This is a genomic window from Pseudomonas sp. B6001, from assembly GCF_013386015.1.
In the GTDB taxonomy this organism is placed as follows: domain Bacteria; phylum Pseudomonadota; class Gammaproteobacteria; order Pseudomonadales; family Pseudomonadaceae; genus Aquipseudomonas.
On sequence record NZ_JACAOX010000021.1, the window covers coordinates 1 to 113668 of the forward strand.

Below are 113668 nucleotides of genomic sequence, written 5' to 3' on the forward strand. Positions count from 1 at the left end.
GATGCGGCGACCCGACAAGCCAGCTCCCACATTTGAACCGTGCCCGCTTTAGCTTTTGATTTTGATCTTAGGCACACCGAGCCTAGGCGAGGTGCCGAGTGGTGGGGCAAGAGCGTTTTGCTTACTTTTGCGCTCTTCAAAAGTGAGCCGCTGTAAGAGCGGAACCAATAGCGGCCATAACCGAAGAAACGGATATGTACCCCCATCCCCCTAAACCCCCCATCACTCTCAAACAAACATTTTGGTTATTAATAAATAGCTTCTTATTCCTTAACGAATATATACCCCGTGCCTATACTGACCCACAACGTTAAACGCTGCAGGAGGGCACACCCATGCACAGCGAGTCGATTCGTTATCTGATCGTGCCGGGCTGGCAAGGATCGCCAGAAGATCATTGGCAAAGTCATTGGCAGAACAGCCTGCCCAACAGCGCGCGCGTGGAGCAGGCCGACTGGCTCACCCCACGCCGCGAAGACTGGGTGGCCGCCCTGGCCGAAGCCATCGCCGCCGACAGCACCCCGGTGATTCTGATCGCCCACAGCCTGGGCTGCATCACCGTCGCCCATTGGGCGGCCACCGCACCGGTGCAATTCCTGCGTCAGGTACGCGGCGCCCTGCTGGTGGCCCCGGCCGATGTCGAACGCCCTGCCTGCGCACCCGCCCTGCGTAACTTTGCGCCAATCCCCAGCCACCTGTTGCCCTTCCCAAGCCAGGTCGTCAGCTCCGACAACGACAGCGCCGTCAGCGCCACCCGCGCCCTGGAACTGGCACGTAACTGGGGCGCCGAAGCGGGAATTCTCGCGGGCGCCGGGCACATCAACGTGAAGTCCGGCCATCAACGCTGGGAACAGGGTTTCGCCTACCTCTATCGCCTGCAAAATCGCCTGGAACATCACTCCCGGCGCCGTGCATAAAATTTTTTAAACGCCCCTTCCCCTTCGTGGATGGGGCGGGAGCCTGCCATGAGCCTGCATGAAACCTTCGGTCAGCCCCTGCTGACCTTCCCCGACGCCGAAAAAAGCCCCCTGAGCATTCGTGCCAAGGCGCTGGTGTTTGTCGACCCGCGTTCGCGGCAACTGCGTGAAGACCTCGAAAACCTCGCCCCCCGTGCCTTGCCCGTGTTGATCCGCGGCGAAACCGGCAGCGGCAAGGAGTTGCTCGCCCGGCATATCCACCGTGGCAGCGACCGCACCGGCCTGTTTGTCTCGGTGAATTGCGGCGCCATCAGCCCGACATACGCCGACGCCGAACTGTTCGGCTACGCCGCAGGCAGCCACAGCGGCGCAGCCAGCAGCCGCGCCGGCTGGTTTGGCTCGGCCAACGGCGGCACGTTGTACCTGGATGAAATCGGCGACTTGCCGCTGCCAATCCAGGTCAAGCTGCTGGCGGCGCTGGAAAACCACGAAGTCACTCGCGTCGGCGCCCATCAGCCAAGCCCGGTGGATGTGCGGCTGGTGGCGGCCACCAGCATCGACCTCGCCCAGGCCGTGGCGGCCGGCAAGTTTCATGAGCGCCTGTTCCATTACCTCAGCGAAGGCCAACTGGAGCTGCCCGCACTGCGCGAGCGGGTGGGCGACATCCTGTCACTGGCCGAATATTTCCTCGGCATCTACAGCCAGCGCCTCGACCTGCCGGTGCCGCTGATCAGCGACGAAGCCCAGCGCGTGCTGGAGCATCACAGCTGGCCGGGCAACACCCGGGAGTTGGAGAACGTGATTCACTTTGCCTTGCTGGTCAGCAGTGGCGACGAGATTTTGCCTGAGCATTTGAACCTGCCCGTGGCGGGCTCACCTGTGGAGCAGGTGCGGCGAATTCTTGGCCACGCCAGCGCCGCCGAGGTTGAAGCCCTGAAAAGCTATCTGAAAGAACACGCTGTTTTGTAGGAGCCCGGCTTGCCGGCGATGGCGTCCTCAGGAGCATCGCAAGGCTCAAGACCGCCATCGCCGGCAAGACGGGCTCCTGCATGAACAAAATGGAATATCAAAGTGAATAAAAAGTATTGTTCTGGAATAAAAAACCTCGGTATTGTCCGCTGCACGCCGCGATAGCACTTCGCTGGCATCCACTAAAAAAGCGGCCGTCCCAGACGACCCGGATTTTCGATAAGGACACTGCATGAAAAAGGTTCTGTTGTTTACCGCACTGGCGGCTGCCCTGACTGCAAGCTTCGCCCAGGCCAACGAGAAACTGGTGGTAGCCGCTACCCCGATCCCGCACGCCGAGATCCTTGAGCTGGTCAAGCCGACCCTGGCCAAAGAAGGCGTGGACCTGGAAATCAAAGTCTTCACCGACTACGTACAACCGAACGTACAGGTGGCCGAGAAGCGTCTGGACGCCAACTACTTCCAGACCCTGCCGTACCTGGAAAACTTCAACAAGGGTAAAGGCACCAACTTGGTCACCGTAGTGGGTGTGCACGTTGAACCCTTCGGCGGCTACTCGAAAAAAATCAAAAACATCTCTGAGCTCAAAGATGGCGCCACCGTGGCCATCCCGAACGAAGGCAGCAACTCCGGCCGTGCCCTGCTACTGCTGCAAAAGGCTGGCGTGATCACCCTGAAAGACCCGACCAACGCCCTGGCCACGCCGAAAGACATCGCCAGCAACCCGAAAAACCTGAAATTCAAAGAGCTGGAATCGGCGCTGCTGCCACGCGTCCTGGACCAGGTTGACCTGGACCTGATCAACACCAACTACGCCCTGGAAGCCGGCCTGAACCCGGCCAAGGACGCGTTGATCATCGAAGACGCCAAGTCGCCGTACGTGAACTTCCTGGTTGCCCGCCCGGACAACAAGGACAGCGACGCGATCCAGAAGCTGGCCAAAGCCCTGACCAGCCCTGAAGTGAAAGCTTTCATCGAGAAGAAATACAACGGCGCGGTCGTGCCGGCGTTCTGATCGAACCCAAAAACCTCCTTCAAGGTTTAAACGCCGACGGCTTCTACAGCGTCGGCGTTTTTTATGGCTGGAACACAATCGAAATGTGGGAGCGGGCTTGCTCGCGAATGCGGTGGGTCAGCCAACACATCTGCTGACTGATACACCGCATTCGCGAGCAAGCCCGCTCCCACATTTGGGACTGTGTCAGCTCAGATATTTCGACTGTTAATGGCCCTGCGTAGCGCCACCAGCCACTTCACCAGTTCCTGCGGATCAATCGGTTTTGCCTCGTTCATCGCTCATTCCCTCGCCTGTTGGTTGGCCGTCAGTCTGGCCACGCGCTGCCTATCCCTGAAGTGCAGCTCCGATAAAAAGACCCTTCCTACTTCCCCGGGAACAGTAGCTGTCATCCATCTGCACCGCGAATCCGCAGGTTATCTATTTGGGTGATATCAATATGCTATTTCGGTATTTAAATTTTGCTTTTTATACCTTTAAAGTCGGCGCTACCCGGCGTTACCCACGCTGGACCGGACCGCACCAACGCCGCTTTACTCCTGCGGCGTCAGGGATTTCAGATGACCTTCGATTACGCATTTATCCTCAGCACGCTGCCGGCGTTTCTCAAGGCCGTGGGCGTTACCCTGCAAGTCGGCCTGATCGCCATTGGCACCTCCATGCTGGTGGCCTTGATCAACGCCGCGCTGCTGGTGTTTCGCACGCCCTACGTGTGGCGCCTGGTGGCGCTGTACGTGGAGTTGGCGCGCAACACACCGCTGCTGATCCAACTGTTTTTCGTCTACTTCGCGTTGCCGGCCCTGGGGCTGAATATCTCCGGGTTCTGGGCGGCAATCATCACCATGACCTTTCTCGGCGGCGCCTACCTCACGGAAGTGCTGCGCGCCGGTGTCGAGGCGGTGCCGCTGGCACAGATCGAATCGGGCAAGTCCATCGGGCTGTCCCACTGGCAACTGCTGCGCCATGTGATCCTGCCCCAGGCCGGGATCCTCAGCCTGCCGGCGCTGTTTGCGAACTTTATTTTCCTGCTCAAGGAAACCACGATCGTGTCGGCGGTGGCGGTGCCGGAGATTCTCTACACCACCAAAAGCTATATCGCCCTCTACTACAAAACCTACGAAATGCTCGCGGTGCTCACCTTGATCTGCGTGCTGTTATTCCTGCCGCTGTCGCTGCTGCTCAGCCGCCTTGAAAGGAGGCTCCAGCATGGCCAGTTCGGGTCTTGAATTACTCTGGGTGTCCTTGCCGCAACTGGGCAAGGGCGCGGCGCAAACCCTGTCGATCTCGTTCTTGAGCATCGCCTTCAGCACCGTCGGCGGCGTGGTGTATGGCGTACTGCGCACGTTGAATTCGAAAGCGATCAACCTGGTGCTGCGGATTTACCTGGAGCTGTTCCGCGCCATTCCGGTGTTGGTGTGGTTGTACTTGCTGTTCTTCGGCCTGCCGATTTTCTTTGGCCTGAGCATTCCGAGCTTCTGGTGCGCCGTGCTGGTGTTGTCGCTGTGGGGTGCCAGTGAAGTCGGCGAAGTGGTGCGCGGTGCGTTGCATTCGTTGCCCCGTGGCCAGCGTGAAGCCGGCCTGTCGATTGGCCTGTCGGACCCGCAACTGTACGGCTACGTGCTGTTGCCCCAGGCCCTGAAACGCATGACCCCGCCGACCATCAACGTCTACACCCGCATCATCAAGACCAGCTCCCTGGCGGTGCTGATCGGTGTGGTGGACGTGATCAAGGTCGGCCAGCAAATCATCGAGCGCACCTACGAGTCGGTATTGATCTACGGCGCGCTGTTCCTGTTTTTCTTCTTTATCTGCTACCCGTTGTCGGCCGCCTCCAAGGTGCTGGAACGGCGCTGGGCCCAAGCATGAGCGCATTGATCGAGTTCCAGGGTTTCAACAAGTTTTTCGGCGACCAGCAGGTGCTCGACGGCATCGACCTGAGTGTGCAAAGCGGCGAAGTGGTGGTGATCCTCGGCCCCAGCGGTTGCGGCAAAAGCACCTTGCTGCGGTGCCTCAATGGCCTGGAAGTGGCCCACAGCGGCAGCCTGCGTTTTGCCGGCAAGGAGCTGCTGGACAAGGCCACCGACTGGCGCCAGGTGCGCCAGGACGTGGGCATGGTGTTCCAGAGTTATCACCTGTTCCCGCACATGAGCGTGCTCGACAACCTCCTGCTCGGCCCGCTGAAAGTGCAAAAGCGCGAGCCCCGCGAAGCCCGGGCCCAGGCAGAAAAACTGCTGGAACGGGTGGGCCTCTCGGACAAGCGTGACGCCTACCCGCGCCAGCTCTCGGGCGGCCAGCAGCAACGCATCGCCATCGTCCGCTCGTTGTGCATGAACCCGCAGGTCATGCTGTTTGACGAAGTCACCGCCGCCCTCGACCCGGAGATGGTCAAGGAAGTACTGGAAGTGATCCAGGGCCTGGCCCGGGACGGCATGACGCTGCTGATCGTCACCCATGAAATGGCCTTCGCCCGCGCCGTCGCCGACCGCGTGGTGTTCATGGAGGCCGGCCGCATCCTCGAACAAAACACCCCCGAGGCATTCTTTACGAACCCGCAAACCGCACGCGCGCAGCAGTTCCTGGAGAAGTTCTCCTTCGTTTCAACACTGCCCAAAAGAACCAAGGAACTGGAGCTGTCATGAAAACTGCCAAGTTGTTATTCCCCCTGTTCGGCCTCGCTTTGCTGGCCGGCTGCAATAAGTCCGAAGAGCCCGCCAAGACGGCTGCCGCTGCCACCCCGGCACCCGCTGCCGTGAGCTACATCGACAAGATCAAGGCGCGGGACAAGCTGATCGTCGGCGTATTCACCGACAAGCCGCCGTTTGGTTTCGTGGATGAGTCCGGCCGCTATGTCGGCTTCGATACCGACATCGGCCGCCGTTTCGCCAAGGACCTGCTGGGCGACGAGAACAAGGTTGAATTCGTCGCCGTAGAACCGGCGAGCCGCATTCCGTTCCTGCAAAGTGACAAGGTCGACCTGATCCTCGCCAACATGACGGTGACGCCGGAGCGCAAGGAAGCGGTGGACTTCACCAACCCGAACCTGAAAGTCGCGGTGCAGGCCCTGGTGCCGCAGGACAGCTCGGTGAAGAGCCTGGACGACCTGGCGACCCGCACCACCATCGTCACCACCGGCACCACCGCGGATATCTGGCTGACCAAGAACCACCCGGACTGGAAACTGCTGAAGTTCGAGAAAAACTCCGAGTCGCTGCAAGCGTTGTCGGCGGGCCGTGGTGATGCCTATGCCCAGGACAACCTGGTGTTGTTCAGCTGGGCCAAGCAGAACCCGGGCTATCGCGTGCTGGAGCAGAAACTGGGGGATGAAGCGCCGATTGCGCCGGCGGTGAAGAAGGGCAACATCGAATTGCGGGATTGGGTGAATGCCGAGCTGGCGAAGTTGGGCGAAGAGAAGTATTTGCTCAAGCTGTATGACCAGTATGTTCGCAAGGAACTGAGCGATGACACCAAGCCGGAAAGCGTGATTGTTGAAGGCGGGAAGTGGCAGGGTTGACCCGTCAATGATCGTTCCCACGCTCCGCGTGGGAATGCCGCCTTGGACGCTCCGCGTCTGCTGCTGGGACGCGGAGCGTCCCGTGATGCGTTCCCACGCAGAGCGTGGGAACGATCATCAGCTGGGCCAATGCCACGCCGGCTCATCCAGCACCCGCTGCCCCACCACCTGCGTCTGCCCCATCACCTTCTCCAGCACGATCGAATTACACCCTTCATCCTGCTGCAACGCCGCAATCAAGCGGCTGGCATGGGACACCACCCACACCTGACACTGCTGCGACACCTGGATGATCAGCCGCGCCAATGCTGGCAACAGGTCCGGGTGCAAGCTGGTTTCCGGTTCGTTCAATACCATCATCGTCGGTGGCCTCGGCGTCAGCAGCGCCGCCACCAGCAGCAAGTAGCGCAAGGTCCCGTCCGACAGCTCCGCCGCCGATAACGGCCGCAGCAACCCTTCCTGATAAAACTCGATGGCAAAACGGCCGCCCTGCAATGGCTCGATATTCAACCGCGCGCCGGGAAACGCATCGCTGATCGCCCGCTGCAAGGCGTCCGGGTCGCCAATCTCGCGAATGGTCTGCAACGCCGCTGCCAAATCCCGACCGTCGTGATGCAGCACCGGCGTGCGCGTGCCCAGTTGCGGCTGGCGCACCGGGGCGTCGACGTCGCTGCGAAAATGATCATAAAAGCGCCAGCCGCGAATGCTTTCGCGCAGCAGCAATACCTCCGGCGAACCCCGCAGGCTGCCGACCTGATCGAACAGGCTGTGGTAGTTCGGCGTGTGCTGGGCCAGTACATCCCAGGCGCGGCCATCGCGGGCACGTACCATCGGGCCGGAGCGCTGCACCAGCAGGCTCGCCGGGCGAAATACATGCCCGGCCCAGATGCATTCTTTCTTGATCTCCGGGTCCAGGGAAAAATAGGACAAGGTTTTCTCGGGCAACCCCAGGGAAATCGCATAGCTGAAATCCTCTGCGGCAAACCCCAGGCGCAGCCGCTTGGCGCCCTGGCGGACGATGGGCTCCACCGCCACTTCACCACTGAGCATGCGCCGGCTGATGCTTTCCGGCCCGGCCCAGAAGGTCGAATCCAGCCCACCCTCGCGGGCCAGTGCGTTGATCACGCCGCCCTGAGCCGTCTCCGCCAGCAGCCGCAGGGCGCGGTACAGGTTGGACTTGCCGCTGCCATTGGGGCCGGTAATCAGGTTCAACCGATCCAGCGGCACCACCAATTTGTTGATCGAGCGGTAATTGGCCACCGCGAGGGTCTTGAGCATGAGAAAAATTATCGGTTTGGGAACCCCTGGATTATGGGATTCTCCATGCAGATAAGGAACCCTGTTCTAAGCTCACAGTCGCATAGACACTGGCACGTCGGCATCACGCAAAAGGAGCCTGCATGGGCGGTCCCAAACTCACATTTATCCTCGGCCTTGGCCTGCTGGCGCTGCTGAGCGGTTGCGGCCAGGAAAAAGCCGAACCCAAGGAACATTCCCGGGTGTTTGTGCAGACGGTGAAGTCCACCGACTTTGCCGCCGCCGTGACCTTGACCGGCGATATCCAGGCCCGGGTGCAGACCGATCTGTCGTTCCGCGTCGGCGGCAAGATCATCCAGCGCATGGTGGATGTCGGCGACCGCGTCAGCGCCAAGCAGGTGCTGGCCAAGCTCGATCCGAAAGATTTGCAGACCAACGTCGACTCCGCCCAGGCCCAGGTGGTCGCCGAGCAGGCGCGGGTCAAACAGACCGCCGCCGCGTTTGTGCGCCAGGAAAAACTCTTGCCCAAGGGCTACACCAGCCGCAGCGAATACGACTCTGCCCAGGCCGCGTTGCGCAGCAGCCAGAGCGCGCTGACCGCGGCCCAGGCGCAGTTGGCCAATGCCCGCGAGCAGTTGGGCTACACCTCGCTGGTCGCCGACGCGCCGGGCATCATCACCGCCCGCCAGGCCGAGGTGGGCCAGGTGGTGCAGGCCACCGTGCCGATTTTCAGCCTGGCCCGGGATGGCGAGCGCGACGCGGTGTTCAACGTCTATGAATCGCTGCTGGTGGAGCCGCCGCCGGACAAACCGATTACCGTCAGCCTGCTGGAAAATCCGCAGATCACCGCCGTGGGCAAGGTGCGCGAAGTCACCCCGGCCGTTGCCGCCAATACCGGCACGGTGCAAGTCAAAATCGCCCTCGACGCACTGCCCAAGGGCATGCAACTGGGTTCGGTGGTCAGCGCCACCGCCAACGGGCCGGCCAAGGCCAGCATCGAATTGCCGTGGGCTGCCTTGACCAAAGACATCAGTGCGCCGGCTGTCTGGCTGGTGGACGACGACGGCAAGGCGCAACTGCACAAGGTCACGGTCGCGCGTTACCTGACCGGCAAGGTGATCATCAGCGACGGCCTCAAGGGCGGCGAAAAAGTCGTGGTGGCCGGCGGGCAATTGCTGCATCCCGGCATGATCGTGGAAATCGCCCAGCCGCCGGATCAGGCCCAGGCCCAGGGAGTGCAGCCATGAAGCAGTTGACGTGTGTGCTCGCCGCCAGCCTGCTGTTGATGGCGTGTTCCAAGGAAGAACCGGCACCGGAACCGGTGCGCCCGGTGCTGTCGATTGAAGTGAAAGCCGAGGACCAGGAAAACCTCGGCCGCTTCGCCGGCACGATCCAGGCCCGCTACGAAAGCAATCTCGGTTTCCGTGTGCCAGGCCGTATCGCCCGGCGCGCGGTCGACGTGGGCGCTGAAGTGCAGCAGGGCGCGTTGCTCGCCGTGCTCGACCCCACCGATCAACAGAACCAGTTGCGCGCCGCCCAGGGCGACCTGGCCCGGGTCCAGGCACAGTGGATCAACGCCCAGGCCAATGCGCGTCGCCAGCAGGAATTGTTCAACCGTGGCGTCGGCGCCCAGGCCCAACTGGACATCGCCCAGACCGACTTGAAAACCACCCAGGCTTCCCTGGATCAGGCCAGGGCCTCGGTCAACCAGGCCAAGGACCAGCTCAACTACGCCGAACTGCGCACCGACCATGCAGGCATCGTCACCGCCTGGAATGCCGAGGCCGGCCAGGTGGTCAGCGCCGGGCAGCAAGTGGTGACCCTGGCACGACCGGACATCAAGGAAGCCGTCATCGACTTGCCCGCCGGCCTCGCCGAACGCCTGCCGCCGGATGTGGTGTTCCTGGTCGCCGGGCAGATGGACCCCACGGTCAGCACCACCGCCACCGTGCGCGAGATCGAACCCCAGGCCCAAAGCGCCACGCGCACCCGTCGCGCCCGCCTGACCCTGGCGGAAACACCGCCCGCGTTCCGCCTTGGCACCGCCATCAGCGTGACCCTGAGTTCAGCCATCGCGCCGCGTATCGAACTGCCCCTCAGCGCCTTGCAGGAAGCCGACGGCAAGACCCGCATCTGGGTCATCGACACCCAAAGCCAGACAGTACAGCCCCGTGACGTCAGCATCGTCAGCCGTGACGCCGACAGCGCCTTGCTCAACGCCGGCGTCAAACCCGGCGAGCGGGTGGTGAGTGCCGGCGTGAACAGCCTGAAGCCCGGGCAAAAAGTTAAAATCGACGAGGACAGCCCGCGATGAAAGGGAGCTTCAACTTATCCGACTGGGCCCTCAAGCATCAGTCCTTCGTCTGGTACCTGATGTTCGTCGCGCTGCTGATGGGCGTGTTCTCGTACATGAACCTCGGTCGCGAGGAAGACCCGTCGTTCACCATCAAGACCATGGTGATCCAGACCCGCTGGCCGGGTGCGACCCAGGAAGAAACCCTCAAGCAGGTCACCGACCGCATCGAGAAAAAACTCGAAGAGCTGGACTCCCTCGACTACGTGAAGAGCTACACCCGGCCCGGCGAGTCCACGGTGTTCGTGTTCCTGCGGGACACCACCAGCGCCAAGGACATCCCGCAGATCTGGTACCAGGTCCGCAAGAAGATCGACGATATTCGCGGCAGCTTCCCCCAAGGCTTGCAGGGGCCGGCGTTCAACGACGAGTTCGGGGATGTGTTCGGCTCGGTGTACGCGTTTACCGCCGACGGCCTGTCGATGCGCCAGCTGCGCGATTACGTGGAGCAGGTGCGCGCCGAAATTCGTTCGGTACCGGGGCTGGGCAAGGTCGAGATGATCGGCCAGCAGGACGAAGTGATTTACCTGAATTTCTCCACCCGCAAACTCGCAGCGCTGGGGATCGATCAGCGCCAGGTGGTGCAGAGCCTGCAATCGCAGAACGCCGTGACCCCGGCTGGGGTGATCGAGGCCGGGCCGGAGCGGATTTCGGTGCGCACCTCCGGGCAGTTCGCCTCGGAGAAGGACCTGGCCAACGTCAACCTGCGGCTCAATGACCGTTTCTATCGGCTGGCCGACGTGGCGGAAATCACCCGTGGCTATGTCGACCCGTCGACGCCGATGTTCCGCTTCAACGGCAAACCCGCCATCGGCTTGGCCATCGCCATGCAGAAGGGCGGCAACATCCAGGATTTCGGCAAGGCCCTGCACAAACGCATGGACGACCTGACCGCCGACCTGCCGGTGGGTGTGGGCGTGCACAAGGTTTCCGACCAGGCCGAAGTGGTGGAGGAGGCCGTCGGCGGCTTTACCAGCGCGTTGTTCGAGGCGGTGATCATCGTGCTGGTGGTGAGCTTTATCAGCCTCGGCGTGCGTGCCGGGTTGGTGGTGGCGTGCTCGATCCCGCTGGTGCTGGCGCTGGTGTTCGTGTTCATGGAGTACAGCGGCATCACCATGCAGCGGGTGTCGCTGGGCGCGTTGATCATCGCCCTCGGCCTGTTGGTGGACGACGCGATGATCACCGTGGAGATGATGATCACGCGCCTGGAAAAAGGCGAGACCAAGGAGCAGGCGGCGACGTTCGCCTACACCTCCACCGCGTTCCCGATGTTGACCGGCACGCTGGTGACCGTCGCCGGGTTTGTGCCGATTGGCCTCAACGCCAGTTCGGCGGGGGAGTACACCTTCACGCTGTTCGCGGTGATTGCCGTGGCGATGCTGGTGTCGTGGGTGGTCGCGGTATTGTTCGCGCCGGTGCTCGGGGTGCATATCCTCAGCAGCAAGGTAAAACCCCACAATGCCGAGCCGGGCCGTGTGGGCCGGGCGTTCAATGGCGGCATGCTGTGGGCGATGCGTAACCGCTGGTGGGCCATTGGCATTACCGTGCTGCTGTTTGTAGCGTCGGTGTTTTCCATGCAGTTTGTGCAGAACCAGTTTTTCCCGTCCTCGGACCGTCCGGAAATTCTCGTCGACCTCAACCTGCCGCAAAACGCCTCGATCAACGAGACCCGCAAGGCCGTCGACCGTCTTGAGGCGATCATCAAGGACGACCCGGACATCGCCCGCTGGAGCACCTATATCGGCCAGGGCGCGATCCGTTTCTACCTGCCCCTGGACCAGCAACTGGAGAACCCGTACTACGCGCAACTGGTGATCGTCAGCAAGGGCCTGGAAGAGCGCGGCGCCTTGATTGCGCGCCTGCAAAAACGCCTGCGGGAAGATTTTGTCGGCGTGGGCAGCTTCGTGCAGCCACTGGAAATGGGCCCGCCGGTGGGGCGTCCGATCCAGTACCGGGTGTCTGGCAAGGACATCGACCAGGTGCGCAAACACGCGATCGAACTGGCGACCATGCTCGATAAAAATACCCACATGGGCGAGATCATCTACGACTGGAACGAGCCGGGCAAAGTCCTGCGGGTGGACATCGCCCAGGACAAGGCGCGGCAACTGGGGCTGTCGTCGGAAGACGTGGCGCAGTTGATGAACAGCGTGGTCAGCGGTGCGTCGGTGACCCAGGTGCATGACGATATCTACCTGATCAACGTGGTCGGCCGCGCCGAAGATGCCGAACGCGGTACGCCGGAAACCTTGCAGAACCTGCAGATCGTCACACCCAACGGCACCTCTATTCCGCTGCTGGCGTTCGCCACCGTGCGTTATGAGCTGGAACAGCCGTTGGTATGGCGTCGCGACCGCAAGCCGACCATCACCATCAAGGCGGCGGTGCGCGACGACATGCAGCCGACCGACCTGGTGAAACAGCTCAAGCCGGACATCGACAAGTTCAGTGCTGGGTTGCCGGTGGGCTACAAGGTCGCCACCGGCGGCACCGTGGAAGAAAGCGGCAAGGCCCAGGGCCCGATTGCCAGGGTCGTGCCGTTGATGCTGTTCCTGATGGCGACCTTCCTGATGATCCAGCTGCACAGCGTGCAGAAGATGTTCCTGGTGGCCAGCGTGGCGCCGCTGGGGCTGATTGGCGTGGTGTTGGCGCTGATTCCCACGGGCACGCCCATGGGCTTTGTGGCGATTCTCGGGATCCTTGCGCTGATCGGCATCATCATCCGTAACTCGGTGATCCTGGTGACGCAGATCGACGCCTACGAGCGCGACGGCTACACGCCGTGGGACGCGGTGGTGGAAGCCACCGAACACCGGCGCCGGCCGATCCTGCTGACCGCAGCAGCGGCCAGCCTGGGCATGATCCCTATCGCCCGTGAAGTGTTCTGGGGCCCGATGGCCTACGCGATGATCGGCGGGATCATCATCGCCACCTTGCTGACGCTGCTGTTCCTGCCGGCGCTGTACGTGGCCTGGTACAAGATTCGCGAGCCGAAGAAAGAACAAGCCTGACAGCCACAGCGGTGACATTCCTACACGGACGTGGGAATGTTCCCTGAAACATTTTTTTGCCCTTCGCACCCGATCAATTGTTTTACCCTCCGGGCCTGATCCTTTTGCCAAGGCCTGCCCCATGCGTTGTTTCCTGCTGGTTTGTAGCTTGTTACTGTCGCCCGTGGCCCTTGCCGGCACGGTGCTGGAGAACGCCCTGTGGCGGGTTGAGATCGACCCGGCGACCCTTGCGATCCACGTTATCCCCAGCGACAAGACCGCCGTGCAGGCTTCAAGCGGAGGCCCTGCGCACAGGGTCAACCAGCTCTCCCAAAGCACCCGTCAGGCCAGTTGGCAATGGGACGATGGCGCCTATCGCCTGAGCGCCACCCTCGAGCAACGGGATCTTGCCCTGACGATTACCGCCCGTGATGCCGGTGAGTTGGCGATCCTGCGCCAACCCGCCAGCGCCATGGGCAAGGGCCTGATCTGGCCCCTGGCCGAAGGGCATTACGTGCCGGCGGGCAATGGTGTGTGGCAGGACTTCCTGCTGGAGCAGGGCGACGTCAACACCACTCAGGACCTCAGCTTGCCGCTGTGGGGCGTGGATCACGGCGCGTTTACCCTCAACTGGCTGATGACCAATCCTTACAACAACCGTCTGCACTGGCAGGCCGACGGCAAAGGACTGGCGTTGTCCGCGTTCCATGAATTCACCACGCTGGACCCCGCGGCACCGATGACCGTTCTGTTGCACCTGGGCGAAAGCGACCCGCTGGCCGGCGCCAAGCGTTATCACCAGTGGCTGGTGGAGCAGGGGCTGTTTGAACCGTTGGCGGACAAGTTGCGGCAAACCCCGGAAGCGGAAAAGCTGCTGGGCGCCAGCCATATCTACCTGTGGGGCAATGATCTGCTGGCTCCGGGGGATGTGCGCGACTGGCCGCAACTGCTCAAGCTGCTACGCAGCGGTAAAGGCTTGGCGGCTGAATTGAATGGCTTGCTGGACAAAGAGGCTGCGCAGGTTCGGCAGGTCAAGCAACCCTATGAGCAGGCTGTCCTGCTGCGCGGCCTGAACGCGGCGATCAACACAAAGGCCCGGCAAAGCTGGCAGCCCTCCACCGAGCCGAATATGACCCAACTCGCTGATGGCTATGGTGCGCTGCGTCGTGAGTTGGCCGTGGCCTTTGCCGGTGCCTTGAGCGCCACGCCTGAGACTTGGGGCAACACCTTGTCCGTCACCAACACGCTGAAAGGCGCCGGCCTCAAACGCCTGCTGGTGACCCAGGGCGAAGGCTGGGAAGGCGGGCTCTGGCATCCTGAGGCGGTGAAGACCGGGGTCGACGCCGGTTACTTGATGGCGCCCTACGACTCTTATGAAACGGCACTGTCTGCCACCGAAAATCCCGACTGGACCACCGCGCACCTGGGCAGCAAGGCCTATGGCGAGTGCGCGATCGTGTTGAAGGGCGGCCAGCTCAAGACAGGCTTCCAGAAGTCCGGCCACTACACCGACCCGCGCTGCGTGCGGCCGTTGCTGGAGGCGCGGATCAAGGCGGTGCAGGCCAAGTCCGGGCTCAACGCCTGGTTCCTCGACGCCTATGCCACCAGCATGTTGTTCGACAGCTATCGCACGGGTGCGAGCATGACCCAGGCACAAAACGCCGAAGGCAATATCGATGCGGCCCGCTGGATCAATACGGCGCTGAAGTTGCCGGCAGGTTCCGAGGACGGCAACGCGATCACCGCCCGAGGCATCCTGTTTGCCCACGGCATGCAAACGCCGGTGCTGGGCTGGGGTGATCGTGAGATGACCAAGGACAGGCAGTCGCCGTATTACGTCGGGGCTTGGTACCCGCCGGAACAGCCGGCGGTGTTCTTCAAGTCGGTGCCGTTGAAAGAGCCGTTTCGCACGGTCTACTTTGACCCGACGATGCGCCTGCCGCTGTATCAGGCGGTGTTCCATGGCTCGGTGATCACCACCCACCATTGGCTGTTCGACAGCCTGAAACTGAGCAACGTGCGGGCCGAAAACGAGCTGACGCAGCTGCTCTACAACGTGCCGCCGCTGTATCACCTGAGTGCGGCGACGGTGAAGCAGCGCTTGTCGGTGATTCAGCGCCAGGACGCGTTCTTCCGGCCGCTGCATGAGCGGTTGGCGACTCAGGCGATGACCGATTTTCGCTGGCTGACCGAAGATAAACAGGTGCAGCAGACCACGTTTGCCGATGGAACGCGGTTGGTGGCGAATTTTGCTGAGGGGCGTATTACGGCTTTTGTGCCTGGCGCCCAGGCTGTGGTGTATCAGGTGGATGAGTGGCGGCTGTGAGTCCTTCGCGAGCAAGCCCGCTCCCACAGGGGAATGCATTCCAAAATGTGGGAGCGGGCTTGCTCGCGAAGGCGTAAGCCCAAACAACAAAGACCTACAGCTTGCGCCACACACTTGCCAGCCACGGCTGTTGTTCCCGAGGCAATCCCGCTGGCCGGTAGTAATGCTCCAGCTCCACAAACCCCGCAGCCGTCAGCAATTCCTGCCACGCCTGCAAGTCGTGATACGAGCCATACCGTGGCCCATTCCAGCCCTCCTGGTTTTCACCCCGAGGGTTTGAGCTGAACAACACTCCACCGACCTTCAACGCCCCATGCAACTGCCCAAGAATGCGCGGCAGTTCCTGCTTGGGAATATGAAACAGCACCGCATTGGCGAAGATCCCGTCGAAACGGCCGGCCGGCAAATCCAGCTTCAGGAAGTCCTGTTGCAGCACTTCACAGCCGCTGTCTTCCCGGGCCATCTGTGCAAAGCGCTCCGAACCATCGAGCCCCACCGCGATGTGGCCCATGCGGGTAAACGTCTGCAAATCCCGCCCCGGCCCGCAGCCGAAGTCCAGCACGGTAAACGGTGCGTCGCCCTGGATATGCCGCAGCAACGCATCAATGTTCTGGCTCACATCGTGATCGCGGGTGCCTTCACGAAAATCCTCGGCCACTTTGTTGTAGTGGCCAAGGGTGGTGGAGGTGATCTGGTCGAGGTCGTCGGGGGCGAGTTTCATGGCAGGTTATACCGGGCGCTGAGATGGCCCGACTATACCTCACCTCTTGTTCAGAACCCTGGCCAACCGATCGCCGCCCAACTGAATCACGGCTACCAGGATCACCAGCAGCACAATCACGGTGAGCATGATCTGCGTGTCAAAACGCTGATAGCCATAGCGATAGGCAATATCCCCCAGCCCACCGGCGCCAATTGCCCCGGCCATGGCCGAGGAGTTGATCATCGTCACCAGGGTAATCGTGAACCCGCCGACAATCCCCGGCAGCGCCTCCGGCAGCAGCACATGCCAGACAATATGCCAGCGCCGGCAACCCATGGCCTGCGCCGCCTCGATCAAGCCGTGGTCGACTTCGCGCAAGCTGACTTCGGCGATCCGCGCAAAGAACGGCGTGGCCGCGATGGTCAACGGCACCACCGCCGCCCACACGCCATAGGTGGTGCCGACGATCAACCGGGTGAACGGAATCAGCGCCACCATCAAAATCAAAAACGGGATCGAGCGGAACAGGTTAACGAACGCCCCCAGCACCCGATTCAAGGCAGGCGCCTGATAGATGCCGCCCTTGTCGCTGGTCACCAGGAACACCGCCAGCGGAATCCCCACCAGCAATGCAATCAACGACGACACTCCGACCATCAACAGTGTGTCGATGGCGCCCTGCAATAAACGATCAAACCACATAGCCCAGCACCTCCACCTGTTGTGCCCAGCGCCCGGCGCGGCTGCGCAGTTCTTCGGCGGTCAGGGACGAGCCGCTCACCGCCAGCAGCAATTGCCCCAAGGCGTGGCCCTGGATGCGTTCCACACCGCCTTGCAGCAAGCGCACGCGCCCGCCGAGGGCGCTGAACAACGCAGCAAGATCGGGTTCGTCTTCGGCGCTGCCAGTCAGTTGCAAGCGCAGCACCACGGCGGCGTCCTTTGAGGTCGGATTGGCCTGCAGGCGGCTTTGCAACTCTTCAGGCAGGCCATGTTGCAGCGGCGCCAGCAGGGTTTTACTGACCTCATGCTGCGGGTTGCCGAACACTTCCCACACCGGACCTTGCTCGACCACATGGCCGTGTTCCAGCACCACCACGCGGTCGCAGATTTCGCGAATCACGGCCATTTCGTGGGTGATCAGCACGATGGTCAAGCCCAGGCGTTTGTTGATCTCCCGCAGCAGGCCGAGGATGGATTGCGTGGTCTCAGGGTCGAGCGCTGAAGTGGCTTCGTCGCACAACAGAATCTGTGGGTCATGCACCAGTGAGCGGGCGATGCCCACCCGCTGTTTCTGCCCGCCGGACAGCTGCGCCGGGTAAGCCTTGTGCTTATCCTGCAAGCCGACCAATTCCAGCAGTTCACGCACCTTCTTCTCGCGCTGCTCCTTGGGCACGCCTGCGACTTTCAACGGCAGTTCGACGTTCTGCCATACGGTCTTGGCCGACATCAGGTTGAAGTGCTGGAAGATCATGCCGATGCGTCGGCGCAGGGCGACCAGGCGGTCTTCGTCGAAGTCGCCGATGTCCACCTGGTCAATCAATACCCGGCCGCTGCTCGGTTGTTCCAGGCGGTTGATGGTGCGGATCAGCGACGACTTGCCGGCGCCGCTGCGGCCGATGATGCCGAAGACTTCGCCGCGCTGGATCGCCAGGTCGATGCCTTGCAGGGCGGGCACGGATTGGCCGTCATAGGTCTTGCCCAGGTTGATAAAGCGCACGTGCGCGCGGTTCAGGTCCGGGTGCAGTTCTGTCTGCTCGGCGTCCCTGGGCGGCAAGCCCAGGTCGCGCAGTTGAGAGTGGGCGGCGGTCATTTTTTATCTTCCCAGCCGACTTGGTAGAGCTTGCCAAGGGATTTATCCAACGCGGCGCGCACCACCGGCGAGTGCTGGTAGATGTCGACGAACTTGATCACCCGCGGGTCGGTTTTGCTCTTGGGCTGGACCACGAACTGGATCACGTATTCCGGATGGTCGAGGCCGTCGAACAGCAGCGCCGACTCGGCATCGAAGGTCTTGGACAGGCGGATATACGCCGGGTAGCCCTGCACCAGGTCGGCGTCGTCATAAGCGCGCACCAGTTGCACGGCTTCGACTTGCAGGATCTTGATCTTCTTCGGGTTGGTGACGATGTCTTCTTCAGTGGCCTTGTAGCCCACGCCCGGCTTGAGCGTGATCAAGCCGGCCTTGGCCAGCAGTTGCAAGCCGCGACCGCTGTTGATCGGGTCGTTGGCAATCGCCACGCTGGCGCCCTGGGGCAGGTCGTTGATGCTCTTGTACTTCTTCGAATACAGCCCGACGTTGTTGATGATGCCCGGCGCGTACGGCACCAGGTCAAAGCCTGCAGCGGCCTTGGCGTTTTCCAAAAACGGGATGTGCTGGAAGTAGTTCACGTCGATATCGCCGGCTGCCAGGCTGACGTTGGGTGCGATCCAGTCGGTGAATTCCACCAGTTCGACTTTCAAACCCTGTTTGCCGGCCTCTTCGACGGCGGCTTCCAGGGGAATGGCGAAGGCGGCGGTGGTGCCGACTTTCAAGGGAGCGTCAGCGGCGAATACCGCCGAGCTGAACAATCCGAGGGCGAGAGCCAGTGCTTTGACTGGGTGGCTGAGCAATGTTTTTTTCATAGTGGATTTCCAGTCATAAGGTGTGAGTGCAAACAACTCGGTCAACTGTGGGAGCGGGCTTGCTCGCGAAAGCGGTGTGTCAGTGAATGCATCCGGCGACTGATACAGCGCTTTCGCGAGCAAGCCCGCTCCCACATTTTGGTTCAGTGGCGGTAGGTGGAGCCGGTGTGTTGTTCAGGCAGGTGCGCCGAGTGGTGGAAGACTTTCTCCCGCAACGTCCCGGTCTCATACGCGGTTTTGTACGAGCCCCGGCGCTGCAGCTCCGGCACCACCAGTTCGATAAAGTCGACGTAGCTTTCCGGGGTGACGATGCGCGTCAGGTTGAAGCCATCCAGGCCGGTTTCGCTGATCCATGATTCAAGTTCATCCGCCACCTGTGCCGGCGAACCCACCAGGGTGATGTAGCGCCCGCCAAGAGCGTGTTGCTCAAGCAACTTGCGCCGGGTCCAGTCATTGTTCTGCAGGTTCTTGGTCGCGGACTGGATGGCGTTGCTCTTCACGTACTGGATCGGTTCGTCGATTTCGTACTGTGAAAAATCAATCGCCGTGGATGCCGAAAAATGCGCCACGCCGGCTTCCGCACTGGCGTAGCTCAGGTACTCGGCGTGCTTGGCCCACGCAGCTTCTTCGGTGGCGCCGACGATCACGTTCAGGCCCATGAACACCTTGATATCGTCCGGGTTGCGCCCGGCTTCCACGGCGCTGGCGCGCACCTTGTCCACCTGGATCTTGGTCGAGGCCTTGTTCTGCCCGCTGATGAACACGCACTCGGCGTGACGCCCGGCAAACAGCAGTCCACGGTCGGAGCTGCCCGCCTGGAACAGCACCGGCGTGCGTTGCGGCGACGGCTCGCACAGGTGATAACCCTCCACCTGATAGAACTCGCCCTTGTGCTCGACCTTGTGCACCTTCTCCGGCTGGGCATACACCCGCGCCTGCGGATCGTTGATCACCGCGTCGTTTTCCCAGCTGCCTTCCCAGAGTTTGTAGAGCACCTCCAGGTATTCGTCGGCCTGGTCGTAGCGCCGGTCGTGCTCGACCTGCTCGGTGAGGCCCATGGCCTTGGCGGCGCTGTCGAGGTAGCCGGTGACGATGTTCCAGCCCACCCGGCCACGGCTCAGGTGGTCGAGGGTCGACATGCGCCGGGCGAACAGATACGGCGGTTCGTAGGTGAGGTTGGCGGTCAGGCCGAAGCCAAGGTTTTTGGTCACCGCCGCCATGGCCGAGACCAGCAGCAACGGGTCGTTGACCGGCAGCTGGATCGCTTCCTTGAGCGGCACGTCCACCGAGTTCTGGTAGACGTCATACACGCCGACGATGTCGGCGATGAACAGCCCGTCGAACAGTCCGCGTTCCAGCAACTGCGCCAGTTCGGTCCAGTACTCGATGGTTTTGTACTGGGTCGAGTTGTCCCGTGGATGGGTCCACAGGCCGTGGTTGATGTGCCCGACGCAGTTCATGTTGAAGGCATTGAGCAGGATCTTTTTCTTCGCCATCAGATAGTCCCCCGCAGTGGCGGGTTTTCATCGTTGAGGTAGTAATTGCCCACAGCAAAGTACTTCCAGCGCACCGGATCGTGCAGGGTGTGTACCCGGGCGTTGCGCCAGTGGCGGTCCAGGCCGTGTTCGGCGAGGGTCGCCTGGCTGCCGGCGAGTTCGAACAGGGTGCTGCCGGCCGCCAGGGAAATCTCGGTGCTGAGGGCGCGCACTTCGGCGACCGCGATGGATGCGGCCGCGACGGTGCCGGCATTGCTGTCGGCCTGGGCGCGGTCGAGGAATTCGCCTGAGCGTTCCAGCAGGGCTTCGGTTGCGTGCAGGCGGATGCTCAAGTGGCCGAAGCTTTTCAGGGTCAGCGGATCTTCGGTGGCCTTGTCGCTGGTGGCGTCGATCCACGGCCGGGTCTTGGTGCGCACGAAGTGCAGCGCATCCTCATAGGCTGCGCGGGCAATGCCGGTGTCGATGGCGGCGTGAAGGATCTGCGCCAGCGGGCCGACAGTGGTCGGGCGCTCAAAGGCACTCTGGAACGGGATCACGTCCTGGGCCGCGACCCACACGTTATCGAACACCACCGAACCGCTGCCGGTGGTGCGCTGGCCGAAGCCGCTCCAGTCGTCGATCACGCTCAGGCCCTCGCTGTCACGGGTGACAAAGGCCAGTTGCTGCACACCGTTTTCGTCCACCACGGACGTGGGAATACGTTGGGCGTAGATCGCGCCGGTCGAGTAGAACTTGCGGCCGGTGATACGGAAACCGTCACCGTCGCGGGTGATCTTGGTGATGCGGTCGTGGGCGGTCTTGGTGCCCAGTTCTGCCAGCGCATTGCCGAAGCGCTGGCCGGCGAGCACTTCGGCGTACAGGCGTTTTTGCTGCGCCGGGCTGCCGTTCACCCGCAGCACTTCGAGGGCATAAAAATGGTTTTGCGGGATCTGCCCCAGGGACGCATCCGCCTGGGCAATCAGTGCCGTGACCTTGGCCAGGGTGACGTTGGAAACGCCGGCACCGCCGAACTCCTTGGGTACGCTGATGCCCCACAGGCCGGAGCGGGAAAACACGTCCAGCTCAGGCAAGGGCAGGCGGCGTTCACGGTCACGCAAGGCGCTGTCGCGGCGGAAGTCTTCGGCCAGGTCGCTGGCGACAATGAGGGCTTGTTCATCGCTGGTAATAACCGCGACGTGATGAGAAAGGGTCATGCGTATTCTCCAGAGGTCTGGTCGGTTAAATCCAGGAATGTCGGGCAGGTAAAGTGCCGTTGAGGTGGTAAGCGCCCACCGCGTGGTACTTCCAGCGGACGGGGTCGTGCAGGGTGTGCACCCGGGCGTTGCGCCAGTGGCGGTCGAGGTTGAATTCGGCGAGGGTCGCGCGGCTGCCGGCCAGCTCGAACAGCTTTTCGCTGGCGAGCAGGGAAATCTCGGTGGTCAGCACCTTGGCTTCGGCTACGGCAATCGAGGCGCGTGCGGCGGACTGCGCGGTGATCGGCGCGGCGCTGACTTGGTCCAGTACCTGGCCGGCCTTGCGCAGCAGGGCTTCAGCGGCGTGCAGTTCGATCTTCAGCTTGCCGATATCGGCGATCACATACAGGTCATCGCTGGCCCGTTCGACCTTGGCGTCGATCCATGGCCGCGAGCGTTCGCGTACAAAGCTGATGGTGTCGTCGATCGCGCCACGGGCGATGCCGGCGTCGATGGCCGCCTGGATCAATTGCGAGACTGCTCCCTGGATGCCCGGTGTTTCGCCGAGTCGCCAGGTTTCCACCACCAGTTCGGCGTCCACCGCTACTTGATCCAGCAGCACTGTGCCGCTGGCGGTGGTGCGTTGGCCAAAGCCTGACCAGTCATCGACGATACGCAGGCCTTCGGTGCCACGGCGCACGAACGCCATGACGACTTTGCCGTCATCGTTCAAGGCCTTGACCGCCACCCAATGGGCGAACAGCGCGCCAGTGGAGTAGAACTTCTGGCCACTGACGACGTAGCCGTCACCTTCGGCGGTGATGCGTGACTTGAGGTCCAGGGTGTTTTTGGTACCGCGTTCCGGGCCGCCGTTGCCGATGCGCCAGCCGTCCAGCACGCTCTGGAACAGCTGCTTTTTCTGGCGCTCGCTGGCCGCACCTTGCAGCACGTGCAGGATGCCGAAATGGTTCTGCGGGATTTGCCCCAGCGCCGGGTCGGCCGCGCTGATGATCGCGAACACCTCGGCCAGGGTCACGAAGGACACCTGCGGGCCGCCGTACTCACGGGGAATGGAAATACTGCCCAGGCCGCTGCGGGTGAAGTGTTCGATTTCAGCCCAGGGCAGTTTGCGTTGCTGATCGCGCCTGGCCGCTTGCAGGCGCGCGGCCTGTGCCAGCTCGTGGGCGGCGCTCAGGGCCTCGGCGTCGTTGCGCAGCACTTTGGCGGGCAACAACAGCGGGGCAACGTCCAGATCACTCTGGGGGGGTGTTTGTGCCAAGTTAGACATCAGCGCCGCTCCTTGGCTGCACGCAATGCCCTGGCGTTACGCACCGGGGTAATTTTGACCATACCTACCTCACATCCGTTGAAAAGATAAAAAAATCAGGAATGTCCGGTGGTCCGGTGCATATACCCTAAGCGTGTTAAATTTTTTAATAAACTAACTTTTAGGAATATGCATAGAAGGTCTGTCACCCCGGTTCACAGGGCGAGCCGGGGCGACGGGGTTGGTAGGCCAGCGGGGCCCTGGCGGGGCTGGTCGGGGCCTGGGGAGCGAGCGCGGCGATGCGCAGGATGCGGGCTGGCGCCCAGCTTGAATTGTTGCCGACCCGGTCGAGAATGCAGTAGGTCACTTCGAGACGATGGTCATCCCCGGCTTCGACAATGATGGCCGACGGCACCCACACCTGCACCGCCTTGCCCACATCGCCAGCCTGGATGCTCGGCAGGTCCAGGCGCACGTCACCCCAGCGCAGGGTGATCTCGTCATCGGTCGCCATGTTCAGGTACGGCTCGATGGTCAGGGGCACGCCACGGCGGATCTGGCTGCTGTTGACGCCATGGCGACGGATGGTCTCGGGCAGGCTGACGGCGGCCAGGTTCTGGTTTTCATCAAGGCTCAGTGCCGAGGGCATGCCGCCGGGGTAGTCGGTCTTGACCTGCACCCGGGTGATGGCCGAGCGCGCCGGGCCGTGGCCGACCTGCATGACCCGGTAATGAATCCGTGCCGGGCCATTTTGCACAAAGCTCTCCGGCACTCGCAGGCTGGTGGGCATGCCGATCTTGCCGGCGGTGATGCGCCGGGAGGCGGCAAAGCAGTTGTTCCAGAACAACTCGATCAGGTCGCCCTCGTCCATGCCGCAGTAAGGCGCGATATCGACCTGCAGGTTTGTCGCAGCGAGGGCATTGATGCCTTCTCGATGGGCCTGGGGCAAGGTCGGGGCAGTGAGCAGCGCCTGGGTGGAAATACGCTTCATAAATAATCTCCTTGGTGCAGCCAGCAGCAATCGTTCCGGACATCAGGCGCGGGCAGGCGACGTAGTCCGAAAGAAACGATTTAATAAAAAACCAGAATGGATCCAATCCTCTGGGCGTTAGATAAGAGGCTTGGTTAGTTGGCGTCAAGAGGCTGGGCGGGACAAACAGGGGGTTATGGAATATTCAGAAGGGTCTTACTGGGAGGGCGCTGCAAGTGCGTGCTTCAGGGTGACTTTTACCCAATGAATAAAGGGTGTTTCCCCAAAAACACTAAAGAGGCGAGTTGCCTTTCGGCAACTCTATAAAGCGAAGCTTCTTACAATGAATCGGCGCAAGTTAGTTGTTGATGAACTTGCTGAGAAACTGCCGGGTACGTTCTTCTTTCGGGTTGGCAAACAGCGCCTTGGCTTCGCCTTGTTCAACAATGACGCCCTTGTCGAAGAAGATCACCCGGTTGGCCACATCCCGGGCGAAACTCATTTCGTGGGTCACGATGACCATGGTGCGGTTTTCTTCCGCGAGGCTGCGAATGGTCGCCAGCACTTCGCCTACCAGCTCCGGGTCCAGGGCCGAAGTCGGCTCATCGAACAGGATCACCTCCGGCTCCATCGCCAGGGCCCGGGCAATGGCCACCCGTTGCTGCTGCCCACCGGAGAGGCGGCGTGGGTAGGCGTCTTCCTTGCCTGCCAGGCCGACCCGGGCCAATAGCTTGCGGCCCAGGGCATCTGCGGCGGTCCGGGGCATCTTCTTGACCACGATCGGGCCTTCGATGACGTTCTCCAGGGCCGTGCGGTGCGGGAACAGGTTGAAGTTCTGGAACACAAAACCCACGTGCTGGCGCAGGCGCCGCACCAGGCTTTGCTGTTGGTTGAGCGGGCGGCTGCTGTCGATCTCGATGTCACCGACCTTGATTCGGCCACTGGTGGGTTCTTCGAGGAAATTCAGGCAGCGCAGCAAGGTTGTCTTGCCGGAACCGCTGGGGCCGATGATGGCGACGACTTCGCCTTCCTTGACCTCAAGGTCGATCCCGTTAAGCACCACCTGACCCTTGAATTGTTTGGTCAGTTTTTCAACCACGATCATGCTTCAAGACTCCAGGTCATGCCGGTTGACTCGTGCTTCCAGGCGGTTTTGCACGTGCGCCAGGACGCTGGCAAGAATCCAGTAGATCAAGGCGGCGGACAGATACATGGTGAAAATTTCGAAGGTACGGGCCGAGACCAATTGCGCCTGGCGGAACAGCTCCGGCACCTGGATGGTGGCGGCCAGGGCAGTGTCCTTGACCAGGGAAATAAAGCTGTTGCCCAGCGGCGGCAAGGCCGTGCGCATGGCCTGCGGCAGGATGGCCCGGCGCAGGGTCTGCGCACGGGTCATGCCGATACTGGCCGCAGCTTCCCACTGGCCGCGCTCGATGGAACCGATGGCGGCACGCAGGATTTCACAGGCATAAGCAGCCATGTTCAGCGAGAAGCCGATCATGGCCGCCGGGATCGGATCCAGCTCGATGCCCACTTGCGGCAAGCCGTAGTAGATCAGGAACAGCTGTACCAGCAAGGGCGTGCCGCGAAAGAACGACACGTAGACGCGGGCGGTCCAGCTCAACAGCTTGAAGCGCGACAGGCGCATCAAGGCCAGGCCGAAGCCCAGCAGCAAGCCGAAAAACATCCCGCCGAGGCTAAGGATGACCGTGAAGTACGCGCCCTTGAGCAGAAAGGGCGCGGAGTCCAGCGCGAGTTGGAAACCTGCTTCCATTATTGAGTAACGTCAGCGTTGAAGTACTTCTCGGACAGCTTCTTCAAGGTACCGTCGGCGCGCAGTTCGTCCAGAGCCTTGTTCACCGCGGCCAGCAGTTCAGGCTCGCCTTTGCGCAGGGCAATACCGGCTTCCTGACGGGAGAACGCAGCACCGGCAGCGGCGGTGTCCTTGGCTTTCTTGGCGTATTCCAGCGCGGCGAGGCGGTCGATCAGGATGGCGTCGACACGGCCGATGCGCAGGTCCTGGAACTTGGTTGGGTCATCGTTGTAGGTTTTGACGATGGCTTTCGGTTGGTTTTCCTTGAGCCATTGTTCGTAGTTGGTGCCCAGGCCCACACCGATTTTCTTGCCGGCCAGGTCGTCGGCGGTCTTGATGGTGTCGACGTTCTTCGCCAGGGTCAGCGCCTGGATCCCGGAGACGGTGTAAGGCTTGGAGAAGTCATACTTTTCCTTGCGCGCATCGGAGATGGTCACCTGGTTGACGACCGCGTCCAGGCGCTTGGATTCCAGGGCGGCGAGGATGCCATCCCACGGCGTGGCTTGCAGCTTGACCTTGACGCCCAGCTTCTTGGCCAGCGCTTCAGACAACTCGACCTCGAAACCGCTGAGCTTGCCGCTTTCGTCGACGAAGCTGAACGGCGGGTAGGTGCCTTCCAGGCCAATCTTGATTTCGCCGGCTTTCTTGATGTTGTCCAACTGCTCGCCGGCAACTGCCTGACCGAGCCACCCGGCGCCAAGCGCCAGCCCCAATGTGCCAACCAGTAACGTGCGACGGAATACGGAAATAGTCATGAAGAGCCCCTGTGTTTTTTATGTTGAGCGATGCAGGTGACGCGGTAGTCGTATCCTGCCTTAAAAGCGCGGTGTGTGGGAGCCGGGCTTGCCCGCGATTGCATCAACTCGGTGTTTTGGATCTGCCCAGTCATGCGTATCGCCATCAAGCTCGCCTACGGCGCGACTATAAAGCCGGTTTTTAAGACTTGAAAATAATATAAAATCAGATTGATATTTCTTTATGGAATATCAAAAGCTCGAATCATAAGCAAACAACGCCGGTGCGCCACCCGTGTGCAGGAAGATGATCGGCCCCTCTTCAAAGCGCTGGCGTCCAATGCCATCCAGCAACCCGGCCATGGCCTTGCCCGTGTAGACCGGGTCCAGCAGCAGGCCTTCCTGGCTCGCTACCAGCTTGATCGCCGCCAGCGTGCCGGCACTCGGCTCGCCATAACGGGGGGCGAAGTACTCGTCCCACAGGATCACCTTGAACGCGTCCGGCAGCGGCACGCCGAGCAGTTCGGCGGTACGTTCGGCCAGGCCCTGCACCTTGGGGCGCTGGGCTTCGTCGGTACGGGACACCGTGATGCCAATCACTTGCAGGTCGGGCAGCACTTCGGCCAGCGCCAGGGCCAGGCCGCTGTGGGTGCCGGCGCTGCCGGAGGCCAGGACCACGGTGGAGAACGGGATGCCGCTGTCTTCAATCTGCCCGGCCAGCTCCAGCCCGGCGCGCACGTAACCCAGGGCGCCGAGGGCGTTGGAGCCGCCGATGGGCACCAGGTACGGCTTCTTGCCGTTGCTGCGCAGGCGGTCGGCGAGGGCGTTGAGCTGGTCGTCGACGTTGTCCAGGTTCTCCACCAACTCGACCTTGGCGTCGAACAGCTCCAGCAACAGGCGGTTGCCGTTGGCCAGGTAGTTGGGGTCTTCGGTGCCCGTCGGGTTTTCCAGCAGGGCAACGCAGCCCAGGCCCAGCTTGGCGGCCAGCGCAGCGGTCTGGCGTACATGGTTGGACTGGATCGCGCCGGCGGTCACCAGGGTGTCGGCACCCTGGGCCAGCGCATCGGCGGCGAGGTATTCGAGTTTGCGCAGCTTGTTGCCGCCCATCGCCAGCGGCGTGGTGTCGTCGCGTTTGACGTAGACGTCACGCCCCAGCCAGGCCGACAGCCGCTCGAGTTTTTCCAGGGCGGTGGCGCCGCCCAGCAGTTCCAGACGGTTAAAGCGGTCGAGCTGTTGTTTGATCATGGCTACGCACGGGTGGTCAGAGATGCTGGGACTATAGGCAGGCACTTTTGCGTCGGCAACCGCCAATCGCTTATGTCGACGGGTTATTAGCATTGCACTATTGGTTCTTAAGGACGCTCAGGTTCCTTGCCGTAAAGTGATGGGCATTTCGTCAGGAGTGAAGACCGTGAGTGAGCGTTCCAGTCATTGGCAATTACAGACCATCGTCAGCCAGCTGCGCAGCGCCCGGGACCAGTGGCGCACCCGCAACGGCCGGGTCAGCGGCGAGCAGGGCGGGCGCGAGCTGCCTTCACGGGAAGCCGTGGCGCAGATTCTCGAGGCGTTGTGTGGTGCTCTGTTCCCCATGCGTCTGGGGCCGGTGGACCTGCGTGAAGAAAGTGAAGACTTCTACGTCGGCCACACCCTGGATGTGGCGCTGAATGCATTGCTCGCCCAGGCGCGCCTGGAGCTGCGGTATGCCGCGCGGCAAGGTGGCCAGGATGACAGTGAAGTCGACGCCCATGCCATCCACCTGATCCAGGATTTCGCCCTGGCGTTGCCAGGCTTGCGCAGCCTGTTGGACACCGACGTGCTCGCCGCCTACCACGGCGACCCGGCGGCGCGCAGCGTGGATGAAGTGCTGTTGTGCTACCCGGGGATTTTGGCGGTGATTCACCATCGCCTGGCGCACCACTTGTATCGGGCAGGCTTGCCGTTGCTGGCGCGCATCAGCGCGGAAATCGCGCATTCGGCGACCGGGATTGATATTCACCCGGGCGCGCAGATCGGCCCGAGCTTCTTTATCGACCACGGGACGGGTGTGGTGATTGGCGAGACGGCGATCATCGGCGAGCGGGTACGGATCTACCAGGCCGTGACATTGGGCGCCAAGCGTTTCCCGGCGGATGAGGATGGGCAATTGCAGAAAGGCCATCCGCGGCATCCGATTGTCGAGGATGATGTGGTGATCTACGCCGGGGCGACGATCCTGGGGCGGATTACCATCGGCAAGGGCTCGACCATTGGCGGCAATGTGTGGCTGACGCGCAGTGTGCCGGCGGGGGCGAACCTGACCCAGGCGAATCTGCAGCATGATGATGGGACGCAGAAATAGAGCAGCGCCCTCTCTAACGATCACACAGATCCAATGTGGGAGCGGGCTTGCTCGCGAATGCGGTGTATCAGTCGCCAGAAGTGTTGGCTGACACGCCGCATTCGCGAGCAAGCCCGCTCCCACATTTTGTCTGCATTCCAAATTTGAACCGCACTACTCAAAATTCGAGCCGTATTTCACTCAGCAATCGCTGAACGTTTCGTCATCCTCATACGTCATACCTTTCCTTGAGCTAGTGTAGGAAACACCTACCACTCGGCCCTGCGATTAGTCCTCAAACCCCTATCCATGTTTAACTTGACTGTTCGTTCAAGTTAAATCGGTGGTTCGCTGCCCGCTCACAACAGGAGGCTTACCTTTGCTGAGTCCGTTTTTTACAGCCACATCCCACATCCTTGAGGTGCGCCCTACATGAGTGCATCGTCCACACCTTCCAGCGGTCTGGTCCGCATGAACCCGCCGGTGTTTTACTTCGCCGCGAGCTTCATCCTGCTGTTCGGCCTGACCGTCATCGCGATTCCCGAACAAGCCGGCGCCTGGCTGCTGGCCGCACAAAACTGGGCGGCCAACACGGTCGGCTGGTACTACATGCTGGCGATGACCCTGTATCTGGTCTTCGTGGTGGTCACCGCGTTATCGGGCTACGGCAAGATCAAACTCGGTGCCGACCACGACGAGCCCGAATTCAGTTACCTGTCCTGGGCCGGCATGCTGTTCGCCGCCGGGATCAGCATCACGCTGTTTTTCTTCTGCGTGTCCGAACCCCTGACTCACCTGGTGCAACCGCCCCAGGGCGAGGCCCTGAACGGTGACGCGGCGCGCCAGGCCATGCAGATCCTGTTTCTGCACTGGGGCCTGCATGGCTGGGGCGTGTTCGCCTTCGTCGGCATGGCCCTGGCGTACTTCGCCTACCGGCATAACCTGCCGCTGGCGTTGCGCTCGGCGCTGTACCCGCTGATCGGCAAGCGCATCAACGGCCCCATCGGTTATGCGGTGGACGGCTTCGGCATCATCGCCACGGTGTTCGGCCTCGGCGCCGACATGGGCTTTGGCGTGTTGCACCTCAACTCCGGGCTCGATTACCTGTTCGGCGTGGCCCACACCCAGTGGATCCAGGTCGGCCTCATCACCTTGATGATGGGCGCGGCGATCCTGGTGGCGGTCTCCGGTGTCGATAAAGGCGTGCGGGTGATGTCCGACATCAACATGCTGCTGGCCTGCGCGCTGCTGCTGTTCGTGTTGTTCGCCGGCCCTACCCAGCACTTGCTCAACACCCTGATCCAGAACATCGGCGACTACCTCGGCGCCTTGCCGACCAAGAGTTTCGACCTCTACGCCTACGACAAACCGAGCGACTGGCTGGGCGGCTGGACCGTGTTTTATTGGGCCTGGTGGATCGCATGGTCGCCGTTCGTAGGCCTGTTTATCGCGCGCATTTCCCGCGGTCGTACCATCCGTGAATTCGTGTTCGGCGTGCTGTTGATCCCGCTGGGCTTCACCCTGGCGTGGATGTCGATCTTCGGCAACAGCGCCATCGACCAGGTGCTCAACCACGGCCTTACGGCGCTGGGACAGTCGGCCATTGATGACCCGTCGATGAGCCTCTACCTGCTGCTGGAAACCTACCCGTGGAGCAAGACGGTGATCGCGGTCACGGTGTTTATCAGCTTCGTGTTCTTCGTCACCTCGGCCGACTCCGGCACGGTGGTGCTCTCGACCTTGTCGGCCAAAGGCGGCAACGCCGATGAAGACGGGCCGAAGTGGCTGCGGGTGTTCTGGGGCGCGATGACCGCATTGGTGACCAGCGCGCTGCTGTTTGCCGGCAGCATCGACTCGCTCAAGTCGGCCGTGGTCCTGACCTCGCTGCCGTTCTCGATGATCCTGCTGCTGATGATGTGGGGGCTGCACAAGGCGTTCTACCTTGAGTCGCAGAAGCAGATTGCGCAGATGCATTCCCTCGCGCCGGTATCGGGCTCACGCAAGGGCACGGGCGGTTGGCGCCAGCGCCTGAGCCAGGCGGTGCATTTCCCGTCACGGGATGAGGTGTACCGTTTCCTCGAGACCACGGTGCGCCCGGCCATCGAAGAAGTGACGGCGGTGTTTGTCGAAAAAGGCCTCAACGTGGTCACCCAGCCTGACCCGGCCAACGACAGCGTCAGCCTGGAGATCGGCCACGGCGAGCAGCACCCGTTTGTGTATCAGGTGCAGATGCGCGGCTATTTCACCCCGTCATTCGCACGGGGCGGCATGGGTTCCAAGCAGCTCAACAACCGCCGCTACTACCGGGCGGAAGTGCACTTGAGCGAGGGCAGTCAGGACTACGACCTGGTGGGCTACACCAAGGAGCAGATCATCAACGACATCCTCGACCAGTACGAACGGCACATGCAGTTCCTGCACCTGGTTCGTTAAGGCTCAGGCCCTGATAAACAGGGCCAGTGCCACCAACGGCGCACCGAATACCCCGCTGCCGATCACCAGCTCCGAGACCAGGGGCTGGCCGGCAGTGACCACACCTACCGCGCCGTTCACCACCGACACCACCAGCCAGATCCCGACAAAGCTGTAGGCCAGAATGTGCCGGCTGACGCCCAGCTTTTGGCCGATGAACAGCATCAGCGCGAGGAGGATCAGGCCGGCGGTGATGACGAGGGCGGTGTGCATATCTTAAGTCTCCTGATACCCGCTGATTTTCCGTGAACAGCAAACCTGTGGCGAGGGAGCTTGCTCCCGCTGGGCTGCACAGCGGCCCCAAAAAAGATGGGAGCGCTGCGCACTCCAGCGGGAGCAAGCTCCCTCGCCACAATATCAGTGCGTCGTAGAGTGAGTGCTGCGTGGCCTTCAGACCAAACCACCATTGGCCCGCAGGATTTGCCCGTTCACCCAACCACCGGCCGGGCTCACCAGGAACGCCACCACGCGGGCGATATCTTCCGGTTGGCCCAGGCGTTCCAGGGGTGCCATCTTGGCCAGGCCCTGGATCTGCTCTTCGCTTTTGCCATGCAGGAACAGTTCGGTCGCCACCGGGCCCGGGGCAACGGCGTTGACGGTGATGCGCCGGCCGCGCATTTCCTTGGCGAACACCTGGGTCAGGGATTCCACTGCCGCCTTGCTGGCGATGTACACCGCATAACCGGGGAAGTTGAGGCCGACGGTGCTGCTGGAGAAATTGACGATGCGCCCGCCGTCGTTCAGGCGGGTGGCGGCTTCACGCAGGGCGTTGAAGGTGCCGCGGGTATGGATGTCGAAGTTCTGGTTGTAGAGCTCATCGCTGTGTTGGGCCAGCGGCAGCACCTTGAGGATCCCGGCGTTGTTGACCAGCACATCAACCTTGCCCAGCTGAGCTTCGGTCTCGTCGAACAGGCGCTTGACGTCGGCGGCGCTGGCCACGTCGCCCTGGATCGCTATGGCTTGGTGGCCGGCCTGGCGCAACTCCACTACCAGCCTTGACGCTTCGGTGGCGCTGTTGGCGTAGTTGATGGCGACGGCATAACCGTCGGCGGCCAGTTGTCTGGCAACCACGGCGCCGATGCCGCGAGAGGCCCCGGTAACGATAGCAACTTGGGTAGTCATGATCTGGTTTCCTTGGGGGAGTGGTTGGGTGTGGAAGCAGATTCACATGTTTACCCAGGCCGATAAATGCGCCAGAGTTGCCTTGACTGTTCAAGAATCGCCAACAATGGAGACGCGCCGTGGACCAGGTCAAAGCGATGAAAGTGTTCGTGAGGATTTACGAACGCAGCAGCTTCACGCTGGCGGCCGATGACCTGAACCTGCCGCGCGCCACCCTGACCCACACCCTCAACCAGTTCGAGGCCTGGCTCGGCACGCGCCTGCTGGAACGCAGCACCCGCCGCGTCCGCCCGACCCTCGATGGCGAGGCCTATTACCTGCGCTGTGTCCAACTGCTGGCGGAGCTGGAAGAGGCGGAACTGGCCTTCCGCTCGGTGGCCCCCAAGGGCCGCCTGCGGGTGGATTTGCACGGCACCCTGGCCAAGTACTTCGTGATCCCGGCGCTGCCGCAATTCATGGCGCGCTACCCGGAAATCGAGCTGTCCATCAGCGAGGCGGACCGCTTCGTCGACCTGATCGCCGAAGGCGTGGATTGTGTGCTGCGGGCGGGCACCCTGGGGGATTCGGCGTTGATCGGTCGTCGGGTTGCGACGCTGGGCCAGGTGACCTGCGCGAGCCCGGCCTACCTGCGCAAATACGGCGAGCCGAAGCGCCTCGCCGACCTGGGCGAGCACCGTGCGGTGAACTATGTTTCACGCACCACTGCGAAGCTGTTCCCCTTCGAGTTCATGGTCGACGGTCAGGTGCAGGAAGTGACGATCGAGGGGGCGCTGTCGGTGTTCGGCGCAGAGATTTATGCCGCCAGCGCAGTCGCCGGACTGGGCATTATCCAGTGCCCGCACTACCGCATCGCCGAGCTGATTGACCAGGGCGTGATGCAGGAAATCCTCATTGATACACCACCGCCGCCCATGCCGGTTTCGGTGCTCTACCCGCAAAACCGACACATGTCGCCGAGGGTGCGAGTGTTCGTCGATTGGCTCGCCGAAATCTTCGCCACTGCCCGCTAACCCGCGTCTTTACTGGGTTTCTTAAATTTAATTTCATCCGGGTAAAGGGTGTTTTGACTCCGAACTGTCACATGGCCATCGCCTAATTGTGTGAAGCGTTTGACGCTTTCATTTCAGAACAGTGACGGAGACCGGTACCAATGAAGACGTTATTAAGCCCCATGGTGGGTGCCGCCATGGCGAGCTTTATGCTGTCCGCCCACGCCGATTTTATCGATGACAGCCACGCCGACGTGACCCTGCTCAACCGCTACCTCAACCAGCAGGGGCGGGATGTGGTGAACAGCAATAACAAGGCCCACAGCATCCGTGATTGGGGCCAGGGTTTTGAGTTCAACTTCAAGTCCGGCTACACCGATGGGCCGGTGGGCTTTGGCCTGGACCTGCAGGCGTTCTACGGTTTGAAACTGGACTCCGGCGGCGACCTCAATGACAAGGATCACCAGGGCCGCTACCCCGGCAGCATGTTCCCGCTGGATAACGGCAAGTCGGCCGACCAGTTCGGCGTGCTCAGCCCGACCTTCAAGATGCGCTTCGCCCAGGATGAATTGCGCGTGGGTACGCTGTACGGCAACAACCCGGTGCTGGCCAACACCGACGGCCGCCTGTACCAGCAGACCAACACCGGCGTGCAGTTGGTTTCCAAGGACTTGACCGACTTCACCTTTACCGCCGGTGACATCCTCAAGACCAAGATCCGCAACGAAACCGGCGACCAGGGCATGATCACCGCCGGCGGCACCAAAGAGAGCGATCGCTTCCTCTACGGCGGCGCGGACTACAAAGGTTTGCCGGACACCACCGTCAGCCTGTGGTACTCCAACCTTGAGGATTACTACCAGCAGTTCTTCCTCGGTGCCAAGCGTCATGACGCCTTGCCTGTCGGCGCGATCGACACCGACGTGCGCCTGTACCGCAGCCTGGGTGTGGGTGAAAACGCCGCGGGCGACAAAGACTATTCCGCTGCGGGTCTCTACGGCGATGGCACCTCCAAGGGCCGCATCAACCAGTCCACCGTCAGCCTGTTGGAAAGCTACAGCCTGGACGGCCATACCGTCGGCCTGGGCATCCAGAAAAACAGCGGCGACAGCGACTTCCCGTACCTGGATTCCGGCCTGAACAGCGGTGCCAGCAACCAGGGCCCGGGCTCGGGCGCCGACACCCCGGCACTCACCAACATGCAACTGAACAAATTCCAGCATGCCGGCGAGCGCACCTGGCTGGCGCAGTACAAATATGACTTCGGCAAACTCGGCCTTAACGGCCTGACCTTCGCCACGTCCTACGCACACGGTGATGACATCCGCACCACCCAAGGCACTACCAGTGAATGGGAACGTAACGTCACCGTGGCTTACCAGGTGCCCACCGGCACCCTCAAAGGCCTCGGCGTAACCTGGCGAAATGCCCACGCCAGCCCGGATATCACCGGTGCCACGGTGCAAGATGAAAACCGCTTCTATGTAAGCTACGTCGTTCCACTCTGGTAGGACTTTGCTGTAAAAGGGATAGGCAGACTTAAGCGATTCAGCTGCTTAAAAGGCCCGGGAATATGCTTATTCCCGGGCCTTATTTGCCCCAAGTCCAAGAGAGGATTCGATGACTTACATTGCTGCCGAAAACCGCTATGAATCTATTCCTTACCGCCGCGTAGGTCGCAGCGGACTGGTGCTGCCGGCACTGTCCCTGGGGCTGTGGCACAACTTTGGCGACAGCACCCCGATCGATACCCAGCGCGCCTTGCTGCGCACCGCGTTCGACCTGGGTATCAACCACTTCGACCTGGCCAACAACTACGGCCCTCCATACGGCAGCGCCGAGATCAACTTCGGTCGTTTGCTGCGGGAAGACTTCAAGCATTACCGCGATGAACTGATCATCTCCAGCAAGGCGGGCTGGGACATGTGGCCGGGCCCTTATGGCCAGGGCGGCGGTTCGCGCAAGTACGTGCTGGCGAGCCTCGACCAGAGCCTGCAACGCCTGGGCGTCGATTACGTGGACATCTTCTATTCCCACCGTTTTGATGCCGACACCCCGCTGGAAGAAACCGCCAGCGCACTGGCCACCGCCGTGCAACAGGGCAAGGCGTTGTACATCGGGATCTCGTCCTACTCCGGCGTGAAAACCCGGGAAATTGCGGCGCTGCTCCAGGAGTGGAAAGTCCCGCTGCTGATCCACCAGCCGGCCTACAACCTGCTCAACCGCTGGGTGGAAAAAGACCTGCTGGACGTCACCGAAGAACTCGGTGCCGGGGTGATCGCGTTCACGCCATTGGCCCAGGGCCTGCTGACCGACAAATACCTCAACGGCGTACCGGCGGATGCGCGGGTCAATCGTCCGGGGGGTGGTTCGTTGCAGGCCAAGCACTTGTCCGAGGCCAACATCGCCCACGCCCGCGCGCTGAATGAAATTGCCAAGCGCCGTGGCCAGAGCCTGGCGCAGATGGCGTTGGCGTGGACGTTGCGTGATCCACGGGTCACCAGCGCCCTGATCGGCGCAAGCCGGCCGGAGCAGATCATTGAAAACGTCGGTGCGTTGCAGAACCTGAGCTTCAGCGCGCAGGAACTGGCGGAGATTGATCGGTTTGCCCAGGAAGGCGGGATTAATTTGTGGGAGAAGCCGTCTACGGCTGAATAAGCAGTAGAGCCCGATTCCTGCATCAACCTCTACCCAATGTGGGAGCGGGCTTGCTCGCGAAAGCGGAGTGTCAGTCACTGGATATGTCGACTGATTCACCGCTTTCGCGAGCAAGCCCGCTCCCACATTTGATTTGTGGTGTGCCTGCTAGAACGGCACATCTCCAAGAATCGTCGCCCGATGCATCACCCGCCGCTGCGGCCGGTAATCATCCACCGCGTAATGCTGGGTCACGCGGTTATCCCAGAACGCCACGTCATTTTCCTGCCAACGCCAGCGAATGGTGAATTCCGGCCGTGTTGCATGGGCAAACAGCAGCTTCAACACCACGTCGCTTTCCGCCGGCTCCAGTTCGTTGATCTTGCTGGTGAACCCCTCGCTGACGAACAGCGACTTACGCCCGCTCACCGGGTGCGTACGAATCACCGGATGAGACAGCGGCGGGTTCTTGCGCCGGGCTTCTTCCCAGCGCGCCAAATCTTCCGGCGTGGTGCCATAACGCTCCAGCGGGAAGGAGCGGGTGAAGTCATGGGTTGCCGTCAAACCGTCCAACAGCTTCTTGAACGGCTCGGACAACGCCTCATACGCGGCAATCCCGCTGGCCCACAACGTATCGCCACCAAACTCCGGCAGCAGCTTGGCGCTCAGTACCGCACCGAGGGCCGGGGTGGGCAGGAAGGTCACGTCGGTGTGCCAGATGGCGTTGTCGCGCACGTCGGTCACGGCGGTGTCGAGGATCAGCACTTCTGGCTGCTCCGGCACGTTGGGGTAGATCGGGTGAATGTGCAGGTCGCCGAAATTCGCCGCGAACCGCGCCTGTTGCTGCGGGTTGATCGGCTGGTTGCGGAAGAACAGTACCGAATGCTTGAGCAGCGCCTGTTCGATGGCGTCGCGGTCTTCAATCTTCAACGGTTGGGTGATGTCGACGCCACTGATCTGGGCGCCAAGGGCGGTGCTGAGAGGTGTTACGGTCAGGCTGCTCATGGGATTCTCGTCGAAAATTTTTCAGTGTGCCTGGCCATGCCACGGCACCAATTTGCGCTGCAGGGCACGCAAGCCCATTTCCATGGCGAAGGCGATCAGCGCGATCATCAGAATCCCCAGCACCACCACGTCGGTGACCAGGAATTGCGCGGCGGACTGCACCATGAAGCCCAGGCCGCTGGTGGCCGCGATCAATTCTGCGGCTACCAGGGTCGACCAACCCACGCCCAGGCCAATTCGCACGCCGGTGAGGATGTCGGGCAGGGCGCTCGGCAGGATCACATGGCGAATCAGTTGTGCCCGGGTAGCGCCCAACGACTGCGCAGCGCGCAGTTTGGCCGGGTCGACGGTACGTACGCCGGTGGCGGTCGCGATGGCAATCGGCGCAAAAATCGCCAGGTAGATCAGCAGTACTTTGGACAGCTCGCCGATGCCGCACCAGATCACGATCAGCGGCAGGTAGGCCAGTGGTGGAATCGGCCGGTAGAACTCGATCAGCGGGTCGAGAATGCCCCGGGCGATGCGGTTGGAACCGATGGCAATCCCCACCGGCACGGCGGTCAGCACGGCAAAGCCGAGGCCCAGGCCGATGCGCTTGAGGCTCGCGCCCAGATGCTGCCACAGGGTGGAGTCCATGTAGCCGGTGGTCGCCAGCAGCCAGCCTTTTTGCAGCACGGCCGAAGGCGGTGGCAGGAACAGCGGCTCGATCAGCCCGCTGGCGGTCACGGCCCACCAGATGGCAACCAGGGTCACCAGGGTCAACACGCTGATCCAGCGGGTGCTCAGGCTGCGGCGTACGGGCACGACGGGTTTGCTCGCCGGCTTGGTGGCCGTGGCCGGTAATTCGTAACTGCTCATGCGGACACCTGCCGTTGGGAGAACACCTTGCCCAGCACGTGTTCGCGGGTTTCGATAAAGCGCGGGTCGGACTTGATCGCGCGTGCCGACTCGCCGGCGGCGTAGCGCTGGCCGAAGTCCAGGCTCAGGCGCTCGACGATCTGGCCGGGGTTGGGCGCCAGCAGAATCAAATCCGTGGCGAGGAACACCGCTTCTTCGATGTCGTGGGTAATCAGGAATACCGGTTTGGCCGTGCGCCGCCAGACTTGCAGCAACAGCTCCTGCATCTGTTCGCGGGTGAAGGCATCAAGGGCGCCGAAGGGTTCGTCCATCAGCAGTACGCGGGGGTCGGCAGCCAATGCACGGGCCAGGCCGACACGTTGCTTCTGGCCACCGGAGAGTTGCCAGATACGACGGCTGTCGAAACCGGCGAGGTCCACCAGGGCGAGCATTTCCCGGGCGCGGATTTCCCGCTGGTCCTTGGGCACGCCTGCCAACTCCAGGCCGAAACCGACGTTGGCCAGCACGTCCTGCCAGGGCAGCAGGGCGTCGTCCTGGAACACCACGCCGCGTTCGGCGCTCGGCCCCTTTACCGGCACACCGTCAAGGGTGATGCGCCCGGCGCTGGGTTCTACAAAGCCGGCAATCAGGTTCAACAGCGAAGTCTTGCCACTGCCGGAAGGGCCGAGGGCCACCAGCAATTGCTGGGGCCCAAGGCTCAGGGAAATATCTGCCAGTACTGGCTCCGGGCTGCCTGGGTACTGTGCGCTGATGCGCTCCAGTTGTAGCAAGGCCATCGCGGTTAACTCCTGGTATCAGTTAGTGATGAACTTCGGGCTGACGTACGGGGCGTAGTCCGGCAGTACGGCGTCGACCTTGCCTTGTTCCTTGAGGAACGCGGCGGTATCGGTGACAGCCTTGGTGGTCGGTGCGCCGAGCAGGGTGACCTGGTCAGCCGCCAGCGGGTAGACGTTGCCTTGCAGCAGCAGCGGAATGTCGCTGGCCTTGGCCCCGGAGAGCTTCACCAGTTTGTCGACGTTGCCTTTGTCAGCCAGCCAGGCTTGTGGGTCTTTGCGGTAAGCGGCATAGGCATCCAGGGTGACCTTGGCAAAAGCCGTGACGATTTCCGGGTGCTTCTCGGCGAAATCCTTGCGCACGATCCAGGCATCGAAGGTCGGTGCGCCAAATTTGGCCAGTTCGCCGGAGGTGATCAGCACCTTGCCGTTTTCCTTGGCCACGCCAAGCGCTGGGTCCCACACGTAGGTGGCGTCGATATCACCACGTTTCCAGGCGGCGATGATGGCCGGCGGGGCGAGGTTGAGGATGGTCACTTTGGACGGGTCGATGTTCCAGTGCTTCAACGCGGCCAGCAGGCTGTAGTGGCCGGTGGAAACGAATGGCACGGCGACTTTCTTGCCGATCAGGTCCTGCGGGCTGTTGATCCCGGAACCGTTGCGGGCCACCAGGGCCTCGGCCCCGCCGATCTGGGTGGCGATCAGGAAAGTTTCTACCGGGACCTTGCGGGTCACGGCAGCGGTCAGCGGGCTGGAGCCCAGGTAGCCGATCTGCACGTCACCGGAAGCGATGGCGGCGATGATGTCGGCACCGTTGTCGAATTTGCGCCAGTCGATCTTGGCGTTGGTGGCTTTTTCGTAAGCGCCGTCGGCCTGGGCGACTTTCGCCGGGTCAACGGTGGTCTGGTAAGCGATGGTCACGTCGGCGGCCTGGGCAAACAGGCTGGCACCGGCCAGGGACAACGCCGCCAAGAGGCGAAGGGGGAAGTGCAGTTTCAAGGGGGAAGTCCTCATCAGGCGGCCGGAGGTCGGCGTGTGAGAAGACTAAATGATCTAAGAATCCGAAAATAAATAACATTTTCGAATTAGCTTATGAGGAGAAACTCGCGCCCCAGGCTAGAAGGCGCATAGGTCAAATGTGGGAGCGGGCTTGCTCGCGAAAGCGGTGAATCAGTCACCGAATACATCGACTGATACAACGCTTTCGCGAGCAAGCCCGCTCCCACAGGGGGCTGTGTCAGGCTTTTAGTTGCTGATGGCGAGGATGCTCGCCTGGTACGACCCGACAAACACGTCAAAATCACCCACTTCGTTCTGCTCAAGCTCCGCCTGCTGCGCCAGCGAACTGCGCGCCAGCTCTTCAAAGCGTGCCTGTTCCTCTGCCTTCAACGGCTCGCTGCGGAAGTACTCCGCATGCACCTGGCTCTGATGCAGCGAGAACTGCGCAAAGCTCTCTTTACGCTCGCTCATCGCCGCCAGCACCTGGGCCGACGGGGTCAGGGACGAATCCTTGACCTTCGCCAGCTGCGCGTCCAGCGCCTGGCTGTGTTCATTGATGCCCTGGCTCTGGTCCAGCATCGCCGCCAGCGGAGCAATCTGCTCCAGCAGCTCTGCCGCCCATTCCTTCATGTCCACCGATTCGCCACGGCGCTGCAATTGCAGGCCCGGACGGCGGCCTTCCTTGACCACGCTGAGGAAGTTGGAGGTGGCGTTGCCGCACTCATTGTCGGCGAACAGCGGGCTGTCATTCAGCGCGCAATACAGCAGGAACGCATCGAGGAAGCGCGACTCTTGCAAGTCGATGCCCATCGGCAGGAACGGGTTGATGTCCAGGCAACGCACTTCGATGTACTGGATGCCACGGGCCATCAGCGCCTGGATCGGCCGTTCGCCAGTGTAGGTCACGCGCTTGGGCCGGATGTTGGAGTAGTACTCGTTTTCGATCTGCAGGATGTTGGTGTTGAGCTGAACCCACTCACCGTCCTTATGGGTGCCGACTTCGACGTACGGTGCGTAGGGTGTCGCCACAGCTTCGCGCAGGCTGTCGGTGTAGCTCGCCAGGTCGTTGTAGCACGGCGTCAGGCCGGCCTGGGCGTTGCTCTGGTAACCCAGGTCGCTCATGCGCAGGCTGGTGGCGTACGGCAGGTACAGGGTGTCGGCGTCCAGCACTTCGAGCTGGTGCGAACGACCGCGCAGGAAACCCGCGTCCAGGGCCGGCGAGGCGCCGAACAGGTACATCAGCAGCCAGCTGTAGCGGCGGAAGTTACGGATCAGCGCGATATAGGCCGTGGACTGGTAATCCCGGTCGGTGCCCACAAAGCCTTCGGCTTCCTTGAGCAACGGCCAGAGGTCTTCCGGCAGGGAAAAGTTGTAGTGGATCCCGGCGATGCACTGCATGGTCTTGCCGTACCGCAGGGCCAGGCCCTTGCGATACACGTACTTGAGCTGTCCGATGTTGGAGGTGCCGTAGTAGGCAATCGGAATATCTTCCTCGGCCGGCAACGGGCACGGCATCGATGGACTCCACAGGTACTCGCTGCCGAGCTTGCTGTAGGCAAAACGGTGGATCTTGTCGAGGCTGCTCAGGGTATCGGCCGGGTTGGGCAACGCCGGCGTGATGAATTCAAGCAGCGACTCGGAATAGTCGGTGGTGATCTGTTCGTGGGTCAGTGCAGCGCCCAGGGCCTCGGGATGCGGCGTTTGTGCCAGTCGGCCTTCACCGGTGACGCGCAGGCATTCGCGCTCGATGCCGTGCAGGCATTGCTCGAGCAAAGAGAGGTGTTCGTGCTTGCCGAGCAGGGCCAGGCGGCGGTTGAGAAGTTCGCTCAAGTTGGATTCCTTCACGCGTCAGTCGCCCCAATATGGGGGTGGTCAGGACGGTCTACAAGGGTGAAGTGGAAACTGGCGTTATCGCCTGGTTTTTGAGCCGGATTGACCCACTCTGAAAGAGCCGCCCTCGTCCCTGAATCTGGCCATCGCGCACGAGGAAAAGTTCGGCGCAACTTTCGAAGCGCCGAAATTAACTCAAATCGATGACAGGGAGCTATAGGACAGCGAAGGTGCCTTGTGCTTTTGCGACCAGTTTTTCGTCCTGGTACACGTCCGCCTCGACCACCAGCGTGCGCCGACCCGGGTGAATCACCCGGGCGGTGCACAGCACATCGCCGTCGGAAACGGCGCGGATGTAGTTGATCTTGCATTCGATGGTCGCGCTCTGCTGGTCGAAACCATGGGAGCTGGAACACGCCAGCCCCATGGCAATGTCCACCAGGCTGAAGATCGCCCCGCCATGGAGCTTGCCAGCGCGGTTGCGCAACTGCGGTTCCAGGGTCATGGCCACCTCGGCAACACCGGTTTCCAGGCGCTGCAGGCGGCAGCCAATGAGTTCGCTGAAAGCGCTGTGGGTCAAGCCGGCTGGCAGTTCCATTAACGTTTCTTCAGTTGTTTGGCGTTGGCGAACAGCGAAGCCATGGCGTTGTTGGCCGGGGCTGGCGCAGCGGTTTCCTTGCGGGGGGCGGCGCCTTGGGACTGGCGTGGCGCCGAGCCCGGGCGTGCGCCGCGGGCACCGTCGATTTTCTCGCCCGGGGTGTCGCTCATGCGCATCGACAGGCCGACGCGTTTGCGCGGGATGTCGACTTCCATGACCTTGACCTTAACCACATCACCGGCTTTCACCGCTTCACGCGGGTCCTTGATGAACTTCTCCGAAAGCGCAGAGATGTGCACCAAACCGTCCTGATGCACGCCGATATCCACAAACGCGCCGAAGTTGGTCACGTTGGTCACCACGCCTTCGAGGATCATCCCCAGTTGCAGGTCCTTGAGGTCTTCGACGCCTTCCTGGAACTCGGCGGTCTTGAACTCGGGACGCGGGTCGCGGCCAGGTTTTTCCAGCTCTTGCAGGATGTCGGTGATGGTCGGCACGCCGAAGGTTTCGTCGGTGTACTTCTTCGGGTCGAGGCGCTTGAGGAACGCGGCGTCGCCGATCAGCGAGCGGATGTCGCGGTCGGTTTCAGCGGCGATGCGTTGTACCAGCGGGTAGGCTTCCGGGTGGACAGCCGAGGAATCCAGCGGGTTGTCACCGTTCATGACGCGCAGGAAGCCGGCGGCTTGCTCGAAGGTTTTTTCGCCAAGGCGTGCGACTTTTTTCAGCGCTGCACGGGTCTTGAACGCACCGTTTTCGTCGCGGTGGGTCACGATGTTCTGCGCCAGGGTGGCGTTGAGGCCGGAGATGCGGGCCAGCAGCGCAACCGAAGCGGTGTTTACGTCCACGCCCACGGCGTTCACGCAGTCTTCAACCACGGCGTCCAGGCCGCGAGCCAGTTTCAGCTGCGACACGTCGTGCTGGTACTGGCCGACGCCGATGGATTTCGGGTCGATCTTCACCAGCTCGGCCAGTGGGTCCTGCAGGCGGCGAGCAATGGACACGGCGCCACGGATCGACACGTCGAGGTCCGGGAATTCCTTGGAAGCCAGTTCAGACGCGGAGTACACCGAAGCGCCGGCCTCGGAGACCATCACCTTGGTCATCTGCATGCCTGGGTATTTTTTGATCAGCTCGGCGGCCAGCTTGTCGGTTTCACGGCTGGCGGTGCCGTTGCCGATGGCAATCAGGTCCACCGAGTGCTTGGCGCACAGGGCGGCCAGGATGGCGATGGTCTGGTCCCACTTGTTGTGCGGCACGTGGGGGTAAACCGTGGCGTGATCCAGCAGCTTGCCGGTGGCGTCGACCACGGCAACCTTGCAGCCGGTGCGCAGGCCCGGGTCGAGGCCCAGGGTCGCGCGTGGGCCGGCGGGTGCGGCCAGCAGCAGGTCGTGCAGGTTGTGGGCGAATACGCTGATGGCTTCGGTTTCGGCGCCGTCGCGCAACTCGCCCAGCAGGTCGGTTTCGAGGTGGGTGTAGAGCTTGACCTTCCAGGTCCAGCGCACGACTTCACTGAGCCACTTGTCCGCAGGACGATTCTGATTCTGGATGCCGAATTGTTGACCGATCATGCCTTCGCACGGGTGCATGGTGCCTGGCAGCTCGTCGCCGACTTTCAGCGCGGAGCTCAGGATGCCTTCGTTGCGGCCGCGGAAAATCGCCAGTGCACGGTGGGACGGCATGCTTTTCAGCGGCTCGTCGTGTTCGAAGTAATCGCGGAACTTGGCGCCTTCCTCTTCCTTGCCGGCGATTACGCGGGCACTGAGGGTGGCTTCCTGCTTCAGGTAGTTGCGCAGTTTTTCCAGCAGGTTGGCGTCTTCGGCGAAGCGCTCCATGAGGATGTACTTGGCGCCTTCGAGGGCGGCCTTGACGTCGGCCACGCCTTTTTCGGCATCGACAAAGCGTGCAGCTTCGGTTTCCGGGGCCAGGGACGGGTCGTTGAACAGACCGTCGGCCAGCTCGCCGAGGCCCGCTTCCAGGGCGATCTGGCCCTTGGTGCGGCGCTTCTGCTTGTACGGCAGGTACAAGTCTTCGAGGCGGGTCTTGGTGTCGGCGAGCTTGATGTCGCGTTCCAGCTGCGGGGTCAGCTTGCCTTGCTCTTCGATGCTGGCGAGGATGCTGATACGCCGTTCGTCGAGTTCTCGCAGGTAGCGCAGGCGCTCTTCCAGATGCCGCAACTGGATATCATCGAGGCTGCCGGTGACTTCTTTACGGTAACGGGCGATGAAGGGCACTGTGGAGCCTTCATCCAGTAGAGCGACGGCCGCTTCGACCTGTTGTGGGCGTACGCCGAGTTCCTCGGCGATGCGGCTGTTGATGCTGTCCATAAAACCACCTGAAATTCTGAAAGCAGGCTCGCAGGCCCGGAAAACAAGGCCCGCGAGGCTGGTTGAGCGGCCCGTCTGGCGCCGCTGCCTGGGTCAAGAGGCAGCCTATTGACCCTCGAAATCGAAAAAATCACTACAAGCGGGTGAAAAAAATCCCCTGGCAGTAAACGGTAACGAACTGACGTTGCCCTGCACAAAGGCGCCGCATTATAACCAGCGTTCTGCCCTTGGGGGGATTGCCGCCAAGGTTGTAGGGCGCGGGTTCGCTGGCGGTAGAGGAAAAATCTGCTAACAATGCACACGGTGCGTATAACGGCAGCTACGCCATAATGCGCGCCGAGATAAGAGGAGCATCTAATGAGCAGCACTGCACAAACTGCTGAAGGCGAAAAAATTCTCATCGTTGATGACGATCCGGGGCTGAGCAGCCTGCTGGAGCGTTTCTTCAACTCCAAGGGCTACCGTGCCCGCGCGGTGCCAAACACCGAACAGATGGACCGCCTGTTGGGACGTGAAGTCTTCAACCTGGTGGTGCTGGACCTGATGCTGCCCGGCGAAGACGGCCTGACCGCCTGCAAACGCCTGCGCGGCGCCAACAATCAGATCCCGATTATCATGCTGACCGCCAAGGGCGATGAGCTGAGCCGCATCAAGGGCCTGGAACTGGGCGCCGACGATTACCTGGCCAAGCCGTTCAACCCGGACGAGCTGATGGCACGGGTCAAGGCCGTACTGCGTCGCCAGGCCGCCCCGGTACCGGGCGCTCCAGGCAGCGAAGACGAAAGCGTGACCTTCGGCGACTACGAGTTGTCGCTGGCCACCCGTGAGCTCAAGCGTGGCGATGAAGTGCACATGCTGACCACCGGCGAATTCGCCGTGCTCAAGGCACTGGTGATGAACGCTCGCCAGCCGCTGACCCGCGACAAGCTGATGAACCTGGCCCGTGGCCGTGAGTGGGACGCCCTCGAGCGCTCCATCGACGTACAGATCTCCCGTCTGCGCCGGATGATCGAGCCCGATCCATCCAAGCCGCGTTATATCCAGACGGTGTGGGGTGTGGGTTACGTGTTTGTGCCGGATGGCACTGCAACCAAGTGACCGATGATTTGCAGAGGCGGGCGTGCCGGTGATGACTCGATAAGAGTCAGCCGGTTGCCCGGCGTTTGCAATTCTGCGAGCTTGGCTCGCTCCTGCAAGGTGTCCAGCTGTCTTTTATGAAAACCCCGTTGTGGTTCCCGCAGAGTTTCTTCTCACGCACCCTTTGGCTGGTGCTCATCGTCGTACTGTTTTCCAAGGCCCTGACACTGGTTTATCTGTTGATGAACGAAGACGTGCTGGTGGACCGGCAGTACAGCCACGGTGTCGCGCTGACCTTGCGCGCCTACTGGGCCGCAGACCCCGAGAACCGCGAGAAGATCGCCAAGGCCGCTACCCTGGTCCGGGTCGCGGGCGCGGGCGTGCCCGAGGGCGAGCAACATTGGCCCTACAGCGAAATCTACCAGCGCCAGATGCAGGCCGAACTGGGTGAAGACACCGAGGTGCGGCTGCGCATGCATGTGTCGCCGGCGCTGTGGGTGCGAGCGCCGAGCCTGGGGGAGGACTGGCTGAAAGTGCCGCTGTATCCGCATCCGTTGCGGGGGCAGAAGATCTGGAACGTGCTGGGCTGGTTCCTGGCGATTGGCTTGCTTTCCACCGCGTCTGCCTGGATTTTCGTGCGCCAGCTCAACCAGCCGCTCAAGCGCCTGGTGTTTGCCGCACGCCAGCTGGGCCAGGGCCGCAGTGTGCGCCTGCCCATCAGCGATACGCCGAGTGAAATGACCGAGGTGTACAGCGCGTTCAACCAGATGGCCGAGGATGTCGAACAGGCGGGGCGCGAGCGCGAGCTGATGCTGGCGGGGGTGTCCCATGACCTGCGCACGCCGCTGACGCGTCTGCGGCTTTCCCTGGAACTGATGGGTAACCACACCGACCTTACCGACGACATGGTTCGAGACATCGAGGACATGGACGCGATTCTCGACCAGTTCCTGGCGTTTATCCGCGATGGCCGGGACGAGGTGGTGGAAGAGGTCGACCTGACGGACCTGGTTCGCGAGGTGGTTGCTCCTTACAACCAGAATGGCGAGCAGGTGCGCATGCGCCTGGAGCCGATCCAGCCGTTCGCGTTGCGTCGGGTTTCGATGAAGCGCCTGCTGAATAACCTGATTGGTAACGCGCTGCATCACGCCGGTTCCGATGTGGAAGTAGCAGCCTACGTTTCCGGGGATACCAGCGCGCCTTACGTGGTTCTGAGTGTCATGGACCGTGGGGCCGGCATCGATCCGGCGGAACTGGAAGGTATCTTCAACCCGTTCACCCGAGGCGACCGTGCCCGGGGTGGCAAAGGCACGGGCCTGGGGCTGGCGATCGTGCGGCGGATTGCTTCGATGCATGGCGGCAATGTCGAATTGCGCAACCGGCCGGATGGCGGCCTGGAAGCGCGAGTGCGCTTGCCGTTGGGGCTGATGTTGCCCAGGGACGCGGTCTAAATGTGGGAGCGGGCTTGCTCGCGAAGGCGGTGGGTCAGTCCATAGAAATGTCGACTGATCCACCGCCTTCGCGAGCAAGCCCGCTCCCACACTGGTTTTGCGGTGCTTTACAGGTTGGGTGTCCTCAACCTTTGCCTTTGGTCCTGGTCATATTCGGCCCACCACTCTTCTCCAGATGCTGAATGATGATCCCCGCCACATCCTTGCCGGTGGTGGTCTCAATTCCTTCCAGGCCCGGTGACGAGTTCACCTCCATCACCAGCGGCCCGTGGTTGGAGCGCAATATATCCACACCCGCCACGCTCAACCCCATGACCTTGGCTGCCCGCAGTGCGGTCATGCGTTCTTCCGGGGTGATCTTGATCAGGCTGGCACTGCCGCCACGGTGCAGGTTGGACCGAAACTCACCCGGCTTGGCCTGGCGCTTCATCGCGGCAATCACCTTGTCGCCCACCACGAAGCAGCGGATATCCGCACCGCCGGCTTCCTTGATGTACTCCTGCACCATGATGTTCTGCTTGAGGCCCATGAACGCCTCGATCACCGACTCGGCCGCAGTCGCGGTTTCACACAGCACTACGCCGATGCCCTGGGTACCTTCCAGCACCTTGATCACCAGCGGCGCGCCGTTGACCATCTCGATCAGGTCGGGAATGTCATCCGGGGAGTGCGCAAAGCCGGTGACCGGCAAGCCAATGCCACGGCGCGACAGCAACTGCAGCGAGCGCAGCTTGTCCCGCGAACGGGCGATAGCCACCGATTCATTGAGGGGAGACACCCCCATCATTTCAAACTGGCGCAGTACCGCGCAGCCATAGAACGTCACCGAAGCACCGATACGCGGGATCACCGCATCGAAGCCTTCCAGCGGTTTGCCCCGGTAGTGGATCTGCGGCTTATGACTGGCAATGTTCATATAGGCGCGCAACGTATCGATCACCACCATCTCATGGCCACGTTCGGTGCCGGCCTCGACCAGGCGACGGGTGGAATACAGACGCGGGTTACGCGACAGCACAGCGATCTTCATGCAGCACCTGTGGCAGAGGTAGTAGAGACCGGGAACACCGGCTTGTCTTGAACGTATTTGACGCCGGGACTGACCACCAGTTGGCCGTCAATCAGGGCCTTGGAGCCCAGCAACAGGCGGTAACGCATGGCCTTGCGGCAGGCGAGGGTGAATTCCACCCGCCATACCCGATCGCCCAGGGCCAGGGTGGTGCTGATCACATACCGCACCTGGGCCTGGCCGTTGGAGCTTTTAATGGTTTTCATCGCCACCAGCGGTGCTTCGCAGCGCCGGTGACGCAGTTGCACCACGCTGCCCAGGTGCGCGGTGAAGCGCACCCACTTTGCACCGTCGCGCTCAAATGGCTCGATCTCGGTGGCATGCAGGCTTGAGGTACTGGCGCCGGTGTCGATCTTGGCGCGCAGGCCTGCCACTCCCAAGTCGGGAAGTGCCACCCACTCACGCAGACCCACAACGGTCAAATGGTCAAATGTCTTCAATATGAATAACCGGCAATTAATTCGCCCAGGCGGCGGGTGATACCTCGGCCAGGGCTTTGAATGCAGGCTTGGCGAACCAGTAGCCCTGCATCAGAAATATTCCACAGTCGGCGAGAAAGTCCCGCTCGCCGGCGCTTTCGATGCCCTCGGCGATGACAGTAACGCCCAACTGCTCACAGATTGTGACAATCCCCCGGACGATCACCTGACGGACACGATCACGGTCGACATCGCGGATCAGCGCCATGTCGAGTTTGATCAGGTCAGGTTGGAAATCGGCCAGCAGATTCAGCCCCGAATAGCCCGCCCCGAAATCGTCGATGGCGGTCTTGAAGCCGAATTCGCGGTATTCACGCAGAATATTCGTCAAATGGCGATAGTTATCTACATGCTCGCTTTCCAGGGTCTCGAAAATCAGCCGATCCAACGGAAAATTATGCGCGCGGGCCGCCTCCAGGGTGCTGCGGATGCACAGTTCTGGTCGATAGACCGCATTGGGCATGAAGTTGATTGAAAGGTGCGTCTGCATGTTGAGTGTCGAAGCGGTGGCGATCGCGCGGGTGCGGCATTGCTGGTCGAAACGGTAGCGATTGCTGTCGTTGACCTGATCCAGCACCGACATCGCGCCCTCACCATTCACGCCGCGCACCAAGGCTTCATGGGCAAAGATCGACTGGTTACGCAGGTCCACGATAGGCTGATACGCAAAGGCGAACTCAAAGCCCAGCGGCTCACTTTGCTGGCAGCCCGCACAGGCTTGTTTGGGCGAGGTCAGTGAAATGGGAAAGTCGGTCACACGTTAACCTCGCGAAAACAGGATGCTACCTGGCGTATCTTAGGTGAGCTCAAGGGTTTATGCGTTGAAGGGTTTCAACGGTAAAGTTGCGACATTTTTCAGAGCGAGGAATTCAAGTGGCTCAGAAGCAGGAAGAGGAAGAAAAAGTCCGTTTGGACAAGTGGTTGTGGGCGGCGCGTTTCTTCAAGACCCGTGCCTTGGCCAAGGCGGCGATCGAGAGTGGCAAGGTGCATTGGCGCGGCGAGCGTTGCAAGCCCGGCAAGGAGCCACGCATCGGCGATGAGTTTCAGATCCGTGCCGGGTTTGATGAACGAACCGTCGTGGTCCAGGCGCTTTCAATTGTGCGAAGGGGCGCTCCCGAGGCGCAGGCGTTGTATACCGAGACCGAAGCCAGCATCGCCAAGCGCGAAAACGCGGCGGCCATGCGCAAGGCCGGCTCCCTGGGCATGACCACCGACGGCAAGCCAAGCAAGAAGCAGCGGCGCGACCTGTTCAAGTTTCGCGGCAGTGGCAATGATGATTAATCGGCAGACCGCAGGAGCCAGGTCGGCTCCTGCTATTTCAACTCAAACGCTGCGAATCACGCTCAAGCGATTAACCAGCGGTACTCGCCGAAACAACTCAAACACCGGGCTCGTCACTCGCACCAGCCCCCGCGAAACCTTCGCTGCAAAGGGCGTGTAGTAACCCCAGCCCAACGCCAACAGCGCCAGCAACACCCCACCGATATAATCGTCCTGCCCCCAATGCGCACCGGCCACCAGCCGCGGCATCATGAACAGCAGCGCCAAGCCCCAGATCACCAGCACCTGCCCGATCCGCTTGGCAAACACGGTCATGAACATCCCCCAGATCAGCAATACCGATGCATGATCCCCCGGGAAGCTCTGGCTGGAGCGGTCCTTCAACTCCCATGTCTTCTCCAGGCCCGGGAAATAGTCGCTCATCTGAATCGCGCCGCTGATCACCATCGACGGGCTATGGTGTTGCCAGCCCATTTGCGCCGCCAGCTTGGAAAACAGCATGCGGATAAACAGCAACAGCAGCAAAATGCCCAGGAAGCCGAAAAACGCCTGGCGCACTTCAATCGCCTTGAACACCCAGTCGCCACGGATCAACAGCGTCAGCAGAATCACCCCGACCACCGCGTCAAACGGCCGCAAACTGGCCACCGCCCACACATGCAGCCACGCGGAGCTGCTTGCCAGCGGGTCATTGAGCAGATGAAACAGCCACTCGTCGAAAACCGTGCAGAGCGCCTGGCCCGCCGGCCAGAGCCAAAAACACAGCAGCCCCACAGCGAGTAAATTACACAGGGCCAATCGACCGAGGTCCCACCTGGCTTGGAACAAACCCGGATTGTTCATAAACTGTTTCCTCTTAGCTTTAAAGCGCTTCGTTTTCCCGCAGAAGGCCGCACCAAAACGGTGCTAAAGCGTGTAATTCTATAAACCTTGTCATCTTTTTGTCATCAATTCAGATACCCAGACCTATGACTGATCTACCGGATACCGACTTCACCCAACGCTTCATCTTCGACGACAGCGACGCCCGCGGCGAACTGGTCGCCCTGGAGCGCAGCTATGCCGAAGTCCTCGCCAAGCACCCCTATCCGGAGCCGGTCGCGCAATTGCTCGGCGAACTGATGGCGGCTGCCTCGCTGCTGGTGGGCACCCTGAAGTTCGATGGCTTGCTGATCCTGCAGGCCCGCTCCGAAGGCCCGATCCCGCTGCTGATGATCGAATGCTCCAGCGAGCGCGAAATCCGTGGGCTGGCCCGCTACGACGCCGACCGCATCGCCGCCGATGCGACCCTGGCTGACCTGATGCCAGACGGCGTGCTGGCCCTGACCGTCGACCCGACGGTAGGCCAGCGTTACCAGGGCATCGTCGACCTCGACGGCGAAACCCTGTCCGACTGCTTCACCAATTATTTCGTGATGTCCCAGCAAGTGGGCACCCGCTTCTGGCTCAACGCCGACGGCAAGCGCGCCCGTGGCCTGCTGCTGCAACAACTGCCGGCCGACCGCATCAAGGACGAAGAAGACCGCGCCGACAGCTGGGCCCACATCACCGCCCTGGCCGGCACCCTGAAAGCCGAAGAGTTGCTGGGCCTGGATAACGAAACCATCCTGCACCGCCTCTACCACGAAGAGGCCGTGCGCCTGTTCGACGTGCAGTCCCTGCGCTTCCACTGCAGCTGCTCCCGCGAGCGCTCGGCAACTGCCCTGGTCAGCCTGGGCCTGGAAGATGCGCAGGACCTGGTGGTGGAACACGGTGGCAACATCGAGATCGACTGCCAGTTCTGCAACCAGCGCTACCTGTTCGACGCTGCCGATATTGCTCAATTATTCGCCGGCGCGGGCGTAGATACCCCTTCAGGCACCCGCCACTAAAACGTTTAAGCACAGGTAAATCACCTGACAAACGCCGGATTTCCGCCGTTCTGACCGGAGGGCCCTACTCTTTTTGGGCTTTTCTGGCATAATCCGGCCCACTTTTTTCGCGGTAGTAGTGCGCAACTTTCTACTACAAAACGTTTGGAGCACTCGGCCACTGGCCGACGGGGAACCTCATGACGCAAGCCAATAACGCCGTATACACCGATCTGAGTGTTGACGATCTGGTCAAAGAAGCCCTGCAGCGCGGTGAAGGCGTGCTTGCCGATACCGGTGCGCTGGTCGTAGAAACCGGTCACCGTACCGGCCGTTCGCCAGTCGACCGCTTCATCGTTGAAGAGCCTTCCACCCAGGCTGCCATTGCCTGGGGCCCGATCAACCGCAAGTTCCCGGCCGACAAGTTCGATGCCCTGTGGGCTCGCGTCGAGGCATTCAACAACGCGCAAGAGCATTTCGTTTCCCACGTTCACGTAGGGGCTGCAGAAGACCACTACCTGGCCGTGAAAATGACCACCCAGACTGCCTGGCAGAACCTGTTCGGTCGTTGCCTGTTCATCAACCCGGCCCAGTACAACCCGGCCGGTCGTGAAGAGTGGCAAGTGCTCAACGTGGCCAACTTCGAATGCGTGCCAGAGCGTGACGGCACCAACTCCGACGGTTGCGTGATCCTCAACTTCGCCCAGAAAAAAGTCCTGATCGCCGGCATGCGTTACGCCGGTGAAATGAAAAAAGCCATGTTCTCGGTGCAGAACTTCCTGCTGCCGGCCTCCGACGTGCTGCCGATGCACTGCGCCGCCAACATCGGCGAAGCCGGCGACGTGACCCTGTTCTTCGGTCTGTCGGGCACCGGTAAAACCACCCTGTCCGCCGACGAAAGCCGCTACCTGATCGGCGACGACGAACACGGCTGGGGCGAAGGTGTGGTGTTCAACATCGAAGGCGGTTGCTATGCCAAGTGCATCGACCTGTCCGAGAAGAACGAGCCGGTGATCTGGAAAGCCATCAAGCACGGCACCGTGCTCGAAAACGTGGTGATCGACGATGCCAAGCACGCCGACTACACCAACGTCAGCCTGACCCAGAACAGCCGCGCCGCCTACCCGCTGGAGCACGTGGCCAAGCGCTCCGAGAAAAACCTCGGTGGCGAGCCAAACGCTGTGATCTTCCTGACCTGCGACCTGACCGGCGTACTGCCGCCCGTGTCGATCCTCAGCGAAGAACAAGCGGCCTACCACTTCCTGTCCGGCTACACCGCTCTGGTGGGCTCGACCGAAATGGGTTCGGGCGGCGGCATCAAGTCGACCTTCTCCACCTGCTTCGGCGCGCCATTCTTCCCACGCCCGGCTGGTGAATACGCAGAACTGCTGATCAAGCGCGTGCGCGGCTTCGGCTCCAAGGTCTACCTGGTCAACACCGGCTGGACCGGCGGCGGCTACGGCGTTGGCAAGCGCTTCAACATCCCGACCACCCGTGGCGTGATTGCAGCGATCCAGAGCGGTGCGTTGATTGGTGCCGAGACCGAGCACCTGGACACCATCAACCTGGACGTGCCATTGGCTGTACCGGGCGTCGAGACTGGCCTGTTGAACCCACGTAACACTTGGGCTGACAAGGCTGCCTACGATGAAGCGGCGAAAGCGCTGGCGGGTCTGTTCATCGAGAACTTCAAGAAGTTTGAAGTGAGCGATGCGATCAAGGCTGCGGGTCCGAAGTTGTAAGATTCGGCCGTTGTGAAAAAGCCGCCCCTAGTGGGCGGCTTTTTTGTGGGCGAAGGATCAGTCGACGAGGTGCAGAACCACGGCTCCCACTAACACCAGCACCACACCGGTCACTTGCACCGCTGACAGCCGCTCCTTGAAAAACACAAACCCCAGAATCGCGGCGATCCCACCGGACAGGGTGCTGATCACCGTCACCACGGAAACCGACCCCGCCATTGCGCCCCACGAGAACGCCGAGAACCCACCCAGGTTCATCAGGCTCGCGCTGGTCAGCGTTGCGCAGTTTTTCAGCGGTGGGATTTTCAGGCCGTCTTTGATCTTAAGCACCATCAACACCAGGACGCACAGGCCAACCAAATACCCAAGCCAAAGCATCGTGACCGGGCCAAGCGTCGGCAGGGTGTAGCGGCCCTGCACCCAAAAGCTTGTGCCGTAGAGCAACGCTGCGAGCATCGCGTAGGCGATTGAGCGGCTGGAACTGTTGTGAGGGACGCCATTGTCCTTGTGAATGCTGGACAGGATCACGCCAATTACGCAGAGAGCGATGCAGCCGAGTTGGATCAGGCTGATGTGTTCGCCGCTGGCCCATGACAGCAAAGTAGTCACGACACCGTAGGACGTCACCAGCGGCGCGACAATGGCCGCTTTGCCCAGCGAGAAGGCCTTGGACAGCGCAAGGGCGCCGGAGACGGTCAGCAGGGCTGCTGCGGCTCCCAGGAGCCAGACACTCAAAGGCGCCGCGAGGGATTTGACGAGGAAGGCCGGGAATATGACCAGCAGCAGGGTCATGATCAGGAAGCCCAGCGCCTGGCCGAAGTACACCGCGCGTTTGACGCCGACAGCTCGGGCGTTGAGGCCCACGAGGAAGTCCGTGCCGCCCCAGAGCAGGGCGGCCAGCAGGCCCATTAGTACGTCCATGTAAGGTCCTTGGTTGTAGGTGCGAGCTTGCTCGCGAAGGTCGTTAACGATAATGCGGGCTTTCAGGGGGAACGCGGCGCTCTCAGGTTTTTCGCGAGCAAGCTCGCTCCTACAGGTTTTCCAGGGTTTGCGTGTCCCAGCGTTGGGCCTTGATAGCCAGGTAAAGCATGCCGATGGTCAGCGGGATTTTGTCGCCGCGGCCTTTGGCTCTGTGCTTCAGGAAGACATCGAAGACGGGAGGTTGGAAATAACGATAAGCGTCGTAGTCGTTCAAGTCGACAGCGAAGTCTTGCTCCAGAGCTTCCATCAATTGATTGGCTTCGGTGCCGTCGCTGCCCAGTTCGAGGTTGATGGCGGTTTCAAGGCGCAACGTCTTATGTTCGGGCAGGCCAATTTCTTCATGCAGCAGTTGCAGGAGCTGCTGCATCGCGATGTCTTCGGGGAAGTTGGGGGCCAGGTTCATGGTGGTTACGCGAGAGTGGGTGGAGGCGACCGACTTTATCGATGGCACCGCGATCCTTCAAACGAAACTGGTCAAATGTGGGAGGCGGGCTTGCCCGCGATGGCGGTGTTTCAGTGGTAAAGGTGTTGTCTGACACTCCGCTATCGCAGGCAAGCCAGCTCCCACATTTGATCGTTCCCACGCTCCGCGTGGGAATGCATCCCGTGACGCTCCGCGTCACCAGTGTTCATGGCTTGGGTCGTGCGCGGATGACGGGACGCGGAGCGTCCCTGGCGGCATTCCCACGCGGAGCGTAGGGAACGATCGGGGCTAGCGCGGGGTGCTGATACACCGCTCGAAAATCGCCTCCAACCCCCGATAATCACACGCCACCGCATCGATGTTCGCCGGTATCCACGCCGCATTCTTCACCAGCCACCAATTCACCGAAAACCCGGCATTCACGATGATCTGCTCGAACAGAATCCGCTGCGCCCGGCCGTTCCCTTCGCGAAACGGGTGGATCACGTTGAGGTCGCCATAAGCTTCGGCGACTTGCGTCACCAACTCCGCCTGCGTCACCCCGACAAACCAGTTCGCCTGCGCCATGTGCTGGATGATCTTGCTCGCCTCAGGCGGGATGCGCTCCGGTGTGCAGAACAGCGTGTCGCCTTTCTGGATGTTGACCGTACGCAGTTCCCCGGCCCATTCGTAAATGTCCGCGAACAGGGTGCGGTGGATGTGTTGCAGGCGTTCCAGGTCGTAGGGCGGGGGATACAGCGGAAGGCTGCCGACAGCGATTTCAGACAGTTCCCGCTCGGCCTGGTGCAGGCGTTCTTCGTCGAACAAATCGAGGCGGTTGCGCAGGACGCTGCTACCGGGGTAGCAGTACGGGTCCTGGCCCACGCCATATTTGTCGAGCATCAGCGTGGGGTGTTGCGGTACTTGGCGAGGACGGCTTCGCGGGTCGGCAGGGGTTTGTCGACGTCGGCGGGCTGGGTGTCGAACCCTTCCAGGCGCAGGCTGGCCAGGTAGTTGGAACGACGGATCTTGTCGTAGTGATCCTGCTTTTGCTCAAACGTCAGTTCGGCCATGACAGCGTCCTCTCGGTGCGAAGGTTGATTGTAGCGCAATGAGTTTCGAGATGCGTCCCGCGTAAGGTTGGAACGTTTCTTACGGGTGCCTACTCCACTTCCCAGGCTGTGTATCATCCAGACTCTTTTTTCCTTGCGACCTTTCTCGATTCGCTGAATGCGCTGGTCTATGTTTTGGGCTCGTTCAGCGGTCAATGGAGTGACAGCTTATGCACAACACCCTCCAACAGGTCTTTGGTTATCCACAGTTTCGTTTGGGCCAGGAGGCGGTGGTCAGTGCCGTGCTGGCCGGCCGTTCGGCGGCGGCGATTTTTCCCACCGGTTCCGGCAAGTCCCTGTGTTATCAACTTTCCGCCGTGTTGCTGCCGCACCTGACGCTGGTGGTGTCGCCGTTGCTGGCGCTGATGCAGGACCAGTTGGGTTTCCTGCAGCGCCACGGTATCTCGGCGGGCAGCATCGACTCGGCCCAGAGCCGCGATGATGCCAATGACGTCATGGCCCGGGCGCGTTCGGGCGAGCTGAAGATCCTGATGGTTTCCGTGGAGCGCTTGAAGAACGAGCGCTTTCGCAACTTCCTGCAAAGCGTGCCGATCTCGCTGCTGGTGGTGGATGAGGCTCACTGCATTTCCGAATGGGGCCATAACTTTCGCCCGGACTACCTGAAGCTGCCGGATTACCAACGCCAGTTCCGCATCCCCCAGGCGCTGCTGCTGACCGCCACGGCGACGCCCAAGGTGATCGCTGACATGCAGGCCAAGTTCGCCATTGCACCTGACGATGTGATCACCACCGGGTTCTACCGCTCCAACCTCAACCTGCTGGTTGAGCCCGTCAGTGGCCAGGACAAGCGACGACGGCTGGTGACGTGGATGCAGGAGCGAGCCAATCAGCCAAGCATCGTCTACGTCACGCTGCAAAAAACCGCGGAGCAGATTGCCGAGCATTTGAATCGCAATGGAATCCAGGCCGAGGCTTATCACGCGGGCCTGGCTCACGATAAGCGGGAGGCCATTCAGAAGCGATTCATGGGCGGTCAATCCAACTGCATCGTCGCCACCATTGCCTTCGGCATGGGCATCGACAAAAGCGATATCCGCAACGTGGTGCACTTCGACCTGCCCAAATCCATCGAGAACTACAGCCAGGAAATCGGCCGCGCCGGGCGTGACGGGCAGCCGTCTGAGTGTCTGGTTCTGGCCAACCGCGACAGCCTGAATATCCTGGAAAACTTTGTGTACGGCGATACGCCGGAACAGGAAGGTATTCGCCGAGTCCTGGAGGAAATACAGGCGGTCCGTGCCGATGGACAGTGGGAGTTTATGCTCCGGTCACTGTCGGACCACAGCAACATCCGTGAACTACCGCTGAAGACCTTGCTCGTGCAGCTTGAACTCAAGGGTGTGATCGCGCCACGCTACGCGTTTTATGCCGAATACCGCTTCAAGTATTTGATTGAACCAGAGGCATTGCTGGCGCGTTTTACCGGCGAGCGGCAGCAGTTTGTCGCAGCGATTATCCAGGTCTGCAAACGGGCGAAAACCTGGGCGACGGTGGACTTCGACGCGCTGTATCAACAGCACCAGGCCGAGCGCAGCCGGGTGGTGAAGGCCCTGGATTACTTTCAGGAACAAGGCCTGATCGAGATGGAAAGCCGGCAGATGACCGAGGTTTACGCCCTGCTGAATACCGACTTCGATCCACAGGCGCTGAGCACGGAGTTATACACAGGCTTCAAGCAGCATGAGGTGACGGAGGTGGCGCGAATTCACGCCATGCTGGATCTGTTCGCGACACAGGAGTGCCTGGGTTACCGCCTGGCGCACTATTTCGGCGATGAAAACGCGCCCCGGCAGTGCGGGCACTGCTCGGTGTGCCACGGTAACGTCGCCCACTTGCCGGCGCCGCCGAACTTGCCGCCGCTTGTGGATAAAAACTTTCTCGCGCTGTGCGGTGAATTTATCCACAGCCACCATGAATACAGCGGCGACTTGCCAAGCGCGGAGCGGCTGACACGGTTTTTATGCGGTCTCAGCGTGCCGTTGTTTACCAAGCTGAAGGCACGAGGGATTCCAGGTTTCGCGGTACTGGAGGAGTATCCCTATGCAGAGGTTCGTGAATGGGCGGAGGCAGGGTTGGAGGCACTCTGATTTCCGGCCTGGAGGGTCGCGCTTTCCCTTCCAGTGGCAGACGCCGCCGACAGCCGGACGGTGCCCGCAGGTGAGAAGGTTTGACGCTTCACTTCTTCTGCAAAGGAATTGCCCATGGCTTTTGGTTTTTCTCGTGGTGTTGTCCCCGGCGTCTTGCTGTTCGCCGGGTTGCTGGTCGCACAAGGCACGCTGGCCTCGGTCATCCCGTTGAGCATGAATGACTGTCGGCAGATGCAGCTTCGCAACACCATCACCGCCGCCAATCCATTGCCCTGCGCACGCCTGGCGCGGGTGACGTTCAGCTATGTGGACTTTGGCGGAGTGCTGCATAACAACGGGCAGCTCGTGGTGCTGGATGCCATCGCACCCCATGTGGAGGAGATCTTCAGGCAGTTGCTGCAACGTCGGTTCCCGGTGCATCAGGCGGTCAGGCTGGAAACCTATCGAGGCAACGACAAGGTCTCGATGGCCCGCAACAATACCAGTGGTTTTAATGGGCGCCAGGTCAGTGGCGCTTCGGGGTGGTCGCTGCACGCCTATGGCGCCGCAATTGACCTTAACCCTCTGCAAAACCCATTCGTTTTGTTCGGGCGTAACCCGCGAGGCGAATTCACCGGCCAGGCCACTGTTGAGCCCAAGGCAAGTACCGCAAATGCCGTTAACCGCCTGGATGCCCGCCCCGGCAAGCCGGCGCGCCCTGGCCGGGCAGAAGAGGTGATTGACCTGTTCGCCGAACACGGCTTTTTGACCTGGGGTGGTTATTGGGATTTTCCGCTGGATTACCAACACTTCCAGATCGGCCGGCGTTCGTTCGTGGAGTATCTGGCGCGGGTCACGCCGCAGCAGGCCAGCGCTGCAGTCGAGACCTATATCACCGCCTATCGCCAGTGCCTGCAGCAATCGGCCGAGACGGATCAAGCGCTCAAGCGTATGGCGTGCGTCCAGCAAACGATTGAGCAAAGCCCAACCTAGGCTTGCGGGTAGTGCTTGAACCCAGTATCAAGAGAGCCACCTCCTGCCCGGGTTTTACCGATGACCAACGCCATGCCACAACGCGCCGATTACCGCCACTTCCAGCCGATCATCACGCGCTGGCACGACAACGATGTATATGGCCATGTGAATAACGTCACCTACTACAGCTTCTTCGACACCGCGGTGAATACCTACCTGATCGAGCAGGGCGGGTTGGATATTCATGACGGCGAAGTGGTTGGGTTTGTGGTGAGTTCGGCGTGCGACTACTTCGCCTCGATTGCCTTTCCGGACCGCATCGAGATCGGCCTGCGGGTGGGCAAGTTGGGCAACAGTTCGGTGCAGTATGAGTTGGCGGTGTTCAAGGCGGGAGAAGAAGATGCCTGTGCTGCGGGGAGGTTTGTGCATGTGTTTGTGGATCGAGCGTCGAACCAGCCGGTGACGATCCCGGGGATGTTGCGCGAGGCGTTACAGCGATTGGTGATCTGAATACGATCTGCGAAGCAATGAAAATCAAATGTGGGAGCGGCGCACCGCCGCTCCCACATTAAACCCGCGTTGTTCTTTCGATTCGCGTGTTACCGGTGGTGGCGATAGTGATGCTTGTTTTTGCGATGCCCATAAGCATGGCCGCGCCCGCGATGGTCATCGCGGTCATAGCGGCGGTTATCACGCCCACGGTAACGACGATCATCGTCATCGCTCTTGTTGCCCATGTAGTTGCCCAGTGCGCCACCGGCGCCACCGCCGGCTGCTGCGCCGATCAGGCTGCCGGTGCTGCCGCCGACACTGCGACCCACCACGTTGCCGCCGGCTGCGCCCAATGCGCCGCCAATGGCTGCTTCACCGCGGCTGCGCTTGTCTGCGCCGACCGCACTGCCGCCCGCGCCGCCGAGTGCTGCACCAATCGCCGAGCCGGTGTTACCGCCCAGCTGCTGACCTACGACAGAACCTAGAACCCCGCCCAATGCGCCGCCCACACCGGCTTCGGTGGTGCCACCGGCCATGGCTGCGCCACTGACCAGGCCAAGGGACAACAAGAGAATCGAGGAGAACTTCATAGAGGAACCTCAAGAGGATGACGGCGCGATCCTGAGGTTGTATCGAGACGGTGACAATCGAAACCCGACCAGTGGTATGGGTTGTATACAATTCTCTAAGTTGCTGTTTTGTATAGGGAACTTAAGTGAGTTTTGCGAGTCTTTAGTTACTTCGGAACGGCCGCTTTTATGCAAAAGCGGCCTTTTTTGTGCCCGTAAGAAACTCGGGTGCTGTCTGTGGCGAGGTGTCGCTTAGGCCGACTTCGCCATGATCAAGCCGGTTGCACTCGCTGCTTCCAGGCGGATCGCTACAAACTTCGACGTTGGCGTATGGCTGCCATCCCCCGTGCTTTCCAGCGGCACCAGCGGATTCACTTCCGGATAATAAGCCGCAGCCTGCCCCGCCGGAATATCAAATGCCAGCAAGGTAAAGCCCTTCACCCGACGCTCACGGCCGTCGTCCCAGATCGACACGATGTCAGCCTTCTGCCCCGGCTTGAAGCCCAGGCGGATGATGTCGGCTTCGTTGACGAACAACACATCCCGCTGGCCCTTGACCCCACGATAGCGGTCGTCCAGGCCATAGATGGTGGTGTTGTACTGATCGTGGGAGCGCATCGACTGCATGATCAGGTCCGGCAATTGCCCGGTGTTGCGGGTGCGTTCGTGCACCAGGTCCTTGGGCAGGATGTTCGGGCGGAAGTTGGCGCGGCCCGACGGGGTGTTCCAACGACGGGCGCCAGCCGAGTTGCCCAGGTAGAAACCGCCCGGGTTTTTCAGGCGCTCGTTGAAGTCCTTGAAGCCCGGAATGGTGTCGGCGATCAGGTCGCGAATACGGTCGTAATCGGCCACCAGCCAGTTCCAGTCCACCGGCTTGCTGCCCAGGGTGGCGGCGGCAATGCCCGCCAGAATCGCAGGCTCGGATTTCATCTGTTTCGACAGCGGCTGCAGTTGGCCGTTGGAGGCGTGGACCATGCTGAACGAGTCTTCAACGGTCACGGCTTGCGGGCCTTCGGCCTGGATGTCGATGTCGGTGCGGCCCAGGCACGGCAGGATCAGCGCGTCCTTGCCATGCATCAGGTGGCTGCGGTTGAGCTTGGTGCTGATCTGTACGGTCAGGTCGCAATTGCGCAGTGCTTCAAAGGTGCGTGGGCTGTCCGGGGTGGCTTGGGCGAAGTTGCCGCCCAGGCCGATAAAGACCTTGGAGCGGCCTTCGAGCATGGCGTGAATCGCTTCCACCACGTTGTGGCCGTTATCGCGCGGCACCTGGAACTGGAAACGACGCTCCAGGGCATCGAGGAACGCCACCGGTGGCCGTTCGTTGATGCCCATGGTGCGGTCGCCCTGCACGTTACTGTGGCCACGCACCGGGCACAGGCCCGCGCCCGGGCGGCCGATGTTGCCGCGCAGCAGCATCAGGTTGGCGATTTCCTGGATGGTCGGCACCGAGTGGCGATGCTGGGTGATGCCCATCGCCCAGCACATGATCACGTTCTTGCCTTTGGCGTACATGCGCGCCGCTTGCTCGATCTCCACCAGGGTCAGGCCGGACTGCTCGACGATTTCATCCCATGAGGTGTCGTCGATCTTGCCCAGGTAATCCAGCACGTTGGCGGTGTGTTCGTTGAGGAAGTCGTGGTCGAACACGGCCTCCTTGCCTTCGGCCTGGGCCTGGCGTTCCCACAGCAGCAGGAACTTGGCCATGCCCCGCAGGATGGCCATGTCGCCTCCCAGCGCCGGGCGGAAGTAGGCGGTGTTGGTTGGCTTGTCGCCGTTGGTGAGCATTTCCAGCGGGTGTTGCGGGTGCTGGAAGCGTTCCAGGCCGCGCTCTTTCAGCGGGTTGATGCACACCACCTGGGCGCCGCGTTTTACCGCTTCGCGCAGTGGCTCCAGCATGCGTGGGTGGTTGGTGCCGGGGTTCTGGCCCCAGACGAAAATCGCGTCCGCATGCTCGAAGTCATCGAAGGTCACGGTGCCTTTGCCCACGCCCACGCTTTGCGCCAGGGCGACGCCGCTGGCTTCGTGGCACATGTTCGAGCAGTCCGGGAAGTTGTTGGTGCCGTAGGCGCGCACAAACAGTTGATACAGGTAAGCCGCTTCGTTGCTGGCCCGGCCCGAGGTATAGAACTCGGCCATGTCCGGGTTTGGCAGCGCATTGAGGTGCTTGCCGATCAAGTCGAAAGCCGATTCCCAGCTGATAGGTTTGTAACGGTCGGTTTCGGCGTCGTAGCTCATCGGCTCGGTCAGGCGGCCTTGGTACTCAAGCCAGTAGTCGCTCTGCTCCAGCAGCGCGCTGACGCTGTGCTTGGCGAAGAATGCCGCGTCGACCCGGCGCTTGGTGGCTTCCCAGTTGACCGCCTTGGCGCCGTTCTCGCAGAACTTGACCATGCCGCTTTCCGGCGAGTCGCCCCAGGCGCAGCCCGGGCAGTCGAAGCCGCCGTTCTGGTTGGTCTTGAGCATCATGCGGATGTTTTTCAGCGCGTTGTCGCTGGTCAGCCAGGCTTGCGCCACGCTGATCAGTGCGCCCCAACCACCCGCCGGGCCTTTATAGGGCTTGTAGCGCGGAGTGGGTTTGTCGTCGGCTTGATGATGATTACTCACGCTTGATTCTCCATCGCAGGGCTATAGACCCGCGGCGCACTTTTCTGCGGCAGGTGGATGAGATTGAGGTTGTGCCGGCGAGCCCATTGCAGGGCCAGGCCGGTGGGCGACGACAGGCTGACCAGGGTCTGGATGCCTGCACGCAAGACTTTCTGGATCAGTTCGAGGCTGCAGCGACTGGTAACAATCGCCAGGCCGCCGTCGGTCGGAATCTTTTGGCGGATCAGCGCACCGATCAGCTTGTCGAGGGCGTTATGCCGGCCGATGTCTTCACGGCCCAGCAGCAATTCGCCCTGGTTGTTCATGAACACCGCCGCATGCACCGCGCCGCTGTACTGGCCCAGCGGTTGGAACGCGCTGATGCGCTGGCGCAGGCCATCCAGCCATTCGGCAGGCGGCAACGGCGCGCCGGGCAACACCTTGAGGTTGGGCAGCGCCTGCTCCACGGCTTCTACGCCGCACAGCCCACAGCCACTGGTGCCGGCAAGTTGCCGGCGCTGCTGCTTCATATTCCAGAACGCGCGGCTGGAAATCTGCACCTGAGCGTATTGGGTCGAGCCCGAACCGCTGATTTTCAGGTCATAAATGTCGCTAACGTCTTCGATAATGCCGCTACCGATGCTGAATCCGACAATAAAGTCTTCAAGGTCGGTCGGCGTCACCAGCATCACCGCCTGGCTGATGTCGTTATAGGCAATCGCCAACGCGACTTCCTCGGCAAGCGCGGTGCTGGCCGATTCGGTGTGTTCGAGATTACAAAACTGGTAGCTCTGGCTGGCGGCGGGCGCGGGCGTTTCGAGGGCGGGCGCCGCGCAGACTGGGCGCTGGGCGTTCATTGGGCATTACCACCGGGAGTATTCAGCTGTAAGACTAGGCGCGACAAAGGGTCGCGTCTAATCGTCAGTACTGATCTACCGATAGATGCCGTCGATCAAGTCTCGATCAGCGATTTCTGATACAGCGCAAAACACGCTTCCGCCAAGGCCGAACGGGGTGCACTGCGGCGCATGATCAACCCCAGGCGAGCCAAAGTTTGAGCGTCTTCAATGGGTTGCAGGCGCAGGTGCTCGGTGAGGGCGTCGAGGCCGCCGTCCAGTGGCATCACCGCGCAACACAGGCCGCCGTGCACCGCTTGTAACAATTGATGGACGGCATCGGTCTGTAACAGTGGCTGCGGGTTGAGGCCACGGCTGTGGAAATTGTGGTCGATGGACTGGCGAAAGTGCATGCCGCTGGTGAGCATGCCCAAGGGCAGTTCGATTAGCGCCTCCCAACTCAGGGGCTTGTCGCCGAAGCTGAAGAACCGTTGGTCGTACAGCAGGCCCATGCGGGTTTCGCCCAGGGCCAGGGAGTCGAAACGTTCGGCGTCCAGGCGCTCGAGGTACGACACACCGAGGTCCAGGCGGTTGCTGGCGAGCTGTTCAAGGATTTGCTCGGAGCTTAACGCGGACAACTCAAAGCGCAGGCTGGGGTGTTCCTTGTGCAGCTTCTGCATCAACGCCAGCGGATCGAAGCTCGACAACGGCACCACCCCCAGGCGCAACGTGCCTACCAGGTTGCCGCGACACGCAGCGGCCTCGGCCTGCAAGCCGTCATAGGCCGCCAGCACCGTGCGTGCCCAGGCCAGCACGCGTTCGCCGGGGGCGGTAAAGCCTTCGAAGCGCTGCCCGCGATTGACCAGCGGCAACTGCAGCTCTTCCTCCAGGCTGCGCAGGCGCATCGACAGGGTCGGCTGGGTAATGTGGCAGCGCGCCGCCGCCTGGCCAAAGTGACGGGTTTCGTCGAGGGCGATGAGGAATTTCAGCTGTTTGATGTCCATCTTCGCTCCGGGCTTATTCCAATGCGGTGGGATTCTAGCGTGTTTGGGTCTTTGGTCAGGCTGGAACCCAATTCTGTAGGACTGGTCTAGTCTTTGGCATCTGGAAATTAAATCCCAAGGAGAGCGCACCATGAGTCTTTTAAGCTTTGTTAAGGAAGCAGGCGAGAAGTTGATTGACCTGTTGACACCGGGTAATGCCAACGCGAGCGAGCAGTTAAAAGAGCACGTGGCCAAGGTTGGTTTGGGTAACCCCAATGTGCAAACCACCGTCGACGGTGACAAGGTGACCGTGACAGGTGAAGTCGCCAGCCAGGAAGAGAAAGAGAAGATATTGCTGGCGCTGGGCAACATCGCCGGCGTTGCGAGTGTTGATGACCAGATCACCGTTTCCGGTCCTGCTGTCGCGGCGGCCCGCTTTGTCGTGGTGAAAAAGGGCGACACCCTGAGCGCGATTTCGCTGGCGGTGTATGGCAACGCCAACCAGTACAACAAAATCTTCGAAGCCAACAAGCCGCTGCTGTCCCATCCGGACAAAATCTACCCAGGGCAGACGCTGCGTATTCCTGAGTAATCCGCGGACCCAATGTGGGAGCGGGCTTGCTCGCGAAAGCGGTGGATCAGTCAATATATTCAGTGGCTGACACACCGTATTCGCGAGCAAGCCCGCTCCCACATTGGACCTTCAGCGTTGTTACAAACCTACGATCAAGTCCCGGTAATCCCCAACCGCTGCAAACTCCGCCGTGTCCTTGGGCCCCTTCCGGCTGTCCGGTTCCTTCACCGCCAGCAAGTGCCGCACGCCAAAATCCCGGGCGCTGCGCAGGATCGGCAAGGTGTCGTCGATAAACAGGCTGCGGGCCGGGTCGAAGGCGATGTCGGCGTGCAGGGCGTCCCAGAACTGCGGGTTTTCCTTGGCGAAACCATAGTCATGGGAGCTGATCAGTCGCTCGAAATAAGGCGCCAACTCGATGCGTTCCAGCTTCAACGACAGCGAATCCCGATGGGCGTTGGTGATCAGGATCACCCGCTTGCCCGCCTGTTTGATCGCCGCCAGGAAGGTGTCGGCATCCGGGCGCAAGGCAATCAGGTGCGCGGTTTCCAGCTTGAGCTCGCGTACCGGGATCTTGAGTTCGGCGCTCCAGAAATCCAGGCAATACCATTGCAACTGTCCGGCGTTACGCTCGAACAGCGGCTGCAGCTCCATCTCGGCCATGGCCCGGCTCACACCATGCAACTCGGCATAGCGCTGGGGCAGGTGCTCCATCCAGAAATGGTTGTCGAAGTGCAGGTCGAGCAAGGTGCCGTCCATGTCCAGCAGGACGGTGTCGATGGCGTGCCAGGGCAATGGAGGCATAAAGAACACTCATGTAAGAAAAGATATCCGACACAGACAATCGGAAAAGCCACGGTATAGTAACCCGATCACGCCAAGGAGCCGCTCATGCGCCAGAAACCCACCGTCCTCGCCCGCGAAATAGTCGCCAGTAGCCGTTTGTTCCGCGTGGAGGAAGTGCAATTGCGCTTTTCCAATGGCGTGGAGCGGACCTACGAGCGCCTGGTGGGCAGGGGTGCCGGATATGGCGCGGTGATGATCGTGGCGATGATCGACTCGGACCATGCGTTGCTGATCGAAGAATATTGCGGCGGCACCGACGAGTATGAACTGTCACTGCCCAAGGGCCTGATCGAACCGGGCGAAGACGTGTTGGCGGCGGCCGACCGTGAGCTCAAGGAAGAAGCCGGTTTCGGCGCCCGCCAGTTGGAGCACATCACCGAGCTGTCGCTGTCCCCCGGCTACATGAGCCAGAAAATCCAGGTGGTGCTGGCCACCGAACTGTATGAAGAGCGCCTGGAAGGCGACGAGCCGGAGCCGATGCGCGTCGACCGGGTCAACCTGCGGGAGCTCTCGCAGTTGGCGCAGAACGAGCAGTTCAGCGAGGGCCGCGCGTTGGCCGCGCTGTACCTGGTACGCGACCTGTTGACTCAACGTGGAGCGTTCCAGCCATGAGCGAACTGTTCCTGGGTCACCCGTTTATTGCCCCCGCGATCGAATTGGCCCGCCAGGCTGGCGAGGTCATCCTGCCGTATTGGCGCGCCGATGTTGCCGTCACCACCAAGACCGATGATTCACCGGTCACTGCCGCCGACTTGGCTGCCCATCACTTGATCCTCGCCGGTCTGACTGCCCTGGACCCGAGCATTCCGGTGCTGTCGGAGGAAGACGCCGACATTGACCAGAGCGTGCGCGCCGGTTGGCAGCGCTGGTGGCTGGTGGACCCGCTGGATGGCACCAAGGAATTCATCTCCGGCAGCGAGGAGTTCACCGTCAACATCGCGCTGATCGAAAAAGGCCGCGTGGTGTTTGGTGTGGTGTCGATGCCTACCAGTGGTCGGTGCTACTTCGGGGGGGCCGGGCTGGGTGCCTGGCGTTCCGATGTAGGTGCTGCGCCCAAGCAAATCCAGGTGCGCCAGACCCCGGCGAGCGGTGAAGCATTTACCGTGGTTGCCAGTCGTCGCCATACGAGCCCTGAACAGGATCGCTTGCTCGCTGGCTTGAGTGCCGGATTGGGCGAGTTGAAGCTGGCCAATATCGGCAGTTCTTTGAAGTTCTGCCTGTTGGCTGAGGGCAGCGCCGATTGCTACCCGCGCCTGGCGCCGACCTCGCAGTGGGACACGGCGGCCGCGCAAGGGGTGCTGGAAGGGGCGGGTGGGGAAGTGCTGGAGCTGGATGGGCAGCCGTTCAGTTACCCGGCGCGGGCGTCGTTGTTGAACCCGTTCTTCCTGGCATTGCCGGCTAAAGCGGAGTGGCGTGAGCGGTTGCTGACCCTGGCCCGGTCTTAAGCACAGCGCCGATCAAAAATGTGGGAGCGGGCTTGCTCGCGAAGGCAGTGTGTCAGTCACCAGATGTATTGGCTGATCCACCGCTTTCGCGAGCAAGCCCGCTCCCACATTTGTTATGTGTGCAGGACGTACTGCCCGGTAAAGGCCACGGCCCGCTCTTCACTGCCCTCGTTGACGATCCATGTCTCCAGCGCCAAGCGCGCCCGGCCATAACGCTTGTAGGTGGCGACGAATCGCTTCCACACCTTGTCATCAGGTGCCTGGCAAATCGCCGTCGCATCGGTGGTCACCGGCAGCGGATAACTGATCTGCCCTTCCTGAATCACGATATGCCCGTCTTCAATCCCTTCCTCGCGCAACTGCAAATGCAGCCAGCCCCAACCTGCCAGCACGGCGCCGCAATACAGGCTGCCGCCAAACATGGTGCTCTTGTGGTTGATGTTGGCGTCGAGCGGCAAGCGCAGTTGCAGCTGCCGGTCCTGCCAGTCGATAACCTTGAGGCCCATTTCCCGGGTCAGGGGAATGTCGTGGTGAAGGATCGATTCCAGGTAACGGCTATCGCGACTCATGGTGGCCTCGTGGCAGGGGGAAAAGGGTCATTCGTCGTCAGCGTGACTGTTGCCGCTGTCAGCGAAGTTCAGCCCGTGCTTGCGCAGTTTGTCGTGCAGGGTTTTACGCGGCACGCCCAATGCCTCGGCGAGGCTGCGCATGGAATTGTGGGTGCGCGCCAGTTCGGCGGCGATCAGGCTTTTTTCAAACTGTTCGACCTGTTCGCTCAAGCCGCCGGGCGTGCTGGTGAGGATGCCCGGCGAAGGGCTGTCGGGTGTGCTGTCCAGCGCCAGTTCAAGGCCCAGGGCGAAACGCTCGGCGGCGTTTTGCAGCTCGCGCACATTGCCCGGCCAGCTGTGACGCAACAACAACGCGCGCTGGCCCGGTTGCAGCTCTTTCATCGGTAGCCCGTGGCGTGTGCTGGCTTCGTCGGCAAAGTGCTGGAACAGCATCAACGCATCCTCACCCCGTTCGCGCAGCGGTGGAATGCGCAGCGGCGCAACGTTGAGGCGGTAATACAAGTCCGCCCGGAAGCGCCCCTGGTCGGCGGACTGGCGCAGGTCTTCCTTGGTGGCGGCGATGATGCGGATATCCAGCGGGATCAGTTGGTTGCCCCCCAGACGCTCCACCACACGCTCCTGCAACAGCCGCAGCAGCTTGACCTGCACATCCAGGCTCATGCTTTCGATTTCGTCGAGAAACAGCGTGCCGCCGTTGGCGAATTCGAATTTGCCGATGCGCCGCTTCTGGGCGCCGGTAAAGGCCCCGGGCTCATGCCCGAACAACTCGCTTTCCACCACCGACTCGGCCAGGGCGCCGGCGTTGATCGCCACAAACGGGCCGCTGCGGCGGTTCGACAGATCGTGCAGCGCACGCGCTACCACTTCCTTGCCGGCACCGGTTTCACCGAGGATCAGCACATCAGCCTTGGTCGCCGCCAGCGCGCCAATCTGCTCGCGCAGGCGCAGCATTTGCGGGGAGTGGCCCACCAGGCGCGTACTCAATTGCTGACGGTCGCTCAGGGCCAGGCGCAGGCTGCGGTTGTCCAGCACCAGGCGGCGCAGGGCCAGGGCGCGGCGCACGCTGTCGAGCAGGGCGTCGCTGGCGAAGGGTTTTTCCAGGAAGTCATAGGCGCCGGTGCGCATCGCCTGCACCGCCAGTGGCACGTCGCCGTGGCCGGTGATCAGCAGTACCGGCAGCTCCGGGTCCTGGGCGTGGAGTTCCTTCAACAGTTCCAGGCCGTCCATGCCGGGCATGCGGATGTCGCTCACCACAACCCCCGGCCAATCCCGGGACAGGCGCGCGGTCAGGCCCTGGGCTTCGCCGAGGGTCAGGACTTTCAGCCCGGCCAGGTCCAGGGTCTGGCAGAGGGCCTGACGCAGGTGTGGATCATCGTCGATCAACACCACCTGAATCTGGTTATCGATAGTCATACACTGCGGTCCTCGGACGGTTGCAGACTGACACCCGGTGCTCCGGCGCGCAGTTTCAAGGTTAACAGTGCGCCGCCTTCCTTGTGGTTGGCGAACAACAGTTCACCGCCAAAGGCGCGCATCAGGGTGTCGCAGATCGCCAGGCCCAACCCCAGGCCCTGGGTGCGGGTCTTGGTGGTGTAGAAGGGCTCGCTGGCGCGGCCCAGGGCTTCCATGCAGAAACCCGGGCCGTTGTCGCGAATGTACAGGTTGACGCCCTGTTCGGTGGTTTGGGCACTCAGCCAGAGTTTGCGCGGCGGGCCTTTTTCGGTCAGGGCGTCCAGAGCGTTGGCCAGCAGGTTGCCCAGCACCTGGCGCAGGCGGGTTTCGCCGGCCGCCACCCACAAGGTGGCCTCGGGCAGGTCGCGGATCAGTTCCACTTCCATTGCCCGCCGCCGCTTGGCCAGCAGCGCCAGGGCATCGTCCAGGGCCGGTTGCAGGGCCACGCTTTCCGGCGCATGCCGGTCGCGTCGGGCGAAGGCGCGCAAGTGAGCGATGATCGAGGCCATGCGCCCGGTCAACTCGCTGATCAGCTTGAGGTTGCCACGGGCGTCGTCGGTGCGCTCATGGTCGAGCAAAATCCCGGCGTTTTCCGCGTAGCTGCGAATCGCCGCCAACGGCTGGTTGAGTTCATGGCTGATACTCGCCGACATGGTGCCCAGCGCCGACAACTTGCCGGCCTGCACCAGGTCATCCTGAGCCCGCACCAATTCCTGCTGGGCATGTTCGCGTTCCAGCACTTCCTGCTTCAGCCGACGGTTGAGGCCTTCCAGGTCGCTGGTCCGCTCGATCACGCGCATCTCCAGTTCGCGACGGGCCTTGGCTTCGAAGGCGATGCGTTCCAGGTAGTGACGACGGCGCTGCATCATCAGGCCGAGCAACAGCATCAGCACCAGCAAGGCGGCGCCACCCACCGCGACCACGGTGCGCACCGGGCGGCTGATCAAGGTGCGCGGCGCGAGAATCTCGACTTTCCAGCCGGTTTCGGCGATGTCGGTGGATTGGCGCACCCACGCCGTCGGGCTGAGGCTCAGCGGCTGCGGGTCGCGGGTCGGATAGGGCTGGATGGCGATGATGGCGCGGCGTTCTTCATCCGTCAGCGGCCGGGTGGCACGAAAGCGCCATTGCGGGCGCGAGGTCAGGATCACCACGCCGTTGTGGTCGGTGACCAGCAGTTGTTCGGGGGTGTTGCCCCACAGGCTTTCGGTGTGGTCCAGGTCGACCTTCACCACCAGCACGCCGATGATCTTGTCACCATCGCGTACGGCGGCGGCGAAGAAGTAACCGCGCTTGGCCGAGGTGGTGCCCAGGCCGAAGAAGCGCCCGAGGCGCCCGGCCATGGCTTCGCTGAAGTAGGGGCGAAAGGAAAAATTACGCCCGACGAAGCTGTCCTGCTTGTCCCAGTTGGACGCGGCGAGGGTCTTGCCGGTGGTGTCCATCAGGTACATCACTTCCACCCCGGCCTGGGCGGCGACATCCTTGAGCAGGTGGTTGGCGTTGACCAGGTTGGTGCTGACGTGAGGCGCGTCGATGGCGGTGCGCAGGGCCGGCAGGTCACCGAGGATTTGCGGCAACACTTCGTAGCGGTGCAGGGTGCCCAGCAGGTTGGCGACGTACAGGTCCAGCGTCTGGCGGTTCTGACCGGCCAGTTCGTTGCGGTAATAACGCTCGGCCAAGTGCTCCAGCGGCCACAACAGCGGTGCCAGGCATAGCGCCAGCAATGCCAGGCTGCGCCAGCGGGGTCTTCGCGGAAGGGGTGGAGTCATGGGAGTCATGCGCCTGTGGGTACAGGCGCATTATGCCTAGTGCTGCTCGGCAAGACACTCGCGCAATGCGTCATGCCACTGCGGTTGCGAGACATGCCATTGCTGTTGCAGGCGGCTGCAATCGAGGCGCGAGTTCAGCGGGCGCCTGGCCGGCGTTGGATAGGCGCTGGAGGGAATCGCTTCCAGCTCGGCGCAGGCACGACCGTTGGCCCGTAGTTGCTCGCCGATGGCCTGGGCAAAGCCGAACCACGAGGTCTCGCCCTGGGCCGTCAGGTGGTAGACACCCCAATCCCCGGCCTGGCCCGCCTGCCAGCGCTCGATCAGTGCACGGGTGCTGTTGGCGATGGTCCCGGCCCAGGTCGGCGCGCCGATCTGGTCGGCGACGATGCGCATCTGCGGTTTTTCCTGCAGCAGGCGTTGCATGGTCAGCAGGAAGTTCTTGCCGTGGGTCGAGTAGACCCAGCTGGTGCGCAGGATCAGGTGTTCACCGCCGACGGCCGCGATCGCCTGTTCGCCCGCCAGCTTGCTTGCGCCATAGACGCCCAGCGGGTTGGTTGCGTCGTCCTCGTTGTAGGGCGCGGCCTTGCTGCCGTCGAACACGTAGTCGGTGGAATAGTGAATCAGCGGAATGCCCAGTGCCTTGGCTTCCTCGGCAAAAATCCCGGGCGCGGTGGCGTTGATGGCGAAGGCCACGTCCGGCTCGCTCTCGGCTTGATCGACGGCCGTATGGGCGGCTGCGTTGATGATCAGGCCCGGGCGATGGGCGCGTACCTGGTCGCGGACCTGCTCGGGACGGGCCAGGTCAAGCTGGTCGCGGCCCAGCACGATCAACTCGCCCAGGCCCCGGAGACGTTGTTGCAACTCCCGGGAGACTTGGCCATGTTGGCCGCTGATAAGGATTTTCATGGGAACAGGTCGGCCTCTTGCAGGCTTTTCCCGGCCTGGTCCTTGGCAGACAGTTGCGGCGTCTCCGTCAGTTCCCAGTCGATGGCCAGCGTCGGGTCGTTCCAGAGGATGCAACGCTCGGCGCTCGGCTGGTAGTAATCGGTGGTCTTGTAGAGGAACTCGGCGTAGTCGCTCAGCACCACAAAGCCGTGGGCGAAACCTTCCGGTACCCACAACTGGCGATGGTTATCGGCGCTAAGCCGCACGCCCACCCATTGCCCGAAGTTGGGCGAGCTGCGGCGGATGTCGACGGCCACATCCAGCACTTCGCCGGCGATGACGCGCACCAGTTTGCCCTGGGTATGTTCGAGCTGGTAATGCAGGCCGCGCAGCACGCCTTTTTGCGAGCGCGAGTGGTTGTCCTGCACGAAATCACGCTTGAGCCCGGTGGCCTCTTCGAAGGCGCGGGCGTTGAAGCTTTCGTAGAAAAAGCCGCGCTCGTCACCGAACACTTTCGGTTCGATGATCAATACGCCCGGCAACGACGTGTGGGTGACCTTCATTTTTGCTCCCCGGCCAGTGAATACAGGTATTGGCCGTAGCCGGTCTTGCCGAAGTACTTGGCCCGCTCCAGCAAGTGGTCACGGTCGATCCAGCCGTTCTCGTAGGCGATTTCTTCCAGGCACGCCACTTTCAAACCCTGGCGGTGCTCGATGGTCTGCACATACGTCGAGGCCTCCAGCAGGCTGTCGTGGGTGCCGGTGTCGAGCCAGGCGAAACCACGGCCGAAGCGCTCCACGTGCAGGTCGCCACGCTTGAGGTAGGCGTTGTTGACGTCGGTGATCTCCAGCTCGCCCCGTGGCGATGGCTTGACTGCCTTGGCGATCCTGATCACGTCGTTGTCGTAGAAATACAAGCCAGTCACCGCGTAGCTCGACTTTGGCTTGGCTGGTTTTTCCTCGATGGACAGCGCGCGGCCCTGGCTGTCGAAGTCGATCACGCCGAAACGCTCCGGGTCCTTGACCCAGTAACCGAATACCGTGGCGCCAGATGGGCGTTCGGCAGCCGTGCGCAGTTGTTCGCCGAAGTGCTGGCCGTGGAAGATGTTGTCGCCCAGGATCAGGCATACCGGGTCATCGCCGATAAACTCTTCGCCAATCAAGAACGCCTGGGCCAGGCCGTCCGGGGACGGCTGCTCCGCATAAGTGAACCGCACGCCAAACTGGCTGCCATCGCCCAACAGGTTGCGGTATTGCGGCAGGTCTACCGGGGTGGAGATCACCAGGATTTCCTTGATCCCGGCCAGCATCAGCACCGAGATCGGGTAGTAGATCATCGGCTTGTCATACACCGGCAACAGTTGCTTGGAAACGCCCAGGGTAATGGGGTGCAAACGCGTGCCGGAGCCACCGGCCAGTACGATTCCCTTCATCATGCGATCAGATCCTTAAAGTCGGTGTTGCCCAGTCGTTCGCCTTGATAACTACCGTCCTGGACCCGGCGGCACCATTCCAGGTTATCGAGGTACCACTGCACGGTTTTGCGCAGGCCGGTTTCAAAGGTTTCTTCGGGCACCCAGCCCAATTCGCGCTCGATCTTGCTGGCGTCGATCGCATAGCGCTGGTCGTGGCCCGGGCGATCCTTGACGAAAGTGATCAGGTCAGTGAATTTCTCCACGCCCGCCGGGCGTTGTGGTGCCAGTTCTTCCAGCAGGCCGCAGATGCTGCGCACCACGTCGATATTCTTCTGCTCGTTATGGCCGCCGATGTTGTAGGTCTCGCCTACCACACCTTCAGTCACCACTTTGAACAGCGCGCGGGCGTGGTCTTCGACGAACAGCCAGTCGCGCACTTGCAGGCCGTCGCCGTACACCGGCAATGGTTTACCTGCGAGGGCGTTGAGGATCACCAGCGGAATCAGCTTCTCGGGAAAGTGGAACGGCCCGTAGTTGTTCGAGCAATTGGTCAACAGCACCGGCAGGCCGTAAGTGCGCTGCCAGGCGCGTACCAGGTGATCGGATGCGGCCTTGCTGGCCGAATACGGCGAGCTTGGGGCGTAGGGCGTGGTTTCGGTGAACAGGTCATCGACGCCGTGCAGGTCGCCATACACTTCATCGGTGGAGATGTGGTGGAAGCGGAAGGCACTCTTGGCCGGTTCTTCCAGCTTCTGCCAATAACCGCGTGCGGCCTCCAGCAGGCTGTAGGTGCCGACGATATTGGTCTGGATAAAATCCGACGGGCCGTCGATGGAACGGTCCACATGAGACTCGGCCGCCAGGTGCATGATCGCGTGGGGCTCAAAGCGCGCCAGTACGGCGCTGACGGTGGCCTGGTCGATGATATCGGCCTGGACGAACTCGTAGCGGCTGTTGCTCGCGATGCTGGCCAGCGACTCAAGATTGCCGGCGTAGGTCAATTTGTCCAGGTTGAGCACTTCGTGCCCGGTGTGTTGAATCAGGTGCCGGATCAGAGCGGAGCCGATGAATCCGGCGCCGCCGGTGATGAGAATGCGCATGTCGGAGGCCCTTTTCCTTAGACAGACATTAAGCGAATGGAGCATAGCTTGAGTTGTGGAGCCAGGTGGTGCAAGGGGCCACAGTCAGATTGACGGCACTGCGCGGGACTGGGGGTTGCGTAACCCCCGTCAACAATGGCGATATAAGCGCCTGATAAAAAAGCCAGGGGTCTTCACATGTTGCTCGCCACGTTGATTCATCGCGCCAGCCTGCCATGCCCGCAAGTCGGGCCTGTGCCTGCGACGCAGCTACTTGAGCAGCATTACGGCCTGGGTGGGGCGTTGCAGTCCCTCGGCAGCCAGCAAGACCTCAACTACCGTCTCGACAGCGAGCGTGGCCGCTTTGTGCTGAAAATCTGCCGGGGCGACTACGCCGCCGTCGAGTTGCAGGCCCAGCACGCAGCCCTCAAGCATCTGCAGGAACATTCGGATGTACGGGTGCCCAAGGTGATCTCGTCGCTTGCTGGCGAAGAACTGCTGACCGAGACCGTCGCCGGGCAAACCGTGCACCTGCGGTTGCTGGACTACATCGACGGCCAGCCGCTGACCCATCTGCCCCATCTGGGGCGCGAGGTGATCGCAGGCTTCGGCGAACTCTGCGGGCGGATGAGCCAGGCGCTGGCCGACTTCGAGCATCCGGGCCTGGAACGTACCCTGCAATGGGACCCACGCCATGCCCTTGAGCTGATCACTCATTTGCTGTCGACCCTCGAAAACCTCCCGCACCGGGCCGGGCTGGAGCGCGTGGTGGAGCAGGTCGGGCAGCGTCTGCGGCCGTTGGTCGACCGCCTGCCCTGGCAAGCCGTGCACATGGACATCACCGATGACAACGTGGTCTGGCAGCGTGATGCCCAGCGGCATTGGCAGATTGAGGGGGTGATCGATTTTGGCGACCTGGTGCGCACCTGGCGCATTGCCGACCTGTCGGTGACCTGCGCGGCGCTGCTGCATCATGCCGAGGGTGATCCGTTCGCAATCCTGCCGGCGATCCAGGCGTGCCACCGGATCACGCCGTTGCAGCGCGAAGAGTTACAGGTGCTATGGCCGCTGATCGTCGCGCGGGCCGCGGTGTTGGTGCTGAGCAGTGAACAGCAGCAACGCCTGGACCCGGATAACGCGTACCTGTTGAAGAATGCCGAGCATGAGTGGGAAATTTTCCACGTAGCCACCTCGGTGCCCTTTGAATTGATGGAGGCGGCGATCCTGAACTGCGTCGGTGCCGAATTGCCGCCGATTGTCGGTGAAGGCTTCGCGCCTTTGTTGCCGGGGCTCGTTGGGCGTGAATTCGCGTTGATCGATCTGGGCGTGCTCAGCCCGCATTTCGAGGCCGGTAACTGGGAGCAGGAGGGCATTGATCGCCGATTGCTGGAACAAGCGGCCGTGGTCCATGGCCTGGCAGCCAGTCGTTATGGTCAATACCGTCTGTCCCGCACCCAACCCGACAGTGCCGTCGAGCCCGACACCTTCGCGCTTCACGTAGAACTGCACATGCCCTTGGGCGCCACGGTGGAAGCACCGTTCGCCGGCACTTTGCGCCATGGCGCCGACGGCCTGCTGAGCCTGCATAGCGCCCAGTTGAGTGTTCGGTTGTGGGGCGTGAACGCCTTGTTGAAGCACGGCGCCGCAGTGGTAAAAGGCCAGGTAATCGGCGACGTGGTCGCGCCGCTGACAGTACAACTGTGCCGCGCCGAGCTTGAGCCACCGCTGTTCTGCACGCCTTCCCGGGCGGCGGCATGGCAAACGCTCTGCCCATCCCCGGCTACCTTGCTGGGACTGGCCTGCGACGCCGAGCCGGAGCTCGACCCCGAAGCCCTGCTGGCGCGTCGGGACGCCAGTTTCGCCCGCTCGCAGAAGCACTATTACGTCGACCCGCCGCGCATCGAGCGCGGCTGGCGCAACCATTTGATCGACATGCAGGGCCGTTCCTACCTCGACATGCTCAACAACGTCGCCGTCCTCGGCCACGGTCACCCGCGCATGGCCGAGGTGGCGGCGCGGCAATGGTCGCTGCTCAACACCAACTCGCGCTTCCACTATGCGGCGATTGCCGAATTCTCCGAGCGTTTGCTGGCGCTGGCGCCGGACTCCATGGACCGGGTGTTTCTGGTCAACAGCGGTACCGAGGCCAACGACCTGGCGATTCGCCTGGCCTGGGCCTACAGCGGCGGGCGCGACATGCTCAGCGTGCTGGAGGCCTATCACGGCTGGTCGGTGGCGGCGGATGCGGTGTCGACCTCGATTGCCGACAACCCCCAGGCCTTGAGCAGCCGCCCGGACTGGGTGCACCCGGTGACCGCGCCGAATACCTATCGCGGCGAGTTTCGCGGGCAGGACAGCGCCCCCGACTACGTACGCAGCGTGGAACACAACCTGGCGAAAATCGCCGCGCAGAATCGCCAGCTGGCGGGTTTCATTTGCGAGCCGGTGTACGGCAATGCCGGCGGGATTTCCTTGCCGCCCGGTTATTTGCAGCAGGTGTACGCGCTGGTTCGTGAGCAGGGCGGCGTGTGCATCGCCGACGAAGTGCAGGTGGGCTACGGCCGCATGGGGCATTTCTTCTGGGGCTTTGAAGAGCAGGGCGTGGTGCCGGACATCATCACCATGGCCAAGGGCATGGGCAATGGCCAGCCGTTGGGCGCGGTGATCACCCGCCGGGAAATCGCCGAGGCGCTGGAGGCCGAGGGTTACTTCTTCTCCTCATCGGGAGGCAGCCCGGTGAGTTGCCGGATCGGCATGGCGGTGCTGGATGTGATGGAGGAAGAAAAGCTGTGGGAAAACGCCCAGGAGGTGGGCGGACACTTCAAGGCGCGGTTGGAGGCGCTGGTCGAACAATATCCATTGGTGGGCGCGGTGCATGGTTCCGGGTTTTACCTGGGGCTGGAATTGGTCCGCGATCGACAGACCCTGGAACCGGCCACCGAAGAGACTGCGCTGCTGTGTGACCGACTGCGGGAGCTGGGGATCTTCATGCAGCCCACCGGCGACTACCTGAACATCCTCAAGATCAAGCCGCCGATGGTCACCTCACGGCACAGTGTGAATTTCTTCGTCGACATGCTGGCGAAAGTTCTGGAGGAAGGCTTGTAACAATAAACTCGATTGTTATCGGTAAAATTTGATCATTTTTCGATGAGCGGATATTTATAAGCTTCAAAAGCCGATTTTTATCCGCTATAAAGGCGTCCACTTGCCCGCCGCCGAGGAGATGATTCATGAGCCGTATCGTTACCGTTGCCGCGACCCAGATGGCTTGTTCCTGGGACCTTGATGCCAATCTCGAAACCGCTGAAAGGCTGGTGCGTGAGGCCGCCGCCAAGGGCGCGCAGATCATCCTGATCCAGGAGCTGTTCGAGGCCCCGTACTTCTGCCAGAAGCCGAACCCGGACTACCTGCAACTGGCGACCACGGTTGAAGATAACGTCGCGATCAAGCACTTCCAGAAGGTCGCCCGGGAACTGCAGGTGGTGTTGCCCATCAGTTTCTATGAACTGGCCGGCCGCGCGCGTTTCAACAGCATTGCGATCATCGACGCGGACGGCTCCAACCTCGGGATTTATCGGAAAAGCCACATCCCGGACGGCCCGGGCTATCATGAAAAGTATTACTTCAACCCCGGCGACACTGGCTTCAAGGTGTGGAACACCCGCTACGCGAAGATCGGCGTGGGCATCTGCTGGGACCAGTGGTTCCCGGAAGCCGCCCGCAGCATGGCGCTGCAAGGCGCGCAAATCCTGTTCTACCCGACCGCCATCGGCAGCGAGCCCCACGACAAGACAATTTCGTCCCGTGACCACTGGCAGCGGGTACAGCAAGGCCATGCCGGTGCCAACCTGATGCCGCTGATCGCCAGCAACCGCATCGGTAACGAAGAGCAAGACGGCTACGACATCACCTTCTACGGCTCATCCTTCATTGCCAATCAGTTCGGCGAGAAAGTAGAAGAACTCAACGAAACCGAAGAAGGCATCCTGGTGCACCGCTTCGATCTCGATGAACTTGAACACATTCGCAGCGCCTGGGGTTCGTTCCGCGACCGCCGTCCGAACCTGTATGGTGCGCTTAAAACCCTCGACGGTTCCCTGGAGTCCTGAATCGCCATGACCACTTTGCACAGCACCCCCCGCGCCGACGGCTTCTACATGCCTGCCGAATGGGCGCCACAGACCCAGACCTGGATGATCTGGCCCGAACGCCCGGACAACTGGCGCCTGGGCGGCAAGCCGGCGCAGGCCGCCCATGTGGCGGTGGCCAAGGCCATCGCACGTTTTGAACCGGTGACCGTGGCGGTCTCGGCCGGCCAGTACGAAAACGCCCGGGCGCGTCTGGACGTGCCGAATATTCGCCTGGTGGAAATGTCCAGCGACGACGCCTGGGTCCGCGATACCGGGCCGACCTTCGTGATCAACAACAGCGGTGAAGTGCGCGGTGTGAACTGGGACTTCAACGCCTGGGGCGGTTTTGATGGCGGCTTGTACTCGCCGTGGAACCGCGACTCCCAGGTGGGCGGCAAGATCCTCGAGATCGAGCGCAGCCCGCGTTATCGCACCGAAGGGTTTGTGCTGGAAGGCGGTTCGATCCACGTCGACGGCGAAGGCACCCTGATCACCACTGAAGAATGCCTGCTTAACCGCAACCGCAACCCGCACCTGCAGCGTGAGGAAATCGAAGCGGTGCTCAGCGCCAACCTGGCGGTGGATAAGATCATCTGGTTGCCGGATGGCCTGTTCAACGACGAAACCGATGGGCATGTGGATAACTTCTGCTGCTACGTACGCCCGGGCGAAGTGTTGCTGGCCTGGACCGACGACCCGCAAGACCCGAACTATGCGCGCTGCCATACCGCCATGGACGTACTGCAAAGCAGCACCGACGCCCAGGGCCGCTCGTTCACAGTGCATAAAATGCCGATCCCTGGGCCGCTGTACGCCACCGAGGAAGAATGCGCAGGCGTGGACCCGGTAGACGGCACCCAGGAGCGCAATCCCACCGTGCGGTTGGCCGGTTCCTACGTCAACTTCCTGATCGTCAACGGCGGCATCATCGCGCCGAGCTTCGACGACCCGCTGGACAGCCGCGCCAAGGAGATTCTGCAGAGCCTGTTCCCGCAGCATGAAGTGGTGATGGTGCCTGGCCGCGAACTGTTACTGGGGGGCGGCAACATCCACTGTCTGACCCAGCAACAGCCGGCCCCGCACAAAAACTGAGTGCAGTTGTAACAGCCTGGTGCCGGGTTTACCGGCATTCGAGTGCGCCATGTTTTGCGCGCTCACGGAAAGCCCGCGGCCCGTCAGGTTCGCGGGCTTTTTTGTGTGCAAGTGCCGACAAACCGGGCACATTGGCATAGCTCTTGTATCGCTGTTGCGACACACAGCACGGTGTATGACTAAGCGGTTCTGTCATAAACCTTGAGTAAGTTAGCCGCTCATGCCGTCGGAGAGAGCGCTGAAATGAATGCCGATATCAACCTGATGTACACGCGCACGTTCCACCCTTTGCGGGTGAACGGTGACGCGATCCACGCGCTGGCGCTCTGGTTGAAGGCAAACGGTTCGCGGCAGATCAGGACGCCCGACCCGCGCCGGGTGATGAGCGAACGGTACCCGGCGGGGCTGTTCAGCGAGGACGAGGTACAGGCGTTGTGTGAATTGATGCAAGGCTGACGGTTGTTTTCAATGTTGCACTGGACCTTGTGGTGAGGGAGCTTGCTCCCGCTGGGCTGCGCAGCAGCCCCAAAACAGATCATCGAGTTCTATCTGAAAAAACACAGTCGCCTATTTTGGGGGCGCTTCGCACCCCAGCGGGAGCAAGCTCCCTCGCCACGCAAGCCTGTTAGAAACTGTAGGTTCCGGTCACCACCAGACTGCGCGGGTCGCCGAACTGAATCTGCGCCGCACTCGTCGCTGACGCGTAGTATGTCTTGTCGCTGATATTGTTCAGCGCCGCCCGCACATCCCATTCCTTCTGCCGAAACCCGGCCAGTGCGTCCCAACGCCCATAACCCGGCAACGCCACCGTGTTGGCGTTATCCGCATAGCGCTCACCCACCAGCGTCAGCCCGGTTTCCGCGTACCAGCCCATCTCCGGTTTCCAGGTGACGAACAGGCTCGCGTTGCGCTTGGCCACGTCGCTGATGCGCTTGCCTTCAAATCCATTGTTGTCTTTCACCACCGTGGCGTCCTGCAGGCCGACGCCACCGCGCACGTACCAGTTGCCGATGATCTTGCCGGTAGCGGTCAACTCCACGCCACGGGAACACTGCTCGCCGCTGAGCAGGGTGATGGTCGGGTCCAGCGGGTCGCGGGTGCGGCGGTTGTAGAGCTCCAGTTCATACACCGCCAGGGTGGTGCTCAGGCGGTCGTCGAGCCAGTCGCTCTTGACCCCGATTTCCTTCTGTTTGGTCAGCTCCGGGCTCAGGTCGTTGGCGTTGCCCGTGGCATTGGGCGTGATGCCGATCAGGCCGCCGCCGGTCGGCGAGAACGTCTTGCTCCACGAGGCATAGAACGAATGGTGTTCCAGCGGCGTCCAGACCAGGCCCACGCGCGGGCTGGTGCTGTGGCTCACGACCTGCTCCGAGGCGTTGGTCAGCTTGTTGGTGGACTCCACATCAAAGCGGTCATAGCGCAAGCCGGCGAGCAGTTGCCATTGATCGTTCAGGCGCAGTTGGTCCTGCACATACAGGCCCTGGCTTTGCGCTTCGGTGTGACTGCTGCTGAATGCCGGCAGGCGACCGTAGTGGCGCAGGTCCGGGTTGGGGTTGTACACATCCACGCTCGGCACAGCGGCGAGCGGCGCTCGATAGAGTTTCGGGTCACGGCGCTGGTTGCCCAATTCCACTCCGGTGAGCAAGCGATGCTCCAGGCCAAAGGTGGTGAAGCCGCCTTCCAGTTCGACGTTGTTGAGGATGTTGCGGGTGGTCAAGTCCTGCTGCCAGCGCTGGCGCCCGACCTTGCCGGTTTTTGGGTCGTAGCTGACGGCGTAGGTGTTATCGAAGTCGCTGTCCAGGGTAAACACGCCCAACGTATGGCGCAGTTGCCAACTGTCGTTCAGCTCATAGGCAAGCCGCGAACGCAGGGATTGGGACGTGTCGTCGATGTAATCGCGCTTGTCACCATAAGTGGTGCCGCGGCTGACATCCGCCGGCCGCCCATTGACCCCGGGAATGCCCCGGTCCGGCGTGCGGTTGTAGCGGCTGTATTCGTACTGCACCAGCCAGTTCAGGTCGGGGCTCAGTTGCCAGCTCATGGACGGCGCAAACAGTTGGCGATTGCCGCTGACGCCGTCGCGGAAACTGTTGTTGTCCTGGTTGCCCATGTTCAGGCGCAGGCTGATGGTGTCGGTGGGGTCGGTGCTGAGGTCGGCGTACAGGCTGCGCAAATCATTGCTGCCGCCCTGGGCCTCGATGCTGGAGGCGCGACCGGCCTGGGGCAGCTTGCTCACACGGTTGACGATGCCGCCCTGGCCGCCGCGGCCGTACAACACGGCTGCCGGGCCTTTGAGCACCTCGATGCGTTCGATGTTGTGCAGGTCGCGCACGTATTGGCTGTCGTCGCGAACACCGTCCAGATAGAAGTCGTTGCTGGCGTCGAAGCCGCGGATGCGCAGGCTGTCGAACCGTGTGTCGGCGCCGCTGCTGACGTTGGGTATACCGCTCAAGGCCTGGCCCAGGTCATTGGTGCCGTAGGAACGCAGGTTGTCGGTTTTTACCGAGTCGATGGCCTGGGGCACATAACGCACGGGTGTGGCCGTGCGAGTGGCGGTGCTGGTTTCCTTGACGCGCGGGTCGTCCTCGTCAGCTTCGGCGCTCACGGAGGTTTCCGGCAGGACAGTGGCAGCGCAGGTAAATCCGGCAGACAGCAGAACAGAGAGCCCAAGGGTCATGGGCGTCAGGCGAAGGGCAGGCATCGGGGTGTGTATCCAAAAAGGTTGGCAGAATAAAAGCGCGTTAATGGTAATGCTTACTATTTGCGCAGGTTATCTATTCCTAGGCGGACCTTTCTGAAAAATGTTACGGCGTATGTTTTTCAAGGGTATTCGACCGATTCTCGAAACAGTCTGAAAGCCGATCCGGGGTTTTTCCCAATTGTGCGTAAGACTAATCTGCCGGTCATCAACATCCATCGGAGCCCGTCATGTCGGCAGCCACACTTCACTACATTTACGACCCGCTGTGCGGCTGGTGTTACGGCGCCGAGCCGCTGCTGAGCGCCGCCCGGAGCGTGTTATCGATCCAGTTGCATGGCGGCGGCATGATGACCGGCGCGAATCGCCAATCCGTATCGCCGCAGTTGCGTGACTACGTAATGCCCCACGACCGGCGCATCGCCGAGTACACCGGGCAACCGTTTGGCGAAGCGTATTTCGAAGGTTTGTTGCGGGACCACGGTGCGGTGTTCGACTCAGCCCCGCCGACCAGCGCCGTGCTGGCCGCAGAAAAAATCGCCGGTCGCGGGCTGGAATTATTGGCGCGTTTGCAAACGGCGCACTACGTCGAAGGTCGCCGAATTGCCGATAAGGACGTGCTGCTGACCCTGGCCGAATCCATCGGTTTGGATCCCCAAGCCTTCACCGCCGCTTTCAGTGAAATCCTTGGCGCAGCAACTCAAGCGCACATCAATGACAGCCGCCAATGGCTGGCAAAAGTCGGTGGCCAGGGCTTCCCCACGCTGGCCCTGGAGCAGAATGGGCAGCTGCAATTGCTCGATATCAGCCCCTGGTTGGGCAAGCCAGAAGCCTTCGTTGAGTGGCTAAGACAAAGAGTCGCAATTTCGATTCAACCCACCCAATCGAGTGCACCAATGTGTGGCCTGCAGGGGTGTGCAGATCCAGGAAGCGCTTGATAGAGCCTTGCGCAATGATGGCTATTTAATGGTTCTTAGACTTTTTTAGCCTAAATACAGAAGATTCACGAAATTGACACACAGTAAAGGGCGCGGATAGGATTCGCCCCAACGCCTGTGGCTAACCGCCATGACTTCCCCAATAAAAAAAGGCCCGCGGCATTTCACGTCGTCCGCGGGCCTTTTTTTATCTGGGAAAGTCGACACCAGAAAAGCAACACGGAGCCTGGTGTCACAGCGCGTACTCAACCAGTAATAAGGAATATAAGAAAATGTTGAAGCAACGGATGGGGCTGATCGCTCTGGGGATTTTGAGCGCTACGCAAGCAATGGCTGACGACCAATCCCAATCGAAGGGTTTTGTTGAAGACAGCCACCTGAACATCGCGGCACGCAACGCTTACATCAGCCGCGACTACAAAAACGGCAAGCAAGACAAAGCCGAATGGGGCCAGGGCTTCATCGGCAAGTTCGAATCCGGTTTCACCCAAGGCACCGTTGGTGTGGGTGTGGACGTGATCGGCCAATACGCCATTCGCCTGGATGGTGGTAAAGGTCGCAGCGGCGCTGGCGGTATCGACTTCTTCAAGCAAGGCGACAGCGGCGAAGCGGCCAACGACCTGGCCAAGGGCGGCGCTGCCGTCAAGGCACGCATCTCCAACACCGTGATCAAGTACGGTGATCAGATGCCAGCCGTGCCGGTCCTGGAATACGACAACTCCCGCCTGTTGTCCGAAACCTATACCGGTACCTCGATCGTCTCCAAGGAAATCGCCGGCCTGCAGCTGGACGCTGGTCACTTCACCAAGGAAGCTCGCAAGAGCGCCGAGGGTTCCGACAGTGGCGCGCTGAAAAGCATCGACTACATCGGCGGTAGCTACAAATTCACCGAAAGCCTGTCGGCAGCGCTCTACGCTTCCAACATGCAGGACGTGCTGAAGAAGCAATACGTCAACGTCAACTACGTGCTGGCCCTGCCAGAGAAGCAATCGTTGACCTTCGACTTCAACGGCTACAAGACCAAGCTCGACCGTAGCTTCGCCCTGGAAAACCAAGGTGACGCCGACGCTCGCGACAACAAAATCTGGAGCCTGGGCGCCACGTGGGCCGTTGGCCCGCACAGCTTCACCGTGGCTCACCAGCGCAGCACCGGTGACACCGGTTACCTGTACGGCGGCTACCGCAACGCTGGCGGCATCGGCGACGGTGGCAACACCATCCTGCTGGCCAACTCCTACTGGTCTGACTTCAACGGCAAGGACGAGCGCTCCTGGCAAGCAGGCTACGGCCTGGACTTCAGCGCCTTCGGCGTGCCTGGCCTGACCTACAACATCGCCTACGTGCGCGGCACCAACATTGACGACGGTTCCAACCGCGGCAGTGGCACCGAGCGTGAAATCTTCAACCAGTTCAAATACGTAGTGCAGAGCGGCCCGGCGAAAGACCTGAGCCTGCGTGCCCGTGCGTCGTGGTTGCGCGTTTCCAACAACGCCAGCAACTACAACGTGGGTGGTAACGAGATCCGCCTGTTTGCCGACTACCCAATCAACGTTTTCTAATTGATTCGGCGTCGCGCCTGATTCAAGGCGATAAAAAACCCCGACTGGTTCGGGGTTTTTTTATGCCTGCGATCAGCGCTTGCTGGCGGCTGCGATGATCACATCTGCGACCTTTTGCGGCTGCGACAGCATCGGCACATGGCTGGTTTGCACCACGGTGGTGGTGGCATTGATTTTCTTCGCGTAGGCCTGCTCCAGGCCCGGGTCGATCATGCGGTCCTTGGCGGCGACGATGTAATAGTTGGGTTTGGTTTTCCAGGCGGCGACCGTGATTTTATCGTCGAACGCCTTGCCCAGAATCGGCCCCTGGGTCACGGCAATCAGGTTGGCCTGGTCGGCAGGCAAGTCCTGGGCGAAGTTTTTCGCCACGGACGCGGCGGGCAAATACAGGTAGCCGGAAGCGTCGGCACTGATGGTCTCGATACCCGGCGGGGTTGGGTAGCCTTTCTCGGACTCGGCAGAGCTCTGGCCCTCGGACGGCGCGAACGCGGCCACATAAACCAGTGCCTTGACCTTGTCGCTGGTGCCGCCCTGAGTGATCACACTGCCGGCCCACGAATGGCCCACCAGAACCACTCGCCCACTCTGGGCATCAATCACCCGCTGGGCGGCGGCCACATCATCAGCCAGGGACGTCAGCGGGTTTTGCACCGCCACCACCTTCAAGCCTTTGGCCTGCAACAGCGGAATCACCTTGTTCCAGCTGGAGCCATCGGCAAAGGCGCCGTGCACCAGCACCACGGTGGTGTCCGACAGCGGTGGGGTGGCGGCATAGGCCTGGCCGGTGAGCATCGCGGCGGCCATCAGTGTAGGCAGCAACAGGGTTTTGAATGTGGATTTAAGCATGTGGGGCACGTCCGTAAGTGAGGGGTTATCGGCCAGCACTCAAGGCGTTTGCAGCCTGCCTTAAGCATGTAGGCAAGACGCGCGGGGAGGGCGGTTATTCCAGGGAGCAGTAAAAAAACGCAGCGCCGGACGTCTCGATTGATTACATAGCATCACTAATGAAGTACTCCGACCCACCTTTATCCACCTCAAGCAACCTCTTAAATTGGCCTCACTGCCTGCCCACCATGTCGATGGGCAAGTCACTGGAGCCTTGTCATGCCATTTGTCAGCGTACGTATCACCCGCGACGGCGTTACCTCGGAGCAGAAAGCCCAGGTCATTGCCGAAATCACCGAAACCCTCGAACGCGTCCTCAACAAACGCCCGGACCTGACCCACATCGTCATCGAAGAAGTCGACACCGATAACTGGGGCTACGCCGGCATCACCACCACCCAGTACCGCAAACAGCTCGCGGAAAATCCGTCATGAGCACGCCTGTCACCATCGACTTCATCTCCGACGTGGTGTGCCCGTGGTGCGCCCTCGGCGCCACCGCCCTGGAGCAAGCCATCGACAACCTGGCGGGCGAAGTGAAGGTTGAACTGACCTACAAACCCTTCGAACTCAACCCCGACATGCCGGCCGAAGGCGAAAACGCCGTCGCCCACATGATGCGCAAATACGGGCGCAGCGCTGAAGAAGTTGCCAGCGGCAAAAGGATGTTGATGGAGCGCGGCGCGGCCATCGGCTTCACCTTTGACCTGGAAAAACGCAGCCACTTTTACAACACCTTCGACGCCCATCGGTTGCTGTTTTGGGCGTTGCAGCAAGGGCGCCAGCTCGAGCTGAAAAAGGCGCTGTTGCGCGGGTATTTCAGCGATGGCCAGAACGTCAGCGACCACGAAACCCTGGCGCGTCTGGCCGCCGAGGCTGGGCTGGAAATTGAAGGCGCACGACGGGTGCTGGGCTCTACCGCCTACGCCAATGAAGTGCGCGAGCTGGAAGCGTTCTACCGCGAGCACGGCATCAACTCCGTACCGGCCATGGTCCTCAATGGCCGCCAGCTGGTCTCCGGGTCGCAATCAATCAGTTATTACGAACAGATGCTGCGGGAAATGTCCGCCGCGGCTGCTTGAACCATCCCATTTTCCATATAGAGGTTTCATCATGAGCAATTCGAAAAAAGTCGTTGTGATCACCGGCGCATCCCAAGGCCTGGGCGCTGCTGCAGTGAAGGCTTACCGCGAGCTGGATTACCGCGTGGTTGCCACTTCCCGGTCGATCAAACCGTCGACGGATCCGGACATCCTCACCGTGGCCGGCGACATCGCCGACCCGGCCACCGCCGAGCGCGTCATCCGCGAAGGCGTAGCGCGTTTTGGCCGCATCGACAGCCTGATCAACAACGCCGGGATCTTCGTTGCCAAACCGTTCACCAGCTACACCCACGAAGACTACGTAAACGTGTTGGCGGTGAACCTGAACGGGTTCTTCTACATCACCCAACTGGCGATTACCGAGATGCTGAAACAGGGCGCCGGGCACATCGTCAACATCACCACCAGCCTGGTGGACCACGCGATTGATGGCGTGCCGTCGGTGCTGGCATCGCTGACCAAAGGCGGGCTGAATTCGGCGACCAAATCGCTGGCGATTGAATACGCCAAGCGCGGGATTCGCGTGAATGCGGTGAGCCCAGGGATTATCAAGACGCCGATGCATGGGGAAGAGACGCATGCGGCGTTGGGCAGCCTGCATCCGGTGGGGCATATGGGGGAAGCGCGGGATATTGCGCAGGCGATTGTGTACCTGGAATCGGCTGGGTTTGTGACCGGGGAAATTCTGCATGTGGACGGTGGGCAGAGTGCTGGGCACTAAGCGAAGCGGTTGAACGAAAAACGCCCCGGACAGTGATCGTTCGGGGCGTTTTTTGTTGGCCTGTCGAAATTAACGGGTTGCAGGCGCGACTTGTTCCAACGCTCGATCTACCAGCATTGAACTCAACTCAATCAGTTGCTGAATCCCCAATGCCACTGCCCTTTGTGATCCTTCCAACTCAAATGCCAGATTCGAGACCATCTCGTTGGCTGATGAGAGGGTTTCTGCGGCATTGGCCAGCAGCGTTTCGGTATCCACATCGGGCGAAACGGAGAACAGATTACTGCCTGGACGCGCCGCAGGTTCTGCATCGTCTGATGGGTGCAAGTAATGATCAATCGCCCGCTGTGCGGCGGCATGAAGCTTGGCGTCGATTGGGGCTTGAGGCGGGTTGGGTGTGACCTTGAACATGGCGAAGCTCCTTTAGCGATTCAGGAACTGCCAATCTCACTTCCACATGAGGGTGGCAGCTGTGCGCAGGTGTGGAAGACCGGGGCTAAAGGAACCCGGCGCACCGAAGTGCCCCGCACACAGCCGCCATAACACAAGAATACAGGCGAAAAAAAACGCCAGCAGGTGTTCATGGGCGTTTGAGCGCCTTTAGCCATAGTACGGACTTCCACATCCGGCCGCTGATTTTGCAGCGACTGGGGGAGGTTAGCGGGGTGGAGGATGGGGAGGCAAGCGGATATGGGTGTACGAAAATTCGGGGCCGCAGCGGCATGTGCTCATGAATTAGCTCTTTTTATGGATACGCCATAATTATTGGCTACCCATAATTCTGCATAAAACGCTGAAGGCGGGACTTCGCTACAGGAATTGATCTTTCTGGAGGCTCACCGGCTTGTTCAGTTGGGGCGCCAGGCGTAGACAGAATATGAACACCCCAGAAACAACAAAGCCCCCGCATTTCTGCGAGGGCTTCGTTTTGTATGGTGCCGGCACCAGGAGTCGAACCCGGGACCTACTGATTACAAGTCAGTTGCTCTACCAACTGAGCTATACCGGCGTGTTAGGGCGACGATTATAGCGATTGGCAAGCATCTGTAAACCCCTGAATTCTGACTATTTTTGCAACCGACCGGGTTTTCTCTGCGCGGCCTCGTTTCAGCCACCCCAGCCCCGCCAATCCCATGCGCTGGATCACTGGAAAGGCCTGCGTGCAGAAAGCGGCAAGTGCCAATCCTGTCCTGGAACAACAACCTCCAGCCCGACGGCCGCTTCACCATCACGTTTTTCCGCGATGCGCAGCAAACCCAGCCGATTCAAACCGAGAACGGCACCTGGTGTGGCGGCGGACCCGACTGGCGATTGCCAGGAGGATTATGAGTTCACCGAGCACCGTATTCGCGGTTAAAGCCATTTAGCTTCAGATGAGGTTTTGTGGCGAGGGAGCTTGCTCCCGCTGGGCTGCGCAGCAGGCCCAAAACAGTGGGAGCGCTGCGCACTCCAGCGGGAGCAAGCTCCCTCGCCACAGGTTTTGTCGTTCAGCTTTTTAGCTGCCTTCGTTGCACGAGTCGGCAAATTTCTTGTACTCAAACACCCGCTTCTGCCCATGGGAATCCAGGTAGGTCATCCGCGCATTCACCACGCCACACGCCGCGCCTCCATCGTCCACGGTCGACAGTACTTGCTGTACATCCAGCTTGGGGCTGGCCTGGGCCGAAAAGACGGCAACGTTGAGCAAGGCAAACAGGCTGCTGGCGATGAGGGTGTTGCGGTTCATGGTGGTGTCCTCTGAGGTTCAATAGGGTGTGTGTTGCGTTGGAGCCTATTGAGCGCCCGGGAGGTATCCGGCCTGTGTCATGCACCCGGCGTTTTGCCTCGGCATGTGTTGAGAAGGGGATTGCATACAACTTGATACAGAAACATATCCATTAGAGGCATTAGTGCCTCATGGTCTTTCTCTTAGATGTTTTCGACATAACGGTCATCGTTTTTCCCTTGAATAAGGTGAGTCTTACCGTATTCTGTTTCGAAATATTAAGCGTCATATAAATAGCGGAATCGTTTAACCCGGTTTACGGAACGTTGGCGGTTAATTAGTAAGTTGTAATTTGATTCGTCAGCTAAGCAATTTTTCCTGACCAGGCGGCCAGAAAAATTGTTAGAAGCCTCCGCAAGCTTCTGATCTGAAAGAAATTGATAAAAATTCGCCAAATAAGTCAAAAATACGGCACTCGGCCGCTCGTCGGAAAGAATTCATCCAAAAGCATCAAAATACTGACACCATCAATCTGATATCACAGAATGCCGCCAGCCAACACATAACTAGAAAAACCAAGGTCAGCCCAACGGGCTGACCTTTTTAACGCCTTTAAAGCGTAATAACCGGGGAGGGCCGTGGGTGAGTCGCGCAGACGATATTTCAAAACTATTCAATAAGCTGGGCGCCAATCCAAATGGCTACCGGGAGATGTACGCCGTCCACGATTATCTTGAGGATGACGTGGTGGTCGAGCCTTTCGACGCCGTGCCCATCCCGGCCCAAACCGCTTGCACCGTCGCGCTGGATGAGCCGCCGTCGGCGCCATTGCTGCGCTTGCTCGAAGAGCTGACCCAGGGCGAAGCCGATCACCTGCAACCTCCCGAAGTGGTCGAAGGGCCGACCGGTGAGGTGTACTCGGATCAATCGTCACCCAAGGTGATCGTGGTGGTCTCGCTCAAGGGCGGTGTCGGTCGCAGCACGCTGACCGCGGCCATTGCCAGCGGCTTGCAGCGTCAAGGCCACCCGGCCGTGGCGCTGGACCTGGACCCGCAAAACGCCCTGCGTCATCACTTGTGCCTGGGCCTGAATTTGCCCGGCATCGGCGCGACGAGCTTGAGCAATGAGTCTTGGGAAGGCCTGGCTGAGCGCGGCTTTGCCGGTTGCCGCCTGGTGGCCTTCGGTGAGACCAACAACGACCAGCAAAAAAACCTCAATCGCTGGCTCGGCGAAGACGCCCAATGGCTGCCCCGGCACCTGGCCGGCTTGCAGTTGAATGGCCAGGACACGGTGGTGATCGACGTGCCCGCCGGCAACACGGTGTACCTGCACCAGGCCATGGCCCTGGCAGACGTGGTGTTGGTGGCGGTGCAGGCGGATGTTTCCTCATTCAGCACCCTGGCCCAGATGGACAGTGTGCTGGCGCCGTACCTTGAGCGCGAAAAACCGCCACTGCGTTACTACGTGATCAACCAACTCGACGGCGCCCACCGCTTCAGCCTGGACATGGCCGAAGTGTTCAAGGCCCGCCTCGGCGATGCACTGCTGGGCACGGTCCACCGTGACCCGGTGTTCAGCGAAGCCCAGGCCTGCGGCCGCGACCCCCTCGACCCTACCGTCAACAGTCTCGGCTGCCAGGACATTCATGCCCTGTGCCGCACGTTGCTCGAACGAATCGATTCGGACCTTCCATGACCGACACTACGTCCTCTACGCCCCACACTCCGGGGCGCGCCGAGCAGCGGCTGGACGCCGCGATTTCGCGCTTCAATCGCTGGCCCGATACGCTGCGCAAAGTGCTGGTGGTGATCAGTTGTGTGGTCGGCACCTTGCTGTTGGTGAGCATTGTCAGCGCCCCGCTGGACCTCTACAGCCAATGCCTGTTTGCCGCCGTGTGCTTCCTTGCGGTGCTGCTGCTGCGCAAGATTCCCGGGCGCATGGCGATCCTCGCGCTGGTGGTGTTGTCGCTGGTGGCGTCGCTGCGCTACATGTACTGGCGGCTGACTTCCACCCTGGGTTTTGAAACCTGGCTCGACATGCTGTTCGGCTACGGCCTGGTGCTCGCCGAGCTGTACGCGCTGGTGGTGCTGATCTTCGGCTACGTGCAAACCGCCTGGCCGCTGCGCCGCGAGCCGGTGTGGCTCAAGACCGAACCGTCGGAGTGGCCCACGGTCGACGTGTTCATCCCGACCTACAACGAGGCGTTGAGCATCGTCAAACTGACCATCTTCGCCGCCCAGGCGATGGACTGGCCCAAGGACAAGTTGCGCGTCCACGTGCTCGACGATGGCCGTCGCGACGACTTCCGCGATTTCTGCCGCAAGATCGGCGTGAACTACATCCGCCGCGACAACAATTTCCACGCCAAGGCCGGCAACCTCAATGAAGCGTTGAAGGTCACCGACGGCGAGTACATCGCGCTGTTCGACGCCGACCACGTGCCGACCCGTTCCTTCCTGCAAGTCAGCCTCGGCTGGTTCCTCAAGGACCCCAAGCTGGCGATGCTGCAAACGCCGCACTTCTTCTTTTCACCCGACCCGTTTGAAAAGAACCTCGACACCTTCCGCGCCGTGCCCAATGAGGGCGAGTTGTTCTACGGCCTGGTGCAGGACGGCAATGACCTGTGGAACGCGACGTTCTTCTGCGGCTCGTGTGCGGTGATCCGCCGCAAGCCCTTGCTGGAAATCGGCGGCGTGGCCGTCGAGACCGTCACCGAAGACGCCCACACCGCGCTCAAGCTCAACCGCCTGGGCTACAACACCGCTTACCTGGCGATCCCGCAAGCCGCGGGCCTGGCCACCGAAAGCCTGTCACGCCACATCAACCAGCGCATCCGTTGGGCGCGGGGCATGGCGCAGATTTTCCGCACCGACAATCCGCTGCTGGGCAAAGGCCTGAAGTGGGGCCAGCGCATCTGCTACGCCAACGCCATGCTGCACTTCTTCTATGGCTTGCCGCGGCTGGTGTTCCTCACCGCGCCGCTGGCCTACCTGATTTTCGGCGCGCAGATTTTCCACGCCTCGGCGCTGATGATTGTCGCCTATGTGTTGCCCCACCTCGTGCATTCGAGCCTGACCAACTCGCGGATCCAGGGGCGCTTCCGCCACTCGTTCTGGAACGAGGTCTACGAGACCGTACTGGCCTGGTACATCCTGCCGCCGGTATTGGTTGCGCTGGTCAACCCCAAGGCGGGCGGCTTCAACGTCACCGACAAGGGCGGGATCATCGACAAGCAGTTCTTCGACTGGAAACTCGCCCGGCCGTACCTGGTACTGCTGGCGGTGAACCTGGTCGGGCTGTGCTTCGGTCTGTATCAATTGATCTGGGGCGACGAGTCCACCGCGGTCACCGTGGCGATCAACCTGACCTGGACCCTCTACAACCTGATCATCACCAGCGCGGCAGTGGCAGTGGCTTCCGAAGCGCGGCAAGTGCGCTCCGAGCCGCGGGTCAGCGCGAAATTGCCGGTCAGTGTGATCTGCGCCGACGGTCGTGTGCTCAAAGGCACGACCCAGGATTTCTCGCAGAACGGCTTCGGCCTGATCCTCGCCGACGGGCACCAGATTGCCCGGGGCGAACAGTTGCAGTTGGTGCTGTCGCGCAACGGTCAAGACAGCCTGTTCCAGGCGCGGGTGGTGTTCAGCAAGGGCGCGCAGATTGGCGCGCAATTCGATGCACTGTCCCTGCGCCAACAAAGCGAACTGGTACGCCTGACGTTTTCCCGCGCCGACACCTGGGCCGCGAGTTGGGGCGCCGGCCAGCCCGATACACCGTTGTCAGCCCTGCGTGAAGTCGGTGCCATCGGCATCGGCGGCCTGTTTACCCTGGGTCGCGCCACGCTGCATGAATTGCGTCTGGCCCTGCGCCGCACTCCCTCACAACCGCTCGATACGCTGATGGACAAGCCATGACTTCCACACTATTTGCCCGCCCGCAGTCGCGCGGCGTGCTCGCGCTGATGATCGCTTCGCTGCTGGGCCTGGGCTCGCAGGCACAGGCCGCTGCACCCGCTGTTGCGGTGCAGAGCACTGACGACGGCTACAGCCTGACCCTCAAGCAACTGGGCCGTCGCGACACCATGAACCTGCAAGGCGTGGAAGCGTCCGACAGCGTCAACTTCGACATCCGTGCCGATGAAGTGGTGAAGGGCGCGCAACTGTTGCTCAAGTACAGCTACTCGCCGGCGCTGCTGGCGGACCTGTCGCAGATCAACGTGCTGGTCAACGACGAAGTCGCCGCCAGCCTGCCGCTGCCCAAGGAAGGCGCGGGCATCCAGCAGGAAAAACTGGTGCAGATTCCGGCGCACCTGATCACCGAATTCAACCGCTTGAGCCTGCAGTTCATCGGCCACTACACCATGTCCTGTGAAGACCCGCTGCACAGCAGCCTGTGGGCCAAGATCAGCAACAGCAGTGAGCTGAAAGTGCAGGTGGAGCCGATCGTCTTGAAAGACGACCTGTCGGTGTTGCCGCTGCCGTTCTTCGACAAGCGCGATGCGCGCCAGGTCAGCCTGCCGTTCGTGTTTGCCAGCGCGCCGGACAATGCCGCGCTGGAAGCTGCCGGTGCGCTGTCGTCGTGGGTAGGCGGCTTGGCCAGCTACCGGGGTGCGACGTTCCCGACCACCCTTGGCGAGATTCCGGCCAAGGGCAACGCCATCGTGCTGGTGCAAAGTACCCAGGCTGTGGATGTACACGGTGTGGCGGTCCCTGAGCCTAAAGGGCCGACCCTGACCCTGATCACCAACCCCAACGATCCGAATGGCAAGCTGCTGATCGTCTCCGGCCGTGATGGCGCCGAACTCAAGCGTGCCGCCACCGCCGTGGTGCTGGGCAACCCGGTGTTGACCGGCAATAGCGTGGTCATCACCAGGCTCGACACCCTGGCCCCGCGCAGCCCTTACGACGCGCCGAACTGGCTGCCCAGCAACCGTCCGGTACGCCTTGGCGAGCTGGTAGAACTGAAAAAGCTCAACGTCTCCGGCTACAACCCGGGCCCGATCAGCGTCGACCTGCGCCTGCCGCCCGACCTGTTCAACTGGCGTGAAGAGGGCGTGCCGCTCAACGTCAAATACCGCTACACGCCGCAGCAGGTGTCCACCAACTCCTCCTTGCTGATCGGCCTGAACGACCAGTTCATGAAGTCTGTCGCGTTGCCGTCGGTGAGCAACCTGGGCGGTGGGCAGAGCCTGCTGGACCAGCTGAAGAAAGACGAAACCCTGCCCCGTGAAGTGACGACCCTGTTGCCGATCAGCTCGGCTTCGCCCAAGTCCAAGCTGCAACTGCGCTTCATGTACGACTACATCAAGGAAGGCGAATGCCGGGACATCATCGTCGACAACATGCGCGGTGCGATTGACCCGGACTCGAGCCTGGACCTGAGCAGCTACCAGCACTTTATCGCCATGCCGAACCTCGGCGTGTTCAACGATTCCGGCTTCCCGTTCACCCGCCTGGCTGACCTTTCGGAGTCGGCGGTGGTGATGCCGGACAACGTCGGCACCGATGAGTTGAGCGCCTACCTGACTGTGATGGGCCGCTTCGGCGAGTCCACCGGCTACCCGGCCACCGCCGTCAAAGTGGTGCAGGCCAAAGACGTGCAAAGCGTTGCCGACAAAGACCTTCTGGTGCTCGCCACCGGCGGCAACCAGCCGCTGCTGCAGCAATGGCAGCAATACCTGCCGGCCACCAGTGACGGCCTGCAGCACCACTTCCTGTTGTCTGACCTGCCACGTTATGTGCGCAGCTGGATCAGCCCGGACGCCGCGGCCAACCAGCATACGGCCAATGCCGGCATCACCTTCAGCGGCCTGAGCAACAGCACCTGGTTCGCCGGCTTCCAATCGCCGCTCAAGGCCGGGCGCAGCGTGGTGCTGATCGCCAGCAACCAGCCTCAGGGCCTGCTTGAAGCGACCTCGGCGCTGATTGGCGGTGACGACTACAAAGACTCGATCCAGGGCAGCCTGGCGGTGGTGCAGGGCACGCAGATCAGCTCGTTGGTCGCGGACCAGCAGTACTACGTCGGCGACCTGAACTACTTCAAATTCATGCAATGGCAGCTGTCCCAGAACCTGGGCTGGATGCTGGCGATTACCTTCCTGGGGCTGCTGGTGCTGACCTGCCTGATCTACCTGGCACTGCGTGCCCGTGCAAAACGGCGGTTGGCATGAGCCCTTTGCGTAGCGCGATCCTGGCGGTGATTGGCAGCACATTGCTTGCCGGTGCCGCCCAGGCACAGACCTGCGATTGGCCGCTGTGGCAGAACTATGCCAAGCGCTTTATCCAGGACGATGGCCGGGTGTTGAACTCGTCCATGAAGCCGACGGAAAGCAGCTCGGAAGGGCAGTCGTACGCGATGTTCTTTGCCCTGGTGGGCAACGACCGGGCGACCTTCGACAAGCTCTGGACCTGGACCAAGTCCAACATGGCGGGCGCCGACATCGGCCAGAACCTGCCGGCCTGGCTGTGGGGCAAGCGTGACGATGGCAAGTGGGGCGCGATCGACAGCAACTCCGCCAGCGACGCCGATTTGTGGATGGCCTATGCGTTGCTCGAAGCCGCGCGTGTGTGGAACGCACCGCAGTACCGCAGCGACGCGCAACTGGTGTTGGCCAACGTTGAACGCAACCTGATCGTGCGCGTACCGGGCCTGGGCAAGATGCTGTTGCCGGGGCCGGTAGGCTATGCACACGCGGGTGGCCTGTGGCGCTTCAACCCCAGCTATCAAGTACTGCCGCAACTGCGCCGCTTTGCAAAAGAACGCCCGAACGCCGGCTGGAACGAAGTGGCCGAGAGCAACGCGAAGATGCTCGCCGACCTGCCGAGCAATCCCCATGGCCTGGCGGCCAACTGGGTCGGTTATCGCGCCACCAGCGCAAACACCGGGCTGTTTATCGTCGACCCGTTTTCCGATGACCTGGGCAGCTACGACGCGATCCGCACTTACCTCTGGGCCGGCATGACCGCCAAGAGCGACCCGCTGGCCGCGCCGATGCTCAAGGCCTTGGGCGGGATTTCCCGTGCCACTGCTGCGTCGGTCAGCGGTTTGCCGCCGGAGAAAGTCCACGTGCTGACCGGTGAAGTCGAGAAAAACAACGGCTACACGCCGACGGGGTTCTCGGCCTCCACCATGGCCTTCTTCCAGGCCCGGGGCGAAACCGCCCTGGCGCAATTGCAAAAGCAGAAAGTCGACGACGCCCTCGCCAAGGCGCTCGCGCCTTCGGCCCCGGACAGCGCCCAGCCGATTTACTACGACTACATGCTCAGCCTGTTCGGCCAGGGCTTCGCTGATCAAAAGTACCGTTTCGAACAAGACGGCACGGTGAAATTATCCTGGGAGTCTGCATGCGCCGTCACACGCTAGCCATTGCGATTCTGGCGGCCCTGGCTTCCAGCGCCAGCTTTGCCGAAACCACTGACCCGCAAAGCCTGCTGATCGAGCAGGGCTATTACTGGCAGTCGAAAAAGAACCCGGAACGCGCCCTCGAGACCTGGCAGAAACTGCTGCGCCTGAGCCCCGAACAGCCGGATGCGCTGTACGGCATTGGCTTGATCCAGGTGCAACAACAGCGTCCGGCCGAAGCGCAAAAGTACCTGGCCCGCCTGCAGGCGTTGAGCCCGGTACCGCGCCAGGCCTTGCTGCTGGAGCAGGACATCACCGTCAACATCCCGGCCAACGCCAAGTTGCTGGAACAGGCCCGTGAACTCGGCGAGCCTGAAGAAGAGCGCGAACAAGCGGTGGCGCTGTATCGCCAGATCTTTCAGGGGCGCCAGCCCCAGGGCCTGCTTGCCCGCGAGTATTACAACACCCTGGGCTTCACGCCCAAGGGCACGAACGAGGCCATCGCCGGCTTGCAGCGTTTGTCCCGCGAGCGGCCGAACGACCCGATTGTGGCGCTGTTCCTGGCCAAGCATCTGGCGCGTAACCCGGCCACCCGCGCCGACGGCATCCGCGCCCTGGCCAAGCTGGCACCGAACAACGACGTGGGCGGCAACGCCGATGAAACCTGGCGCTTTGCGCTGATCTGGCTCGGCCCGCCGAAGAGCGACCAGGTGCCGTTGTTCCAGCAGTTTCTGGCTGCGCATCCGGACGACAGCGAAATCCGTGCGCTGATGAACAAGGGCATTGCCCAAGGCAAGACCGGCGCCGGTTGGCAGCGTGATCCGCAGATGACCAAGGCGTTCAAGGCGCTGGATGATGGCGACCTGAAAACCGCCGAGCCGCTATTGGCGGCGCGCCTCAATGAAAAATCCAATGACGTCGATGCCCTCGGCGGCATGGGCGTGCTGCGTCAACAGCAGCAGCGCTTCAGCGAGGCTGAAAGCTACCTGGTTCAGGCCACCCGTTTGCCGGGTGGCGCGGCATGGCAGTCGGCGCTCAATGATGTGCGCTACTGGAACCTGCTCAACCAGGCCCGTGACGCCCAGCGTGGCGGGCGCGGCAGCCAGGCCCGCGACCTGGTGGCCCAGGCCGAACGCTTGAACCCTGGCCAGCCCGGCGCTGCCGTGGCACTGGCGGGTTTCCAGGCCCAGGACAATCAGTTCGACACCGCTGAAGCCGGCTACCGCAAAGTGCTCGCCCGTCATCCTGGCGACCCGGACGCGCTGAGCGGCTTGATCAACGTGCTGTCCCAGTCGGGGCAGCCGGAAGAAGCCTTGAAGCTGATCGACTCGGTGTCGCCCGCCGAGCGCGCGAAGTTCGCGCCGAGTGTGAAAATCACCGCATTGCGCGCTACCCAGGTCGGCAAGCTGGCCGAGCAGCGGGGCGATTTGAAAGCCGCGCAAGCCGCCTACAAACAAGCCCTTGATGCCGACCCGGAAAACCCGTGGACACGCTTCGCCCTGGCGCGCATTTACCTGCGCGACGGCCAGATTCGCAACGCCCGTGCCTTGATCGACGGCTTGCTGGCCAAGCAGCCGAACCAGCCAGACGCGCTGTACACCAGCACGCTGCTGTCGGCGGAGCTGGGTGAGTGGAAAAAGGCTGAAGAGACCCTGGCGCGTATCCCTGCGGGGCAACGTACCGCTGACATGAACGAGCTGGGTATCGATATCGCGCTGCACAAGCAGACCGACATCGCCATCGAGACCGCCCGCCGTGGCCAACGCCCGGAAGCCCTCGCGCTGCTGGGCCGCAGTGAAGCCATGACCCGGCAGAAGCCTGAGCGCCTGGCGGTGCTGGCGGCCGCTTATGTGGAAGTCGGCGCGACGCAGCAGGGCCTGGATATCATGCAGAAGGTTCTGGATAACAATCCGAACCCGACCGTCGACCAGAAACTGCTGTACGCCAATGTGCTGCTCAAGGCCAACCACTACACCGAGGCGGGCGACATCCTGCGTGAAGTGCAGGGCAAGCCGCTGAGTGAAACCGGTCGCCAGCGTTACGACGATTTGATCTACCTGTACCGGGTCAAACAGGCTGATGCCCTGCGTGAGAAAAACGACCTGGTCGCGGCCTACGACATGCTGTCGCCGGCCCTTGCCCAGCGTCCCAACGACGCAATGGCGGTAGGTGCCCTGGCGCGGATGTACGCGGCCAGCGGCAATAGCAAAAAGGCCATGGAGCTTTATGCGCCGCTGATTCAGCAGAACCCGAACAACGCTCGCCTGCAACTGGGCCTGGCGGATATCGCGCTGCAAGGCCGTGATCGTGGCCTGGCGGAAAGCGCCAGTGAAAAGGCGCTGTCCCTGGAACCGGGCAACCCCGAGATACTCACCTCGGCTGCGCGCATCTATCAGGGGCTGGGCAAAAACAACGAAGCCGCTGCGCTGCTGCGCAAGGCGTTGGCGATTGAGAACAGCCAGAAGAGCCAGACGCAATTGGCTCAGGCCGGCTCCCAGGGCGTGCCTTACAACCCCTTCGTCGGCTTGCCGGGCCAGCGTCGCCAGGTCACCGACCTGACCGTCGCCGGCGCCGTGCCGCCGCCGATTGATGCACCGACCAATGTCGTGCCGGACAATGCCCTGGCAGCCTCCGCGCGTCCGGCGTCGAACAACTGGAACGAGCCGTTCGAGCCACCGTCGAGCATTGCTGCACTCGACACCGCCAACCTCAGCCCGGCACGTCGTGCGCTGGATACGATCCTGCGGGATCGCACCGGTTACCTGGTGCAGGGCTTGAGCGTTCGCAGCAACAATGGCGAAAGCGGCTTGAGCAAAATCACTGACGTCGAGGCGCCATTTGAAGCGCGGATGCCGGTGGGGGATCTGAACGTTGCGCTGCGTGTGACGCCGGTGCATGTGAGTTCCGGCAGCGTGAAGAGCGACTCTGCCACACGCTTTGGCGGTGGCACGGCCAACCCGGCGGGCTCCCAGAGCGACACGGGCGTCGGTCTGGCCGTTGCCGTGGAGAACCCGGATGAAGGCCTCAAGGCCGACATCGGTGTGAGCCCGCTGGGCTTTCTGTACGACACCATCGTCGGTGGCGCCAGCGTCTCGCGGCCGTTCTCCCAGGGCTCCAACTTCCGTTACGGGGTCAACGTTTCGCGGCGTCCGGTCACCGACAGTGTGACCTCCTTTGCCGGTTCCGAAGACAAGCGTACCGGCGAGAAATGGGGCGGCGTGACCGCCAACGGCGGGCGTGGCGACCTGAGCTACGACAACCAGAAGCTCGGTGTGTATGGCTACGCCTCGTTGCACGAGCTGTTGGGCAACAACGTCGAAGACAACACCCGCCTGGAGCTGGGCAGCGGCATCTACTGGTACCTGCGCAATACCCCGACCGACACCCTGACCCTCGGTATCAGCGGTTCGGTCATGGGCTTCAAGGAAAACCAGGGTTACTACACCTACGGCCAGGGCGGTTACTTCAGCCCGCAGCGCTTCTTCTCCCTGGGTGTGCCGGTGCGCTGGGCGCAGAGTTTTGATCGGTTCAGCTACCAGATAAAAAGTTCGGTGGGCATCCAGCATATCGAGCAAGATGCGGTCGATTATTTCCCGGGGCATGACCAGCTCCAGAGTGACCGGGGCGATCCGAAATACGCCAAGGACAGCAAGACCGGCATCGGCTACAGCTTCAACGCCGCCGCCGAATACCGCCTCAGCTCGCGCTTTTACCTGGGTGGCGAAGTCGGTCTCGACAACGCCCAGGACTATCGCCAGTACGTCGGTAACGCCTACCTGCGCTACTTGTTTGAAGACCTGAGCGGGCCTATGCCCTTGCCGGTCAGTCCGTACCGTTCCCCTTATTCGAATTGATTTGATAGGAGTCATCCATGCCTGTTTCCGCTTCTGCTATTGCCGGCCTGACCCTGCTGGTATTGGGCGAAAGTCACATGAGCTTTCCTGATTCACTGCTCAACCCGCTGCAGGACAACCTCACCGCCCAGGGCGCCAAGGTTCACTCCATCGGCGCGTGCGGCGCCGGTGCAGCCGACTGGATCGTGCCGAAGAAAGTCGAGTGCGGTGCCGAGCGCCTGCCGGTTGGCAAGGCCGAGATTTTCGGCAAGAACGCCATGAGCACCACCCCGATCAAAGACCTGATCGCCAAGGACAAGCCGGACCTGGTGGTGATCATCATCGCCGACACCATGGCCTCGTACCCGGAGCCGCAGTTCCCGAAAGTCTGGGCCTGGAAAAGCGTGACTTCCCTGACCAAGGCCATCACCGAAACCGGCACCAAGTGCGTGTGGGTCGGGCCGGCGTGGGGCAAGGTCGGTTCGCAGTACAAGAAGGATGATGCGCGCACCAAGGTGATGTCGCAGTTCCTCGCCACCAACGTGGCGCCGTGCACCTACGTTGACTCGCTGACCTTCTCCAAGCCGGGCCAGTGGATCACCACCGACGGCCAGCACTTCACCATCGACGGCTACCAGAAGTGGGCCAAGGCGATCGGCGACTCCCTGGCGAAGTTGCCACCGGCCGCCGTGGGCAAAGGAGCGCAATAATGAAACGGATCACCCTGGGCCTGGCGACCTTGCTCGCCAGCGTCAGCGCCTACAGCGCCGACATCCCGCTTTACCCCACCGGCCCGGAGAAGGATTCGGCCTTCCTGCGCCTGGCCAACGGCACCGACGGCGAGCTGAAATTGCTGCCCCAGGGCTCCAAGGCCAGCCTGGTGTTGGGTGGCGACAAACTGGTGTCTGACTACCTGCCGGTGTCGGGCGGCAAGACCCCGATCAAGGGTGTGTTGAGCCAGGGCGGCAAGGATTCCGAGCTGGCCGTGACCGTCGCGCCGGGCGAGTTCGCCACCGTAGTGGCCGTGCCGGACGCCAAGGGCGGCACGCGCCAGTTGGTGATCCACGAACAGCCGGATGACTTCAACGCACTGAAGGCCTCGCTGGCCTTTATCAACGCCGACGCCGCCTGCGCCGACGCGAGCCTGGAAGCCGTGGCGCAAAAAGCCGAGCTGTTCAAGAAGGTCGCCGAAGGCGCGATTTCGCGCCGCATGATCAACCCGGTGGAACTGTCGGTGCAGCTCAAGTGCGCCAACGCGCCGGTGGGCCAGCCGCTGACCTTCACCCTCAAGGCCGGCGAACGCTACAGCGTGCTCGCACTGCCATCGGCCGCCGGTTCGAGGTTGCTGTTTACCTCCGACACGCTCGCTAACTGATCGGGCCCGACACCACCATGGTCTTTGCCTCACTGGAATTCCTCACGCTGTTCCTGCCGGCCTTCCTGTTGATTTATGCGCTGGCCCGTCCGGGCTGGCGCAACGTCATCCTGTTGATCGGCAGCTGGCTGTTCTACGGCTGGTTGAGCCCGCTGTTCCTGTTCCTGCACATGGTGTTGACCGTGGTGGCGTGGGTCGGCGGTTTGCTGGTGGACCGTTCCCGTGAAGACGGCAAGGGCCGGGTGCGGCTGTTGATCGCGTTGATCGTGTTCAATACCGCAGTGCTGTGTTGGTACAAGTACGCCAACATCGTCGCGGGCACCGTGAGTGAGGTAATCACCTGGTACGGCGCGATGCCGCTGGATTGGCAGCGCGTGGCGTTGCCGGCCGGGTTGTCGTTCATTGTGCTGCAGGCGATTTCGTACCTGGTGGATGTGCACCGGCACACCGTGCCGGTGGAGCGCAGCTTCATCAATTACGCGACCTATATCTCGATGTTCGGCCACTCGATTGCGGGCCCGATCATTCGTTATGACTGGGTGCGGCGCGAGCTGAACCAGCGTTATTTCAACTGGCCGAATTTCAGCCTTGGCGCTCGGCGTTTCATGATCGGCATGGGCATGAAAGTGCTGGTGGCCGATACCTTGTCGCCGCTGGTGGACATCGCCTTCCACCTGGAAAACCCGAGCCTGGTGGATGCCTGGATCGGCTGCCTGGCGTACTCGTTGCAACTGTTTTTCGACTTCGCCGGCTACAGTGCCATGGCCATCGGCCTGGGCTTGATGCTGGGCTTCCACTTCCCGGAAAACTTCAACCGGCCGTACCTCGCCAGCAGCATCCAGGACTTCTGGCGGCGCTGGCATTTGTCGTTGTCCAGCTGGCTGCGGGACTACCTGTACATCGCCCTCGGCGGTAACCGCGATGGCGTATGGCGCACCTACCGCAACCTGTTCCTGACCATGGCGATTGCCGGGTTGTGGCATGGCGGCGACAGTTGGAACTACCTGTTGTGGGGTTCGGCCCACGGTATCGCGTTGTGCATTGACCGGGCGTGGTCGCGCTCGAGCCTGCCGAGCATTCCGCCGGTGCTGTCGCACATCTTGACGCTGCTGTTTGTGTGCCTGGCCTGGACGCTGTTCCGCGCACCGGACTTCCATTCGGCACTGACCATGTACGCCGGCCAATTCGGCATGCATGGCATGGCCTTGGGTGATGCGTTGGCCGTGGCCATGCGCCCGGCTCATGGCATGGCCGCGTTGCTCGGTTTGGTGTGCATCATCGCGCCGATCTGGCAGACCCGCTGCGAGCAGCGTTTTGGTACGCAGCCCTGGTTTGTGGTGGCCGCATCCCTGTGGCCGGTGGCCGGGTTTGTGTTGTCGTTCGCGCTGATTGCCAGCCGCGATGCCGTACCGTTTCTGTACTTTCAGTTCTAAGGAAGCCTGACGATGCCCGCCCCTACCGCGCCGACCCCACCGAGTGAATTGGCCGTCCGCACCAGCCCCCTGGCGGGCTGGGTGTTGGTGCCTTTCCTGGCGGCGGGGCTGTTGTCTTGCGTCTGGCTGATGGTCAAGGGGCCGGTGAGTTTCCTGCCGCCCAAGGTCGACAGCGACATGCTGCTGCACGGTGAAGTGACCCATCGGTTTGCCAAGGAATTGTCCAAGGCACCGATGGCCATCGAAGCGGCAAACCTGGAGCGCGGCGCCAGTTGGCTGGCGTTCGGCGACACCGGGCCGCGGGTGCGCCAGGGCTGCCCGGGCTGGCTGTTTATCAGCGATGAGCTGAAGCTCAACCGCCACGCCGAAGACAATGCGCGCACCAAGGCCGACGCGGTGATCGACCTGAAAAAGCAGCTAGGCCAGCGCGGTATTGATCTGCAAGTGATGGTGGTGCCGGATAAAACCCGCATCGCCGCTGCCCAGCGTTGCGGCTTGTACCGTCCGGCCGTGCTGGATGGCCGGATCCAGCAATGGAGCACGCTGTTGCAAGCGGCGGGCGTTGAAGTGCTGGATTTGACCGACACCCTGAAACCCCTCGGCCCGGATGCCTACCTGCGTACCGACACGCACTGGAGCGAAATCGGCTCGAATGCCGGCGCCCGCGCCGTGGCCCTGCGCATCCAGCAGCGCGGTATCCAGGCCACGCCGGAGCAAGCCTTCGACATTACCCAGGCACCGCTTGCACCGCGACCGGGTGACCTGGTGCGCCTGGCCGGTCTCGACTGGTTGCCGCCGAAGTTACAGCCGGTGGGCGAGCAGGTTGCGGCCAGCACCGCGCATGAAAACGGCCCGGCGGCATCGAGTAACCCTGACGATTTGTTTGGTGACGCCGGCCTGCCGAACGTGGCGCTGATCGGTACCTCGTTTTCGCGCAATTCGAATTTCGTGGGCTTCCTGCAAAAAGCCCTGAACGCTCCGGTGGGTAACTTCAGCAAGGACGGCGGCGAATTTTCAGGCGCCGCCAAGGCTTATTTCGACAGCCCGGCGTTCAAGCAGACGCCGCCCAAGCTGCTGATCTGGGAGATCCCGGAGCGGGATTTGCAAACACCTTACGACCCGATAAAGATTAGTCAGTAAATTGACCATTTACCGCTCGTCTTAAAGATTTCTTCAGAAACACCAAAATAATGACACTTTCATTCCTTTGTCACAGAATGCGTACACAAAGGCGCCCACAAAAAGACCTGCGGTAAGCATCAGTACAGCTGACCTTTCACGTCTTTAAGATGCGTCGTGAGGGAGTGTTGGCGATGAGCCGTACCGATGATCTTTTTTCTTTGTTCGATAAGACGACTGCCAGTGATGTTCAAGGGATGGATTCGATGCTGCAGTTCTTCGAAGACATGCCGGTCGACGACAGTGCCAGCCTCAATATGGGCAGTGGCGCGTCGTTCTCCCGACATTCCCCTTGTGCCAACGAGCAGTCCCGCGAAGCCGCGAACATCCGGGCGAAGGTGGTAGCGCTGGTTTCGGTCAATGGCGGCGTCGGCCGCAGCACCCTGGCCACCGCGCTGAGCAGCGGTTTGCAGCGCCTGGGGCAGCCAGTGGTGGCGCTGGACCTGGACCCGCAAAACGCGCTCTATCACCACTTCGGCCTGGGCCACACCTTGCCCGGCATCGGGCGCACCAGCCTGCACAACGAGCGCTGGAGCCAGATCCTTCATTCAGGCTTTGCCGGTTGCCAGGTGATCACGTTTGGCGAAACCGATATCCGTCAGCAGGAAGACCTCCAGCGCTGGCTGAAACAGGAGCCGCATTGGCTGGCGCAACATTTGTCGGCCCTGGGCTTGGGTGAGCAGGACACGGTGATCATCGACACCCCGGCGGGTAATAACGTCTACCTGCATCAGGCACTGAACGTGGCCGATGTGGTGCTGGTCATCGCCCAGGCGGATGCGGCTTCCCTTGGCACCCTGGAGCAGATGGAGCAGTTGCTGGCGCCACACCTTGATGATCGGCCGGCGCTGCGTTGCCATTTCGTGATCAACCAACTCGACGAGACCTCGGGCTTTAGCCTGGACATGGTCGAGGTGTTCAGGAAGCGCCTGGGTGACAGCCTGTTGGAGGTGGTGCATCGGGATCCGGCGATCAGCGAGGCCCTGGCTTTTGGCAGCGATCCGCTGGATAACCAAGCCGCAAGCATGGCCTGTGACGATATCAATGCGCTTTGTCGCCTGCTGGTTGCCCACTGAAAAGCCCGGGTTATGCCGCTAACCTCAGGTGCTTATGCACAATCGGTTGGTTCGACCTGTCATCAAACCGCAATTTTGCGGAGCGGTTCTCATCACGCTGCAACTGCCTGTTTTGCGTGCGTTTTATTTTGTGAACAAAAAATGACCAGTCAGCATTTTGCGCCGCGAAGCTTGCCGGCAGGGCCTCTGCCAGAATTCCATCAACAGAGTTATCCACAGGGCACGCTGCGACAAAATGCCCTTTAATTGCGCTCGGCGAGCAGCATCAGGTTGCGCGGGGTGAGCGGTGTTTCGCAGAAGCTGCCGACTTGAACCCTGTAACCGTTTTCTTCGAGAAACAATGCCCGGTCCAGCACCAGCCACATTTCCAGCGGGCGCCGAAACAGACCACGCACTAATTCCAGGTTTCGCACCTGCGCCAAGCGCTGCCAGCCTTGGGCCTCCAGTGCCGACCAATCCTGTTCCCCTGTGGATAATCCCTTGAGGGCCGCCAGTTCGCGGCAGTAGTCGGCGAACGGCTTGGCCAGCCAACTCGCGGGCAGGGACGGAGTGGGCAGGTAAGCATCGCTCCCGCGCAGTTGCCGCTGCAGAACATCAAAACCCAGGCGCCTGGCCATCGACGTATCGCGCTGCTGACGCACCCGCGCGCCTGCGGTAACGGTTTCGCTCAGCGGCAGGCCGAGGTCTTCCACCGATAAATGCAGTGACGACGCCTGGGCGGCAACCGACAGCGGCTGGTACTGCTCGGCGCGGATGCGGTTGTAGCAGCAGGGCGCCACGGCCAACTGCTGGCAGCCGGCGGCGCTGGCCAGTCGGAGCAGGCGCACATGCAGGTCGCCGCAGGCGTGCAGTGCCACCGGGGTTTGGTCGCGGCTGATCTGTACGTCGGCCATCACGTCTTGCAGGCGATGGGTGACTGGCAATTGATGGTGTTCGCTGAGGGCTTGCCCTGAGGCGATGAGGGCCGGGTCGTATTCCAGGCAGGTCAGTTGCTGCCCGGGTTGCAACAGGCGGCGGCCGAGGTGGCCCTTGCCGGCACACCAGTCGAGCCAGTGTTCGGGGGTTTGGCGAAATTGCAGCGCGGCGCCGAAGGCTTCGATCTGCTGCCATTTGCGGCCGGGTACATCGACGTTCAGGCGATGGCGGGCGGCGGGTAGCGGGCGGGATGGTAAGTTATCCACAGCGCTGAGATTCAGCGACTGCATGGCCAGCTCAGGGTAAGGCGCAGGCGCCGGCAAGTGGTGAGGCTGGTTATGGCTGCTTTCCGCTTCGGCCAGCGAGCGCTGGCGCAACCAATGGGCCAGTTCGGGATGCTGGGTTTCCCACGGCAATTGCAGATGGGTAAAGGGCCGTGGTCGCCACAGCCCTTGATGTTCGGTGAGGAACGTATCCAGCGCCTGGAAGCGGGCGAGCAGTTGCTCACCCGTCAACAAGGCGTCAGCGGCCCTGGCAGGCATCGACCCGCAACCAGCGCTCCAGCAGCTTGAAGAAGCGCACCAAAACGTACGACATCAGCAGGTAGAACAAACCCGCAGCGAAGAAGATCTCTACCGGCAGGTAGGTGCGGGCAATGATCGTGCGGGCCATGCCGGTCAGTTCCAGCAGGGTCACGGTACTGGCCAGGGCGCTGGCCTTGAGCATCAGGATCACTTCGTTGCTGTAGGCCGGCAGGCCGATGCGCGCGGCACGCGGCAGGATGATGTAGAACAGCGCCTTGGGCCTGGACATGCCCAGCGCTCGCGCGGCTTCGATTTCACCCGGCGGGATGGCCTGGATCGCGCCACGCAGGATCTCGGCTATATAGGCGGCGGTGTGCAGGGTCATGGTGGCGGTGGCGCACCAGAACGGGTCCCGCAGGTACGGCCACATGAAGCTTTCACGCACGGCGTCGAACTGTGCCAGGCCGTAGTACACCAGGAACAGCTGCACCAGCAGCGGCGTGCCGCGGAAGAAGAAAATGTAGCAGTAGGGCAGGGTGCGCACGTACCACAGGCGTGACGAGCGGGCGATGCCCAGCGGGATTGCCAGCAGCAGGCCGGCGATCACGGCGATGGCCACCAGCTCCAGGGTCAGGGTTGCGCCCTGGGCCAGTTTCGGCAGCCATTTGATGATCACGGCCCAGTTCAGGCCCAGGTCGAAATGCGACAGCCAGCTGTAGTCGCCACTCATTGCGTGCTCCTCGCAAAGCCGCGCGCGGCACGTTTTTCCAGAAAGTGCATGCCGGTCATCGCCAGGACAGTGAGGCCCAGGTACATGAAGGCCGCGACCATAAAGAAGGTGAAGGGCTGCTTGGTGACGGTCACGCCGATCTGCGCGTGGCGCATGATTTCTTCCAGGCCGATCACCGAGACCAGCGCGGTGTCCTTCATCAGAATCATGAACAGGTTGCCCAGGCCCGGCAGCGCGATGCGCCACATTTGCGGCATGATCAAGCGGGTGAAGATCCGGACTTTCGACAAGCCCAGTGCGACACCGGCTTCACGGTGGCCCTTGGGAATGGCCAGGATCGCGCCGCGGAAGACTTCCGTGGCGTAGGCGCCAAAGCACAGGCCCAGGGCGATCACCCCGGCGGCGAAAGCGCTGAGGGAAAGGTCGGGGTTGCCGAAAAACTCCCCGAGGGAGCGCATCAGGTTGACCGTGCCGAAATAGATCAGCAGGACCCACAGCAGTTCCGGGATGCCGCGAACCAGGGTGGAGTAGCTGCCGCCAAGCCATTGCAGCGGCTTGTACGGGGAAGTCTTGGCCAGGGCGCCGGCCAGCCCGAGCACCAGCCCGAGGCACAGGGCGGTGAGCGCCAGCTTGACGGTCATCAGCGCGCCGGCGGCGAGCGCCGGGCCGAATCCGTAGAGGTCGAAATTCATGGTTTAGTCGTTTCGCAAGGCAAAGCTCAGGACCGGCGCACTCAAGCGAGCACGCCGGGCAGGCCATTCAGGATCACTCGATACTGAAAGGGAAGTACTTGTCGTTGATCTTCTTGTAGGTGCCGTCGGCCTTGATTTCAGCCAGGGCTTTGTTCAAGCGCTCGCGCAGCGGGTCGCCTTTGCGTACGGCGATACCGATCTTGTCGCTCTCGACCACCGGGTCGCCCTTGAATTCGTAGGCGGAGCCGTCTTTGCTTTTCAGCCACTCGTACTGCACGTACTTGTCGGCGAGCATCCCGTCCAGGCGGCCGGAAGTCAGGTCGAGGTAGGCGTTTTCCTGGGTGTCGTAGAGCTTGGCGGTGGTGTCCGGCAGCTTGTCTTCCAGGTAGGTACCGGCCAGCGTTGCGCGCTGTGCACCGATGATCTTGCCCTTCAGGTAGTCCGCGTCGGTCTTGAAGTCTTTGTTGGCTTTGGGCGCGATGAACTGCAGCTTGTTGGAATAGTACGGGTCGGTGAAGTCGACGGCCTGCTTGCGTTCATCGGTGATGGACAGCGAGGAGACCAGGAAGTCGAACTTCTTGGCATTCAGGGCCGGGATGATGCCGTCCCAGTCGGAGACATACACTTCGCACTTCTCGACTTTCATCTTGGCGCACAGGGCGTCGCCGATGTCCTTGTCGAAGCCGACGACGTTGCCGCTGGCATCTTTATTGTTGAACGGCGGGTAGGCCGCTTCGATCCCCATTTTCAAGGTTTCAGCCATCGCCGTGGCGCTGAACGCCATCGAAACAGCGGCGGCCAAGAGGAATTTTTTATAGTTCTGCATGCATGTTGCTCCGTTAGCGGTTGCTGGACATGAATTGTTTGCAGCGCGCCGAAAGCGGGTTTTCAAATACCTGCTGTGGCGATCCTTGCTCTTCGACCAGGCCCTGGTGCAGGAACACCACTTCACTGGACACCTGGCGGGCAAAGCCCATTTCATGGGTGACCAGCAGCATGGTGCGGCCTTCTTCGGCCAGGGCGCGGATCACATTAAGTACTTCCTGAACCATTTCCGGGTCAAGGGCCGATGTGGGCTCGTCGAACAGGATGACTTTGGGCTGCATGGCCAGGGTGCGTGCGATCGCGGCGCGTTGTTGCTGGCCGCCGGACAGTTGCGCGGGGTAGGCATGACGCTTGTCACTGATGCCAACCTTGGCCAGCAAGGCTTCGGCGATCTCAGTAGCTTCGGCCTTGCTCTGGCCGAGCACGCGGCGCGGGGCCTCGATGATGTTGTCGAGGACGCTCATGTGCGGCCACAGGTTAAAGTTTTGAAACACAAAACCGATTTCGCTGCGCAGGCGGTTGATCTGTTTGCCGTCGGCGGCCACCAGTTCGCCGTTTTTCGCAGCCTTGAGCTTGAGCTCTTCACCGGCCACCAGGATTTGCCCCTGGTGCGGGTTTTCCAGCAGGTTGATGCAGCGCAGGAACGTGGACTTGCCGGAACCGGAGGAACCCAGGATCGAGATCACATCGCCGTCGCGGGCGGTCAGCGAGATACCTTTAAGCACCTCCAGCTCACCATAGCGTTTATGCAAGTTGCGGATTTCAAGCGCGGGCGTGGCCTCAGCCATGTGCGGTCCTCATTGTGTTCATTGCGCTCCTGCTGTTGGCCCGCCTTCCTGGCGAGGCGCCAAGCTAGCATAGCGTCCGGATGACAGCCAACAGCCCTGCAGGCGGTAAACAGACGGTCTGCGGCAGGGTGTCGCATCGGCACAGCAGTGTGTCGCGCCATCAACAACCGAACAGCCGTTTGAACCAGTATTCCTACAGGTTTCGCGTAAAAAAGGGCGCGATGGTGCCAGCTTTGGCCGGGTGTTGGAAGGGTTAAACCGGCGAACGGTCCTTATCAGCCCTTTTATGGGGCGTCACGCACAAATTGTGTGTGTTTTTGGTGCACTGATTCGTCTTTCAAGTGAGTCGCACAGTAACGCTATAGCGGAATGCCATTAGTGTCAGTGACTTACGAGAGCTATTGAGTTTCCCTACAGCCCGCGTCAATCGCGGCTCTGTAACATTTTGGCGCAAATCTTGCGTAAAAAATAAAGAACGCCCCGTTGGTTTCTTTTCACGAGAAAGACGCCAGACCGGGTGGACCGTATTCGCAATTCCTCGCAAAGGTGTGTCAATGAGTAGTACGCAAAGCTCCAATGACCTCGAACAGGGGCTCAAACCGCGTCACGTCACCATGCTGTCGATTGCCGGCGTTATCGGTGCCGGGTTGTTTGTGGGCTCCGGCCACGCGATTGCTGCGGCGGGCCCGGCCGTGCTGCTGGCTTATGCCGCCGCCGGTACGCTGGTGGTGTTGGTGATGCGCATGCTGGCCGAGATGGCCGTGGCATCGCCGGACACGGGTTCGTTCTCTACTTATGCCGACCGTGCGATCGGGCACTGGGCCGGTTTCACCATCGGCTGGTTGTACTGGTGGTTCTGGGTGCTGGTGATTCCGCTGGAAGCCAACGCTGCCGCGACCATCTTGCACGCCTGGTTCCCCGGCGTGGCGATCTGGGCCTTCACCCTGATCATTACCTTGCTGCTGACCGCGACCAACCTGTTCAGTGTGAAGAACTACGGCGAGTTCGAGTTCTGGTTTGCGCTGATCAAAGTGGTAGCGATCGTCGGCTTTGTGATTCTCGGCATCCTGGCGATCTTCGGCTTCCTGCCGGGCAGTCAGGTCAGTGGCGTTTCGCACCTGTTCGACACCCAGGGCTTCCTGCCCAACGGCATGGGCGCGGTATTGGCGGCGATCCTGACCACCATGTTCTCGTTCATGGGCACCGAGATCGTGACCATCGCGGCCGCTGAATCGAAGAACCCGGGCCAGCAGATTTCCAAGGCCACCAACTCGGTGATCTGGCGGATCGGCTTGTTCTACCTGGTGTCGATCTTCATCGTCGTGGCCCTGGTGCCGTGGAATGATCCTGCGCTGGCAGCGGTCGGTTCCTACCAGACCGTGCTGGAACGCATGGGCATCCCGAATGCCAAGCTGATCGTTGACCTGGTGGTGCTGGTGGCCGTGACCAGTTGCCTGAACTCGGCGCTGTACACCGCTTCGCGCATGATGTTCTCCCTGGGCCGTCGCGGTGATGCACCGGCGGTGTCCAAGATCACCAACAAGAGCGGCACGCCTTACTGGGCGGTGTTGCTGTCTACCGGCGCGGCGTTCCTGGCGGTATTCGCCAACTACGTGGCACCGGCGGCGGTGTTTGAATTCCTGCTGGCCAGCTCCGGCGCCATCGCGCTGCTGGTGTACCTGGTGATCGCCGTGTCGCAACTGCGCATGCGCCAGAAACGCACGGAAGCGGGCGAGAAGATTGCCTTCAAGATGTGGCTGTTCCCGGGCCTGACGTATGCGGTGATCGTGTTCATCGTGGGCGTGCTGACGATCATGTTGTTCCAGGAAGCGCATCAGGTGGAGATCATTGCCACCGGGATCCTGAGCTTGCTGGTAGTTGCGGCGGGGCTGATGGTGTCGCGTCGGCGCAAGGGCCGGAAGGTTGGGGCGGCGGTGCTTAACTGATGGATTGAAATACGATTCATCAAACACTGCAAAACACTGTGGGAGCCGGGCTTGCCCGCGATGGCGGTGTGTCAGTCAACACATGTATCGACTGACACGCCGCTATCGCGGGCAAGCCCGGCTCCCACATTTCGTTTTGTATCAGTCTTCGGAATTCACCAGCGCCTGTGACGCCGCGACGTAATCGGCCTGGAATTCCGGCGATTCAATCCACGCCAGCGCTGCCGCTTCATCCTCGGTATCCGTGGCCCACTGGCGATACTCGATCAGCGCCGCGAGGATAAAGTCCGTCGCTTCTTCTTCGCCTTCCTGCTCCAGTACCACTGCCAGCAGCGGGTGCGCCAGGAACACGGCACACAGCGCCTGCTGGCTGGTTTCGCCAGCGGTGCGCATCTCCAGGAACAGCTCGGTCAAATCCACCGATTCAAGATCAATGCGGCTGTCATCGCCGGCAAAGGCATCCGGCTTGGTGGCGACGGCGCGTTGGGTGCGATTCTGCTTGGCCTTGGCTTTTGCCCGGTGGGCGCGTTTTTGCTGCTTGTTCGGCGAAGCCATGGGCTCACGTCCTTGGTGTCAGGATCTGGGGGTGGGGTATTGAAGCGCAGGTCTGGAGAAATCCCAAGGCTTTCTAGGTGCGATCCGTCACTTGGCGCCCCGGCGTGCCGTTGGCCAACTCTCCCCTTTGCAGCCAAGCCAATGCAATCGGCCACAACCGATCTTGATACTGGCTGCGAAAGAATGCGAAGTGTCCGACCTCTTTTTCGCCGATATCTTCAGGCGCGATTCGCAGATGCGTGCGCTCGCTGCCGTCGAAGTAACCCAGCAGGCGTTCGATTGCTGCGACGGTACCAAACGGGTCGTCGGTAATGCTGATGGCCAATATCTGTGCCTTTACCCGCGAAAACGGCAACTCGGGCAAGGCTCGCCCACTCGGACGTTTTTCATAACTCGGCGTCGGCGTACTCCAGTCGCGTACCACGCCCGCCGGGGTATCCTCCAGCCAGCCTATGCGCTTGCCCGGGAAGTAGCCAAAAACCGCTGTCACCAGCGGCATCACCACATGCCATTTGGCAAGCATCCGCCAGCGCCCGCTCGCCTCGTAGTCGCGCCAGTAGGCAAACTGCGCGCCTACCGTCACCAGGCGCCGAATCACCGCGCCGGAAGCCCCGAGCCCCGCCGCACATCCGCCAAAACTGTGCCCGACCACATCAATCGGTTGGCCGGCAAACTCCCGCTGGGCCCGCTGCAGGATCGCTTCGAAGTCCAGCACGCCCCAATCGGACCATGAGGCCTTGAACCCTTTCAGCGAGCCGCTGCGGGATTCGCCGATGCCGCGGTAGTCGTAGGTGATGACGTCGAAGCCATTGGCAAACAGGTAATCGGCAAACCGTGAGTAGTGACGGCAGCGTACGGAGGTGGCGGCGTTGATGATGACGACCGGGCGTTCAACGTCTGTGCGCGGATGGCGCCACGTGAAGCCGCCGATGGAATGCCCATCGGTTGTGGGCTCGCGGAATGCTTCGGCTTGAGGTCGGACTGGCAGGTTCATGAACAGGCTCGATCATTGCGCTTTCGATGGGGTGTCAAAGGCCCGTGCGCAGTTTTATGAGAAGTCGAAACTAACAAATTTCTGCTATGAAGACCCCGGGGATTTTTCTGAGGCTCGACCTGAGCGGCACAGATGCCTAGGCTTAGACCCTTTCGCCCACCAGAGCCGGCCCATGACCCGCGACACCCTCGAACAAAACCAGATCCCGATCTACTTCGCCAGCGTGGTGCTGGCTGCCGTTGTCGGCCTGCTGGCGCCCTCCATGGTTCAAGGTGTGGCTGCCCTGGTTACGCCCGCCATCGCCGTGCTGATGTACGCGATGTTTCTGCAAATCCCCTTTCTGGACCTGCGCCAGGGGCTGGGCAACAAACACTTCATGGCCGCGTTGCTGCTGGCCAACTTCATCCTGATTCCGCTGCTGGTGTGGGCGCTGACTCGGGGCCTGGTGGAACACCCGGCGATCCTGGTGGGTGCGTTGCTGGTGCTGTTGACGCCGTGCATCGACTACGTGGTGGTGTTTACCCATATCGGCAAGGGTGACTCGCGGTTGATGCTGGCGGCGACCCCGATTCTATTGTTGCTGCAACTGCTGCTGTTGCCG

Annotated in this window: 101 protein-coding genes, 1 tRNA gene and 1 pseudogene (1 of these 103 cut by a window edge); 49 read left to right on the top strand and 54 right to left on the bottom strand. The window is 61.5% G+C overall.

Annotation, left to right across the window (positions count from 1 at the left end):
- The first annotated feature begins 335 nt into the window (after positions 1-335).
- The 7 genes from HX821_RS23595 (at position 336) to HX821_RS23625 (ending at position 6412) form a co-directional block, all read left to right on the top strand.
- Complete coding sequence (locus HX821_RS23595; protein ID WP_003211820.1) at positions 336-917, top strand: alpha/beta hydrolase; 582 nt, start codon at positions 336-338, stop codon at positions 915-917.
- A gap of 48 nt (positions 918-965) precedes the next feature.
- On the top strand, positions 966-1886 hold the full coding sequence (locus tag HX821_RS23600; protein ID WP_003211821.1) for a sigma 54-interacting transcriptional regulator: 921 nt from the start codon (positions 966-968) through the stop codon (positions 1884-1886).
- 232 nt (positions 1887-2118) lie between these two features.
- Positions 2119-2901: a MetQ/NlpA family ABC transporter substrate-binding protein gene (locus tag HX821_RS23605; protein ID WP_063033612.1), complete on the top strand. Its 783-nt coding sequence runs from the start codon at positions 2119-2121 to the stop codon at positions 2899-2901.
- A 560-nt stretch (positions 2902-3461) separates the two neighbouring features.
- On the top strand, positions 3462-4127 hold the full coding sequence (locus HX821_RS23610; protein WP_003211825.1) for an amino acid ABC transporter permease: 666 nt from the start codon (positions 3462-3464) through the stop codon (positions 4125-4127).
- Positions 4108-4767, top strand: coding sequence for an amino acid ABC transporter permease (locus HX821_RS23615; protein WP_008435829.1), 660 nt, complete (start codon positions 4108-4110; stop codon positions 4765-4767). Before HX821_RS23610 ends, HX821_RS23615 begins: the two co-directional genes overlap by 20 nt.
- On the top strand, positions 4764-5540 hold the full coding sequence (locus tag HX821_RS23620; protein ID WP_003211829.1) for an amino acid ABC transporter ATP-binding protein: 777 nt from the start codon (positions 4764-4766) through the stop codon (positions 5538-5540). The genes HX821_RS23615 and HX821_RS23620 overlap by 4 nt, the downstream gene beginning before the upstream one ends.
- Positions 5537-6412 (top strand): transporter substrate-binding domain-containing protein, encoded by an 876-nt coding sequence (locus tag HX821_RS23625; protein WP_008435828.1) that lies wholly within the window; start codon positions 5537-5539, stop codon positions 6410-6412. Before HX821_RS23620 ends, HX821_RS23625 begins: the two co-directional genes overlap by 4 nt.
- A gap of 117 nt (positions 6413-6529) precedes the next feature.
- Here HX821_RS23625 and HX821_RS23630 read toward each other — a convergent pair whose 3' ends face one another.
- Entirely contained in the window at positions 6530-7690 is a 1161-nt protein-coding gene (locus tag HX821_RS23630; RefSeq protein WP_102606019.1) for an AAA family ATPase, read from the bottom strand.
- Between the two features lie 122 nt (positions 7691-7812).
- Here HX821_RS23630 and HX821_RS23635 point away from each other — a divergent pair, with 122 nt between their 5' ends.
- From HX821_RS23635 to HX821_RS23650, 4 genes are all read left to right on the top strand, one after another.
- Positions 7813-8916 carry an efflux RND transporter periplasmic adaptor subunit gene (locus HX821_RS23635; RefSeq protein ID WP_003211832.1) on the top strand — a complete coding sequence of 368 codons (1104 nt, stop codon included), beginning with the start codon at positions 7813-7815 and terminating at the stop codon, positions 8914-8916.
- Complete coding sequence (locus tag HX821_RS23640; RefSeq protein WP_003211833.1) at positions 8913-9983, top strand: efflux RND transporter periplasmic adaptor subunit; 1071 nt, start codon at positions 8913-8915, stop codon at positions 9981-9983. The genes HX821_RS23635 and HX821_RS23640 overlap by 4 nt, the downstream gene beginning before the upstream one ends.
- A complete protein-coding gene (locus tag HX821_RS23645; protein ID WP_003211834.1) occupies positions 9980-13033 on the top strand; it encodes an efflux RND transporter permease subunit in 3054 nt (1017 codons plus the stop codon). The genes HX821_RS23640 and HX821_RS23645 overlap by 4 nt, the downstream gene beginning before the upstream one ends.
- Before the next feature lie 121 nt (positions 13034-13154).
- Positions 13155-15338: a glycoside hydrolase gene (locus HX821_RS23650; RefSeq protein ID WP_177036509.1), complete on the top strand. Its 2184-nt coding sequence runs from the start codon at positions 13155-13157 to the stop codon at positions 15336-15338.
- 94 nt (positions 15339-15432) lie between these two features.
- Here HX821_RS23650 and HX821_RS23655 read toward each other — a convergent pair whose 3' ends face one another.
- From HX821_RS23655 to HX821_RS23710, 12 genes are all read right to left on the bottom strand, one after another.
- Positions 15433-16059 (bottom strand): bifunctional 2-polyprenyl-6-hydroxyphenol methylase/3-demethylubiquinol 3-O-methyltransferase UbiG, encoded by a 627-nt coding sequence (locus tag HX821_RS23655; protein ID WP_177021017.1) that lies wholly within the window; start codon positions 16057-16059, stop codon positions 15433-15435.
- 39 nt (positions 16060-16098) lie between these two features.
- Positions 16099-16743, bottom strand: coding sequence for a methionine ABC transporter permease (locus tag HX821_RS23660; RefSeq protein ID WP_003211840.1), 645 nt, complete (start codon positions 16741-16743; stop codon positions 16099-16101).
- Complete coding sequence (locus tag HX821_RS23665) at positions 16733-17851, bottom strand: methionine ABC transporter ATP-binding protein (RefSeq protein WP_003211842.1); 1119 nt, start codon at positions 17849-17851, stop codon at positions 16733-16735. The genes HX821_RS23660 and HX821_RS23665 overlap by 11 nt, the downstream gene beginning before the upstream one ends.
- Positions 17848-18663 (bottom strand): MetQ/NlpA family ABC transporter substrate-binding protein, encoded by an 816-nt coding sequence (locus tag HX821_RS23670; protein WP_003211844.1) that lies wholly within the window; start codon positions 18661-18663, stop codon positions 17848-17850. The genes HX821_RS23665 and HX821_RS23670 overlap by 4 nt, the downstream gene beginning before the upstream one ends.
- Positions 18664-18806: 143 nt before the next feature.
- Complete coding sequence (locus HX821_RS23675) at positions 18807-20159, bottom strand: LLM class flavin-dependent oxidoreductase (RefSeq protein WP_177036511.1); 1353 nt, start codon at positions 20157-20159, stop codon at positions 18807-18809.
- The gene (locus tag HX821_RS23680) at positions 20159-21352 is read right to left on the bottom strand and encodes an SfnB family sulfur acquisition oxidoreductase (RefSeq protein ID WP_177036512.1); all 1194 of its coding nucleotides are present in this window, start codon (positions 21350-21352) and stop codon (positions 20159-20161) included. The genes HX821_RS23675 and HX821_RS23680 overlap by 1 nt, the downstream gene beginning before the upstream one ends.
- A gap of 25 nt (positions 21353-21377) precedes the next feature.
- The gene (locus tag HX821_RS23685; RefSeq protein WP_008435817.1) at positions 21378-22619 is read right to left on the bottom strand and encodes an SfnB family sulfur acquisition oxidoreductase; all 1242 of its coding nucleotides are present in this window, start codon (positions 22617-22619) and stop codon (positions 21378-21380) included.
- Positions 22620-22803: 184 nt separating this feature from the next.
- Positions 22804-23589, bottom strand: a complete 786-nt coding sequence (locus HX821_RS23690; RefSeq protein ID WP_003211852.1) for a hypothetical protein — start codon at positions 23587-23589, stop codon at positions 22804-22806.
- Positions 23590-23926: 337 nt separating this feature from the next.
- Positions 23927-24673 carry an L-cystine ABC transporter ATP-binding protein TcyN gene (tcyN, locus tag HX821_RS23695; protein WP_003211855.1) on the bottom strand — a complete coding sequence of 249 codons (747 nt, stop codon included), beginning with the start codon at positions 24671-24673 and terminating at the stop codon, positions 23927-23929.
- Between the two features lie 3 nt (positions 24674-24676).
- Complete coding sequence (gene tcyL / locus HX821_RS23700) at positions 24677-25342, bottom strand: cystine ABC transporter permease (protein ID WP_003211857.1); 666 nt, start codon at positions 25340-25342, stop codon at positions 24677-24679.
- Positions 25342-26136, bottom strand: a complete 795-nt coding sequence (tcyJ, locus tag HX821_RS23705; RefSeq protein WP_003211859.1) for a cystine ABC transporter substrate-binding protein — start codon at positions 26134-26136, stop codon at positions 25342-25344. Before tcyJ ends, tcyL begins: the two co-directional genes overlap by 1 nt.
- A gap of 231 nt (positions 26137-26367) precedes the next feature.
- Positions 26368-27360, bottom strand: coding sequence for a D-cysteine desulfhydrase (locus HX821_RS23710; RefSeq protein WP_003211860.1), 993 nt, complete (start codon positions 27358-27360; stop codon positions 26368-26370).
- A gap of 166 nt (positions 27361-27526) precedes the next feature.
- Here HX821_RS23710 and epsC point away from each other — a divergent pair, with 166 nt between their 5' ends.
- Positions 27527-28453: a serine O-acetyltransferase EpsC gene (epsC, locus tag HX821_RS23715; protein ID WP_003211862.1), complete on the top strand. Its 927-nt coding sequence runs from the start codon at positions 27527-27529 to the stop codon at positions 28451-28453.
- Between the two features lie 450 nt (positions 28454-28903).
- On the top strand, positions 28904-30865 hold the full coding sequence (gene betT / locus HX821_RS23720) for a choline transporter BetT (RefSeq protein WP_003211865.1): 1962 nt from the start codon (positions 28904-28906) through the stop codon (positions 30863-30865).
- Between the two features lie 3 nt (positions 30866-30868).
- Here the strand turns inward: betT and HX821_RS23725 are convergent, their stop codons facing one another.
- Together HX821_RS23725 and HX821_RS23730 are read right to left on the bottom strand one after the other, a co-directional pair.
- Positions 30869-31117, bottom strand: coding sequence for a hypothetical protein (locus tag HX821_RS23725; RefSeq protein ID WP_003211868.1), 249 nt, complete (start codon positions 31115-31117; stop codon positions 30869-30871).
- 177 nt (positions 31118-31294) lie between these two features.
- Positions 31295-32026, bottom strand: coding sequence for an SDR family oxidoreductase (locus tag HX821_RS23730; protein ID WP_003211871.1), 732 nt, complete (start codon positions 32024-32026; stop codon positions 31295-31297).
- 119 nt (positions 32027-32145) lie between these two features.
- Between HX821_RS23730 and HX821_RS23735 the strand changes: the two genes are divergently transcribed.
- From HX821_RS23735 to mgrA, 3 genes are all read left to right on the top strand, one after another.
- Entirely contained in the window at positions 32146-33036 is an 891-nt protein-coding gene (locus HX821_RS23735) for a LysR family transcriptional regulator (protein ID WP_177036515.1), read from the top strand.
- Positions 33037-33197: 161 nt separating this feature from the next.
- Positions 33198-34526: an OprD family outer membrane porin gene (locus HX821_RS23740; protein ID WP_080673292.1), complete on the top strand. Its 1329-nt coding sequence runs from the start codon at positions 33198-33200 to the stop codon at positions 34524-34526.
- Between the two features lie 109 nt (positions 34527-34635).
- Complete coding sequence (mgrA, locus tag HX821_RS23745) at positions 34636-35673, top strand: L-glyceraldehyde 3-phosphate reductase (protein ID WP_003211877.1); 1038 nt, start codon at positions 34636-34638, stop codon at positions 35671-35673.
- Positions 35674-35820: 147 nt separating this feature from the next.
- Here mgrA and tauD read toward each other — a convergent pair whose 3' ends face one another.
- The 7 genes from tauD to HX821_RS23780 all read right to left on the bottom strand — a co-directional run bounded on the left by tauD (position 35821) and on the right by HX821_RS23780 (position 44039).
- A complete protein-coding gene (gene tauD, locus HX821_RS23750) occupies positions 35821-36657 on the bottom strand; it encodes a taurine dioxygenase (RefSeq protein ID WP_177036518.1) in 837 nt (278 codons plus the stop codon).
- A gap of 21 nt (positions 36658-36678) precedes the next feature.
- On the bottom strand, positions 36679-37515 hold the full coding sequence (gene tauC, locus HX821_RS23755) for a taurine ABC transporter permease TauC (RefSeq protein ID WP_177036520.1): 837 nt from the start codon (positions 37513-37515) through the stop codon (positions 36679-36681).
- Positions 37512-38291 carry a taurine ABC transporter ATP-binding subunit gene (tauB, locus tag HX821_RS23760; protein WP_023659332.1) on the bottom strand — a complete coding sequence of 260 codons (780 nt, stop codon included), beginning with the start codon at positions 38289-38291 and terminating at the stop codon, positions 37512-37514. Before tauB ends, tauC begins: the two co-directional genes overlap by 4 nt.
- Positions 38292-38309: 18 nt before the next feature.
- Entirely contained in the window at positions 38310-39287 is a 978-nt protein-coding gene (gene tauA / locus HX821_RS23765; RefSeq protein WP_003213167.1) for a taurine ABC transporter substrate-binding protein, read from the bottom strand.
- A gap of 246 nt (positions 39288-39533) precedes the next feature.
- Positions 39534-41117: a glutamate--cysteine ligase gene (gshA, locus tag HX821_RS23770; RefSeq protein WP_008435798.1), complete on the bottom strand. Its 1584-nt coding sequence runs from the start codon at positions 41115-41117 to the stop codon at positions 39534-39536.
- Between the two features lie 214 nt (positions 41118-41331).
- The gene (locus HX821_RS23775; protein ID WP_008435797.1) at positions 41332-41715 is read right to left on the bottom strand and encodes a PaaI family thioesterase; all 384 of its coding nucleotides are present in this window, start codon (positions 41713-41715) and stop codon (positions 41332-41334) included.
- Entirely contained in the window at positions 41715-44039 is a 2325-nt protein-coding gene (locus HX821_RS23780; RefSeq protein ID WP_102367889.1) for a Tex family protein, read from the bottom strand. The genes HX821_RS23775 and HX821_RS23780 overlap by 1 nt, the downstream gene beginning before the upstream one ends.
- A gap of 357 nt (positions 44040-44396) precedes the next feature.
- Between HX821_RS23780 and ompR the strand changes: the two genes are divergently transcribed.
- Positions 44397-45137 carry a two-component system response regulator OmpR gene (gene ompR, locus HX821_RS23785; protein ID WP_003213175.1) on the top strand — a complete coding sequence of 247 codons (741 nt, stop codon included), beginning with the start codon at positions 44397-44399 and terminating at the stop codon, positions 45135-45137.
- Between the two features lie 116 nt (positions 45138-45253).
- Positions 45254-46567 (top strand): ATP-binding protein, encoded by a 1314-nt coding sequence (locus HX821_RS23790; protein ID WP_003213176.1) that lies wholly within the window; start codon positions 45254-45256, stop codon positions 46565-46567.
- 124 nt (positions 46568-46691) lie between these two features.
- Here HX821_RS23790 and rimK read toward each other — a convergent pair whose 3' ends face one another.
- Genes rimK through HX821_RS23805 form a run of 3 tightly spaced genes read right to left on the bottom strand, consistent with a single transcriptional unit; the run spans position 46692 to position 48872 of the window.
- Entirely contained in the window at positions 46692-47597 is a 906-nt protein-coding gene (gene rimK / locus HX821_RS23795) for a 30S ribosomal protein S6--L-glutamate ligase (protein ID WP_003213178.1), read from the bottom strand.
- Positions 47594-48058 (bottom strand): ATP-dependent zinc protease, encoded by a 465-nt coding sequence (locus tag HX821_RS23800; protein ID WP_371132397.1) that lies wholly within the window; start codon positions 48056-48058, stop codon positions 47594-47596. Before HX821_RS23800 ends, rimK begins: the two co-directional genes overlap by 4 nt.
- Positions 48059-48092: 34 nt before the next feature.
- A complete protein-coding gene (locus tag HX821_RS23805) occupies positions 48093-48872 on the bottom strand; it encodes an EAL domain-containing protein (protein WP_134325546.1) in 780 nt (259 codons plus the stop codon).
- Between the two features lie 116 nt (positions 48873-48988).
- Here HX821_RS23805 and HX821_RS23810 point away from each other — a divergent pair, with 116 nt between their 5' ends.
- A complete protein-coding gene (locus HX821_RS23810) occupies positions 48989-49396 on the top strand; it encodes an RNA-binding S4 domain-containing protein (protein WP_003213184.1) in 408 nt (135 codons plus the stop codon).
- Between the two features lie 42 nt (positions 49397-49438).
- Here HX821_RS23810 and HX821_RS23815 read toward each other — a convergent pair whose 3' ends face one another.
- Positions 49439-50239, bottom strand: coding sequence for a phosphatase PAP2 family protein (locus HX821_RS23815; RefSeq protein WP_087692726.1), 801 nt, complete (start codon positions 50237-50239; stop codon positions 49439-49441).
- Between the two features lie 125 nt (positions 50240-50364).
- Between HX821_RS23815 and hslO the strand changes: the two genes are divergently transcribed.
- Together hslO and HX821_RS23825 are read left to right on the top strand one after the other, a co-directional pair.
- Positions 50365-51267, top strand: a complete 903-nt coding sequence (gene hslO / locus HX821_RS23820) for an Hsp33 family molecular chaperone HslO (RefSeq protein ID WP_102367891.1) — start codon at positions 50365-50367, stop codon at positions 51265-51267.
- Between the two features lie 179 nt (positions 51268-51446).
- Positions 51447-52988: a phosphoenolpyruvate carboxykinase gene (locus HX821_RS23825; RefSeq protein ID WP_003213191.1), complete on the top strand. Its 1542-nt coding sequence runs from the start codon at positions 51447-51449 to the stop codon at positions 52986-52988.
- Positions 52989-53045: 57 nt separating this feature from the next.
- On the opposite strand, the gene HX821_RS23830 is transcribed toward HX821_RS23825, so the two are convergent.
- A complete protein-coding gene (locus HX821_RS23830) occupies positions 53046-53897 on the bottom strand; it encodes a DMT family transporter (RefSeq protein ID WP_087692724.1) in 852 nt (283 codons plus the stop codon).
- A 21-nt stretch (positions 53898-53918) separates the two neighbouring features.
- Here HX821_RS23830 and HX821_RS32075 point away from each other — a divergent pair.
- Positions 53919-54041: pseudogene (locus HX821_RS32075) on the top strand (outer membrane lipoprotein carrier protein LolA); the annotation flags it as partial.
- On the opposite strand, the gene HX821_RS23835 reads toward HX821_RS32075, so the two are convergent.
- The 3 genes from HX821_RS23835 to HX821_RS23845 form a co-directional block, all read right to left on the bottom strand.
- The gene (locus HX821_RS23835) at positions 54019-54372 is read right to left on the bottom strand and encodes a DUF1493 family protein (protein WP_177036522.1); all 354 of its coding nucleotides are present in this window, start codon (positions 54370-54372) and stop codon (positions 54019-54021) included. The pseudogene HX821_RS32075 and the gene HX821_RS23835 sit on opposite strands and share 23 nt — an antisense overlap.
- Before the next feature lie 309 nt (positions 54373-54681).
- Positions 54682-55275, bottom strand: coding sequence for a putative adenosine monophosphate-protein transferase Fic (locus HX821_RS23840; RefSeq protein WP_008435782.1), 594 nt, complete (start codon positions 55273-55275; stop codon positions 54682-54684).
- Positions 55275-55445, bottom strand: a complete 171-nt coding sequence (locus tag HX821_RS23845) for a YhfG family protein (RefSeq protein ID WP_003213201.1) — start codon at positions 55443-55445, stop codon at positions 55275-55277. Before HX821_RS23845 ends, HX821_RS23840 begins: the two co-directional genes overlap by 1 nt.
- A 209-nt stretch (positions 55446-55654) precedes the next feature.
- Between HX821_RS23845 and HX821_RS23850 the strand changes: the two genes are divergently transcribed.
- From HX821_RS23850 to HX821_RS23860, 3 genes are all read left to right on the top strand, one after another.
- Positions 55655-57592, top strand: a complete 1938-nt coding sequence (locus tag HX821_RS23850) for an ATP-dependent DNA helicase RecQ (RefSeq protein ID WP_102367894.1) — start codon at positions 55655-55657, stop codon at positions 57590-57592.
- A gap of 114 nt (positions 57593-57706) precedes the next feature.
- Positions 57707-58564: a M15 family metallopeptidase gene (locus HX821_RS23855; RefSeq protein ID WP_177036524.1), complete on the top strand. Its 858-nt coding sequence runs from the start codon at positions 57707-57709 to the stop codon at positions 58562-58564.
- Positions 58565-58624: 60 nt separating this feature from the next.
- Positions 58625-59056: a thioesterase family protein gene (locus HX821_RS23860; protein WP_003213207.1), complete on the top strand. Its 432-nt coding sequence runs from the start codon at positions 58625-58627 to the stop codon at positions 59054-59056.
- Positions 59057-59145: 89 nt separating this feature from the next.
- On the opposite strand, the gene HX821_RS23865 is transcribed toward HX821_RS23860, so the two are convergent.
- From HX821_RS23865 to HX821_RS23880, 4 genes are all read right to left on the bottom strand, one after another.
- Entirely contained in the window at positions 59146-59628 is a 483-nt protein-coding gene (locus tag HX821_RS23865) for a glycine zipper domain-containing protein (RefSeq protein ID WP_008435777.1), read from the bottom strand.
- Positions 59629-59859: 231 nt separating this feature from the next.
- Positions 59860-62208, bottom strand: a complete 2349-nt coding sequence (locus HX821_RS23870; RefSeq protein WP_003213210.1) for an FdhF/YdeP family oxidoreductase — start codon at positions 62206-62208, stop codon at positions 59860-59862.
- Complete coding sequence (gene fdhD / locus HX821_RS23875; RefSeq protein WP_008435774.1) at positions 62205-63044, bottom strand: formate dehydrogenase accessory sulfurtransferase FdhD; 840 nt, start codon at positions 63042-63044, stop codon at positions 62205-62207. The genes HX821_RS23870 and fdhD overlap by 4 nt, the downstream gene beginning before the upstream one ends.
- Positions 63045-63139: 95 nt before the next feature.
- Positions 63140-64027 (bottom strand): LysR family transcriptional regulator, encoded by an 888-nt coding sequence (locus tag HX821_RS23880; protein WP_134325555.1) that lies wholly within the window; start codon positions 64025-64027, stop codon positions 63140-63142.
- 130 nt (positions 64028-64157) lie between these two features.
- On the opposite strand from HX821_RS23880, the gene lysM reads away from it, so the two are divergent.
- Positions 64158-64598: a peptidoglycan-binding protein LysM gene (gene lysM / locus HX821_RS23885; RefSeq protein ID WP_003213215.1), complete on the top strand. Its 441-nt coding sequence runs from the start codon at positions 64158-64160 to the stop codon at positions 64596-64598.
- Positions 64599-64718: 120 nt separating this feature from the next.
- Here the strand turns inward: lysM and yrfG are convergent, their stop codons facing one another.
- The gene (gene yrfG / locus HX821_RS23890) at positions 64719-65381 is read right to left on the bottom strand and encodes a GMP/IMP nucleotidase (protein ID WP_177036525.1); all 663 of its coding nucleotides are present in this window, start codon (positions 65379-65381) and stop codon (positions 64719-64721) included.
- 87 nt (positions 65382-65468) lie between these two features.
- Here yrfG and nudE point away from each other — a divergent pair, with 87 nt between their 5' ends.
- Together nudE and cysQ are read left to right on the top strand one after the other, a co-directional pair.
- Positions 65469-66035, top strand: a complete 567-nt coding sequence (nudE, locus tag HX821_RS23895) for an ADP compounds hydrolase NudE (protein WP_003213218.1) — start codon at positions 65469-65471, stop codon at positions 66033-66035.
- The gene (gene cysQ, locus HX821_RS23900) at positions 66032-66868 is read left to right on the top strand and encodes a 3'(2'),5'-bisphosphate nucleotidase CysQ (protein WP_008435771.1); all 837 of its coding nucleotides are present in this window, start codon (positions 66032-66034) and stop codon (positions 66866-66868) included. Before nudE ends, cysQ begins: the two co-directional genes overlap by 4 nt.
- Before the next feature lie 113 nt (positions 66869-66981).
- Here cysQ and HX821_RS23905 read toward each other — a convergent pair whose 3' ends face one another.
- Genes HX821_RS23905 through rfbB form a run of 7 tightly spaced genes read right to left on the bottom strand, consistent with a single transcriptional unit; the run spans position 66982 to position 74054 of the window.
- Positions 66982-67437, bottom strand: coding sequence for a YiiD C-terminal domain-containing protein (locus HX821_RS23905; protein WP_003213222.1), 456 nt, complete (start codon positions 67435-67437; stop codon positions 66982-66984).
- Between the two features lie 27 nt (positions 67438-67464).
- Positions 67465-68850, bottom strand: coding sequence for a sigma-54 dependent transcriptional regulator (locus HX821_RS23910; protein WP_087692719.1), 1386 nt, complete (start codon positions 68848-68850; stop codon positions 67465-67467).
- Positions 68847-70655, bottom strand: a complete 1809-nt coding sequence (locus HX821_RS23915; protein ID WP_023659335.1) for an ATP-binding protein — start codon at positions 70653-70655, stop codon at positions 68847-68849. Before HX821_RS23915 ends, HX821_RS23910 begins: the two co-directional genes overlap by 4 nt.
- A 36-nt stretch (positions 70656-70691) precedes the next feature.
- The gene (gene rfbD / locus HX821_RS23920) at positions 70692-71561 is read right to left on the bottom strand and encodes a dTDP-4-dehydrorhamnose reductase (protein WP_177036527.1); all 870 of its coding nucleotides are present in this window, start codon (positions 71559-71561) and stop codon (positions 70692-70694) included.
- Positions 71558-72103, bottom strand: coding sequence for a dTDP-4-dehydrorhamnose 3,5-epimerase (gene rfbC, locus HX821_RS23925; RefSeq protein WP_177009294.1), 546 nt, complete (start codon positions 72101-72103; stop codon positions 71558-71560). The genes rfbD and rfbC overlap by 4 nt, the downstream gene beginning before the upstream one ends.
- Positions 72100-72975 carry a glucose-1-phosphate thymidylyltransferase RfbA gene (gene rfbA, locus HX821_RS23930; RefSeq protein WP_087692716.1) on the bottom strand — a complete coding sequence of 292 codons (876 nt, stop codon included), beginning with the start codon at positions 72973-72975 and terminating at the stop codon, positions 72100-72102. The genes rfbC and rfbA overlap by 4 nt, the downstream gene beginning before the upstream one ends.
- The gene (gene rfbB, locus HX821_RS23935; RefSeq protein ID WP_177036529.1) at positions 72972-74054 is read right to left on the bottom strand and encodes a dTDP-glucose 4,6-dehydratase; all 1083 of its coding nucleotides are present in this window, start codon (positions 74052-74054) and stop codon (positions 72972-72974) included. The genes rfbA and rfbB overlap by 4 nt, the downstream gene beginning before the upstream one ends.
- Positions 74055-74231: 177 nt before the next feature.
- Between rfbB and HX821_RS23940 the strand changes: the two genes are divergently transcribed.
- The 4 genes from HX821_RS23940 (at position 74232) to HX821_RS23955 (ending at position 79714) form a co-directional block, all read left to right on the top strand.
- Complete coding sequence (locus tag HX821_RS23940) at positions 74232-77141, top strand: aminotransferase (RefSeq protein ID WP_177036531.1); 2910 nt, start codon at positions 74232-74234, stop codon at positions 77139-77141.
- 125 nt (positions 77142-77266) lie between these two features.
- The gene (gene aguB, locus HX821_RS23945; RefSeq protein ID WP_177036533.1) at positions 77267-78145 is read left to right on the top strand and encodes an N-carbamoylputrescine amidase; all 879 of its coding nucleotides are present in this window, start codon (positions 77267-77269) and stop codon (positions 78143-78145) included.
- Positions 78146-78151: 6 nt separating this feature from the next.
- Positions 78152-79258, top strand: coding sequence for an agmatine deiminase (gene aguA, locus HX821_RS23950; protein WP_177036535.1), 1107 nt, complete (start codon positions 78152-78154; stop codon positions 79256-79258).
- 243 nt (positions 79259-79501) lie between these two features.
- Positions 79502-79714 carry a hypothetical protein gene (locus HX821_RS23955; protein WP_003213240.1) on the top strand — a complete coding sequence of 71 codons (213 nt, stop codon included), beginning with the start codon at positions 79502-79504 and terminating at the stop codon, positions 79712-79714.
- A gap of 169 nt (positions 79715-79883) precedes the next feature.
- On the opposite strand, the gene HX821_RS23960 is transcribed toward HX821_RS23955, so the two are convergent.
- Positions 79884-81956: a TonB-dependent siderophore receptor gene (locus HX821_RS23960; protein WP_177036538.1), complete on the bottom strand. Its 2073-nt coding sequence runs from the start codon at positions 81954-81956 to the stop codon at positions 79884-79886.
- 227 nt (positions 81957-82183) lie between these two features.
- Here HX821_RS23960 and HX821_RS23965 point away from each other — a divergent pair, with 227 nt between their 5' ends.
- Positions 82184-82891: a DsbA family protein gene (locus HX821_RS23965; protein ID WP_102367902.1), complete on the top strand. Its 708-nt coding sequence runs from the start codon at positions 82184-82186 to the stop codon at positions 82889-82891.
- A gap of 272 nt (positions 82892-83163) precedes the next feature.
- A complete protein-coding gene (locus HX821_RS23970) occupies positions 83164-84450 on the top strand; it encodes an OprD family porin (protein WP_003218115.1) in 1287 nt (428 codons plus the stop codon).
- 72 nt (positions 84451-84522) lie between these two features.
- Here the strand turns inward: HX821_RS23970 and HX821_RS23975 are convergent, their stop codons facing one another.
- Entirely contained in the window at positions 84523-85296 is a 774-nt protein-coding gene (locus HX821_RS23975) for an alpha/beta fold hydrolase (protein WP_177036548.1), read from the bottom strand.
- Positions 85297-85554: 258 nt separating this feature from the next.
- Here HX821_RS23975 and HX821_RS23980 point away from each other — a divergent pair, with 258 nt between their 5' ends.
- Genes HX821_RS23980 through HX821_RS23990 form a run of 3 tightly spaced genes read left to right on the top strand, consistent with a single transcriptional unit; the run spans position 85555 to position 87159 of the window.
- Positions 85555-85770 carry a 4-oxalocrotonate tautomerase family protein gene (locus HX821_RS23980; protein WP_003218111.1) on the top strand — a complete coding sequence of 72 codons (216 nt, stop codon included), beginning with the start codon at positions 85555-85557 and terminating at the stop codon, positions 85768-85770.
- A complete protein-coding gene (locus HX821_RS23985) occupies positions 85767-86417 on the top strand; it encodes a DsbA family oxidoreductase (protein WP_177036549.1) in 651 nt (216 codons plus the stop codon). Before HX821_RS23980 ends, HX821_RS23985 begins: the two co-directional genes overlap by 4 nt.
- A gap of 31 nt (positions 86418-86448) precedes the next feature.
- Positions 86449-87159, top strand: a complete 711-nt coding sequence (locus HX821_RS23990; RefSeq protein ID WP_003218108.1) for an SDR family NAD(P)-dependent oxidoreductase — start codon at positions 86449-86451, stop codon at positions 87157-87159.
- A gap of 69 nt (positions 87160-87228) precedes the next feature.
- Here the strand turns inward: HX821_RS23990 and HX821_RS23995 are convergent, their stop codons facing one another.
- From HX821_RS23995 to HX821_RS24005, 3 genes are all read right to left on the bottom strand, one after another.
- Positions 87229-87570, bottom strand: a complete 342-nt coding sequence (locus tag HX821_RS23995; RefSeq protein WP_003218106.1) for a DUF6124 family protein — start codon at positions 87568-87570, stop codon at positions 87229-87231.
- A 522-nt stretch (positions 87571-88092) separates the two neighbouring features.
- Positions 88093-88168: transfer RNA gene (locus tag HX821_RS24000), tRNA-Thr, on the bottom strand.
- Between the two features lie 486 nt (positions 88169-88654).
- Complete coding sequence (locus tag HX821_RS24005) at positions 88655-88885, bottom strand: DUF2790 domain-containing protein (RefSeq protein ID WP_177036551.1); 231 nt, start codon at positions 88883-88885, stop codon at positions 88655-88657.
- 690 nt (positions 88886-89575) lie between these two features.
- Here HX821_RS24005 and bcsQ (HX821_RS24010) point away from each other — a divergent pair.
- The 10 genes from bcsQ (HX821_RS24010) (at position 89576) to bcsQ (HX821_RS24055) (ending at position 105098) form a co-directional block, all read left to right on the top strand.
- Positions 89576-90559 (top strand): cellulose biosynthesis protein BcsQ, encoded by a 984-nt coding sequence (bcsQ, locus tag HX821_RS24010; protein WP_177036553.1) that lies wholly within the window; start codon positions 89576-89578, stop codon positions 90557-90559.
- The gene (gene bcsA, locus HX821_RS24015; protein WP_003218076.1) at positions 90556-92775 is read left to right on the top strand and encodes a UDP-forming cellulose synthase catalytic subunit; all 2220 of its coding nucleotides are present in this window, start codon (positions 90556-90558) and stop codon (positions 92773-92775) included. The genes bcsQ (HX821_RS24010) and bcsA overlap by 4 nt, the downstream gene beginning before the upstream one ends.
- On the top strand, positions 92772-95030 hold the full coding sequence (gene bcsB, locus HX821_RS24020) for a cellulose biosynthesis cyclic di-GMP-binding regulatory protein BcsB (protein WP_003218075.1): 2259 nt from the start codon (positions 92772-92774) through the stop codon (positions 95028-95030). Before bcsA ends, bcsB begins: the two co-directional genes overlap by 4 nt.
- A complete protein-coding gene (gene bcsZ, locus HX821_RS24025; RefSeq protein ID WP_008435713.1) occupies positions 95027-96223 on the top strand; it encodes a cellulose synthase complex periplasmic endoglucanase BcsZ in 1197 nt (398 codons plus the stop codon). Before bcsB ends, bcsZ begins: the two co-directional genes overlap by 4 nt.
- The gene (locus HX821_RS24030; RefSeq protein WP_177036555.1) at positions 96205-100056 is read left to right on the top strand and encodes a cellulose biosynthesis protein BcsC; all 3852 of its coding nucleotides are present in this window, start codon (positions 96205-96207) and stop codon (positions 100054-100056) included. The genes bcsZ and HX821_RS24030 overlap by 19 nt, the downstream gene beginning before the upstream one ends.
- Positions 100057-100073: 17 nt before the next feature.
- Positions 100074-100745, top strand: coding sequence for an SGNH/GDSL hydrolase family protein (locus tag HX821_RS24035; RefSeq protein WP_003218072.1), 672 nt, complete (start codon positions 100074-100076; stop codon positions 100743-100745).
- On the top strand, positions 100745-101410 hold the full coding sequence (locus HX821_RS24040; protein ID WP_008435711.1) for an alginate O-acetyltransferase AlgF: 666 nt from the start codon (positions 100745-100747) through the stop codon (positions 101408-101410). The genes HX821_RS24035 and HX821_RS24040 overlap by 1 nt, the downstream gene beginning before the upstream one ends.
- Positions 101411-101427: 17 nt before the next feature.
- On the top strand, positions 101428-102843 hold the full coding sequence (locus HX821_RS24045) for an MBOAT family protein (protein WP_003218070.1): 1416 nt from the start codon (positions 101428-101430) through the stop codon (positions 102841-102843).
- Positions 102844-102855: 12 nt separating this feature from the next.
- Complete coding sequence (locus tag HX821_RS24050; RefSeq protein WP_008435708.1) at positions 102856-103983, top strand: cell division protein FtsQ; 1128 nt, start codon at positions 102856-102858, stop codon at positions 103981-103983.
- A gap of 173 nt (positions 103984-104156) precedes the next feature.
- Positions 104157-105098: a cellulose biosynthesis protein BcsQ gene (bcsQ, locus tag HX821_RS24055; RefSeq protein ID WP_008435707.1), complete on the top strand. Its 942-nt coding sequence runs from the start codon at positions 104157-104159 to the stop codon at positions 105096-105098.
- 242 nt (positions 105099-105340) lie between these two features.
- Here bcsQ (HX821_RS24055) and HX821_RS24060 read toward each other — a convergent pair whose 3' ends face one another.
- The 5 genes from HX821_RS24060 to HX821_RS24080 all read right to left on the bottom strand — a co-directional run bounded on the left by HX821_RS24060 (position 105341) and on the right by HX821_RS24080 (position 109572).
- On the bottom strand, positions 105341-106555 hold the full coding sequence (locus tag HX821_RS24060) for a methyltransferase (RefSeq protein ID WP_177036557.1): 1215 nt from the start codon (positions 106553-106555) through the stop codon (positions 105341-105343).
- A complete protein-coding gene (locus tag HX821_RS24065) occupies positions 106536-107225 on the bottom strand; it encodes an ABC transporter permease (RefSeq protein WP_032899447.1) in 690 nt (229 codons plus the stop codon). Before HX821_RS24065 ends, HX821_RS24060 begins: the two co-directional genes overlap by 20 nt.
- Positions 107226-107263: 38 nt before the next feature.
- On the bottom strand, positions 107264-107959 hold the full coding sequence (locus tag HX821_RS24070) for an ABC transporter permease (protein ID WP_003218063.1): 696 nt from the start codon (positions 107957-107959) through the stop codon (positions 107264-107266).
- A gap of 73 nt (positions 107960-108032) precedes the next feature.
- Positions 108033-108785 (bottom strand): ABC transporter substrate-binding protein, encoded by a 753-nt coding sequence (locus HX821_RS24075; RefSeq protein WP_003218061.1) that lies wholly within the window; start codon positions 108783-108785, stop codon positions 108033-108035.
- 13 nt (positions 108786-108798) lie between these two features.
- Positions 108799-109572 carry an ABC transporter ATP-binding protein gene (locus HX821_RS24080; RefSeq protein WP_003218059.1) on the bottom strand — a complete coding sequence of 258 codons (774 nt, stop codon included), beginning with the start codon at positions 109570-109572 and terminating at the stop codon, positions 108799-108801.
- 554 nt (positions 109573-110126) lie between these two features.
- Between HX821_RS24080 and gabP the strand changes: the two genes are divergently transcribed.
- Positions 110127-111518, top strand: coding sequence for a GABA permease (gabP, locus tag HX821_RS24085; RefSeq protein WP_177036559.1), 1392 nt, complete (start codon positions 110127-110129; stop codon positions 111516-111518).
- Positions 111519-111659: 141 nt separating this feature from the next.
- Here the strand turns inward: gabP and HX821_RS24090 are convergent, their stop codons facing one another.
- Both HX821_RS24090 and HX821_RS24095 read right to left on the bottom strand, forming a co-directional pair.
- Positions 111660-112073, bottom strand: coding sequence for a hypothetical protein (locus tag HX821_RS24090; RefSeq protein WP_008435696.1), 414 nt, complete (start codon positions 112071-112073; stop codon positions 111660-111662).
- A gap of 73 nt (positions 112074-112146) precedes the next feature.
- Positions 112147-113067 carry an alpha/beta fold hydrolase gene (locus HX821_RS24095; RefSeq protein ID WP_177036561.1) on the bottom strand — a complete coding sequence of 307 codons (921 nt, stop codon included), beginning with the start codon at positions 113065-113067 and terminating at the stop codon, positions 112147-112149.
- A 172-nt stretch (positions 113068-113239) separates the two neighbouring features.
- On the opposite strand from HX821_RS24095, the gene HX821_RS24100 reads away from it, so the two are divergent.
- A protein-coding gene (locus tag HX821_RS24100; protein WP_177036563.1) for an arsenic resistance protein crosses the window boundary here: on the top strand, positions 113240-113668 show its start. The gene runs 537 nt beyond the window's last position; only the first 429 of its 966 coding nucleotides appear in the window; the start codon lies at positions 113240-113242; the stop codon falls past the right edge of the window.

Excerpts from the sequence above, each read along its gene's own strand:
- HX821_RS23595 (WP_003211820.1), top strand. The coding sequence starts at position 336 with ATGCACAGCGAGTCGATTCGTTATCTGATCGTGCCGGGCTGGCAAGGA.
- HX821_RS23600 (WP_003211821.1), top strand. The coding sequence starts at position 966 with ATGAGCCTGCATGAAACCTTCGGTCAGCCCCTGCTGACCTTCCCCGAC.
- HX821_RS23605 (WP_063033612.1), top strand. The coding sequence starts at position 2,119 with ATGAAAAAGGTTCTGTTGTTTACCGCACTGGCGGCTGCCCTGACTGCA.
- HX821_RS23610 (WP_003211825.1), top strand. The coding sequence starts at position 3,462 with ATGACCTTCGATTACGCATTTATCCTCAGCACGCTGCCGGCGTTTCTC.
- HX821_RS23615 (WP_008435829.1), top strand. The coding sequence starts at position 4,108 with ATGGCCAGTTCGGGTCTTGAATTACTCTGGGTGTCCTTGCCGCAACTG.
- HX821_RS23620 (WP_003211829.1), top strand. The coding sequence starts at position 4,764 with ATGAGCGCATTGATCGAGTTCCAGGGTTTCAACAAGTTTTTCGGCGAC.
- HX821_RS23625 (WP_008435828.1), top strand. The coding sequence starts at position 5,537 with ATGAAAACTGCCAAGTTGTTATTCCCCCTGTTCGGCCTCGCTTTGCTG.
- HX821_RS23630 (WP_102606019.1), bottom strand. The coding sequence starts at position 7,690 with ATGCTCAAGACCCTCGCGGTGGCCAATTACCGCTCGATCAACAAATTG.
- HX821_RS23635 (WP_003211832.1), top strand. The coding sequence starts at position 7,813 with ATGGGCGGTCCCAAACTCACATTTATCCTCGGCCTTGGCCTGCTGGCG.
- HX821_RS23640 (WP_003211833.1), top strand. The coding sequence starts at position 8,913 with ATGAAGCAGTTGACGTGTGTGCTCGCCGCCAGCCTGCTGTTGATGGCG.
- HX821_RS23645 (WP_003211834.1), top strand. The coding sequence starts at position 9,980 with ATGAAAGGGAGCTTCAACTTATCCGACTGGGCCCTCAAGCATCAGTCC.
- HX821_RS23650 (WP_177036509.1), top strand. The coding sequence starts at position 13,155 with ATGCGTTGTTTCCTGCTGGTTTGTAGCTTGTTACTGTCGCCCGTGGCC.
- HX821_RS23655 (WP_177021017.1), bottom strand. The coding sequence starts at position 16,059 with ATGAAACTCGCCCCCGACGACCTCGACCAGATCACCTCCACCACCCTT.
- HX821_RS23660 (WP_003211840.1), bottom strand. The coding sequence starts at position 16,743 with ATGTGGTTTGATCGTTTATTGCAGGGCGCCATCGACACACTGTTGATG.
- HX821_RS23665 (WP_003211842.1), bottom strand. The coding sequence starts at position 17,851 with ATGACCGCCGCCCACTCTCAACTGCGCGACCTGGGCTTGCCGCCCAGG.
- HX821_RS23670 (WP_003211844.1), bottom strand. The coding sequence starts at position 18,663 with ATGAAAAAAACATTGCTCAGCCACCCAGTCAAAGCACTGGCTCTCGCC.
- HX821_RS23675 (WP_177036511.1), bottom strand. The coding sequence starts at position 20,159 with ATGGCGAAGAAAAAGATCCTGCTCAATGCCTTCAACATGAACTGCGTC.
- HX821_RS23680 (WP_177036512.1), bottom strand. The coding sequence starts at position 21,352 with ATGACCCTTTCTCATCACGTCGCGGTTATTACCAGCGATGAACAAGCC.
- HX821_RS23685 (WP_008435817.1), bottom strand. The coding sequence starts at position 22,619 with ATGTCTAACTTGGCACAAACACCCCCCCAGAGTGATCTGGACGTTGCC.
- HX821_RS23690 (WP_003211852.1), bottom strand. The coding sequence starts at position 23,589 with ATGAAGCGTATTTCCACCCAGGCGCTGCTCACTGCCCCGACCTTGCCC.
- tcyN (WP_003211855.1), bottom strand. The coding sequence starts at position 24,673 with ATGATCGTGGTTGAAAAACTGACCAAACAATTCAAGGGTCAGGTGGTG.
- tcyL (WP_003211857.1), bottom strand. The coding sequence starts at position 25,342 with ATGGAAGCAGGTTTCCAACTCGCGCTGGACTCCGCGCCCTTTCTGCTC.
- tcyJ (WP_003211859.1), bottom strand. The coding sequence starts at position 26,136 with ATGACTATTTCCGTATTCCGTCGCACGTTACTGGTTGGCACATTGGGG.
- HX821_RS23710 (WP_003211860.1), bottom strand. The coding sequence starts at position 27,360 with ATGATCAAACAACAGCTCGACCGCTTTAACCGTCTGGAACTGCTGGGC.
- betT (WP_003211865.1), top strand. The coding sequence starts at position 28,904 with ATGAACCCGCCGGTGTTTTACTTCGCCGCGAGCTTCATCCTGCTGTTC.
- HX821_RS23725 (WP_003211868.1), bottom strand. The coding sequence starts at position 31,117 with ATGCACACCGCCCTCGTCATCACCGCCGGCCTGATCCTCCTCGCGCTG.
- HX821_RS23730 (WP_003211871.1), bottom strand. The coding sequence starts at position 32,026 with ATGACTACCCAAGTTGCTATCGTTACCGGGGCCTCTCGCGGCATCGGC.
- HX821_RS23740 (WP_080673292.1), top strand. The coding sequence starts at position 33,198 with ATGGTGGGTGCCGCCATGGCGAGCTTTATGCTGTCCGCCCACGCCGAT.
- mgrA (WP_003211877.1), top strand. The coding sequence starts at position 34,636 with ATGACTTACATTGCTGCCGAAAACCGCTATGAATCTATTCCTTACCGC.
- tauD (WP_177036518.1), bottom strand. The coding sequence starts at position 36,657 with ATGAGCAGCCTGACCGTAACACCTCTCAGCACCGCCCTTGGCGCCCAG.
- tauC (WP_177036520.1), bottom strand. The coding sequence starts at position 37,515 with ATGAGCAGTTACGAATTACCGGCCACGGCCACCAAGCCGGCGAGCAAA.
- tauB (WP_023659332.1), bottom strand. The coding sequence starts at position 38,291 with ATGGCCTTGCTACAACTGGAGCGCATCAGCGCACAGTACCCAGGCAGC.
- HX821_RS23775 (WP_008435797.1), bottom strand. The coding sequence starts at position 41,715 with ATGGAACTGCCAGCCGGCTTGACCCACAGCGCTTTCAGCGAACTCATT.
- HX821_RS23780 (WP_102367889.1), bottom strand. The coding sequence starts at position 44,039 with ATGGACAGCATCAACAGCCGCATCGCCGAGGAACTCGGCGTACGCCCA.
- ompR (WP_003213175.1), top strand. The coding sequence starts at position 44,397 with ATGAGCAGCACTGCACAAACTGCTGAAGGCGAAAAAATTCTCATCGTT.
- HX821_RS23790 (WP_003213176.1), top strand. The coding sequence starts at position 45,254 with ATGAAAACCCCGTTGTGGTTCCCGCAGAGTTTCTTCTCACGCACCCTT.
- rimK (WP_003213178.1), bottom strand. The coding sequence starts at position 47,597 with ATGAAGATCGCTGTGCTGTCGCGTAACCCGCGTCTGTATTCCACCCGT.
- HX821_RS23815 (WP_087692726.1), bottom strand. The coding sequence starts at position 50,239 with ATGAACAATCCGGGTTTGTTCCAAGCCAGGTGGGACCTCGGTCGATTG.
- hslO (WP_102367891.1), top strand. The coding sequence starts at position 50,365 with ATGACTGATCTACCGGATACCGACTTCACCCAACGCTTCATCTTCGAC.
- HX821_RS23825 (WP_003213191.1), top strand. The coding sequence starts at position 51,447 with ATGACGCAAGCCAATAACGCCGTATACACCGATCTGAGTGTTGACGAT.
- HX821_RS23830 (WP_087692724.1), bottom strand. The coding sequence starts at position 53,897 with ATGGGCCTGCTGGCCGCCCTGCTCTGGGGCGGCACGGACTTCCTCGTG.
- HX821_RS23835 (WP_177036522.1), bottom strand. The coding sequence starts at position 54,372 with ATGAACCTGGCCCCCAACTTCCCCGAAGACATCGCGATGCAGCAGCTC.
- HX821_RS23840 (WP_008435782.1), bottom strand. The coding sequence starts at position 55,275 with ATGCTCGACAAATATGGCGTGGGCCAGGACCCGTACTGCTACCCCGGT.
- HX821_RS23845 (WP_003213201.1), bottom strand. The coding sequence starts at position 55,445 with ATGGCCGAACTGACGTTTGAGCAAAAGCAGGATCACTACGACAAGATC.
- HX821_RS23850 (WP_102367894.1), top strand. The coding sequence starts at position 55,655 with ATGCACAACACCCTCCAACAGGTCTTTGGTTATCCACAGTTTCGTTTG.
- HX821_RS23855 (WP_177036524.1), top strand. The coding sequence starts at position 57,707 with ATGGCTTTTGGTTTTTCTCGTGGTGTTGTCCCCGGCGTCTTGCTGTTC.
- HX821_RS23860 (WP_003213207.1), top strand. The coding sequence starts at position 58,625 with ATGACCAACGCCATGCCACAACGCGCCGATTACCGCCACTTCCAGCCG.
- HX821_RS23865 (WP_008435777.1), bottom strand. The coding sequence starts at position 59,628 with ATGAAGTTCTCCTCGATTCTCTTGTTGTCCCTTGGCCTGGTCAGTGGC.
- fdhD (WP_008435774.1), bottom strand. The coding sequence starts at position 63,044 with ATGAACGCCCAGCGCCCAGTCTGCGCGGCGCCCGCCCTCGAAACGCCC.
- HX821_RS23880 (WP_134325555.1), bottom strand. The coding sequence starts at position 64,027 with ATGGACATCAAACAGCTGAAATTCCTCATCGCCCTCGACGAAACCCGT.
- lysM (WP_003213215.1), top strand. The coding sequence starts at position 64,158 with ATGAGTCTTTTAAGCTTTGTTAAGGAAGCAGGCGAGAAGTTGATTGAC.
- yrfG (WP_177036525.1), bottom strand. The coding sequence starts at position 65,381 with ATGCCTCCATTGCCCTGGCACGCCATCGACACCGTCCTGCTGGACATG.
- nudE (WP_003213218.1), top strand. The coding sequence starts at position 65,469 with ATGCGCCAGAAACCCACCGTCCTCGCCCGCGAAATAGTCGCCAGTAGC.
- cysQ (WP_008435771.1), top strand. The coding sequence starts at position 66,032 with ATGAGCGAACTGTTCCTGGGTCACCCGTTTATTGCCCCCGCGATCGAA.
- HX821_RS23905 (WP_003213222.1), bottom strand. The coding sequence starts at position 67,437 with ATGAGTCGCGATAGCCGTTACCTGGAATCGATCCTTCACCACGACATT.
- HX821_RS23910 (WP_087692719.1), bottom strand. The coding sequence starts at position 68,850 with ATGACTATCGATAACCAGATTCAGGTGGTGTTGATCGACGATGATCCA.
- HX821_RS23915 (WP_023659335.1), bottom strand. The coding sequence starts at position 70,655 with ATGACTCCACCCCTTCCGCGAAGACCCCGCTGGCGCAGCCTGGCATTG.
- rfbD (WP_177036527.1), bottom strand. The coding sequence starts at position 71,561 with ATGAAAATCCTTATCAGCGGCCAACATGGCCAAGTCTCCCGGGAGTTG.
- rfbC (WP_177009294.1), bottom strand. The coding sequence starts at position 72,103 with ATGAAGGTCACCCACACGTCGTTGCCGGGCGTATTGATCATCGAACCG.
- rfbA (WP_087692716.1), bottom strand. The coding sequence starts at position 72,975 with ATGATGAAGGGAATCGTACTGGCCGGTGGCTCCGGCACGCGTTTGCAC.
- rfbB (WP_177036529.1), bottom strand. The coding sequence starts at position 74,054 with ATGCGCATTCTCATCACCGGCGGCGCCGGATTCATCGGCTCCGCTCTG.
- HX821_RS23940 (WP_177036531.1), top strand. The coding sequence starts at position 74,232 with ATGTTGCTCGCCACGTTGATTCATCGCGCCAGCCTGCCATGCCCGCAA.
- aguB (WP_177036533.1), top strand. The coding sequence starts at position 77,267 with ATGAGCCGTATCGTTACCGTTGCCGCGACCCAGATGGCTTGTTCCTGG.
- aguA (WP_177036535.1), top strand. The coding sequence starts at position 78,152 with ATGACCACTTTGCACAGCACCCCCCGCGCCGACGGCTTCTACATGCCT.
- HX821_RS23955 (WP_003213240.1), top strand. The coding sequence starts at position 79,502 with ATGAATGCCGATATCAACCTGATGTACACGCGCACGTTCCACCCTTTG.
- HX821_RS23960 (WP_177036538.1), bottom strand. The coding sequence starts at position 81,956 with ATGCCTGCCCTTCGCCTGACGCCCATGACCCTTGGGCTCTCTGTTCTG.
- HX821_RS23965 (WP_102367902.1), top strand. The coding sequence starts at position 82,184 with ATGTCGGCAGCCACACTTCACTACATTTACGACCCGCTGTGCGGCTGG.
- HX821_RS23970 (WP_003218115.1), top strand. The coding sequence starts at position 83,164 with ATGTTGAAGCAACGGATGGGGCTGATCGCTCTGGGGATTTTGAGCGCT.
- HX821_RS23975 (WP_177036548.1), bottom strand. The coding sequence starts at position 85,296 with ATGCTTAAATCCACATTCAAAACCCTGTTGCTGCCTACACTGATGGCC.
- HX821_RS23980 (WP_003218111.1), top strand. The coding sequence starts at position 85,555 with ATGCCATTTGTCAGCGTACGTATCACCCGCGACGGCGTTACCTCGGAG.
- HX821_RS23985 (WP_177036549.1), top strand. The coding sequence starts at position 85,767 with ATGAGCACGCCTGTCACCATCGACTTCATCTCCGACGTGGTGTGCCCG.
- HX821_RS23990 (WP_003218108.1), top strand. The coding sequence starts at position 86,449 with ATGAGCAATTCGAAAAAAGTCGTTGTGATCACCGGCGCATCCCAAGGC.
- HX821_RS23995 (WP_003218106.1), bottom strand. The coding sequence starts at position 87,570 with ATGTTCAAGGTCACACCCAACCCGCCTCAAGCCCCAATCGACGCCAAG.
- HX821_RS24005 (WP_177036551.1), bottom strand. The coding sequence starts at position 88,885 with ATGAACCGCAACACCCTCATCGCCAGCAGCCTGTTTGCCTTGCTCAAC.
- bcsQ (WP_177036553.1), top strand. The coding sequence starts at position 89,576 with ATGTACGCCGTCCACGATTATCTTGAGGATGACGTGGTGGTCGAGCCT.
- bcsA (WP_003218076.1), top strand. The coding sequence starts at position 90,556 with ATGACCGACACTACGTCCTCTACGCCCCACACTCCGGGGCGCGCCGAG.
- bcsB (WP_003218075.1), top strand. The coding sequence starts at position 92,772 with ATGACTTCCACACTATTTGCCCGCCCGCAGTCGCGCGGCGTGCTCGCG.
- bcsZ (WP_008435713.1), top strand. The coding sequence starts at position 95,027 with ATGAGCCCTTTGCGTAGCGCGATCCTGGCGGTGATTGGCAGCACATTG.
- HX821_RS24030 (WP_177036555.1), top strand. The coding sequence starts at position 96,205 with ATGCGCCGTCACACGCTAGCCATTGCGATTCTGGCGGCCCTGGCTTCC.
- HX821_RS24035 (WP_003218072.1), top strand. The coding sequence starts at position 100,074 with ATGCCTGTTTCCGCTTCTGCTATTGCCGGCCTGACCCTGCTGGTATTG.
- HX821_RS24040 (WP_008435711.1), top strand. The coding sequence starts at position 100,745 with ATGAAACGGATCACCCTGGGCCTGGCGACCTTGCTCGCCAGCGTCAGC.
- HX821_RS24045 (WP_003218070.1), top strand. The coding sequence starts at position 101,428 with ATGGTCTTTGCCTCACTGGAATTCCTCACGCTGTTCCTGCCGGCCTTC.
- HX821_RS24050 (WP_008435708.1), top strand. The coding sequence starts at position 102,856 with ATGCCCGCCCCTACCGCGCCGACCCCACCGAGTGAATTGGCCGTCCGC.
- bcsQ (WP_008435707.1), top strand. The coding sequence starts at position 104,157 with ATGAGCCGTACCGATGATCTTTTTTCTTTGTTCGATAAGACGACTGCC.
- HX821_RS24060 (WP_177036557.1), bottom strand. The coding sequence starts at position 106,555 with ATGCCTGCCAGGGCCGCTGACGCCTTGTTGACGGGTGAGCAACTGCTC.
- HX821_RS24070 (WP_003218063.1), bottom strand. The coding sequence starts at position 107,959 with ATGAATTTCGACCTCTACGGATTCGGCCCGGCGCTCGCCGCCGGCGCG.
- HX821_RS24075 (WP_003218061.1), bottom strand. The coding sequence starts at position 108,785 with ATGCAGAACTATAAAAAATTCCTCTTGGCCGCCGCTGTTTCGATGGCG.
- HX821_RS24080 (WP_003218059.1), bottom strand. The coding sequence starts at position 109,572 with ATGGCTGAGGCCACGCCCGCGCTTGAAATCCGCAACTTGCATAAACGC.
- gabP (WP_177036559.1), top strand. The coding sequence starts at position 110,127 with ATGAGTAGTACGCAAAGCTCCAATGACCTCGAACAGGGGCTCAAACCG.
- HX821_RS24090 (WP_008435696.1), bottom strand. The coding sequence starts at position 112,073 with ATGGCTTCGCCGAACAAGCAGCAAAAACGCGCCCACCGGGCAAAAGCC.
- HX821_RS24095 (WP_177036561.1), bottom strand. The coding sequence starts at position 113,067 with ATGAACCTGCCAGTCCGACCTCAAGCCGAAGCATTCCGCGAGCCCACA.